Raw genomic sequence first — 115,343 nt, 5'->3', positions numbered from 1 at the left:
AGCGGGTTGCCGATCGCCGCATCGCGGGAGGTGTGGAGCGCCATGGTTTTTTCCACCCCGACAGGTCGGCCGGGAGCGACCGGGATCACCAGGCGGTGGACGGCACGTCGCCGGCCGGGATGAAGCCCCGACGAGACCGGTGGCTGCCCGGTGACGACTGTTCGGACCGCCATGGCGATACCGATGTCGGAGGTGCTGGTGCGGCAGTGCAGCCACACCGTGTCGGGCTCGTTCGCTCCGGTCTGTGCATGGGCCAGGTGGCTGTGGTTGAGGGTCCGGTAACGGCGTACGTTGCTGTTGATCACGTCGCCGTCGAGGACGGACTCGATTTCGATCTCTCCCGACCAGTCCTCCGCCGTGAAGACCGTCCGCAGCGCAGCCACATGAGGATCTCCCATGTGCACCAGGCGGAACTGCTCCACACCCAGCACACCCGTGCCCTCGTCCCGGTAGCGGAACGTGCGGGTGAGCGTGGCGCGGCGCAGATCCAGGATGTGCCGGTGGTCGAGGACGGCGCAGGTGTCCAGGGAGAACCACGGGCCCCACGATCCCTCGGTGGAGTGGCAACGAAACCGCAGGAATAGCCAGTTCGGGAGATTGACCAGGTCCTCGTTCACCACCTGTCGCCCGGCCACGGCCGACTCCAGACGGTTGTAACACCCGGCCACGTAGGTCCCCGGGCAGTGCACCTCACCCGCGCTGCTCTCGGGCACCGCGCCACGGGTGGCGAAGTAGCCATTGCCGAGCGTGCACAACGATTCACGCAGCCGCTCGGCGGCGGGGTCGTATCCCTCGTACTCCCAGGTCCACTCCGACATCCGCCGCCCTCACCCCTCTCCTTTCCTCGAGATGTACACGCGTGTGGCCCACGCCGGGGAGCTCAGGCCCGCTGAGGGATGATGGCCACCGCGCACTCGGAGTGACGCGCCAGGGCGTGGGCCACGCGGCCGCTCTGCGGACCGAAGTGGCCGCGCCGCATCAAAGCGCCGACCACGATCAGATCGGCATCGGCCGACCCCTCCAGGAGGGCCTTGTGGGCAGGGCCTTCGACTGGCGTGCGGTACATCTTGACCTGGGGGTACTCCCGTACTGCCTGGCTCAGCGCGTCGGTGAGGTCGGTCGGGGCCCGTTCTTCGTCCACTGCCCAGTCCACCGAGTGCAGGCTGGGATCCGCTCTGTCGACGCCTACAACCAGCGGGAAGTCCATCGTCCCCATCACCCTCCTCTTCAGCCCCCTGTGAATACCGTCGCACCGCCGGGGGCCTGCTGCGACATGCGGACCGGCTCTCCGACTGGGGGCTTCGGGCACGACGTGCGCTGTGAGGAGATCGTCCGCACCACGGAGCAGTGGAAGGTCAGTGCCCTGCCTGTCGTGGAGGGGGAGGGGAGTGCCATCGATCTGTGCTCCCGGGGGCGACCGCTGACAAGGAGGGGACCTCCGCCAGTGCCCCGGGCCTGTACGGCAGCGTAAGCGACTGTCCGACATCGCCATGGCGGGGGCGGTGACGGCCGAGGAACTCATGAGCACGCCTCCGGTGACGGCGCCCCTTGGCCCAGGCAGCGGACCATGGCCGTGAAGCATGTCGAACAACTTCCCGTGGTCGACGTCGCCACCGCGACCGCCGTCATGCCGCCCACCAGCCAGCCGGTAGCCGTTGCGTTCTACACAGGTCATCGGCGGACCGCTGACGGTTCGGGCCTCCGGCACACGTACTGGTCCGTTCGCCACCACGATCGAACGGCAGCAGACACCGGTCACAGGAGCCGAAGGCCGCCCTGGTGGATGGCTTCCCAGTACGCCCTACGGGTCAGTCGTCGGCGTGGTCCTGACATCGCTCTCATATATGCGGAACGACCACGATCGGACACGGCGCGTGGTGCAGCACCGCGTGGTTGATCAGGCCCAGCTGCAGGCCGATGTGTCCGTGCCGCTTGCCGGCTCCGACGACCAGTAGGTCGGCGCCCGACGCGGCTTCCAACAGCGCCTTCCGTGCCGGTCCCTCAACCACCCGGCGGTCAACCGTGGCGTTCCGGTACCGTTCTGCGGGGCCGCGCAGAGCGTCTTCGAGCACCTGCGTCGGGGGGCGCCAGTGGGTCTCAAGGGCGTACCAGTACGGGGGCGGAGGTTCGGAGGGAGCACCGGTCGGTGCACTCCAGGCGTGTACCGCTACCAGCCGGCAGCGCCGCACATGGGCCTCGCGGAACGCGAACTGTACTGCCGTGTCACTTCCCTCTCGGCCCTCGACGCCAACGACAACGCTCCCGAACCGCGCGTCCCGGTGCTCCGGCGCGCCGCGCACCACGACGACCGGGCAGTCGGCTCGCGCTGCCACGGCCAGGCTGACCGAACCCAGGAGCATCCCGGCGAGGTCTCCCAGCCCCCTGGATCCGAGCACCAGCGCGAAGGCGTTGCGCCCCTTGCTGACCAGGGCGGAGGCCGCGTCCTCATGCAGTACCTCGCTCGACATACGCGTTGAGGGAGAGGCCATCCTGGCACGCTCCGAGGCACGGCTGATCACGTCGGACGCCTCTTGGCCCGGCGCCGCGGCACACACGAGGTGGAGCGGCAGCTTGTGCCGGGCAGTCTCGCCTGCGGCCCAATCCACCGCCTCGAGGCTCGCTTCGGAGCCGTCGATGCCGACCACCAGGGGCATGGTCACTGGCCATTTCTCCTCTCGTGCCGGACTCCACCCCTCCGAGCCCCGGCCCATACGGTCCACATGCGCCGAAGGGGCCGTGCTCGGTCAGCCGACGCTGTTCGGGCAGGCGAACTCGTTCACTCTCATCCAGCTTCTTACGCAACAGAGCCAGACGCCATGGAGCCAGTCGGCACCGTGGGACTGGCCGGTTCACCCGAGAGTCCTGCCACCGCTCGATGGGCCGCCGAGGAGGCCGAATGGCGCCGGCTCACGCTGCGCCTGCTGCACGCGTGGCCGCTGCCGGCGCCGGAACCCTGTTTGTAAGCAGCATCAAAGTCGAGGTGGCCGACCCGGCGCATGCTGACTGGCGGAGCCGTCCTGGCGGTCAAGGGGATCGGCGGCTACCACCTCGGGCGCGACGCCACCGCTCCGACGACCGCGGGCGAGCCGCGACGCGGAAAGGCCCGCGGACCGCCTTCGACGGCACCGGTTACGGTGACGATGGCGCCGTGTGGGGCGGTGAGGTGCTGCTGGCCGACTACGGGCTACCGCCGCCTGGCACATCTGGCGTACGTACCCCTGCCGGGCGGTGTCGCGGCGGTGCGCAATCCGTATCGGATGGCCCTGACACATCTGCGCGCGGCCGGTATCGCCTGGTCACCCGACCTGCCGTGCACGGCAGCCTGCCCTCCCAAGGAACGTCTCCTGCTGGAACGGCGGTTGACGTGCGGCTTCGGGTGTGTGCGGACATCCAGCATGGGGCGACTGTTCGACGCCGTGTCCTCACTGGTGGGTGTGTGCCACCGCATGGGGTAGGAGGCCCAGGCCGCGGTGGAATGGGAAGCCGTCGCGATGACGGTCGGCCAGGTGCGGGACGGCTATGCCTTCGCGCTCGAGGATCCCGCCGCACCGCTGGTGGCGATCGTGGCCGATCTCCGCGCGGGCACGGAGATCCCACTGATCGCCGCCCGGTTCCACCGGGCGGTCGCCGATTCGGTACGCACGGCCTGTCGGAAGGCACACAGCTGAACGGCGTTGCCCCCGGTGGCAGGGGGACACCCGGCGGCCGGACACTGGCAGAGGGGCGTCGAACCCGTGCGGAGCGGTGGGGGGAAGGAAGGAGGAGGTCCCGTGCCCGAGACTCCGCACATCGTGAGTGATGTGATGACACGGACGGTGGTCGCTGTCGGGCGTGACGCGTCGTTCAAGGAACTCGTGGAGACCCTGAGCCAGTGGCATGTGAGTGCCATGCCGGTGCTGGAGGGCGAGGGGCGGGTCATCGGTGTCGTCTCCGAGGCGGATCTGCTGCCCAAGGAGGAATTCCGGGACAGCGATCCGGACCGCTTCGAGCAGTTGCGGCGGCTCCCCGACCTGGCGAAGGCCGGGGCGGTGACGGCGGAAGAGCTGATGAGCTCCCCGGCGGTGAGCGTGCACACGGACGCCACCTTGGCCGAGGCGGCCCGGATCATGGCCGTCAAAGGCGTCAAACGGCTTCCGGTGGTCGACGCAGAGGGGAAGTTGCAGGGCATCGTCAGCCGGGGCGATCTGCTGAAGGTCTTCCTCCGTTCGGAAGAGGACATCGAGGAGGAGGTCAGACGCACTGTGGTGTCGTACCTGTTCCCCGACAACAGCAGCGTTCGTGTCCGGGTGGCCGATGGAGTGGTCACTCTGAGCGGGCAGTTGGCGGACACCGCGCTGATCCCGGTGGCCGCGCGTCTGACCCGGGCCGTGGAGGGCGTCGTCGATGTCGAATGCCATTTCCGGGGCGTCGGACGGGACGAGCCCCACCACCCGACCTGAGCCGGGATCCTCCACTCGACCTGAGCCGGGATCCTCCGGAGCGCGCGGATGTGGCTACGGTCGCGGATGTGGCTACGGTTCGATGTCCAGCACGTCGTGGGCCGGTCGTCGGGGTGTCTGCGTGCCGGGGCGGCCGTATCCCAGTCGCAGCACCATCTGCACATATGCCATGCCTGACGTCGGGTCGCGCAGTGGCCAGCGCAGTTCGTGCCATTCGAGGGCCTGGGTGACGAACGAGGTGGCGAGCCCGTCGAGGGTGGCGCGCAGCAGCACCCGTTCCAACGCCATGCCGGCACGCAGCCAGTCCTCGGGCTGGTCGCGTGCGGTGCTGAGCAGGGCCAGGTGGGGGGTGGTCTCGAAGTCGGCGGTCGGGCGGCCGGGGACGGTTCTGCCGCCCGCGAAGTCCCGCATGGGGGCCTTGCCGGTCCTGCGGCGGGGTCCGAAGGCGTACTCCGGGACGCCTTCGGACCCCGGCCGCGTGTCGTCCGCCGTGCGGGTGAAGCGGGCCAGGTCAGCCGCGGTGTCGGCATCGGTGAGGTCGCGGGCCTCGGCCTCCTGTATCAAGTCCAGCACTGTTTGCAGATGCCAGCCGGAGGGGAAGTCCAGCGAAACCCGCTCCATTTGTGCGGCCTCGACGAGAGCGGTGCGCACGGTATCGGGTATGGCCCTCTCGGCGAAGGGATACCGGCTGGTGTGGCGGGTGCGCACAGCGGGGTACAGAGCCGCCGGGTCGTCCTCTGCGCCGAGCGGGCCGGTCAGTGTCATGGAGGCCAGCAGCATCGGGTCGCCGGGTTCGGGCAGCAACCGGGTCACCGCCTGCCGGCCTTCGTGTGCGACGGCGATGCGCAGGTTCATCAGGGCGGCACCACAGCCGATGTGCAGGGCGCGGAGTTCAGGGTCGGTGTGCGGCAGCGAGCCCCGGAGATCGGCCCTCAGATGGAAGACGCGGTTACGCCGGAAGTACCGGAACCGCCAGGGCTGGGCATTGTGCATCGAGGGGGCGGCCGTGGCGTCCCGCACCAGAGCCATGACCTCCGCATCGGAGAGCGAACGAGCGCTCCGGTACGCCGCCGCGGGCCCGCGATGCCCGGTCGCCTCCCGCTGCCCTTCCGGTCCGTGCCCGATGTGGTGAATGTGTGCGTCCGGACCGGGGAACACAAGGGTGACCTGATCGGAGTCCGACCACCGCACGTCATAGGGAGGAGTCCCGTCGTCGTGGTGGAGTCCGACGATCTCACCGTCCCGCTTGGCGGCACCGGTGGTGGGGCTTTCGACAATCAGTTGGTCGCCGACGTGAGCACGCATCGACATCCCGCCTCTCTGTCTGACTTCCAATGTGTCACCGCGGAGGAGCGGTGTCCTGGGGCGGAAAGTCCTCCAGCGAGGGGCCGGATGGCCCGGTTGTGGGCCGAATGGCCACGAGAGGGAGCCATGAGGCTCATTCGGCCGCGGGGACGAGCTGACAGGCTCGACAAGGGAACACCGGCCGACCCACCGCGAGCCTGCGAGAGGAGTCGGGACATGCACCACAGAACGGTCGGAGAACTCATGACGCGCCCGGTGGTCCGGGTCCCGCGTGACATGCCGTTCAAGGAGATCGTCGCGCTCCTTGCGGAGAACGATGTCACCGCGGTGCCGGTCGTGGATGCTTCCGGTCGTCCGGTAGGCGTGGTGTCCGAGGCTGACCTGCTGCGCAAATCGGCCGGTCAGACCGATCCCTCCGGCCGCCTGCCGGTCCCGCACCTGGAGGCGTGGGAACGCGCGAAGGCGCAGGGTGCGAGGGCGGAGGAGCTGATGTCGGCGCCTGCGGTGTGCGCGCGTCCTGAGTGGTCGGTCGTCGAGGCGGCCCGCCTGATGTCGGCCCGGCACATCAAGCGGCTGCCCGTGGTGGACGAGACCGACAAGCTGCTCGGCATCATCAGCCGTGGGGACATGCTGCGGATCTTCCTTCGCCACGACGAGGCGATCCAGGAAGAGATCGAGAGGGATCTGCTGCGACGGACCCTGCGTCTGGCTCCCTCGGCTGTGACGGTCGACGTGCGGGAGGGCGAGGTCACGCTGGACGGATCGGTCGGGACCAGGAGCCTGATCCCGGTCCTCGTGCGGCTGTGCCGGGGCGTTGACGGGGTGGTCTCGGTCACGCAGCACATCGCCTACGAAACCGATGACACCGGCGCGAGTGACGCCGCCGCGTAGCTCCGGCGCCGCCGGGACGGCCGGGTATCGGGTTGGCATATTTGTGGTGGTCCATTCAATTTTGGGGTACTCCCGTCGTGGAGTGGTCGGCCGCGAGAGGGGGCACTGCCATGGAACAAGTCGTCACCGTGGGGCTCGACGGCTCGGCCGAGAGCATGACCGCCGCGCACTGGGCCGCCGACGAGGCGAAGGGGCGGGAGCTGGCCCTGCGCTTGACACATGCCTGGATCCTGCTCTCGCCGCCCACTCCCGACAGCCCCGCGGCGGACGACCAGAACTACTGGGCGAAGCGCATCGTGCACGATGCGCACGCCGAGCTGGCCCGGCTCCACCCCGACCTGACCATCACCGAAGACCTGGTGGCGGACCAGCCCGAGAAGGCCCTGCTCGACGCCGCCGCGCGGTCCCGGATGCTGGTGCTCGGATCGCGGGGGCTGGACCCGGTGGCGAGCTTCTTCCTGGGCGACATCGGGCTGCATGTCGTCACCCGAGCGGAGCGGCCCGTGGTACTGGTGCGCGCGGGCCGGCAGGTGGAGGAACGCCGGGGGCGGGTGGTCGTGGGCCTGAGTCTGCACGGCCCGCAGGACAACCTCCTGGAGTTCGCGTACGTCACCGCGTTCACGCGTGGCGTGCCCCTGCATGCCGTCCACGGAAGGAAGCTGGACCGGGCCCACGGTGCCCGGGGCGCGGGGGCCGAGGCGGCCCATGACCTCGAGCAGCATGTGCGAGGGGAACTGGATGCTGTTCTGCGGCCGTGGCGGGAGAAGTTCCCTCGCGTCCGGGTCATCGACGAGATCCGCGCGGAGAGCCCCGCCCAGGCCGTCGTACGGGCAGCGGCCGACTGCGATCTGCTGATGGTCGGACGGCGAAAACACCCGCCTGCCCTCGGCTCCCGCCTCGGTCCCGTGGTACAGGCGGCCGTACACCACGCGGCCTGCCCGGTCGCCGTCGTCCCCCACGAATGACCGCGATGACGACACCTCGTGCGCGCACACCAGGGCGGCCCCACGACAGGGTTTGCCGGGCGCCGTGCCCCGTGGGCCCCGCGCGGCATCGGCCACCGATGCTGGAGATCCTCGCGACACCCGTCGAGGCCCTGGTGGCTGAGGGCGTGGCCTCGCGGCTACCGGTACGCGGCTCGCAGGACGCGGCGCCGTGAGCGGCTTCCTGCTCGGGCCCGTGGGTCTGCGGGTGCTGACGCTGTCGAGACCCACCCCACCTCCTACGACCACGCCAGGCGCCGTACGCCGTTCCTCGCTGGACAGGGCCGAATGGCCGCGATGGAGGACCGTCGGCCTCTGGGTAGTCGCGGCTGCCACCACGAGACTTGCGGGGGAGAGGCAGCTGCGGCCCGACACAGCGGACACCGGGGAGGTCCGATGGCACGTCCTATCACGGTAGGCCTGGACGGATCGCCCGAGTGCCTGGACGCTGTCGACTGGGCGGCGCGGGAGGCGCGGTGGCGTCATACGCCGTTGCGTCTGGTGTACGCGTGGACGCTGCCGCCGCAGACGGCTCGGACCGCTCAGGCTCCCGAGGTCCGCAAGGAGTGGGCACAGCAGGTCCTGGACGATGCGGAAGCCGACCTGGCCACCCGTTACCCGGACGTGGCGGTCTCCACCAAACTGGTGTCGGAGACCGCGGTCCCGGCTTTGGTGGGCCATGGCGCGGACTCGGAGATGCTGGTGCTGGGCTCACGGGGCCGTGGTGCCGTGGCCGGTTTTCTGCTCGGGTCCATCGGGCTGCAGGTGCTGGGCCGGACCGCGCGCCCGGTCGTGCTGGTGCGGCGCAGGAGCGGCCAGAGGTCCGGGACCTCAGGGGGAGATGTGGTGGTGGGCATCCAGGATCCGCCCGAGTCGGCCGCACCGATCGAGTTCGCGTTCGGCACGGCCGCGGCACGAGGCGCGGGAGTGCGTGCCGTACGGGCCTGGAAGCTGCCGGGGGTGTCCGAGTACGGCCCGGCGTCACTGCGGGCCCTCGACGAGGCAGGTGGCATCGAGCTCGCTGAGCGGAAGCGGCTGGGGGAGGCGGTCCTGCTGTGGCGGGAGAAGTACCCGGAGGTACCGGTGGCCGAGCAGGTCGGGATGGGCAACGCCGCGGAGGTGCTGCTGACGTCGGCCGCGGGAGCGGGGCTGGTGGTCGTCGGCCGGCACACGCACCGGCCCGCGACGAGCCCGCGCCTCGGCCATGTGGCGCACGCCCTGCTTCACCATGCCGCGTGCCCCGTCGCGGTCGTCCCCCACGACTGACGCTCGGTCGGCCGCACGTTGAAAGGGAAGCGGATGCCGCACAGCGCACCGCGGGACGGTACGCCCCCGGAGCCGGGCGGGCCCGACCCTCTGCCCCGGCTCCGGTACCGGAAAGAGCTGCGCCGTCTGCAGATCGAGCTGGTGAAGCTCCAGGAGTGGGTGCGGGCCGAGGGCGAGCGGCTCGTGGTGCTCTTCGACGGGCGGGACGCGGCAGGCAAGGGTGGCGCGATCAAGCGGGTCACCGAGCGGCTCAACCCGCGCGTCGCGCGGATCGTCGCTCTTCCGGTGCCCACCGAGCGCGAACGCACCCAGTGGTACTTCCAGCGCTATGTCGAGCAGCTCCCCGCCGCGGGCGAGATCGTGCTCTTCGACCGCAGCTGGTACAACCGGGCCGGCGTCGAACGCGTCATGGGCTTTTGCAGCGGGGAGGAACACCAGCGCTTCCTGCACCAGTGTCCGGTCTTCGAGCGGATGCTGGTCGAGGACGGGATACTGCTGCGCAAGTACTGGTTCTCCGTGAGCGACACCGTCCAGGAGCAGCGGTTCAACTCCAGGCTGAGCGATCCCACGCGGCGGTGGAAGATCTCGGCGATGGATCTGGAGTCGATCACGCGCTGGGAGGCGTACTCGCGGGCCAAGGACGAGATGTTCGCGCGCACCGACATCCCCGAATCCCCCTGGTACGTCGTCGAGAGCGACGACAAGCGATCGGCCCGCATCAACATGATCGCGCACCTGCTGTCGACCGTTCCGTACGGGGACGTCCACCTGCCGGACCTCCGGCTCCCGGACCGTCCCCCGCCCACAGGCTACGAGCGGCCGCCGCGCCGTCTGCAGACCTTTGTGCCCGACCACGCCGCCGCGCTGATGGCGCCGGAGAGCCGGCCGGCCGGCTCGGCGGGCCGCTCATCCGACAGCGGAGGGAGCCACGGATGACGGACACGGCGCACCGCCCCGACACTGTCCACGCGCTGCTTGCCGACGGGACCACCGTCGAGATACGTGCCGCGCGGCCACAGGACCGGGACGAGGTCCTGCGCATGCACCAGGAGATGTCGCCGGAGGATCTGCGCCTGCGGTTCTTCGCGATCAGCCCGCGCTACGCACGCGCGGCAGCGGACCGTATCTGCGCGCCCGGCCACCACGGGTACCAGGCGCTCGTCGCGGTGGCGCGCGAGCGCGTGGTCGGCGTGGCCGAATACACCGCCCTCCCCCCGTCCGAAGGCGAACCGAACTCCGCGGACATCGCGCTTGCCGTCGCCGAGGGCCACCACGGCCAGGGCATCGGCACCCTGCTGCTGGAACACCTGGTCCACGCCGCCCGGGACGCGGGGATCTCGACCTTCACCGCCGAGGCGCTCGCCGAGAACCACGCGGTCCTGAAGGTCTTCGCGGATCTGGGGCTGACGACCTCACGGCACTTCGACGGCACCGACGTCCGTTGCACCGTGCATCTGGAGGAGCAGGAGCGCTATCTCTCGGCGGTGGACCGGCGCGGACGGATCGCCGATGTGGCCAGCCTGCGTCCGCTGCTGCGTCCGCGTTCGGTGGCCGTCGTCGGGGCGGGCCGCCGCCCCGGATCCGTGGGACGTGCCGTGCTCGGAAATCTCCGTTCCGGCGGATTCCGCGGAGCCTTGTACGCGGTCAACCCGCACGCCCCGGTCGTCGAGGGGACGCCGGCGCACCCGTCGGTGGCGGCGCTGCCCGAGGCACCGGACCTCGCCGTACTCGCTGTGCCCGCCGCGGCGGTTCCGGAGGTTGCCGAACAGTGCGGCGTCCGGGGGGTGCGGGCGCTGGTCGTCCTGACGGCCGGGCTCGACGCCGGCCAGGCCGAGGCGCTGTTCACCACATGCCGAGGCCACGGGATGCGGCTGGTGGGCCCCAACTGCCTGGGCATCGCCGATACGGCGGACGAGGCGCGCCTGAACGCCACATTCGCCGCGCACCCCCCGCTGCCGGGATGTGCCGGTGTCGCCGTGCAGTCCGGAGGCGTCGGTATCGCGCTGCTGGAGCGGTTCGGCAGCCTCGGTATCGGTGTGTCCAGCTTCGTCTCTCTCGGTGACAAGTACGACGTCAGCGGCAATGACTTGCTGCAGTGGTGGGAGGCCGACCCGGGAACCCGCCTCGGCGTGCTCCACCTGGAGTCCTTCGGCAACCCCCGGGCGTTCTCCCGCACCGCGCGACGCGTCGCCCGTACCATGCCCGTCCTCACCGTGGACGCCGGCCGCTCCGAGGCCGGACGGCGCGCCGCCGCCTCGCACACCGCAGCCGCGGCCACCCCCACCATGACCCGCCGAGCGCTCTTCGACCAGGCCGGGATCATCGCCACCCGGAGCATCGCCGAACTGGTCGACATCGCGGCCCTGCTGTACGCCCAGCCAATGCCCCAGGGAGCCGATGTGGCCGTGGTCAGCAATGCCGGAGGTGCCGGTGTGCTCGCCGCCGACGCCTGTACGGAAGCGGGGCTGAACGTGCCCGTCCTCGACCCGGCCCTGGCCGAGGAGCTCGGGGCGCTTCTCCCGCCCGGGGCGGCCACCACCAATCCTGTGGACACCACAGCCGCGGTGACCGCCGATGGAATGCGCGGCTGCGTGGACCGGCTCGCCGCTCATGGAGCCGTCGACGCTCTGGTGGTGGTGCTGGTTCCCACCGCGCTGGCCACCGGCACCGAAGACGACCCCCTGCTGGCCCTCACCCATACCTCAGGCCCGCGCCCCCGCCCCGTGGCCGCGGTCCTCCTCGACCAGGAGACCCCCGTACGCCTGCTCCCGAGCGCCGACGCAGGCGCCGTCCCGTCCTATGCCGAGCCCCAATCGACCGCACGCGCTCTCGCCCACGCCATCCGCTACGCCCGCTGGCGTGCCGAACCGCCAGGCAGCATCCCGCCACTGTCAGGGATCGACCCCGGCGGGGCCACGGCCACTGTGGAGGGATTCCTCACCCACCACCCCGGCGGCGGATGGCTGGACCCCCGTGACTGCGCCGCCCTGCTCGACCGCTACCGCATCCCCCAGCTGCCCTGGGCCTGGGCCGAGGACGCGGACACTGCCGCGGCGGCCCTCCGGCACCTCGCCGACGAAAACACGAGGGTGGCCCTGAAGGCGTACTGGCCCGGTCTGGTGCACAAGAGCGACCAGGGTGCGCTGCGGCTGGACCTCGAGGGCGCGGACCAGGTCCGCCACGCCTACCGTGAGCTGCGGGAACGTTTCGGCGATCGGATGACCGGGGCACTGGTGCAGCCCATGGCGCACCGTGGCACCGAGTTGTTCGCCGGAGTCGTCCAGGACGAGGTGTTCGGCCCTCTGGTGCTCTTCGGCCTCGGCGGCACCGCCACTGACCTCCTCGCCGATCACGCCGCCAGACTCGCCCCGCTCACCGACCGCGATGTGCACACCCTCATCACCTCCCCGCGGTGCGCGCCGCTGCTGTTCGGCTATCGGGGCGGCAGGGCGGTGGATCTGGAGGGGCTGGAACAGCTGCTTCTGCGGCTGTCCCACATGGCCTGTGACCTGCCGCAGCTCGCCGAGGCCGACCTCAACCCGGTGGTGGCCCGCCCCGACGGCGTCGTGGCGCTCGATGTCCGGCTGCGCATCCTGCCCCGCCACGCCCACGACCCCTATCTGCGCCGGTTGCGTGCCGCCCGGACGGCAGCGCCGGGCCTGAATCAAGGCGGGTGAGTGTGCTGACACCAGGGCGAGGGTCGGCAGTGCGAGTCCGGACCGGCGCATGACCGAGGGGAGGGCGGCGCACAGGGTCAGAGCGAGGGCGGTGAGGGGTGCCAGGACCACGACGACGCGCACGAACAGGACGTGTGCGGGGATGCCGTTGATCAGGTCGAGTCCCACAGAGGGCAACGCCGGACAAGGGACACGCGGGGCTCCTACGGCGCCCTCGGCGGCAAAGCCCCGGCCGTGATCGGGAGGTGTCCCGCCGCAGTCATGGCCGTGGCGACGAGGCGGTCGAAGGCCGGGATGAGCCCACTCCGAGCCTGGGTTCGCCGGCGCCTGATCAGGATGCGCGAGCAGCCCGAGCGGCAGCCTGATCAGGATCGGTGTGGCGGTCGGCGCCACTGGGCCTGCCCGACGGGCGGGGCGGGCTGCCACGTGATGGGAATCACCGCGCGCGGCATCACCGCTCTCCGGCCGCCTGTTCGTGTGGTGTCACTGCTGCGGTGTCTTGGTTGCTGATGGCCGCTGCGGCGATCTGCAGCTGGGTGAGGACGGTTTGGACGGCTGTGCGTGTGGTGCGTTCGGGGCGATGGAGTGCGTCGACGTGACGCCGTGCGTGGACGCCGGTCAGTGGTCTGAGGGTTACCTGTGGGTGTGGGCGGGAGGTCCAGCGCGGCATCAGGGCGATTCCGCCGCCGGCGGCCACGACTTCGGCAACCACGGCGAATTCGTTGATGCGGTGGGCCAGGTGGAGGCGACGGCCGGCCGCGGCGGCGATGGCCTCGATGGTGGCCATCAGCGGGAATCCGTCGTGGACGGTGATCCAGGGCTCGTCGGCCACGTCACGGGGTGTCAGCCGCGGTTTGGCGGTCAGGGGGTGGCCGGCGGGCAGCGCGATGTCGAGGGGTTCGTGCAGCAGGGCGATAGCGGACACGGTCCGCGGCCATGGCGCGGCGTGGTCGAGGCGGTGGGCGAGGACGATGTCGTAGTCGCGGGTCAGGGGCGGGAAGTCGTTCTGGGCGACGTCCTCGTCGGCGAGCGCGAGCTGCGGGGAGCCGGGGGCCGCCAGGGCGCTCACCAGGTGGGGCCAGAAGGCCGCTGCGGCGCTGTGGAAGGCCGCGACCGACACCAGACCGCCGGTTTCGCCGAGGAACTCCTCGACTCTGCGCCGGGCTCGTGCCAGGGCGGTCTCGACCTCGATCGCGGCTCCGGCGAGAGCCTGCCCGGCGGGGGTGAGCACCAGCCGCCGGCCCTCGCGCTCGGTGAGGGGAACGGGCACCGAGCGCTGTAGAAGCCGCAGTTGCTGGGAGATCGCCGAGGGGGTGACCATCAGCGCCTCGGCGGTGGCGGTCACGCTGCCCAGTTCGCCCAGCTCGCGCAGGACACGCAGCTGTCTCTCATCCATGGGCTCACATTGTAGCTCCATTAAAGGATAGATTCAGAAGCTGGTACTTGGCTTCATTGTGCTGGCTGGGCACGGTAGGACGCATGCCGCACGCACGCCGGACCGACGTGGTCCTCCTGATGATCGCCCTGGTCTGGGGTTCCAGCTATCTCGCAGCGAAGACCGCCACAGACGCCGCCCCGGTCCTGGTGGTGCTGTTCATGCGCTACCTGATCTCGGCACTGGCGACCCTCCCCCTGGTCCTGGCCACCGCTCGCCGACGGCGGGACCGCTGGACACGGGAGGAGATCCGCATCGGGACGGTTCTGGGCGTGACCCAGGCGGCGGTCCTGGTGCTGGAGGTGTACGGCGTCGCCCACACCAGCGCGGCGAACGCGGGGCTGCTCATCAGCCTGACCCTTGTGATCACGCCGCTGCTGGACCGCTCGGGCGGCCGCAGCAGGGTCCCGGCCCGCTTCTTCCTCGCAGCCGGCGTATGTGTCGCAGCGGTCGGACTGCTCACCTCGAGCCACGGCCTGCACGCTCCCGCGACAGGCGATGCTCTGATGCTGACCGCCGCCGTGGTCAGGGCCGGCCATGTGGCGCTTGTCGGCCGGCTCACCGCGGGCCGTTCGCTGCGTCCGCTCCAGCTGACGTCCATGCAGACGGTCGTCGGGACGGCGCTGTGCCTCGCACCGGCCGCCGGTGGACTGCCCACCCTGGCCCATGCCACCGTCGGCACATGGGGTCAACTGGCCTATCTCGCCCTGTTCTGCAGTGTCTTCGCCTTCCTCGCCCAGACCTGGGCCATCCAACGCACCTCCGCCAGCAGGGCCAGTCTCCTGCTGGGCACCGAACCCGTGTGGGCCGCCGCCCTCGGCATCGGCCTCGGCGGCGAACACTTCACCGCCCTCGCCGCCCTCGGCGCGCTGCTGATGGTCGCCGGGACCTACTGGGGCCAGGCCATCGAACGCACCCACCGCACCACCATCCGTGAGACGAAAGAGAATGACACATGCCCGGCCACGACACCTATCAGCGCCTGATCCGCCTCCTCGACCGCGCCGCGACGCCGTACCGGCTCATCGACCACCCACCCGAGGGCGCCACCGGGGCGGTCGGCGTGGGGCACGGGCGGAATCGGCTGGCGATCACCCGTAGAGGGAGCGGGCTCCCGGGCTGTTGCCCTTGAAGCGCTGGCCCATGGCGATCTCATCGCCCACTACCGACCAGACGGTCTCGTCGTCCCGGAAGGGGAGCGGGTCCATGCTGCTCGTCTCCTCACGGATGCGATCGACCTCGCCGTCCAGGCGCTCGAAGTCGGCCTCCTCGTCGCTGTCGTCGCCGCTGAAGGTGAACTCTTCGAGCAGGCGCTGGAACTGGAGGGCGACGTGGACGAGGGAGGAGACGTCCGTGTGGAGTTCCTGCACGGTCTCCTCGTCGGGGTCGAAGGCGTGCACCTTGCCGGATACGGGGTCGAGGGCGAGGTGCGCGTTGAGCAGCCAGCCGATGACGGGCCAGCCACCCGCGCCCTCCGCGGCGTCCTCGAAGTGCTCGATGCAGACCACGTCCCGGACGAGGGGCAGCAGGCCGTCGTCCTCGTCGGGCTGACGCAGCAGGAGCGTCCCGGTGGGGACGCCGACGGTCTGCAGGAGGCGGGTGCCCTCGCTGTCCGCGGCGGAGTGCGGGAAGGCTGTGGCGGGCAGGGTCGCGAGCCGGTCCTCGCCGAAGATGGCGGCGAGTTCGCTGCGGGTGACGTCGAAAAGCACTGCCGGAACTCCGAACTCGGCGGCGGCACGGGCGCCGTGGGACTCTCAGTGGACGGAAGCGGTCACAACAACAGTGTTGAGGGTCGAGGCGCTTGCGGCGACACCGATTCCGCGGAGTCGCTGCCTCAAACACAGGTTCCCGCTGTATCTGCTTGCCATGGTGGTCTTCGCCATGGACACCTCGGAGTTCATGCTCGCCGGCCTCCTGCCGGACATCGCCTCCCATCTCGACGTCACAGTCGGGACAGCAGGCACGCTCACCTCGGCCTTCGCGGTCGGCATGGTCGTCGGTGCTCCCCTTGTGGCCGCGCTTGCCCGCAACTGGCCCAGGCGCTCCAGCCTTCTCGGGTTCATCCTCACTTTCGCGGCAGCTCACGCCGTGGGCGCCATCACCACCAGCTTTCCGGTTCTGTCCGCCACCGGGGTCGTCGCCACGCTCGCGAACGCAGGGTTCCTCGCCGTTGCTCTGACGGCCGCCGCCACGCTGGTCTCGCCCGACAAGAAGGGACGTGCGCCAGGCCATTTCCTCAAGATCATCGGATCGTTGGTCTGGTGTGTCGTTGACTGACGCCCAGTGGGCGCGTATCGAGCCGTTGCTGCCGGACCGGCCTCCGAAGAGGGGAGGGGCGGTGGCCTGATCATCGGCAGGTGATTGACGCGATCGCGTTCAGGTGCGGCACCGCCGAGAAGGTGGTGCCGCTTCTTCCTGCCGCGCCGGCCGCCGACCGCCGACACGTGCCGCTTGACGCCCCGGGACGGGGGACTGCCCGGGGCGTCGGTTTGCGAGCGTCCGGACCGGGCGTCAGGCGGCCTGCCTGGCCGTCGCCCTGGCCACCAGCAGCACGGCCAGCAGGCCGATGCCGATGAGGACGTAGCCGGAGGTGGTGAGTGCGCCGAGGGTGCCGAGCACCGCGACGCCCAGCGCCGAGCCCGCCTGCCGGATGCCGTTGAGCGCGCCCTGGCTGGTGGCGGCGTACTCGGGCGGTGCCGAGACGGCCATCGTGGCCGCGGCGCCCGGGATGGACAGGGTGCCGGTGGCGGCGAGCGACAGCTCGGCGGCCATGATCAGCGGCAGCGGCGGATGGTGGCCGACGCAGAAGGCCAGCAGGACACCAGCGACGACGGAGGCGGACATGCCGGTCAGCAGCACCGGGCGGGGGCCGTAGCGGGCCACGAGCCGGCCGGTGAAGAAGGGCATGACGCACACGGGGAACGCGATCGGCAGGGATGCCAGACCGGCCTTGAACGGGGTCAGCTCATAGGTGTGCTGGAGCCACACGGCGAACATGTACATCCCGCCGAAGTAGGCGAAGCAGGACACCGCGGCCGCGACCATGGCGGCCCGCACCTTGGGCAGGGCGAGCAGCGCCGGCGGCAGGACCGGGGAGGCCACCCTGCGCTCCACCACGGCCACCGTGGCGAAGCAGAGGAGCGCGGCCGCGATGGGCACCAGGGCGTAGGGCGATCCCCAGCCCTCGATGCCGGCCTCGACCAGACCGAAGGTGAGCAGACCGAGACCGGCGGTGGACAGGGCCAGGCCCGGGCGGTCCAGGGCCCGGGTGGCCCGTACGGGCGGCACGGGCAGCCGGCGGGCGAGGAGCAGCGCGGCCAGCGCGATGGGCGGGTTGACGAGGAACACCAGGCGCCAGCCGCCGAGTTCGACCAGGGCGCCGCCGAGTACAGGTCCGGCCGCGGCCCCCAGGCCGCTGAGCGCGGTCCAGGCGCCGATGGCGCGGGTGCGGCGCGCCGGGTCGGGGTTCAGGTGGATCAGCAGGGCGAGTGATGCGGGCACCAGACCGGCGCCGGCCGCACCCAGCAGCGCACGGCCCACGATCAGGGAACCGACGTTGGGCGCGAGGGCGCAGACCACGGACAGCGCGGCGAACAGGCCGAGCGCGGAGGCGTAGACGCGGCGGGCACCCCACCGGTCGGCGATGACACCGCCGGCCAGCAGCAGGCCGGCGAAGACGACCGTGTAGGCGTCGACGGCCCAGGGCAGTGCGGTGGCGGCCGGGTGCAGCGACTTCCGCACGTCGGGCACCGCGACGTTGAGGATCGAGGTGTCGAGCAGGACGAGGAGGTTTCCGGTGGCGATGCCGGCGAAAGTCAGCTTGGAGCGGAGCTTCGAAGGTGCGGGCGGCGGTTCCGGGGGTGCGGTCGGCGTGGCGACGCCGGAGGGGCGGGAGACGGGGTCGGCTGTAGTCATGGCTGCAGCGTGTCCCAGCGGGCGTGTGGCCTGCGACGCCGCAATTCCGATGCCCCCATCGGAATGTCCGATGGGACGGCTATGCTGCTCCCGTGGACTCTCGCTATCTGCGCGCTTTCGTCGCGGTCGCCGACCACGGCGGCATCTCCGCCGCTGCACAGGCCCTGGGATACGCGCAGTCCAGTGTCAGCGCCCAGCTCAAGCGGCTGGAAGCGGACTTGGGCGTGAGTGTGCTCGTACGCGCGGGCACGGGCGCGGTGCTCACGGAGGCCGGTGCCCGGCTGCTGCCGCACGCACGTGAGGCTCTGGAGCTGGAGGAGCGCATGCGGCGGGCGGCGTGCGGCGACAGGCCGCGGCTGCGGATCGGGGCGCAGGAGTCACTGGCGCATGTGTGGCTGCCCGATGTGCTGGCCGCTCTGGAGTACGGCGCGGGCGGCACGGACACCGGGGCGGACGTCGAGCTGACGGTGGACAACCGCAGGACGCTGGAGAAGGCGTTCGGCGGCGGCGAGTTGGACCTGGTGTTCCAGTACGACAACGGCGTCCGCGCGCTCAGCCCGCACGCGGTCGTCGGGCACGACCGGACGGTTCTGGTGGCGGCGCCCAGCCATCCGCTGGCCCGGCAGGAGATGGTGACGCCCGAGCAGGTGCTGCGGTACGACTTCTTGGTGGCCGAGCCCGGGTGCACCTCGGAGATGCTGGTGGACCGCTTCGGCCGGGATCTGCTGACGGGGGCCCAACTGGCGGTGATCCAAGGGTCGTTGTCGGCGCTGCTGCGGCTCACCGGGCACGGGCACGGGGTCTCGCTGCTGCCGGAGCTGGCGGTCACCCGGGAGCTGCAGGAGGGCGAGCTGGTCGAGCTGCGGCTGGCCGAGCGGATCCGCCCGGTCAGCATCGTGGCCCAGTGGCGTCCGCGGCTGGCGCCGGACGAGCGCACGCTGCACGCCCTGCTCGACGTGGCCCGCCGCGCCGACCCGCTGCCCGAGGTGACCCGCGCGGCCCGCACGGCGCGGGCTTCCTGATCCTGCGGGCGACGGCGCGAAGCAGTGCGGCAGCGTTCCCGGTCCTCAGTCCAGGACCTCGGGAGGTCGACGATCTCGCCGACCGGCTCGCCGGCCTCCACGCCCGGCGGAGGTCGTCGCGGGCCTGCTCATCGACGGCGGAACGGGGCCGGTCACCGTGCCGGGGGTGGTCGATGGCGGCCGGCCCGCGAAGCCGTACTCCGCCGCGTCGTGCCGGGCCCGGCCCACCAGCCGCGGGCGCCGCTTGTGGCAAGCAGCCGTCTGGCCGATGAGGATCAGCGGGGAGGCGCGGATCCAGGCGTCCACAGGACGCCGGAGATCTCGCCGAGGGTGAATTCGCGTTCGAGGACGCCGTCGTAGGCGGGGTGTCACCGGCAGTACGCTGGCGAACTGTCGTGCTTCGTCATATGGACCGCCATTGCTGCCCGAAATCCACTGTTCGATTCGAGTTCGACCAGCGGGATGGGCGTCTCACCAGGGGTACAGCTGTCCTGTGTCATCGCGGCTTGAGCGCGTGTCACCGGAGTTCGGTCGGCCATTTGTTCACCGCCGACTGGTTGGTCGCGCCTGGCGTGTGTGAGGCGCGGGACGGGGCACTATCGAGACGGCTGCGTACCGCGGCCCGTGTGGCACGTCGAGAAGGATCGGCACTCATGGCAACAGGCACTGTGAAGTGGTTCAACTCGGAGAAGGGGTTCGGCTTCATCCAGCAGGACGATGGGGGACCGGACGTGTTCGTCCACTTCTCCGCCATCCAGACGACCGGCTTCAAGGAGCTGGCCGAGGGCGCCAGGGTCGACTTCCAAGTCACCCAGGGACCCAAGGGACCGCAGGCCGAGCACGTGGTGCCGATCGGCTGACGAGCCCCCTTGGGCACCCACCCGTGGCGGGGGCTCCCACTGGTCGTCCCGTGGGGGCTCCCGCACAGTGCGCGTTGCCCCGAAGGCATCTGATCCATCTTCGATGGCACAAGATCAAAGTTAATGACACGGGACAGGGGCCGCTTTACCTCGCCTGCGCTGGACAGCCCCTGGGGGTGCTGCCGTGGAGGTCGTCTTGCGCCCCCTGTGGTCCGGTGCCGTGTCATTCGGCCTGGTCACGATTCCCGTCAAAGGTCCTCCCCGCCACCGAGGACCACTCGGTGTCCTTCCGGCAGATCCATACCGCCGACGGCGGTCGCATCCGCTACCGCAAGGTCCGCGAGCTGGATGAGACGAGCTGCCGCTGCCGACCGCGTGGGCGATCGATGTCCAGGTCCTGTGATGACGACGGGGGCGGCGGCCTTCCTGGCTTGTCGCTGAACCAGAGGAACGCCCCTGGCCTGGCCAGTGAGGGAAGAGGTACCGCTGCAGCGGACCCCGGGTTTACCAGGGCACGACCTGCTCCTGGTAATCAAGGAAGTGGAGGCCCCGCTCCCCCTGGTGGCGCTCGAGCGTCTCGGCCACCCCGGGGATGCTCTCCTCCACACTGAGATCGGCGTCGGGTCCGCCGAGTTCGGTGCGGACCCAGCCCGGGTCCATGAGCAGCAGCGTCCGCGTGCCCTCGGCGTGGCGGGCGGCGTAGCTGCGTATCAACTGGTTCAGCGCGGACTGACCGAGAGCCGTACTCCGCGAACACGCCGGTATCAGCACCAGGCTGCCGTGGCCTGCGCAAAGAGATGTGACACCGTTTCTCAGCCGCCTGGCACCTGTCGGTATGGCCGCCGCTGCTGACGGTCGCGAGCGGCTTCCCTCCGAGCAGGGAGCGCACTGCCGGTACATCGAGGAGTGGATGGTCGTGAGGGCCCGCTGGGGCCTGGCGGTGGATCCCGCTGAACAGACCTCCCTGACCGCCCTCGCCGCCGACTGTCGCAACACCACGATCACCTGCCCCTCAGACCGCTGAACCTGACGGCCGCGCGGGACCTGCCGGCCGAGGGGGGAGTCGGCGCGGCTGCTGTGACCGGCTGTCGTCACCGGGAAGGTGCTGTGGGAATCCCGGACGGCAAGCAACGGCGCGGCATCTGGCGGATCACGCCGGGTGTGGTGACCGACACCGAGGCCAACGAGCTGTTCGTCGTCGTGAGCGGGCGGGCGACGATCGAGGGCGAGGGCGGTTCCGTCCTCGACGTGCGCCCGGGGGGCCGGTGCGTGCTGCGCGAGGGCGACCGGACCACCTGGACCGTCCACGAGACGCTCCGGAAGGCGTACCACATCAGCCTCTGACGGCGGGCGCGTGTCGGGTGCGGGCGCGGTCGGTCGCGTGGCGCGTGGCCCCGGGCGCCTCGACCGCGCACAACCGGTCTGCGAGTCCACGATCGTTCGACCCGGTCGCCTGATCGTCTACGGCACCGCCGCCACGGCCGACACCGTCGGCAAGGTCGTCTCCCACCACACCCTGACCCGTATCCGGCCACCGGAGCGGAACGGGCCTGAAGATTCCGGCCGTTCTCAGTCACAACTCCCTCCACGGCCTCGTGGCGACAACTCGCCCGCCATACCCGCCCCGTGGTGAACACGCGCGACCATGCCCCCCGCACCACGCGACGACAGCGTGGGGTGCGGGGGCGGAGTGGTGTGACCTCCGCTCCGTGATCAGGTGAGTCCGAGGAGGGCGGGCGGCCTGCTGACGTCGTGGGCGTTGTGTCGCAGGCTGACGGCTGCCGCTCTATTGACCGGTCAATTGGCTGTATGTACGGTCTCATCGTGACCGTGCCGCTGTACGTACAGATCAGGCGAGAGTTCGAAGCGAAGATCCGGTCCGGGGACCTGCCCCCCGGCGCGCGGCTGCCGACCGAGAAGGACCTCGCCACCCAGCGCCGCGTCAGCCGTGCCACGGCCCAACGCGTCCTCAACGACCTGGCCGAGGCGGGGCTGGCGATCCGCCGGCGGCGCCACGGAACGTTCGTCGCAGACGTGACGCGGCAGATCAATCTGCTCAACTTCGTCACCCCCGCAGCAGCCGCAAAGGGCGCACCAGGCAGACACGACGTCATTTCGGCGCGAATCGTCAGAGCCGCCGACGCCGTCCTGACCCTCCCCGGCGCCTCCGCCGACACAGCCGTAGTGGAATTGGTCCGCCGCAAGCTCGACGTACGCGAGGAGCCACAGTCCCTCGAGCGGCACGTCGTTGTCTTCGCCGTGGCCCCGGACCTGCTGAACGAGAACCTCGAAGACCTCGTCACCCTCCCGTATCTCCAGCGCAGAGGAGTACTGATCGACGCCATCCGGCTCTACCTCGACCCGGTGACCCTCGATGAGCACGACGCCGGCTTGCTGAACTGCGAGACCGGAACGCCCGCGTTGATGAGGCGCAGGGAATTGCGTGCCACTGACGGAAGCACCGTCGAGGTGGTCACGACCCTCGTCCGTCCGGGAACCGCCGAGTTCTTCCTGGAGCTTCCCGTCCCGGCCATGTGAACAGTCTGTCGCTGCCAGATAAGGAGATGCGCACACCATGAAGGTCATCATCATCGGTGCCGGCGTGCTGGGCGTGAGTGTCGCCAGGCAGCTTGCCGTCGCCGGCGAGGACGTTCTCCTGCTCGATCAGTGGGGAGCCGGCACGGGTACGACCGCGACCACCTTCGCCTGGACCAACTCCAGCCGGAAACTGGACCCGGACTACCACCGGCTGAACCTCGCGGGGATGGAGGAGCACGCCAGGCTCGCCGGGCAGCTGCGCGGCGCGCCGTCGTACTTCCTCAGCGGGGCGCTGCAGTGGGCGGATGCCGCGAGAGAGCAGTGGCTCGCAGGCAACGTGGAACGCCTTCAGTCCCTGGGCTACCCCGCACACTGGGTCACGCCTGACGAAGCGACGCGGATCGCGGGCGACCTCCGGATCCCGGCGGCCATCACGTCCGTCGCGCACTTCCCCAGCGAGGGATACGTTCTGCCGGATCTCTTCGTGGCCGACATGCTGGCGGACGCCGAGCGGCACGGCGCCGAGCGCGTGATCGGCGAGGTCGTGGCCACCGAGGACAGGCCTGCTGGAGTGTCCGTGACCCTGGCCGGAGGCGAGGTCTGTACGGGCGATCGAGTCGTCCTGGCGGCAGGCCGCTGGACAGAACGACTCGCCGCACGGGCAGGGATCGACATTCCGATGGTGACGGATGCCGGTCGCGGAGCGCAGACCGTCGGTCTGCTCGGATATGCAAGATCACCGAAACTCGACCTGCGCTGCGTGATCCACAGCCCCGGCCTCAACCTCCGCCCCGCGGCCGACGGGCATACCGTCCTCCAGGCTCTCGATCTGAACGCCGACGTCGATCCCGCGGACCCTCCGTCCGCGGACGGGGACATCGCGAACACCCTCGCTCGGCGGTTCTCCGCACTGCTGACTCACCCGAGCACGGCACCGAAGATCGACCTGCGCATCGGCTTCCGGTCACTGCCCGCAGACGGCCACACCGTGGCCGGCTATGCCTCCGCGCGGTCCCGCGTCTACTGCCTCGTCTCGCACAGCGGCATCACCTTGGCGCCCATTCTGGGACGCATGGTCGCGGCCGAGATCGTCACCGATCAGGAACAGGACCTCCTCAGGGCCTTCCGGCCCACACGATTCTCCGGCGTACAGCGCTCGGACATCGAGGTGAATCAACACGTCACCACTCTGGGCGAGCAGTAGCCGACAGCCCTCCAGCCGCGACTCCCTCGACGCAAGCCCTGCCGCAACGGCCACACGGCATGCCGATACGCGCCGTCCTGATGGTGATTCGCCCGGCCCACACGGCAGTGCCGCGCGGGCCTGCCACATCAACGGAGCTCAACCGGGACTGTCCCGATCCGATCCCGCACACCGGCCGGGTGCCTGGACCGGGACACAGCAGATCCGCCAGGTGTTCCGTCCCGCCGAAGCCGCTGCTGCCTTCGGAGAAAACCGCGGTCACGGGCCAGTTCGGTCCACTTGTCGGCTTTGGTATGCCGACGGCAGCGCTCGCACGCGTACCAGGGGGTGTGACCCAGATATGCGCTGAAGGGGCAAAGAGCTGATCTTAAAGCCGCGAAGGACCGGGCTCGTCACCCGCTGCGCTCAGCGTCCCGCGGTTCAAGCGGCTGATCACCGCACATGAGTTGCCTGTGTTCTTCTCGCCGACTCGAGCCGAGCTGGAGTGGGCGGCCGGGGCGTTGGACGGCTGCGGGACAGCAGGCATCCAGTCAGCGCGGCGGCGAGGCCGGCCAGCCCGGCGGCCGCGAAGCCGCCCGCTGGCACGGAGGCGTCGATCGCCACCCCGACGATCGGGGATCCGAGCGCGAAACCCGCGCTCTGCGCCGAGGATTGCAGACCTGCAGCCTCACCCCGCACGCTGGCTGGCGCCAATCGGCTCACCGCGTCGGCCACCGCGGAAAGGGCCGGCGCGGTGCAAAGCCCGGTGCCGACAAGGGCCACGCACAACCAGGGCCAGTCGTGGGCGAGCCCGGCGGGAACCGTCACGAGCCCGAGCAAACCGAGCAGCAGCCACGTAGGCAGCGGCCGGGGCAGCGCACCATAGGCCAGCCCGCCGGCGACGGAGGCCAGGCCGAATACGGCTACGACCACGGCGGCCCAGGACACCTGACCTACTTCTTCGAGCGTGGCGACGATGGCGAGGTCGACGCCGCTGAGCAGCGTCGTGGTACCGAACGCCATCGTCAGTACGGCAATCATCTCGACGCCCAGCCACTCCCGGCGCGGGGGCCGTCCGGCCGCGCCGGCATCCGCCTCGTCCTCGGCACGCAGCGGCGGGTTGAGCAAGGCGATCCCGGTTCCGCCGGCGACGATCGCGGCGCCGACCCCCCACGCCACCACACCGGGGGACATCTCCGCGGCACACAGGATCACTACGGACGGGCCCACCATGTACGACAGTTCGCCCTGCACCGATTCCAGCGCGAACGCGGCCCGGCGCTGTCCCGCCGGTGTCAGTGCGGCGATCGCCTGCCTGGTCACCGGCTGGACCGGCACCATCAGCAGACCCGTCGCAAAGGCGGCGCCCAGCAGCATCCCGTACGGCAGGATCGGCACGCTCAGCCAGAACACGACCTGCACGACGACAGTCACCAGCAGCACGGCACGCGGCCCCCGCCAATCGACCATGCGGCCAAGCAGCGGCCCGCCCAGCGCCAGTCCGGCGGTCAGAGCCGCCGTGACACCACCAGCTGCCGCATAGCTCATTTCCAGGGCCAGTACGACATACATCGTCAGTGCCAGCACGACAGCCGTGATCGCGGTACGGGCGAGCAGGGAAATCCCCAGCAGCGATGCCATCCCTGGCACGGCGAGCACCTGTCGGTATCTGGTCACGTGCGTGACGCTAGAACACCCGTCACGTCATAGGAAGTGGTTCATCTGCTGGAGCTGCCATAATGAATCATTATGGCCAGAGATCTTGAGATCGCGTTGCTGCGGTCCTTCGTCACCGCCGTGCGGGAGGGCAGCATCAGCCGCGCCGCGACCGCGCTCGGACAGACCCAGCCCGCGCTCAGCCAGCAGGTGCGCAAGCTCGAGAGCGCCGTCGGCTGTCCGTTGCTTTACCGATCGGCATCCGGAGTCTCGCCGACCCGGGCGGGCGAAGAGCTCCTGCCGTATGCCGAACGCATTCTCTCGCTCTCCGCGCAGGCACTCGCCGAAACCGGGCGCGCGCTGACCGGCCACTGTGGCGTCGGGTTGCTCGAAGACCTCGCCGCGTCCCAGCTTCCGCAGGCCCTCGCCGACCTCGCCCGGGTGCACCCCGGCGCGACTCTGGAGGTGCTCAGCTGCTCCAACGCCGCGATGCGGGAGGCCTACGACGCGGGCCGCGTCCAACTGGTGCTCAATGAGGTGCCGGCCGTTCCCGGACCGCCGCGCTGGACGGTACGCCGCCCGCTGGTCTGGGCAATCGGCCACGGTGTGGACGTGGCTGCCGACCCGCTGCCGGTGGTGCTGTTCTCGAACACGTGCTTCTGGCGTACGTCGGTGCTGGAAACGCTGGAGCGTGCCGATCGGCCGTGGCGGGTGGCATTCGAAAGCAACAGCCTGGTCGGCGTGCTTGCCGCGGTACGGGCCGGACTCGGCGTCGCGGCGCTCCTGCCCACGAACCTCGAACCGGCCATGGCCTGCCACGACGCGAGCGCCCTGCCCGCCCTGCCGGACGTCGAGCTCGGACTCGCACGGCACCCACGGACCGAAGGCGATCAGCTGATCGATGCCGTTGAGACCGCGCTACGACGCACGATCTGAGTTTCAGACCGCGGGCGTGGGCGAACCGCTGCCGGTCGTCTCCGATCTCGGCCGGCACCCGGGCGCCGAGCTGGACGCCCAGACCAGGGAAGCTGAAGCTGAGGATCACGTCAGCGTCCGGGTGCTGAGGGAAAGCCTCCTCGACAGCCTCGGCGAGGTCGTCGGCTGCGGCGCAGGCAGCCTCCAGTTGGACCAGCAGGGCCAGCATCTGCTGGCCGGGCGCGCGGCGGCTGGTGGGCCCACTCGGCGCGGAAGACCTCGCGGAGCCGTTCGGCCTCGGCTTCGATGCCTCGCTTGCGGCCAGCGCGTTTGAGCGCGGCCTGGATCTGCGTGCGGGTCAGCCGGGGGGCCCTGGTGGGGGGTGGGGGCGGTCTTGAGGAGCTCGTACGCCGACCGCGGCTATGACCACGAGGTCTACCGGGACAAGGTCCGCCGGTTCCGGATCACCCCGCACATCGCCCGGCGCGGCACCGGGCACGGCTCCGGCCTGGGCGTGTACCGCTGGGTCGTGGAAGGAGCGATCGCGCTGCCGGACTGGTTCCGCCGCCTGCGCACCGCTGGGAGATCCGCGACGACATCCACCACGCGTTCGTCAGCCTCGGCTGCACCGTCAGGTGCACCGTCATCTGTTGGCGACGACTCCGCACCGCACTTTGTCGGGGGTAAGGGCGGGTGATGCACCCCAGCAGACGGCCTGCTCGATGCGTCGGAACGCACTCGCAGCACTCGGGCCCGCACAGCCTCACATCCGGGATCTCAGCACATCGACCTCACAGCCCGGCGCGAACGGGTCGAAACCATGCTCGACCAGCCACCGAACCGCCAGCAGGCTTCGCAACGACCACCACGCGCGGATCACGTCGAGGTCGACGTCGGTGCCATAGCCGGCGATGACGTCGTCGAGGTGCTCCTCGTGTCCGAGCGTGAAGGTGGCGAGGTCGTACAGGGCATCACCCTGACCCGCCTCGGACCAGTCGATGATGCCCGTGACCTCGTCGCCGTCGACGAAGACGTGCGCGATCTGCAGGTCGCCGTGAGTGAACGCCGGAGTCCACGGCCGGAGTGCGACCTCGGCGACCTGGCGGTTGCGGATGACCAGGTCGGTGGGCAGTACGCCGTTCGTCACGAGCAACTCGCACTCGTCGTCGAGTTCCGCCTCCAGCGCGACGATGCTCCGGCCGGCCTGGCCCGACCGGGGCGGCGGCGGCGCGTCGTGCAGCTTCCGGATGGCGGCGCCCGCCGCGGCCCATGCCGTCGGCGACCCGGCCGACGGCCCGCCGAGGCGTCCGAGCGTCGTCCCCGGGAGTGCGGCGATCGCGAGCACGGGCGGCTTGCGCCACAGGACCTCCGGGGTCGGGACCGGCGCCATGGACATCGCCTCGACCTCGACGTCGATGCGTGCCTGATCGGCGTCCACCTTCAGAAACACATCGCCGACGCGCAGGGTCGCGCGCTCGGAATGGGCGACGACGACTTTGACCTGATCCATGGGCGACCAGTATTCCGGGGATGATCGCTGACGTCGCCGGGTTTCTCACGTGCGATGACGCGGCTGACCGAGTCCCGCTGCCCGGCGGCCTCGTACACGACACCGACCGCTGACCAGGTCCAGCCCACCACTTGTGTGAGGAGTCCTTATTCGGAGCCTGCAGTTTTCCTCGTCGGGAAGCTCGGCTCGGTCGCTTCTTGAAGCCGCTCAGCAAGATCCTTGGGAAGTCCTGGGCCCGGAGTTGCGATGATCTTGCGCACGTCGATCGGTTGGCCCGTGTTTGCATCGGTCACTTGGGGGCTCACCGGCAGTCCCGTGTCGCGGTCGCGCAGTTCGACAGGAGGTCCACTGGAATCCGCAAGCCAGCGATCTCCCCAGCTGATCATCGCGGCGAGCACCGTGAAGAAGTCGCGCCCCTTGTCCGTCAGGCGGTATTCGTGGCGCGTCGGCCGCTCCTGGTAGGGCACGCGGGTGAGCATGTCCTCATCGACGAGGCGATCGAGGCGCTGGGTGAGGACGTTGCGGCTCAGCCCGAGGCGCTGCTGGAACTGCTCGAATCGGCAGGCACCGTAGAACGCCTCGCGCATGACGAGGGGTGTCCACCAGTCGCCGACCAGATCGACGGTGCGGGCGATGGAGCAGGGCCAGTCATCAAAGCGGGTTCGGCGCATGGCGCCCATGCTAGTTGCTCTACTGAACTAACGTGGATAGAGTCAGTATCTCTAGTGAACTGACCAATGCGAGGAGAGGAGGCCGGACCATGCCGATGATCGACCTCACAGTGCCGAACGGAACGCTCTCGCGGGACGCCAAGGCCCAGCTCATGGAGACGCTCACGCGTACCCTGTTGAAGTGGGAGGGCGCGCGGCCGGGAAACGAGGCAGCCGAGTCAATCGCCTGGACCTTCGTGCACGAGCCGACGCTGGTCACCGTGGCAGGCCATCCCGCGGAGCGGCCCCGTTACCGGGTCGTGGTCGGAGTCCCCCAGGCCACGCTTGACGACAACGCCAAGGAGGGCCTGGTCGCGGAGGTGACCGAACAAGTCCTGCGCGCCGAGAAGAAGGGCGAGGACCCCGCACCCGAGGATGCTTCTCGCGTCTGGGTGATCATCAACGAGATCACCGACGGCAACTGGGGCGGCGCCGGCCGCATCTTCCGGCTGACCGACATCATGGCCTTCGCGGGCGCCGGGGACCAAGACATCCGGCGACGCACGGCCCGGCTTCCCGGGCCCGCAACATAAGCAGCCCCCGATTGTCGTGAACCGCACTCCAGCCGGCGCGAGTTGGGTGATCAGCTGCATCTCCGGCCGCCGCTCGCAGCGGTCCGCCGACTGGGTCCGCTGGACCGCCCAGGTCCGCTCGGACTGGATGTAGGTCTCGACCTGGCCGACCCGCGTCGGCCGAGGCGTGGAACACCCCGCTGCTCCGCCCTACCCGAGGTCGATCTTGATCTGCCGCGGTATGGCATGTCCGTGCACCGAGCCACCATTCCCTCTCCCAAGGGGCCGACTGCTCAGTGACACGAATCCAGCGCTACCTCACGCGAGAGCGAGAGCAGGGGGCTGGCGAGTGTGCCTCGGCCGCGGTGTGGTCGCCGTGTATCGACGCGAGGTCGCCCAGGAGGTGCCGACGGTGGCGGTGTCGAGGGCCCACCCGGCGCCGGGGTAGACCTCGTCTCGGACACCTTCGTCCGGCAGGGCCTCGATGCGGTCGACCGCGCACGTCGTGGTCTCCCTGTTCGCCGAGGGCATCCCGCCGGTCCTGGCGTTCGTCGGGCAGGGGAGCGGTATTAGCTGGTCTTCGTGCGGGCGGAGAACACCGTTTCTCGGGCGGTGGTGATGCCGGTCGCAATGGCGCCGCGTACGACAGCTTCGTTTCCGAGGGCGCTGGCGGTCATCGTCGGGCGCATGGGCGTGATGAGGGCGAGAGCCTTCTTGATGTGCGGCTCGAGGAGGTCGAGGTTTTGTCCGACTCCACCGCCGACGACGATGAGTTCTGGGTCCAGGAAGGAGAGGATGCCGGCGACGAGCTGGCCGAGGTTCTGGGCGACGGCTGCGATGGCTCGCTGAGCGCGGAGGTCGCCGTCTCTGGCTGAGGTGAATATGGATGCCGCGGTGAGGGGGCCTGTCATGTCTTGGGCGAGGCCGTGGCGGACGAAGGCGTCGGCGGCGATGGCTTCCTCGAGCATGCCGCGTCGTGGGTGGCTGGGGTGATCTTCGGCGATTCGGTCACCGATGGGGAGGTATCCGACCTCTCCGGCGGCACCGCTGTGCCCTCGGTACAGGCGGCCGTCGAGGACGAGGCCGAGGCCGACTCCGGTGCCGATGGTGAGGTAGGCGAAGTGGCGCCTGCCGCGTGCGGCGCCGTAGGTGTGTTCACCGAGGGCTGCGAGGTTGGCGTCGTTGTCGATGGTCAGTGCGGTGCCGAGTCGTTCGGTGAGGGTTTCGGCGAGGCCGGCGCGTTGCCAGCCGGGGAGGTTGGCCGCGTACATGATGCGTCCGCGCTGGGGGTCGAAAACGCCGGGTGAGCCGATGACGGTGTGGGTGACGTCTGATGCTTCGAGTCCGGCCTGGGTGGTGGCGTCGGCGACAGCTTGCTCGACTTGGTTGACGAGGGCTCCTGCGGTACGGGCGGTGTTGCGGACTTCGAGCCGACTGAGCGGCTGGCCCGCGAGGTCGGTGACGAGCAGGCGTAGCTTCTCGCGGCCGATGTCGACACCGACGACTGATCCGGCGGTGGGGTCTGCTTCGTAGGCGGCGGCCGGGCGCCCCTGGGCGGCTTCGAGTCGTCCTGCGGCCCGGACCAGTCCGGCTTGTTCCAGATCGCGTAGGGCTGCGATCACGGTGGGCAGGGAGAGGCCGGTGTCGCGGGCGAGTTGTGGCCGGACGGCCGCACCGTGGATGAAGAGCCGGTCGAGCAGCAGGCGCTGGTTCATCTGGCGCAGTAGCGATGGAGCCACGGCGGCGCTCTGGATGCCGGGGGACTGCTCGGAGTGGACCATCGTTCACCTCGGAAATTGTCGAATCGACAGTGTAGGGCGCTTCACGTGTGTTGATCACCAAACGGGGGTTGACGCTAAAGGTTCTTTAATAAAGACTCTTCATCATGTTCGAAGGATACGTGGGCCGAGATCGGCACGGTGGGCGGACGGCGATCGGCGTCGATTTCGGCGGGACGAACATCGAGGTCGCCTTGGCGTCCGCCCGTGGACTGCTGGAGCGGGTGCGCTTGGACACCCGGGCCCAGCAGGGCCCGGACCAGGCACTGCAGCGGACTGCTGCGGCCGTCCGCCACCTGGAGCATCGTGCGGTGGATGCCTACGCAGCGCCGGTCCGCGCTTACGCCGCCGTGGCCCCCGGTGTGATCCAGCCTGATCGGATCTTGTTGACGCCGAACCTTCCGGGCTGGGAGAACATCGCCCTGGCGCGGCGGCTCCAGCAGGCTCTGGAGATCGATCAGGTGCCTGCGGTCTGCAACGATGTGCGCGCCGGCGCTCTGGCCGAGGTCCGCTTCGGAGCGTTGCGAGGCGTGGATCCTGGTGTCTACGCCAGCCTGGGGACGGGCATTGCCGCAGCGTTGACGGTCGGCGGCGAGGTTGTGGGTGGTGCTCATCAGGCCGCGGGGGAGATCGCGTATGTCGATCCCGGCGGCGCCTCGGCCGTTGGTGTCGCCGACGGGCGGGCGCCGCTGGAGGAGATCGTCGGCGGCAAGGCGCTCGGCGATCGGGCCGGCGAACTGCTCGGCGTCGAGCTGACCGCGGCGGCGCTGTTCGAGCGGACCGACTCCGCGGCACGCGAGATCGTGGACGAGATGCTCGATACGTTGGGCAGGGCGATCGCCAATATCGCGGTGTTCGTTGATCCGGAACGGGTCGTGGTGGGCGGCGGCATGATGGCCTCGGCCGACGCAATCCTGCCGGCCTTGTCGGCATGTCTAGACCGGAGGGTGCCGTTCCCCCCGCAGGTGGTTGCCGCACATTTCATGGAGGACGCCTCTCTCTACGGTGCGGTCGCGCTCGCCTTGGACCAGCTGGGAAGTGATCAGCCGGGTTCAGCACAGTGGCCCTTGGAGAATCCACTGCCGTCGCACCGACCACCGTCCTCACGCCAGACCATGGCACAGGGTGCTCGCCCGGCTGGGTCGGCGTCCTCGCAGGCTTCCCCTGCGGACCCGCACGTCGATAGCCGCTTCGCTTGTAAGGACTCCCGCAGATGACCGACACCAACGCGCGCCACTCGCTTCGACGCAACACCTTGTCCATCGCCGGTTCGGTCGCGATGTGCATGGCCTTCATGGGGCCCGCCACGAGTGTTGCGTTCAACACCCCACCGGCCGCCGCGGGTGCTGGGTACGCGCTGCCGCTGGCGGTCCTGCTCGCTCTGATCGCCTGCTTGCTGGTCGCGAACACCATCGCCGCGTTCGCACGCAAGATCCCTGCCGCGGGCTTCGCGTACACGTTCAACACGCACGGCTTCGGCCCCGCGGGCGGCTTCATCTCCGGCTGGCTGCTGCTGCTCAGCTACGGCATGGTCGCCCCGATGCTGCTCGCCGCGATCGGCACCTACAGCTCCCAGTTCCTCGCCGCGGTCTTCCATGTGCACATCGCATGGCAGCTGATGACCTTGCTGTTCGGATTGATCGTGTGGGGCATCAACGCGCTGGGCATCTCGGACTCGGCCAAGGTCGCGATGGTCTTCCTCGTCCTCGAAGTCGGCGTGATGCTCGGCCTCACGCTCACCATCCTCGGCAAGGGCGGCGACCACGGTCTCAGCCTGGCCCCGTTCAGCCCCACCCACTCGCTGGGCGGCACCTCCGGCCTGGGCACGGGCATGTTGTGGGGCGTGTTGATGTTCATCGGCTTCGAATCGGTGGCCACCCTCGGTGAGGAGGCCAAGGCGGCCAAGCGCACCGTACCGGTCGCATTGTTCAGCGCGGTCATCGTCATCGGAACCTTCTACGCCCTCACCGCCTATGGCGCGGCGATCGGCTACGGCCCAGGGCACGCGAACGCATTCGCCGCCGACGCTTCGCCGTGGACGACGTTGGCCCATCGGTACTGGGGCGTCACCTGGGCGTTGATGCTCACCGTGATCGTCGGCCAGTTCGCGAACTTCGTCTCCGGCTCCAACTCCTTCGTGCGGGTGTTGTTCGCCATGGGCCGCGAAGGAATCCTGCCCAAGGCACTCGGACGGACCAGCCGCCGCCAGATCCCCCACATCGCCCTCGGCGGCTACATGCTCTTCTCCTTTGCCTTCACCTTCCTTATGGGAGCAAAGTTCGGGCCGTTGGGCGTGTACAGCTTCGCGGGCACCGTGCTGGGCCTGGGCATGATCATCATCTACATCCTGATCAGCCTGGCGGTTATCCGCTTCTACCGGCGTGAGCACCCGAGCGAGTTCCGGTGGATCCGACTCGGCGTCCTCCCGGTGGCCACCGCGATCTTGATGCTGCTGCCGATATGGGGCCAGATCCATCCGCTGCCCGCGTGGCCGAACAACCTCGTCCCGTATCTCATCGTCGCCTGGATGGTCCTTGGCGCCGGATATCTGATCTTCCTGCGCGCCAGGAGGCCCGCTCTGGTCTCCGCCATGGGCCACGTCTTCGAATCCGACACGGAGGCCGACACCGAGACAGCCGAAGAGACGGACCGCGCCCCACGCGAAGCCGACGGCCGGACCCCCGCAGCGCATCGACCCGACCTGCAAACCGGAGGCACACAGTGAGCACCGCACTCCTCGGGCGGCACATGCACGCCGAGATGAGCCAGCAGCCTGAGGTTCTGGCCAACCTCGCTGACAGGTTCGCCCCGATCGCCGGGCAGGTGAACTCCATCGCCGAGGGGATGGGCCGCATCGCCGGGGTCGCGTTCCTGGCCCGGGGATCATCGGACCACGCTGCCCTGCTCGGCCGGTACGCCGTCGAGCACCAAAGCGGCCTGCCGACCTGCCTGGTCGCCCCCAGCATCGCCACCGCCTACCAGCGGTCCCCGGAGCACTTCAACGGTTGGCTGTTGGTCGCGCTGTCCCAGTCGGGGCAGACGCCGGAGATCGTCGACATCGCCGGACGCTACGCGGCCTGCGGCGCTTCGGTCATTACGGTCACCAACGACCCGGGCTCGCCGCTGGCGCGCTTGGCGCACCACAGCGTCGACCTCGCTGCGGGACCCGAGAAGGCGGTGCCCGCGACGAAAACGGTGACCAGCCAAATGCTCGCCGTCCTCGCCATCGCCAGCGGTCTGGGGCCCGGTGGCCTGACAGCCGCGGACGCCGCGCAGCTCCCGCGCCATGTCAGCGACATCCTCGCCGACCACGAATCTGTCGCACCGGTTGCGACGAGGCCGACCGAACACCACCGGATCGCCGTGGTCGGCCGTGGTGCGTGCTACCCGGCCGCGCTGGAGACCGCCCTGAAGGTACAGGAGACCACCGGCAGCATGGCCCACGGCTTCTCCACAGCCGACTTCCGCCACGGGCCCATCGCTGCATGCGGGCCGGGGTCCCGGGCCGTACTGTTCGCCGGCTCCGGCCCGGCCGATGACGACACCCGCGCGCTGCGCGGCGACCTCACCCGCCGCGGGGCGCAGGTCAGCCTGAGCGGCACGGGAATCGAGGCCGACGCCAGATGGCCTGCCCTCGGTCACATGGGCGAGTGCCTGCTGGCCACCGTGCGGGGTCAGCAACTCGCCCTGGCCACCGCCGCAGCCCTCGGCATAGACCCCGACCAGCCCACCGGGCTCAACAAAGTCACCCTCACTCACTGATCCCGCGCCCGCCAGCGACCTGCGCCATCTCGACCGGAGTCCCACCGTGTTCCTCGACCTCCTCCGCCGCCGCAATCCCGCACTGATCGACGCGGCCATCTCCCTCCATCAGCAGGGACAGCTGCCGGCCAATACCTATGTCCTCGACCTCGATGCGATCACCGCAAACGCCCAGTCCATCTCCAGCGAGGCCACCCGGCTCGGGCTGACCGCCTTCGCCATGACGAAGCAGATCGGCCGCAATCCCGACGCATGCAAGGCGATCACCGCTGGTGGCATCGAAGCCAGCGTCGCGGTCGACATGGAATGCGCCCGCGCCACCTTCCGAGCCGGCATGCAACTCGGCCACATCGGGCACCTCGTGCAAGTCCCCCAGGCCGAAGCCAGCGCCGCAGCGTCGATGCACCCGGCCAACTGGACCGTCTTCAACCACGACAAGGCACGCCAGGCAGCCAAGGCCGCAGCCGCCTGCGGCCACGACCAGGCGCTGCTCGCGCGCGTGTACGCCGAAGGTGATGAGTTCTACTCCGGGCACGAAGGCGGCTTCCCCGCCGGCGATGTCCTCGCCGTCGCCGACCAGCTCGATGCCCTCGACTCGGCGCACTTCGCCGGCATCACCACCTTTCCCGCCCTGCTGTTCGACCGCGAGACCCGCACCGTGCGCCGAACCCGCAACCTCACCACCCTGGAGCGGGCCGCGAGCCGGCTGGGCGACCACGGCCGCACCGACATCCAGATCAACGGCCCCGGCACCACCTCCACCGAGACCCTCTCTGCCCTCGCCTCCGTCGGGGTCACCCAGGTCGAACCAGGCCACGCCCTGACCGGCACCACCCCCTGGCACGCCGTGCGTGACCTGCCCGAACTGCCAGCAGTGTGCTACCTCAGCGAGGTCAGCCACCTCTACGGCGGTCGCGCCTACTGCTTCGGCGGCGGCATGTACGTCGACCCCGTCTTCCCGCCCTACCCCATGCGGGCCATCGTCGGCCACGACCCGTCCTCGGCCGCACTGCTGTCCGCCACCCTGCCGCCGGCGCAGGCCATCGACTACTACGGCCAGCTGCACCCGACGGGACACGCCGCCCCCGAGATCGGCGCGAGCGTCGTGTTCGGCTTCCGCATCCAGGCGTTCGTCACCCGCGCCTACACCGCAGGCATCACCGGCCTGTCCACCAGCACCCCCCGCGTCGCCGGTATCTGGTCCGCCGACGGCTCCGCCACCTCCTGGCCCGCGTAAACCACAGCCCCACCCAGTCACATCACCCTCGAACACCGGTTACCGCGTACGGCCAGTGCGTCCGGAGCGGGGCGCGGCCATGCGCGATGCCCGGGCATGAGCCTCGCCCCGCCGCCATCTGCAGCTGTCCCGTGACCGGGGGACCACGTTTCGGCTCGAGGCCCGTCCATCCAGGTGCGGGCAGCCACCAGGGCGTCAACCACGTCCAGCGTCCCCTCCGCGTATCGGCGACCATCGCCAGGTCCAACCCGTCGCGCACGGCATCCGTCAACGCGTTGAGGCGGTCTGGCGGGCGGCTCATGCCGTCGAGAGCCGCGTCCCCGGCCCGCCATCCACATGGGTTGTCCGCGTGCAGTACCACCAGTCGACGTTCGACGTCGCCGAACGCGAACAGCTGCGCGCATCGTTCGTCGTAAGACCGATCAACGAGCTTGTGGCGGCCTCACCTTGGGAAGACTCAGCCGCATGCGGGTCTTGAGCCATGACGAACTTCTCCGCCAGGAGGCACAGTGGTTGCGGGACATCGCTTCACAGACCCGCCGGTATGTGCTGGCCTTTCCCGATCTCGGTGACAGCGAGCGGCGCATGGTCCAGACGGCTGTGCTCCACGCTTGGATCCGTAACCGCTACCCGCTGAACCTGCGGTTTGTGACCAACTACGTCGCCACCGTTGTCACAGCAGTCGGAATGGCGGCAGCCTCTGTCACTGCCGGTGTGGTGGCCACACTGTTCGCGACGGGCACCGACGGTACCACCGGCGCGCCCTGGTGGCTCTTTCCCACAGCGACCTGGTCCGCCGTCTGTCTCAGCACTCTCCTCGTTACCCGGAATGACATGCGCGAGATCGTCTCCGTCTTCGGGGCACTCGGCCTTCGAGGCACGATCTGGCGCGTCACGCATCCGCAGGTTGCTTATTGGTTTGTACCGGGAATGGTGCTTGCCACTGCTTCTGTCGCTGTTGTGGCTTCCTGGCTGACCGTTGAGACAGCCTTGTCCATCCCGCCAGGCCAGCAGTTGATCACGGCTGCGGCAGGGCTGTTCGGTGTGATCCTGGGCTTACAAGTGAACCGCTGGATCGGCACGGTTGAAGGACTGCTCAACCGCAGATACCAGCAGCCTCATCGACCTCGTCCCCTCGACGCCGTGCTGGTCGCACTCACGGCGGCCACAGCGGCGTGTTTCCAAGGGCGGGCCCGGTGGTGGGATCCGCGAAACATCAAGGTCGTCAGGGACCGACTTGCCGTTGCAACCCAAGTCGCCAACGAGACCGCGATCGTTCGACGTAGAACCTCGATCACTGAGGTCGCGGCAAGACGCCAGGCAAGACAGTTCCACGCGGCTCTGGCAGAACTGATCCGACGCCACGACCGCGCGATCACTCAGGTGCGCACCGCCCAGGAGTACGACGCAATCACCACCTCGCTGCGCATGGGTGTCCTCGCCCTCGCTACGGGCGATCTGGAGGCCCTCATGCAACACAGCACTGCTGAGCCGTCGGCCTCCCGGGCCGCCCGGCTCGTGCGCCGCACCGGCTCCAGCCTCGTTCTCGTGGCGTTCGCCGGGGTCATTCCGTTGCTGCCCGGAGTGGACAGCGCCACCGGCGGAGGCGTTCGGGTGCTGCTTCTGATGACGGCGGTACTGGCGCTTACCCCGGCCAGTGACAGCGCCTCCGGCTCCATCCGATCCGCGCTCGAACGAACCCTGTTCACCAAGGGCACCCCCTAACCGCAGCGGCGGGAATGCAGGCGCCCTTTCGGGACTGATGATGACGTGCCATCAGGCACTGGCGGGCCGACGATCGACCTCCCCCGTCATCGGGACGGCGCTTTCCAGAAGTCGTCGCAACACGTGGTCGACGACCTGACGGCCGGGCCGTCACCGGCACGTCCCTCACCGTCCGGCCCTGGTACCCGTGCACCTTCGCCGTAGGCGTCCCGCACACCGGACACGGCAACCGCGTCCTCCCGGGCGGGGCCGTGACCACCACGACGTCACCGCCGTCCACCACGACCTCGACGACTGGCGCCGACAGCCCGGAAAGCACCGACGTTGGTCGAGGGAAGGGTCCTCCTTCAGGCCGATCCGCGGGACGTTCGTCGGTCCTTGAATTCCTCTCACCCGGCACAGGCGGGCATCGGCGCGGAATTCAAACGCCGCTATCGATGCGCCTGCCGCGGCTTGCGCCGCAATACTTTCCCGGCGCGGAACAAGGGCGCTCTTGCCCCCGTCCGAGCGCCCTGCGAGCCGCGAAACAGGTGCGGAGAGGGGTATGCGCTCCAGTCCCGCCTTGCCGGGTGTCTCGGCACACCGTGTGCCGAGAGGTCGTCTACGCGACCAATCCACCTGTCAACAGGAGGACTTCACAAGACACGGCGACGACGATCTCCCCTCTACAGCCGGCGCACGTCTCTCTTAGCGACCATGGGACTTGTGGGCTCCCTCGTCACCGCCATAGCGATCAACGCGTCGGCCAACCCGGATGATCCGCGGGGGTCGGACATTCGCTTACTGGCCTACGAGGCTCTCAAGAGCGATCCTGCCCAGACGCATGACGCGCGCGGCCAGACGTTCCGGACGAGGGCCATTCAGCAGGACGCGAACGGCGACCGGCACATCCGGATGGACCGGTACTACCAGGGCTTGCCGGTCATCGGCGGCGACCTTGTTCTGCATATGACCAAGGACGGTCGGCTCAAGAGCACCAGCCAGACGATCTCGTCGGCGCCGGACCTCGACACCCACCCCACGCTCTCCGCCGAGGACGCGTGGAAGAGCGCGTTCAAGCACACCCCCGTGCGGGAACGAGCGACGGACGGAAAGGGCAAGAAGGGCTTGGCGGCCGGCCCGGGCAAGAACTCGGCCCGGGCCGCGCGGGACGCCCGGGCGGGATCCCGGCTCGTCGTGTGGGCGGGGAAGAAGCGATCTCAGCTTGCCTACGAGAACGTGATCCGCGGAGTCCGCGCCGACGGCACCCCCGCCGAGGTGCATACCTACGTCGAAGCGGAGAACGGGTTCATCCTGGGCACCCGGGACCGCTATCTGCAGGAGAAGGGGACAGGCAAGACGCTGTTCAGCGGGCAGGTGGAGCTGGAGACCACACCCAGCCGGCAGGGCGGGTTCGAACTCAAGGACGGCACGCGGGGCGGGATGACCACCCTGGACGCCAAGAACCAGTGCGCGCCGGAGGACCCGGAATGCCAGAGTGCGGGCGGTGGCCCCGGTGGTGGCACCGGCGGCCCCGATGACGCAAGTGGTCCGCAGGATCCCTCTGGTGGTGGCGACGGTTCCGGTGACGGCCGGAACGGGAATCAAGGGGCCGCCTTCGGCATAGGGCCCTTGCCAGCCCTGCGTGCGGCTTCCGCGGCGTATTGCCTGAGCGGAGTACCGGTCTGCTACGGAGCGGGCGAGCCAGGCAGGCGCCTTGCCGGAATCCCGTACTCGGGCGCAGGCACGCGGTCCCTGGGCGAGGGTGATGACTTGGGCGGAGATACTCCGCCTGAGGACGCCGACGAGGACCAGGGCGGACAGTACCCACCCCAGAGCGCGGGCGATGACCAGGGCGGTGCCGGCAGCGCCTCACCTCCGGACGGCGGTGGTAGCACCGCCCCACCCCCGGACGGAGGCGATAACGGCCAGGGCGGAGGCGACAACGGCAATCCGCTCGGCGTGCCCGGAGCCGCTGCCGTCGTCAACCAGGACAACACCTTCGGCACCGGAGACGACGCCGATCGCTCCACCGCCGCAGCCGACGTGCACTTCGGAGCGTCCCAGGCATGGGACTTCTTCCAGAAGCAGTTCGGTCGCGACGGCTTTGGCGGTGACGGGCGAGGCCCGACCCTCTACTCTCACTACGGCGACGGTGTCGTCAACGCCTTCGCCGACCCGCAGAACTTTGTCGCGGTCTTCGGGGACGGGGACGGCCGGAACGTCAAGCCGCTCGCTGAACTCGACGTCGTTGCCCATGAGATGGGCCATCTGGTGACCTTGTCGAACAACGCCCTGTCCGAACAGGGTGAGCCGTCGGCGCTCAACGAGTCCACCAGTGACATCTTCGGCACGATGACCGAGTTCTTCACCAACAACCCGAAGGACCCGCCGGACTTCACACTAGGCGAGAGCCTCGAAGCCGACGGCCGGCAGAAGCAGTTGCAGCGGTTCATGGACCGCCCCTCCAAGGACGGAAATTCTCCTGACTGTTTCTCACCCGGCGTCGGCCAGCTGGGTCCGCACTCCGGCGGCGGGGTGTCGAACCACTTCTTCTTCCTGCTGGCCAACGGCAGCGGTAAGTCCAAGTTCGGCGACAGTCCGACGTGCGACAACTCCCAGGTGAAGGGAGTCGGCAACGACGCGGCCGAGAAGATCTGGTTCCGGGCCGTGACGACGTACTTCACCTCGAACACCGGTTTCCAGGATGCCCGGAAGGGCTCGGTGCAGGCTGCCGCCGACCTGTTCGGCAAGGACAGTACCGAGGCCCGGACCGTCGCCGCAGCATGGAACGCCGTCAACGTGAAGTAGCCGACACAGGAAGTCTGTTGGGTCCCCACGGCACCATGACCGGCCGGGGTACCGTCGATTCGGAGCGACGGTACCCCGGCCCCCGCGCCTGCCAGGCACCGGAGGGTCCCGGTGCGAGCCGGTCGGCGCACGCGGCCGCCACATAAGGCCAGCGGGTCCGCAAACCGGTATGGGCCCGGCCCTCGGCCTCCGGCGTGACAGGAAGTTGGCAGGGAGGACGGCGATGGCAGCCGGCACAAGGGAGATCCGGGCGCCCGCGGCATGGGTCAGACCGCTGCTCGTGAGGCTCCCCGAGCGACCGTCCGCGCGGCGGTCCAAGCACCGGCGAGAGCGAAGGAGGGGCAGCTGCTGATCAGTCGGGACATTGCGATCGATGCCGCGCTCACGGTGGCCGCGATGGCGTACAGCCTCCTGCAGTGGCTGGTGTTCCTTCCGATCTGGCGTATGACGTACCCGGAGCCCGGTGACGGGGCATCCTCCAGCGCCCTCCTCGTGGCGGTCAACGCCGCGGAAATCCTCTCCGCTCTCGCGATCCTGACCCGCCGACGACTGCCGATGGTCCTGGCCGCGGCATCCCTCGCCGACCTGTGGTTGGGAGGCTGCGGAATCACCTTTCCCCTAGCGATCTACACCCTGGTCGTGCGTGGGCGGACCCGCTGGGCGGTGACGGTCGGCATGGCAAGCGTGACCGTGCCCGTCCTGGACTTCCTGCTGATCACCGGCGAACGACCTCCCGTGCCGCTGTTCGTCGAGGACGCCGCGGTGGGTTACCTGCTCCCGATGCTCATCGCTCCGACGCTGGTGGCCACGACGGTTCGCGCGCACCGGGCGCTCATTCGGAGCCTGCGGCGCAGGGCGGGGCAACTCCAGCGGGAGCAGGAACTGGCCACGCGGAACGCCCGGCTGGAGGAGCGCGCACGGATCGCCCGGGACATCCATGACGTGGTCGCCCACTATGTGGGGCTCATCGTCATCCAAGCAGGAGCTCTGGAAATCAGCGAGGCCCAGGAGTCCACGGCGCACACCAGAGCCCGTCTTCTCGGCGATCTGGGCCGACGTGCCATGGGTGAACTGCGGGATCTGCTGGACGTGCTGCGGTACGAGGACGTGGACGGGCAGGGCGGGGGAGAGGGCGAGGCATCGGCCGGTTCGGGGGCCCTCGGAACCGGAGCGTGGCGGAAAGACGTTCAGGCTTTGGTGAACGAAGTACGGCACGCGGGCGTACTAGCAACGTGTCAGGTCAGCGGAGAGCCCGAGAAAGCCGACGCGGCGGCCCAGCGGGCCGCCTACCGCGTGATCCAAGAGGGGATCGCGAACGCGGTGCGGCACGCGCCTGGAGCCGAGGTCCGCGTGACGGTCGTGGCCTCCGCCCAGAGCGTGGAAGTGAGCATCCGCAACGGCCCGCCGCCCAAGCCGGTGGCCGGACCGACACCGGGGGGTGGCCATGGCCTCACCGGGATGCGCGAGCGGGTCTCCATGGTGGGGGGAGCCGTGTGGACGTTTGCGACGCCGCAGGGCGGGTTCAGTCTGGTCGCCCGCATACCGGCCGAGGCCGCCGCCGACGCCGGTGCGGCCGACGAGCCGTGGGCCGCGGCGGAGTTCCTCGGTCCGTGTCCTCCTGGGGAGCCCGATGATCCGGGTTCTGCTGGTGGACGACGAGGCGCTGGTGCGTCAGGGCATCCGTCTCGTGCTCGAATCGGATGACGAGATCACGGTAGTCGCGGAGGCCACCGACGGCTTGCAGGCCATCGACACTGCTCGCACGCACCAGCCGGACCTCGCCATCGTGGACATCCGCATGCCCGCCATGGACGGGCTCGCCGCAGTCCGTGAAATGGTGCTGCTTCCGCAGCCGCCGCGCGTGATCATGCTCACGTCCTATGCCCTGGACGACTACCTCTTCGCAACTCTCACAGCCGGGGCCGACGGCTTCCTGGTCAAGGACGCCTCGCCGCACGACCTGCTGAGCGCCGTCAAAGCCGTCGCGGGCGGCCACGCGATCATCTCCCCGTCGATGACCCGCGCGCTGATCCAGCGGTTCACCCCGCACGCCGCCTGGCCCGTCCCCAGCGCCCATGACCGCTTGCGTGCCCTCCCGGAGGAGCAGCGCACGATCCTCGCCCTGATCGCCCAGGGCTTGTCCAATGCCGAGATAGGCGCATGCCGGGGCCTGACCGAGTCCCAGGTCAAGACGCAGGTCAGCCGGATCCTGCGGCTGCTCCGCCTGACCAACCGGGTTCAGGCGGCGATCCTCGCCTACTCCGCGGGCCTGTCACACCAGCCCTCGGCAGATTAGCCTCGCGCTTTCGCGAGTGTGAGTGTCCGGGGTGTGATCAAAAAAGCGAGGAGTGTCTCTGACCTGGAACGATGGGACTTGTCTAAGATCCTGTTCGTCGTCAGGAAAGCTGCGCTCCTCAGGTGAAGAAGAGTATCGGGTCGTACCCGCATGTCCGCGTCGAGGGCGATGGTCGCGGGGTGGTCTCGCAGGCCGGTGCCGTCTGCTGGTGGAAACAGCCCGCAGGACCGGGCTGGATGCGGCGATGTCCCAGGCACTCGCGTCCTGGCGCAAGCCCCGGGCGGTGCACGATCCCGGGGAAGATCCTGCTGGATGTTGCGCTCGCCGTGGCCATGGGCGGGGACTGCCTGGCTGATGTCGCGATGCTGCGGGCAGAGCCGGCCGTGTTCGCCCGCATCACCCCCGGAGCCGTGGAACCCGGAGCCCACCCGGCCCGACAGCCGGGTCCTCAGCCTGCCCCAGCTCCGAAAAGACCGCACCCCACGACGCAGAGTCCCCGTCAGCAAGCTGCCGGGGACTCATGAACGATCGAGGCTGGTGGAGCAGGTGATCTTCCGTCGGGATCTCTAAGCGTGGAGATTGATCCGGACCCACTTGGCCACGTCCTCCCGCGAGGCGAAGCGATTGGCGATGGCTTGTCCGAGATACCAGCCGCACAGGCTGAGCCGGAGGTCTTGAATGCTGTTGCCCGAGAAACTGTAGTTGATGGGAATCTTGCGTAGGTGCGGCTCGGCGGCTGCGAGGTTGATCACCGAATTGTTCCCCAGTGCCGACAGAGCGGCCGCCCAGGCACTCATATCGGATGGTGTGACCGCCTCGAACTGGACGCGGAACCCGCTCACCACGCTCATGGCCGCCCCGGCCGCGGCCCCCACGATAGCTCCGAGGGAGCTACCACCCGAGAGTCCCCCCAGCGCGCTGGCGGCCATCGAGGGTGCGTCCACCGCGGGGTCTGGCGCCTTCTCATGGCCAATAACCAGCCGCTGCACCACCTCCCGGTCGCTCATGTTGTCTGGAGCCCGGAGTAGCGATCGCACGGTGGGGCCTACTCCTCCGACCTCACGGCGGACCACGTCGGGCTGAAAATTCATGCCGGCCGCCGAGAGGAAGTGGCCGACCTGATTGTCGCTCTTGGGCCACGGGTCGCGGAAGCCTGGCCCTCCCGGGGTGGGCTGACCCTTGAATCCCCGGTCGTGAAAGCGGATCCGTGTCTGGAGACCGGGAATGGCGAAGTGTTCTGTGATGGCCAGGATCTCCCTGAGCCGGCCCGGTACGGTGCCGTCGTCGATGATCCCTGGATCCGAGAACAGGAGCGCCAGGGCCTCGCAGTCGTCCGAGCCCGCGGCCAGCTTCTGGGCGCGGTCCATATTTCTCAGCCGGACTGGCGCAAAACCGGTGGGCGGTCCGGGTGACAGGACTTGGTTCCGCGGGGCGAGGGAGGCGGGCCGGAGAGCTGCTCCGGCGGGTGCCAATGCCACGTCGGGCGTGGGGGTGTTCATGGGCCGCTACCCGCCGACGGCGTGGGCGCCATCGGCGCTGGCGGTGCTGGCGACGGTCACTCCGGTGTCCGAGGCGGAGACCGAGATCTTGCCGGGCAGGGCGACGGAAGGGGTGAAGATGTCCTTGTAAATCTTGGCTTTGGCGTTCTCGTTGTCGGTGACGAGTTTCTGTCCCAAAGCCTCGCGGTCGTTGTCGAGTGCGCGTTCGCGAACGGCGCTGAGTTGCAGCCCTTGCGAGTATTCGTCGAGGGCGTTCCCTTGGCCCAGGAGTGCGTCCACGACGACGCCCTCGGTCCGCATGACCGTCTTGTCCACGTTCAGGATGATGCCGGGAACGGTGATCTCGTTTCCGGTCTCGTCGCGGTAGGTCGACTTCTTCTTCCGCCATCGCAGGTAGGTGTCGGTTGAGCCGGTCGGGCCGATCTGACGTGTTTCCACCATGGACGGTTCGACCAGCTTGTCCTCGTAGTCGAAGATCGTGGACAGCTGGTCAAGGACCATCTTTCGCAGGTCGCTCTTCTTCTCGGGCTTGACGTAGGTGTCCAGCAGGTCGTTGAGCCCGGACAGCGGAACCTCGTCTACCGATTCGCCGTAGCCGTTCCAGAAGGCGACGCGCACGTCGACCAGGTGCAGGATAGTGATGTGTTCCTGGTTCATCTGGCGGAAGACGAAGTTCAGGGTCCGTCCGACGTTGATGTTCTCAAGCTGACGGGTGATCGAGGTTTCCTCGCCGCTTTGCGTCTTCACCTCTTGGGAGGTGTTGATCTGCACGTCCCGCTTCGCTGATGCCTTGGACGCGTGCTTGTTGACCGCGTTGCTCATGTTCTTGGCGAACTGCTCGCGCTGGGACGCGGAGGAGCCTTTGACGCCGCCGCTGACCTTCGCACTGGCGAATCCCCAGGAGCCGGAGGCTTCTGCCTCGACGTGCCACTCAAGGCTTTTCTGCTGTGCCTGTTTGTCAGAGTTCTCGTGCTGGACGGTGCTTTCGAAGTCGTCGGCACTTTCCTTGGTGAACGAATCGAGCACGCTGGAAGCCGACTTGCTGTCGGTCTCGGTCTTGCGGAACGTCTTGATACTGATGGTGGTCTTCTCACCCGGCAGCAGGGTGAAGGTCTTCAGAGTCCGGCCGGCACCGTACTGGCCAAGGAAGGTGGACAGCCGGTAGGTCTCCACCAGCGAGATCTGCGGTTTCCCTTCGGCCAGCACCCCATCGGCGGCAGGCGCCCCGAAGGGGTCTGGGAGGAAGGTGTGCGTGTACTCCCCCCACAGGGTGCGGTGCACACTCAGCCGTTTGCCCGTCTGCAGCATCTCCGTGACATGCGCGATGTCCAGATCGGTGATCTGCGGCCGCACCCGGTGGTCGGCCAGGGCGACCTGCGAGAGGATCGAGCCGCGCACGGCCCGGGCCAGGTGCGTCACGTCGCTGGTGGGGCCGCCCGGGGTGTCCTGGACGCTTTCAAGGGATGGACCACTAGCCTCGCGCTTTCACGAGGCGGGCTGTCCGACTGGTGATCAAGAAAGCAGAAAGTGCCTCTGACCAGCGAGAATGAGGATTGCTGAGGTCCTTGTTCCCGCCACCGCCGGAGGCACTTTCCAGGTGAAGAAGCGTATCGGGTCCTACCCGCGTGTCCGCGTCGAGGGCGGCGGTCGTGGGGTCGTCTCGCAGGCCGGGGCCGTGCTGCTGGTCGAGACGATCCGCAAGTCCGGTCTCGACACGGCGATATCGGCGGCGCTTGAGCCGTGGCGGAAGGCCCGGGCGGTGCACGATCCGGGCAAGATCCTGCTGGATGTCGCGCTCGCGGTGGCACTCGGCGGGGACTGCCTGGCCGACGTGGGCTTGCTGCGGGCTGAGCCGGCCGTGTTCGGGCCGGTAGCCTCCGACCCCACGGTCTCCCGGCTGATCAACACGCTGGCGTCGGGCGGACAGCGGGTCCTGGCAGCACTGCGCACCGCCCGTGCTGAAGTACGCGAACGCGTATGGCGGTTGGCCGGTGAAGCAGCGCCGGACACGGGCGGGCAGGTGATCGTGGACATCGACGGCGTCCTCGTCCTGGCCCACTCCGAGAAGCAGGACGCAGCCGCGACCTGGAAGAAGACGTTCGGCCACCACCCGCTGATGGGATTCGTCGACCACGGCCGCAGCGGGTCCGGCGAGCCGGTCGTGGGCCTGCTGCGGCCCGGCAACGCGGGCTCCAACACCGCCGCCGACCACATCGAGGCCACCAGACTGGCCCTGGCCCAGTTGCCGAAACGGCTCCGGCGCGGCCGGCAGACGCTGATCCGTACCGACTCCGGCGGAGGCACCCACGAGTTCGTCGCCTGGCTCGCCCGGCGCGGAAGGTGGCTGTCGTACTCGGTCGGCATGACCATCACCGACGCCATCCACCAGGCCGTCCTGAAGGTCCCGGCCTCGGCCTGGACACCGGCCGTCGAACCCGACGGCGACATCCGCGACGGCGCCTGGGTTGCCGAACTCGGCGGCGACTGCCTGACCGGCTGGCCCAACGGGCTGCGGCTGATCGTGCGGAAGGAACGGCCGCACCCCGGTGCCCAGTTGCGCTTCACCGACGCCGACGGCATGCGGTTGACCTGCTTTGCCACCAACACAGCGGGCGAGGCGATCGCCGCCCTTGAACTGCGCCACCGCCAGCGTGCCCGTGCTGAGGACCGCATCCGCGCCGCCCGCGCCACCGGCCTGCGCAACCTTCCCCACCACGGCGCCGCACAGAACCAGATCTGGCTGGAGATCGTCCAGATCGCCCTGGACCTGCTGGCCTGGATGCCCCTGCTCGCTCTCACCGGCAAGGCCCGCCTGTGGGAGCCCCGCCGCCTTCGGCTTCGGCTGTTCTCCGCCGCCGCGCAGCTCATCACCACCGGCCGCCGCCGCTACCTCCGCCTGGCCAGGCACTGGCCCTGGGCCGACGTGATCAGCGATGCCCTGGACCGGCTCCGCGTCCTCCCGAACCCCGGCTGACCGGCACGTTCCCGTCCCTGCGAGCAGCACCACCCCCGACCGGAGCCGTGGAACCCGGCGCCCACCCGACGCGACAACCGGGCCGTCAGCCTGCCCAGACGCCGAAACCCCCACCACAAAGAGTCCGCCAGCAAACTGACGACCCCTCATGAACGATCGAGGCTAGGCGGAGACGGAGGCGGAGTGGGGGACGGCACGCCTGCTGTTTCGGTCAGAGGCGTCAAATCCGGTTCGACCGTGGCCTTGCGCAGAGCCTGGGCCAGAACGCTGGTGGTGGCCGTGTCCAGCGCGCCCGCGCTGCCTGCGACCGCGCTGTGCGGGGCAAATAGCCCGGCGTGGGTGGCGGCTGGGTTCCTGATCCCGGGGAAGGTCTTGAGGTCTCCGGTGCGAAGCATCGTGGCCACATCCGTAGCGGTCAGCTCGCGCAGTGCTTGGGCCGGTGTGCGCTCTGGAGCCTTGAACGCGGAGTCGCGGAACCACTCCTTGGGGTTGTCCACATCCAAGGCGATGATGTTGCGCCCGCTGTAGGAGGTCGGCTCCGGAACGTTGTAGCTGAGGATCGTGGCCTTGCCACTCGGGTCGAACTTAGTAATCGGCTCAGCCACCACGGCTCCCTCTGGTTACCTGGCCTACTCCGGATGAGCGGGCGTCACCACAGAATAGCGACAAAATATAGAAAAACAGGGTAAACACGCACTCGGGAGGGTGCTGGTCGAACACCAAGGGTGGGAGCCTCCCCGGCTACGTCGTCGGCGGAAAGGCGAGTCCGTCGTCGCCGGTCCCGACCAAGAGCCGGGCGCCCAGTATGGCGCTCAGCCGGAGCGGGCAAGCCAGCGTCAGGACGTCGCGAAGCGCGGGCAGCCGTGGCGTCGGCCAGGCCGGCTCCCGGTACCGGCGTAACCAGCCAGTTGCGAAGATCAGGGGGCTTTGGGGCTTCCATCCTTCGCGGGTACGCGCGGTGGGTTCCCGGCGCTGTGCGCCGGGGGCTTCGGCCTTCGGCCGGGCGAGAGCCCGCTACGCCAGGCGGCTCGGCCTGCGGTCGCGCTCACCGCCGTCGTGTGCAGCAGGCCCCGCGGGCCACCCCGGCCAGGCTGTCGTAACCCCCAACCTCCGGCAGGCTGCGCAGCCTGCCCTCGACGGCTTCCAGCGCCATGCACCAGAGGTTGACACGTCGGCCGTCTCGGCCGCGCCCGTATCTGAGCTCAGCGCGGCGCAGGGCACAGGGGCGCCGGAGCCAGGGAACGCCACGGTCACCGCGCGCAGGCCGCGCACCCGCCAGTGGGCCGCCTCGATCAGGCAAGGCAACTGCTGGGCCGAGCCACCGAGATCACTGGTTGCGGCGCGTCCGGCAGACGTTGATCCGTACCGACTCCGGCGACGGCACGCACGAGTTCGTCGCCTGGCTCGCCCAGCGCGGCAGGTGGCTGTCGTACTCGGTCGGCATGACCATCATCGACGCCATCCCCCAAGCCGTCCTGGCCCTGGACAGCTGTGATCACCGAAGCCTTGGAACGACTCCACGCCCTGCCGACCACCGGCTGACTAGCCTCGATCTTTCGCGGGGGTCCGTCGACGGAGTCGGTGGACCCTTTCTGTTTCCGGAGCTGATGGTGGGCAGGCCAGCGGCCCGGTTGTCGCGTCGGGTGGGCGCCGGGTTCCACTGCCCGGGGCGGGTGATGTTGTCGTCGGGACGGTGGAGAGTTGCTGGTCAGCCGGGGGTGGGCAGGATCGCGAGTCGTTCGAGGGCGGCAGTGATCTCCCTGGTCCAGGGCCAGTGCTGGGCGAGGCGGAGGATTCTGCGGCGGCCGGTGGTGACGAGTTGGGCGGCTGCGGAGAACAGGCGGAACCGCAGTCGGCGGGGTTCCCAGAGCCGGGCCTTGCCGGTGAGGGCGAGCATGGGCATCCAGGCCAGCAGGTCGAGGGCAATCTGGACGATCTCCAGCCAGACCTTGTTCTGGGCTGTTGTGTGAAGGGGCAGGTTGCGCAGGCCGGTGGACCGGGCGGCTCGGATCCGGTCCTCGGCCCTGGCCCGCAGCCGGTGACGGAGCTCGAGCTCAGCGATCGGCCGGTTTGGGGTGTTGGTCGCGAAGCACGTGATCCGCATGCCGTCCGCGTCCGTGATCCTCAACTGGGCGCCGGGATGTGGTCGTTCCTTTCGGACGATCAGTCGCATGCCTTCGGGCCAGCCGTCCAGGAGCTTGCCGGTGAGCTCGGCGACCCAGGCCCCGTCACGGGCCTCGCCATCGGTCTTGACGGCCGGGGTCCAGGCTGAGGCTGGGATCTGCAGTACGTGTTCGTGGATCGCCTCGGTGATCACCATGCCGACCGAGTAGGACAGCCATCGGCCTCGTTTCGCGAGCCAGGACACGAAGTCGTGGGTTCCGCCGGCGGAGTCCGTGCGGATCAGCGTCTGCCGCCCTCGCCGGTACTTCTTCGGCAGCTGGGCGAGGGCCAGTTGGGCGGTGGCGATGTGGTCGGCAGCGGTGTTCGAGCCTGCGTTTCCCGGTCGGAGGAGGGCGGCGACCGGCTCACCGGTTCCGCCCGGTCCGTGGTCGACGAAAGCTGTCAGCGGGTGATGGCCGTAGGTCTTCTTCCAGGTCGCTGCTGCGTCCTCCTTGTCAGAGTGGGCGATCACGAGGACGCCGTCGAGATCGATGACGACCTGGCCGTCGGCGTCCGGGGCGTTCTTGCCGGCCAACGACCAGGCACGATGGCGGACTTCAGACCGTGCGGACCGGATGGCATGCAGGGCTTTGTCGCCGGAGGCGGCGAGGGTGTCGATCAGGCGGGAGATGGTCGGGTCGGAGGCGACCGGGCCGAAGACGGCTGGCTCGCACCGCAGCATCGCCACGTCCGCGAGGCAGTCCCCGCCCAGTGCGACCGCCAGGGCGACGTCCAGGAGGGCCTTGCCGGGATCGTGAACGGCCCGAGGTTTGCGCCACGGAACCAGAGCCTGGGATATGGCCTGGTCGAGACCGGTCTTGCGGACCGTTTCGACGAGCAGGACCGACCCGGCCTGGGAGACGACCTGGCGGCCGTCATCCTGGACACGGACACGGGGGTAGGACCCGATAGAGTGCTTCACCTGGGAAGTGCCTCCGGCGGTGGCAGGAACAAGGACCTCGACAATCCTCATTCTTGCTGGTCAGGGGCACTTTCTGCTTTCCTGACCGCCTGTCGGACAGCCCGCTTCACGAAAGCGCGAGGCTAGTGTTTTCCTCGTCCCTGCAAGCAGCGCCACCCCACCGGAACAGTGGAACCCGGCGCACACCCGGCGCGACAACCGGGCCATCAGCCTGCCCAGACCCCGAAAACCCCGACCAACACCCACCACAAAGGGCCCGTCAGCAAGCTGACGGGCCCTCATGAACGATCGAGGTTAGAGACCCTCACCTGGCAACGTCGGTCCGGACCTGAGGACCGGGAAAACCCGTTGGGCACCCCGACCGCCCCTTCCCCAGTAGGACTCTGTGAGGTCGCTTCGGATCTTGAGGGCTGTGTGGTGGTGGAGCGTCTCGGTGAGGGGCGAAAATGCACGGTTGGACGGCCGTTGGCCCGACAGTCGGCCGTTTTCGCATGACGCTCGCAGGGAAAACCGCCAATCGTTGCCGCGGTGACGGGATTTTGATGATCCAGCAGGTGTCCAAGTGTCGGAATCGGATGGTTGGACGCACGTCTGCCTTGCTTGTCGCCTGAGATCTCGGCAACTACGATCGCTCGAAGTCGAATAATTCGAAAGGCACGCGCCTTTCTGGAATCGGATCGGCTTCACGGGGAGGGACGAACATGGCGAATCCGTTCGACAACGAGGACGGTGTGTTCTACGCGCTCGTCAACGATGAGGGGCAGTACTCCCTCTGGCCCACGTTCGCGGACGTTCCGGCAGGCTGGGAGATTGCGTTCGGCGAGGACACCCGGAGGGCCTGCCTCGACTACATCGAGGAGACCTGGACGGATATGCGCCCCAAGAGCCTCATCGAGGAAATGAAGCAGTACGAGCGCGCTCTGTAACGGATCTTTTCGCGTACCTCGAACACCTGGACCGCGACGAGCAGATTCTGCTTTCCCTTTCGGGAAGAGGCCGCGGTCGCTGGTCATTACCGGATCGACTTCAAGAGTCCGAATAGCTCAGGCGCGTCCGCTGACTCGACCAACAAGGAGATTTGGTGGCCATGATCGGCGGCTCGGGGCCGCAAATGGTGATACACGGGTTCGGCTCGGAGGACGGGCCGACTCGACAGAGAATCAAAGCCGGCACCGTGCCGCGGATTCTCCCCTACATCAAGCCCTACCGCTGGGCCGTGGCGCTTCTCCTGCTGATCACCACCCTGGAAGCTGTGATCACGGTGGCGAGCCCCTTGCTGTTCAAGGTCCTCATCGACAGGGGGATCATCCCCCGGGACAACGGCATCGTCCTGACCGTGGCCTTGAGCGTCGCCGGTCTCGCGCTGCTGGAGGCTGCCGCGGCCTTCACCCAGAGCCTGTACTCGGCCCGCATCAGCGAGGGGCTGATCTTCGATCTGCGCACCGAGGTCTTCCAGCACGTCCAGAAGCAGCCGCTCGCCTTCTTCACGCGGGCGCAGACCGGCGCGCTCGTCAGTCGGCTCAACACGGACGTGGTGGGGGCTCAACAGGCCCTCACCACGCTGCTGTCGACGGTCGTGTCCGGGGTCCTCTCGCTCGCCCTGGTGCTCGGCACGATGTTCTACCTCTCCTGGCTGATCACCGTCGTCGCCCTGCTCCTCCTGCCGTTCTTCGTTCTGCCCGGCAAGATCATCGGTCGGCGGATGCAGCGGCTCATGCGGGAGTCGATGGAGCAGAACGCCGAGATGGGCCAGCTGATGCACGAGCGCTTCAACGTGTCGGGCGCGCTGCTGTCCAAGCTGTACGGCCGGCCGGCCCAGGAGACCCAGCTGTTCCGCAAGCGGGCCGGCCGGGTCCGCGACATCGGCGTCGTCACCTTCGTCTACTCCCGGATGCTCATGGTCTCCGTCACCCTGATGGCGACCCTGGCCACCGCCGTGACCTACGGCGTCGGCGGCGCCCTCGTCATCCGCGACGCCTTCGAGCTCGGCACGCTGGTCGCCCTGGCCGCACTGCTCACCCGGCTGTTCGGACCGATCAACCAGCTGTCCAGCCTCCAGGCCAATGTGATGACGGCGCTCGTCAGCTTCGACCGGCTCTTCGAACTGCTCGACCTCAAGCCCCTGATCGCGGAGAAGCCCGACGCCACGGAGGCGTCCGGCGGCGGCAGGCAGTCCCCCGAGATCCGGTTCGAGGACGTCAGCTTCCGCTACCCGGCCGCCTCCGACGTCTCCCTCGCCTCGCTGGAGTCGATCGCGCTTCCCTCACAGGTGCGCAAGGGCAACGCACTGACCCTCAAGGACCTCACCTTCAAGCTCCCGGCGGGCACGCTCACCGCGCTGGTCGGGCCCTCCGGCGCGGGTAAGACCACGATCAGCCACCTGGTGCCCCGGCTGTACGACCCCACCTCCGGAACCGTCCGGATCGGTGGTGTCGACGCCCGCGACCTGACCCTTGACTCGCTCCGGGAGACCATCGGCATGGTCACCCAGGACGCGCATCTGTTCCACGACACCCTGCGGGCCAACCTGATGTACGCCCGCCCGGACGCCACCGAGGACGATCTGGCCGAGGCCTGCAAGGCAGCCCAGATCTGGGACCTGATCTCGTCCCTGCCCGACGGCCTGGACACCATTGTCGGGGACCGCGGCTACCGGCTGTCCGGCGGCGAGAAGCAGCGGATCGCCCTGGCCCGGCTGCTCCTCAAGGCGCCCCCGGTCGTCGTCCTCGACGAGGCCACCGCGCACCTGGACTCGGAGTCGGAGGCCGCCGTCCAGCGCGCGCTGAAGACCGCACTCGCGGGCCGCACCTCCCTGGTGATCGCCCACCGGCTGTCCACCATCCGCGAGGCCGACCAGATCCTGGTCGTCGAGGGCGGCGAGATCCGGGAGCAGGGCGTCCACGAGGACCTGCTGCTGCAAGGCGGGCTCTACGCGGAGCTCTACCGCACCCAGTTCGCCGCGCAGCGCCCCCTGGCCGAGGACCCCCAACCCGTCGCCCAGCTCGCGGGCGGCACCGATCCCTTCGGCGGCCCCGGTGGCCCGCAGCACTTCGGTGGCCCGCAGTTCGGCCTGCCCGCCGGTCCGCCCCCCGGCGGCCCCGGCGGCCCGGGGAGCTTCAGCGGCCCGGGCGGGCCGCGTGGCCCGGGTGGCCCGGATCCCTTCGGCGCCCCCGGCGGTCCGCCGCCGGGCGGCCCCCGGCAGGCCGTACCCGATGGCCCGCCGCCCGGCGCGTCCGCGCCCGCCGGCTCGGCCGAGGGCGTCCCCGCCGGCCCGCCTCCGCTGCGGATCCTGGGCGGCGGCGACCTCCGTCCCCACGGGACGGACACCGAACCGACGGGGAGGTGACCTGTGTCCGCTGACGTTTCGGCCGCGGCCGAGCTGCGCAATCTGGCCGAAGCGGGCCGGCTGGTCGCCGAGTACCCGCGAGCGGGCCGGCTGGCGGCCCGCCTCTCGGGGGCGGATCTGCTGCGCGCCGGACGGCTGCTCGCCCGGCTCGACCCCGAGGACATAACCCGGACCCACACCGAAGTGCCCCTTGTCACCATCGGCATCACCGGTCACGGCACCCTCGCGGCACTGGCCCCGGCGCTGGCCGCGCAGCTGGCCCGGCACGGCCTGGTGGCGCGCACGGCACTGTCCGACTTCGACAACTACGTCTTCGACCTGCTCGACCCCGCAGGCGCCCTGAACACGGCCCGCCCGGACCTCGTCCTGTGCGTCCTGGACCCGATGATCGTGTTCGATGAGGTGCCGGTGGTCTGGGGCGCCGACGACGTGGCCCGGGTCGCGGCGGAGAAGCTCGCCCTGATCGAACGGCTCGCCGCCCGGTTCGCCGAGACCCCCGGCACGCTGGTGCTCAACACGATGCCCCTGCTGCCGGGCCACACCCGCCAGCTCGTGGACCACCGGTCCCGCGGCCGACTGGGCGCGGTGTGGCGGGAGGCCAACGCACGGCTGCTGCGGCTGGCCGAGGACAACCCCTCGGTCGTCGTACTCGACCTGGACCCCATCGCCGCACAGGGGGTGCCGGTCAGCGACGACAGGCTCAGCACCTACGCCAAGGCTCATCTGACCGACGGCCTGCTCTCCGCGTACGCGGAGGAGATCGGCCACCTGGCCCGGCAACTGACCGGACACGCCAAGAAATGTCTCGTGCTCGACCTCGACAACACCCTCTGGGGTGGCGTGCTCGGCGACGACGGAGTGGACGGCATCGAGATCGGCGATGGCCACCGCGGTGAGGCGTTCCTGGCGTTCCAGCGGGTCGTCCGCCAGCTCGGCGCGCAGGGCGTCCTGCTCGCGGCCATCAGCAAGAACGAGCCCGAGGCGGTGACCCGGGCCCTGCGCGAGCACCCGCGCATGGCCCTGTGCGAGGAGGACTTCGTCCACATCGTCGCCAACTGGCAGCCCAAGCACGACAACCTGCGGCAGCTGGCCGAGACCCTGGGCCTGTCCGTCGACAGCTTCGTCTTCGTCGACGACAGCGCCTTCGAACGCGAGTTGGTCCGCCGCGAGCTGCCGGGCGTCGCGGTGATCGACGTGGACGGCGAACCCGCCTGGCACCGGCGTGCCCTGCTGCGCGACGGCTGGTTCGATGTGCGGGAGGTCACCGCCGAGGACCGGGTCCGGGCCTCCCGCTACCGGGAGGGGGCGGCACGCAAGAGCTTCCTCGACAGCTTCGACTCGACCGAGGACTACCTGCGCGAGCTGGGCGTCCACCTCCGCATCGGACCGGCCACCGAGGCCGAGGTGCCCAGGGTCGCCCAACTCACCCTTCGTACCAATCAGTTCAACCTGACCGGCGAGCGGCTGCAGCCCGCTGACGTACTCGCCCTGACGAAGGACCCCGCGGCGCTCACGCTGGCCGTCCACGCCCGTGACCGGTTCGGCGACCACGGACTGGTCGGCGCGGTCCTGGCGCGGCGCGACGGCGACCTGCTGCGCATCAACAACTTCCTGCTGAGCTGCCGGGTCTTCTCCCGGTCCATCGAAGAGGCCTGCTTGTCCTGGGTGCTGCGGCAGGCCCGGGACACCGGCGCCACCGCCGTCGTCGGCCGCTACCGCGAGACCGCCAAGAACCGGCGTGTCGTCGACTTCTACCCGCGGAACGGCTTCGTCCCGATCGCTGGCCGCCCGGAGGACGGCGCCCGCGGCGGCGCCGAAGTGCTGACCTTCCGGCACCCGCTGACCGACATCGCCCCGGTGCCCTCGCATATCCGCATCGACGACACCCCCCAAGGCGACCTCCCATGAAGGACCTCGAAGAGTTCATCGCCCTGATCCGCGAGGAGATCGGGCTGCTCGTGACCGTCGAGGACGCCGAGCGTGGTCTGCACGACCTGCCCGGGTGGGACTCCGTCCACCTGCTGTGGCTCGTCACCGCCCTGGAGGAGTGGGCGGGACGGAGCGTCAGCGTCATCGATCTGCTCGAGGCACCGAGCCTCGCGTCCATCTACGGCCTGGTGGCGGCCGACTGACGCCGCGCTCGCAACGTACCGAACCTGGAGTGAGGGGACTCGCATGTCTCAGGACGACCGTCGACTGCCCCTGTCCGCGGCCCAGTACGACATCTGGCTCGCGCAGCGCATCGGCGATCCCAGCCCCGTCTACAACTCCGGGGAGTACGTGGAGATCGACGGGCCGGTCGACGGGCCCACGTTCGAGACCGCGCTGCGGCAGGCCGTCGCGGAGACCGAGGGACTCAACGTCCGGATCGAGGAGGACCTCGCCGGCCCCCACCAGATCCCCGCGGACCCCGAGTGGTCCCTCACCGTTCTCGACCTGAGCGCCTCCCCGGACCCGGAGGGCGAGGCGCATGCCTGGATGCGCGAGGACCTGGCCTCCCCGGCGGATCCGACGGCCAGCCCCCTCTTCTCCTACGCGCTTCTGCGGACCTCCGAGCACCGTCACCTCTGGTACCAGCGGTACAACCACGTCGTGATGGACGCCTACGGCTGGTCCGTCTTCGGGCGGCGCGTGGCGGAGATCTACACCGCCCTCGTCCGTGGGACGCCCTGTGCCCGCCCCCGGTTCGGATCGCTCACGGACCTCCTCGACGAGGAGGAGAGGTACCGGGGCTCCGCCGCCCAGGACCGGGACCGCGCCTATTGGACCGGCCGCTTCGCCGACCGGCCCGACCCGGTGAGCCTGCCCGTCGGCGGCGGGGCCGACGCCGCCTTCCGGCGGGAGACCACCTGGCTCGACGCCTCCAGCGCGCAGCGGCTACGACAGCTGCCCGCGGCGTCCCGCGTCAACTGGGCACATGTTGTCATCGGCACGGCCGCCGCCTATTTCAGCCGCATCACCGGACTTGAGGATGTCGTCTTCAGCGTCTCCGTGACAGGCCGGATCACGGCGCTCTCCGGGCGCACACCCGGCACGATGGCCAACATCGTGCCGATGCGAGTGCGGGTCGATCCGCGGGACGACACCCTCACCCTGGCCCGGAGGGCGCGGGACGAACTGCGCGACATCGCACGGCACCAGCGGTTCCGGGGCGAGGACCTGCGTCGCGAACTCGACTGGCCGGCCGGCGGCAAACGGCAGTTCGGGCCTCTGGTCAACGTTGTCGCCTTCGACCACGACCTGGATTTCGCGGGCTCGGTGGGTAGGGCGCACGACGTCTCGGTCCCGCCCGTCGAGGACCTGATGATCACCGTCCGTGGGGGATCCGGCGACGGCCGGATCCGGATCGACTTCGACGGCGACGTTTCGTCGCCGGGCACGGACGACTTCACCGCCCACCAAAAGGCCTTCAGCGCCTTCCTGGAAGCGGCCGCTGAGGCACCCCACACCCCGGTGGGACGGCTCGACGCCCTCATGGACCGCGAGCGGCGGTGGGTGGTGGGGGAGTGGAATGACACGGTGGTGGGTGTTTGTGGTGGGACGTTGCCGGGGTTGTTCGGGGTGCAGGTGGGGCGGACGCCGGGTGCGGTGGCGGTGGTGGATGATGCGGGTTTGTCGTTGTCGTATGCGGAGTTGGATGAGCGGTCGAGTCGGGTGGCCTGGTGGTTGGTCGGGCGGGGTGTGGGGCCTGAGAGTCGGGTTGCTGTGTTGATGGAGCGGTCGGTTGATCTTGTGGTGGTGTTGTGGGGGGTGTTGAAGGCTGGTGCTGCTTACGTTCCGGTTGATCCGGAGTATCCGGCGGAGCGGATTGCGTATGTGTTGGAGGATGCTGGTCCGGCGGTGGTGGTGTGTACGAGTGCGACCGCTGGTGATGCGGCTGGGTCTTCGGGGTGGGTGGTGTGGGATGCGCCGGGGACGGTGGCGGAGGTGGCGTCGCATTCTGCGGGTCCGGTGGTGTCAAGGGTGTTGGGGTCTCATCCGGCGTATGTGATGTATACGTCGGGTTCGACGGGTCGTCCGAAGGGTGTGGTGGTGTGCCATGGGGCGATTGTGAATCGGTTGGTGTGGATGCAGAGTCGGTTTCCTCTGGGTGGGGATGATCGGGTGTTGCAGAAGACTCCGTCGGGTTTTGATGTGTCGGTGTGGGAGTTTTTCTGGCCGTTGGTGGTGGGTGCGGGGTTGGTGATGGCGCGGCCGGGTGGGCATCGGGATGCGGCGTATGTGGTGGATGTGGTGGGTCGGTGTGGTGTGACGGTGATGCATTTTGTGCCGTCGATGCTGGGGGCGTTTGTGCGGGCGGTGGGGGTGGGGGTGGTGTCGGGGTTGCGGTGGGTGATCTGTAGTGGTGAGGCGTTGGGGTGGGAGGTGGTGGAGGAGTTCGGTGTCCGGTTGGGTGGGGTGGGGTTGTTCAATTTGTATGGTCCGACTGAGGCTGCGGTGGATGTGACGTGGTGGGATTGTGCGGGTGGGGTGGTCGGGGGGTTGGTGCCGATTGGGCGTCCGGTGTGGAACACGCAGGTGTATGTGCTGGATGAGTTTTTGCGTCCGGTGCCGCCTGGGGTGACGGGTGAGTTGTATTTGGCGGGGGTGCAGCTGGCGCGGGGGTATGCGGGGCGTCCGGGTTTGACGGGGGAGCGGTTTGTGGCGTGCCCGTTCCCCGGCTCGGATCGCATGTACCGGACGGGCGACAGGGCGCGGTGGTCCGCCCAGGGTGAGCTGCTGTACGCGGGCCGGGTTGACGATCAGGTGAAGATCCGTGGTTTTCGGATCGAGTTGGGTGAGATCGAGTCGGTGCTGGCCGGGCATGAGGGTGTCGGTCAGGTGGCGGTGGTGGCCCGGGAGGATCAGCCGGGGGTCAAACGGCTGGTGGCCTACGTCGTACCGGTCGCCGATGGGGAGACCGAGACGCTGCGGGAGTACGTCGCCGACCGGCTCCCCGAGTACATGGTCCCCGCTGCTGTGGTGGTCCTGGACGGCCTGCCGGTGACGGTCAACGGCAAGCTGGACCGGGCGGCGCTGCCCGCCCCCGAGTTCGGCGGATCCACCGGGCGCGGTCCGGCCACGCCGATGGAAGAGATCCTGTGCGGTCTGTTCCGCGAGGTGCTCGGCCTGGAGTGGGTGGGAGCCGAGGACTCGTTCCTTGAGCTGGGCGGCGACTCCGTGCTGGCGACCCGTCTGATCGTCCGGATCCGTACGGTGCTCGACGCCGAGATTGGTATCAGTGATCTGTTCCGTGGACCCACGGTCGCTGAACTCGCCCGAATGGTCGACGCCCGGCGGGACACCGGAGTCCGCGCCGCCCTGGTCGCGGCGGACCGCCCCGATGTGCTGCCGCTGTCGTTCGGCCAGCAGCGGATGTGGTTCCTCAACCAGCTCGAGGAAGCGGGGGTGGGCGCCGCTTACAACATGGCGTTCGCGCTGCGCCTCTCCGGTGACCTGGACCTGACCGCGCTTGAGGCCGCGCTGGGTGATGTGGCCGATCGGCACGAGAGTCTTCGTACGGTGTTTCCGGCGGTCGATGGTGTGCCGCGGCAGCGGATTCTGGTGGGTGCGGCGGGTCGGCCGGAATTACACGTGTGCGACGTCGGCGAGGCGGAGCTGGCGGGGGTGCTGGTCGGGGAGGCGGCGCGGGGCTTTGATCTGGCTGGTGAGCTGCCGTGGCGGGTGTCGTTGGTGGCGCTGTCGGAGTGTGAGTGCGTGCTGCTGGTGGTGGCGCATCACATCGCGGTGGACGGCTGGTCGATGGGGGTCCTGGCGAGTGATCTGCGGGTGGCGTATGCGGCTCGGCTGGGTGGTGGTGTGCCGCAGTGGGCGCCGCTGGGGGTGCAGTACGCCGACTACGCGCTATGGCAGCGTGAGGTGCTGGGCGATCCGGACGACCCGGACAGCCTGATCAGCGGCCAACTGGACTACTGGCGGGCGGCATTGACCGGCCTGCCGGAGGAGCTGGCGCTTCCGGCGGATCGGATGCGGCCGGCGGTGGCGTCGTTCCGGGGTGGCTCCGTGGCGGTCGAGGTGGACCCGGAGACACACGCGGCGCTGCTGGAGGTGGCGCGTCAGGGTTCGGCCACCGTGTTCATGGTGGTGCAGGCGGCGCTGGCGATGCTGCTCACCCGGCTCGGCGCGGGGAGCGACCTCCCGGTGGGTACGGCGGTGGCCGGGCGGGGAGACCGTGCGCTGGAGGATCTGGCCGGGTTCTTCGTGAACACGCTGGTGCTGCGCACCGATGTCAGCGGCGATCCGACGTTCGCGGAGCTGTTGGGGCGGGTCCGGGATGCGGATCTGGCGGCCTACGCCCATCAGGACGTGCCGTTCGAGCGGTTGGTGGACGAGCTGAACCCGGAGCGGTCACTGTCCCGGCATCCGCTGTTCCAGATCATGCTGGTGCTGCAGAACGTGCCGCCCGCGCAATGGGAACTGCCGGGCCTGACGGTCGAAGCCGTGGACGAACGAGCACTGCCCGACGAGGCGGTCCCGGCGCGCGTCGACCTGTCGTTCAACCTGGCCGAGCGCCGAGATGAGCGCGGCGCGCCGGCCGGGATCGCGGGCGACCTTCGGTACGCCAAGGATCTGTTCGACGGCACCACGGCCCACGACCTCGCCCGTCGGCTCCAGGCTGTCCTGGCGCAGGTGGCCGCCGAACCCGGAATGCGGCTCAGCGAGCTGGACGTGCTCGACCCGACCGAACGGCAGGCGGTGCTCCATACCTGGAACGACACCGCCCGGGAGACCTCCGCCCGGACCTTGCCCGAGCTGTTCCGGGCCCAGGTGGCCCGCACCCCGGATGCCGTGGCGGTGACGGACGGGGAGGTCACGCTGACGTATGCGGAGCTGGAGGCGCGTGCGAACCAGGTCGCCCACGCGCTGCTCGGCCGCGGCATCGGCCCGGAGGACCGGGTCGCCGTCCTCATGGAGCGGTCGGTCGAGCTGGTCGCCGTACTGCTCGGCGTGCTCACGTCGGGTGCCGCCTATGTACCCGTGGATCCCGCCTATCCGGCGGACCGTATCCGGCTGATGCTGGCCGACACCAACCCTGTGCTTGTTCTGTGCACCCGTGCGAGCGCACCGGCCGATGCCCCCTTCCCCTTCCTCGCCATGGACGACCCGTCCACCGCGGGCGAGATCGCTGCCGCTCCCACGACCGCGCCCGTCGACGCCGACCGGGCCGCCCCCCTGCGCCTTTCCCATACGGCGTACGTGATCTACACCTCCGGGTCGACCGGGACACCGAAGGGCGTCGCGGTCACCCACCGGGGCCTGTCCAACCTGGTGGCCTGGCGCGTGGACCGCTACGGCTGGGGTCCGGGCGACCGGGTGCTCCAGTTCGCGTCGGTGTCGTTCGATGTGTCCGTCGCGGAAATCTTCCCCGCGCTGGCGGGCGGTGCCACCCTCTGTGTCGCCCGCCGCGACGGCGACACCCTGACGGAGCTGGAGCAACTGGCCGTCACCGCCGTCACGTTCACCCCGAGCGTCCTGGAGTCGATCGTCGGCGACGACGAGCGCTCGGCGACCGTACGGGACACCGTCCGGCACATCGTCCTGGGCGGTGAGGAGTACGGGCCCGAGCTGGTCCGACGCTGGGCCCCCGGACGCACCTTCCACAACGAGTACGGGCCGACAGAGGCCAGCGTCGTCGTCACCGCCTGGGCGGCTCCCGACCCGGTTCCGGACGCGGTGTCCCTCGGCGTTCCCGTCACCAACACCCGGGTGTACGTCCTGGACGAGTTCCTGCGCCCGGTGGCGCCGGGGGTGGTCGGTGACCTGTACGTCGCCGGGGCGGGCCTGGCGCGCGGCTACGTCCGGCGCCCCGGCCTGACCTCCGAGCGCTTCGTCGCCTGCCCCTTCTCGGACCCGGGCGAGCGGATGTACCGCACGGGTGACCTGGTGCGCTGGACCCGCGAGGGCCAGTTGGTGTTCGCCGGCCGTGCGGACGACCAGGTGAAGATCCGTGGTCTTCGCATCGAGCTCGGTGAGGTCGAGGCGGTGCTGGTGGCACACGAGAGCGTCGGGCAGGTGGCGGTGGTGGCCCGGGAGGACCAGCCGGGTGTGAAGCGGCTGGTCGCCTATGCCGTCCCGGTCGCTGAGGACGTCGACGGCGGCGCGCTGCGCGAGCACGCCGCGCGGGCTCTGCCGGACTACATGGTGCCCTCGGCCGTGGTGGTACTGGACGCGTTGCCGATGACGGTCAACGGCAAGCTGGACCGGGCCTCGCTCCCGGCGCCCACCCTGGGCGACACCGTGGGCCGGGGCGCGGCGACCCCGCTGGAGGAGGCGCTGTGCGGGCTGTTCGGTGAGCTGCTGGGCCTCGAACGCATCGGCGCGGAGCAGTCGTTCTTCGAGCTGGGCGGCGACTCGCTGCTCGCCATGCGGCTGATCGGGCGGATCCGCAAGGACCTCGGTGCCGAGATCAACATCCGCAAGCTGTTCGGCGCCTCGTCGGCTGCGGGCATCGCCGCCCTGCTGGAGCGGGAGCGGGATGCCGCACGCCTCCAGGTCGTCGCGCGTACCCGCCCCGACCCACTGCCGCTCTCCTTCGGCCAGCAGCGCATGCGGTTCCTCGGCCAGTTGGAGGAGGCCGGCGCGGGCGCGGCCTACAACGTGCCGCTGGCGCTGCGCATGTCCGGTGCGCTCGACGTGGCCGGGTTGGAGGCCGCGCTCGGTGACCTGGCCGAGCGGCACGAGATCCTGCGTACGGTGTTTCCCGAGAGGGACGGCGTCCCCCGGCAGCACATCCTGCACGGCCCGGAGGGCCGGCCCCGGCTGCACCGGCGGCGGCTCGCCGAGGACGAGCTGCCCGCCGCGCTGGCCGAGGCCGCCCGCCGGCGCTTCGACCTCGCCCGCGATCTGCCGTGGCGGACCGAGCTGCTGGTCCTGACCGACACCGAGTGCGTGCTGCTGCTGGTGGCGCACCACATCGCGGTCGACGGCTGGTCGATGAGTGTCCTCGCCCGCGACCTCCAGGCTGCGTACCAGGCACGCCGTGCCGGTTCCGCGGTGGACTGGGAGCCGCTGCCGGTGCAGTACGCCGACTACGCCCTGTGGCAGCGCGACGTCCTCGGCGACCCCGACGACCCGGACAGCCTGCTGTGCGCCCAACTCGGCTACTGGCGCGGCGTGCTGGACAACCTCCCCCAGGAACTGACGCTGCCCGTGGACCGGGTCCGGTCCGCGGTGCCGTCGTTCGAGAGCGGGTCGGTGCCGGTCCGGGTGGACGGTGCCACCCACACCGCGCTCACCGAGGCCGCTCAGCACGGTTCGGCCACCCTGTTCATGGTGATCCAGACGGCGCTGGCGATGCTCCTGGCCCGACTCGGCGCCGGAACCGACCTTCCCATGGGCACGGTGGTCGCCGGCCGTGGCGACTCCACCGTGGAGGACCTGGTCGGCTTCTTCGTGAACACGCTGGTGCTGCGCACCGATGTGAGCGGTGACCCGACGTTCGAGGAGCTGTTGGCCCGGGTCCGGGAGACCGACGTGGCGGCGTTCGCCCATCAGGACGTGCCGTTCGAGCGGCTGGTGGACGATCTCAGTCCCGAGCGCTCGCTGTCACGCCACCCCCTCTTCCAGATCATGCTGGCGCTCCAGAACATACCGGCCCCCGCCTGGGAACTGCCCGGCCTCACCGTGCGGACCGAGGAGACCGCGCCGGTGCCCGCCCGGTTCGACCTGTCCGTGACCCTCACCGAGCACCGGAACGGTCAGGGCACTCCGGACGGCATCGACGGCGACCTGTCGTACCCGACCGACCTGTTCGAGGGCTCCACGGCTCGGGCGCTCGCGGACCGGCTGGTGCGGGTGCTGGAGCAGGTGGCGGCGGATCCGTCGATCAGGGTGAGTCGGCTGGAGGTGTTGGAGCCTGCCGAGGTGGGGCGGGTGGTGGAGGGGTGGAATGACACCGCTCGGCCGTTGTCGGTTCGTACGCTGCCGGAGTTGTTCGCGGTGCGGGTGGGGTGTGTGCCGGATGCGGTGGCGGTGGTCGGTTCGGATGTGACGTTGACGTATGCCGAGTTGGATGCTCGGGCGGAGCGGGTGGCGCGTTGGCTGGTGGATCGGGGGGTGGGTCCGGAGAGCCGGGTGGGTGTGGTGATGGATCGCTCGGCGGAGCTGGTGGTGGTTTTGTTGGGTGTGGTCAGGGCGGGGGCGGCTTATGTGCCGGTGGATCCGGACTATCCGGCTGAGCGGATTGGTTTCATCCTGTCCGATGCGGCGCCTTCGCTGGTGCTGACCACCGGGGCGTATGCGGGCCGGGTGGCCGGGGCCGTGCGGTGGGATGACCCGGTGGTGGTTGATGAAGTCGCGGGGGCGGATGGGCCGGTTGAGGTGGCTGTGTCGCCGGACGGTCTGGCGTATGTGATGTACACCTCGGGCTCGACGGGTGTGCCGAAGGGTGTGGCGGTCACTCACGGGAACATTGCGGCTTTTGTTGCGGACCGTGTTTGGCGTGACGATGTGGTGGAGCGGGTGCTGGTGCAGGCCAACCATGCGTTTGACGCCTCGACGTATGAGCTGTGGGTGACGCTGGCGCGGGGTGGGCGGCTGGTGGTGTTGCCGCAGGGTGAGAAGGATGCGGCGGTGCGTGGTCGTTTGATTGCTGAGCATGGTGTGACCAATGTTCATGCGACGGCGGGGTTGTTCCGGGTGTTGGCGGAGGAGTCGCCGGAGATCTTTGCTGGGGTGCGGGAGGTGTCCACGGGTGGGGATGTGGTGTCCGCGTCCGCGATCCGGGCCCTGTTGGAGAGGTATCCGGAGGTGACGGTTCGTACGACGTACGGGCCGACGGAGACGACGGCGTTTACGACGCAGTTGGCGTTCAGGGCTGGGGAGTTGGTGCCGGATGGTGTGCCGCTCGGGTATCCGATGGACAACAGTCGGGTGTATGTGCTGGATGAGTTTCTGCGTCCGGTGGCGCCGGGCGTCATAGGCGAGTTGTATGTGGCCGGGGCGGGGCTGGCGCGTGGGTACGCGGGTCGCTCGGGTCTGACGGCGGAGCGTTTTGTGGCGGCGCCGTTCGGTGGGTCGGGTGAGCGGATGTATCGCACCGGTGACCTGGTCCGGTGGAGCGCCGAGGGTCAGTTGGTGTTCGCGGGGCGTGCGGATGATCAGGTGAAGATCCGTGGTTTCCGGATCGAGCCGGGTGAGGTCGAGGCGGTGTTGGCGGCGCATGAGAGCGTCGGTCAGGTCGCTGTGGTGGTGCGGGAGGATCAGCCGGGTGCCAAGCGTCTGGTGGGGTATGTGGTCCCGGCCGGTGACGACCTCGACGCGGAGATGCTGGGGAGGTATGTGGCGGGCAAGGTGCCCGATTACATGGTCCCCTCGGCCATCCTTCTCCTGGACGCTCTGCCGGTCACCGTCAACGGCAAGCTGGATCGCGCGGCCCTGCCCGCGCCCGAGTTCACCGGCGGCACCGGCCGAGGCCCGCAGACCCCGGGCGAGGAACTCCTGTGCGGCTTGTTCGCCGAGGTGCTGGGCCTGGACCGGGTGGGTGCCGAGGAGTCGTTCTTCGAGCTGGGCGGCGACTCGATCATGTCGATGCTGGTCGTCGCCCGCGCCCGTCGCGCGGGTGCGGTGATCACCGCCCGGCAGGTCTTCGAACACCGCACCCCCGCCGCACTGGCCCGCGTAGCCGGTGCGGCCACCACTGACGCGGCAGTGCCCGGCAGGCGGAGCAGCGGGCCGGTGCCCCTCACCCCCGCCATGCTGGAACTCGCCAAGCGGGCGGGCTCGGCGGCGCTCACCGGGACGTTCTCCCAGTCGATGCTGCTGGAGGTCCCCGCAGGGCTGGATCCGGACCGGCTGGCGGCGGCGGTGCAGGCCTTGTTCGACCGGCACGGTCTGCTGCGCGCGCGGCTGGAGTTCGACGGGCAAGCGGGTCGGCTGGTGATCCCGGAGCCTGGCCACGGGGTGACGGCCGCCGACTGCGTGGTGTGTGCCGGAACGGAAGACATGGCCGCCGAGGCGGAGCAGGCCGTGCGGCAACTCGACCCGGTGGCCGGGGTCATGGTGCGGGTGGTCTGGTTCGACGCGGGGCCGGGCGCTCCTGGCCGACTGCTGCTGGTGGCCCACCACCTCGTGATCGACGTCGTGTCCTGGCGGACACTCGTCCCGGACCTGGCCGCCGCGTACGCGCTCGCCGACCCGGATGAGCCGGCCGCGGACCGTGGGGAGTCGGCCGCGGACCGTGGGGAGCCCGCCGCGGGCACCTCGTTCCAGCAGTGGGCCACTGCCCTGGCCGAGCAGGCGATGAGTGCCGAGCGCGTGGACGAACTGCCGACCTGGACCCGGCTGCTGGACGGCCCGGACGCCCCGCTCACCGACCGTGCCCTGGATCCGGCCGTCGACACCGAGGGTGCCGGCATGCGACGCGTCGAGCTGCGACTGCCGATGTCCGTCACCGAGGCGCTGCTGACCCAAGTGCCCACCGCGTTCCACGCCGGTGTCGACGAGGTGCTGCTGACCGGTCTGGCGGCGGCCGTGGAGGAGTGGCGTCCGGCCGGTGGACGCGACGTCCCCGGCGGGCTGCTGGTCGACGTGGAAGGGCACGGCCGTGTGCCGCTCGCCGACGACATGGATCTGACCGGCACGGTCGGCTGGTTCACCAGCTCCCATCCGGTACGGCTGGAGACCGGCTCCGCCGATCTGGCACAAGTACGGGCGGGTGGCCCGGAGGCGGGTCGGCTGCTGAAGCAGGTCAAGGAGCAGGTGCGGGCCGTCCCAGGCGAGGGGCTCGGCTACGGCATGCTCCGTCACCTCAACCCGGAGACGGCCTCCGAACTCGCCGCACTGCCCGCCGCACAGATCGGCTTCAACTACCTCGGACGGCTCACGCACACCGACCCCGCCACCTCTGGCGGAAGCTGGCGGCCCGTCGACGGCCTGGGCCTGGACGGGCGGCCCGACCCCCGCATGGTCGCTTCCCACGCACTGGAAGCCGGCGGCCTGGTGTCCGAGGGCCTGAAAGGCTCCGAGCTGACCGTCTCCCTCGTCGGCCCCGTCGGCCTGTTCGACGAGGAGACGCTGCGGGAACTGGCCTCCGGCTGGTCGGCGATGCTGACCGGACTCGCCACCCACGCCGGCCGGGACGGCAGCGGCGGACACACCCCGTCCGACTTCCCCCTGGTCACGCTGGGGCAGGAGGACGTCGAGGAGTTCGAGAGGGACGTCCCGGGCCTGATCGACGTATGGCCGCTGTCCCCGCTGCAGGAGGGCCTGCTCTTCCACGCTCGGTATGACGAGCAAACCCGTGACATCTATGTCGAGCAGACCTTCGTCGACTTGGAGGGCACGCTCGACACCGGGATCCTGCGCCGCGCGTGGCAGGCTCTGCTGGACCGGCACGCCGCCCTGCGGACCGGGTTCCGGCAGACGTCCCGGATGGAACGCCCCGTCCAGGTGGTCTTCGCCGAGGCCGTGCTGCCCTGGCGCGAGGTGGACCTGTCCGGTCTGTCCGGCCTATCCGAGGCGGATGCTGAGGCCGAGGTGGCGCGGTTGGTGCGGGAGGAGCAGGCCCGGTTCGACCTGGCGGCCCCGCCGATGCTCCGGGTGCTACTGGTGAGGCTGGGTTCGGCACGCCATCGGCTCTTCGTGACGCTTCACCACATCGTGCTGGACGGCTGGTCGCTGCCCGTCCTGTTCGACGAGCTTTCCGAGATCTACGCGGCCGGGGGCGACGCGAGCGGACTGCCATCGGCGACCCCGTACCGGGACTACCTCGCCTGGCTGGAGCGCCAGGACAAGGAAGCCGCCCGGGACGCGTGGCGGGAAGCCCTGTCCGGTGCCTCCGAGCCGACCCTTGTCGCCCCCGACGACCGGGGCGGCGAGCCCATGCCACCCCGGACGATCACCACGACGGCCGGTGCGGAGCTGACCGCGCGGCTGGGGGACATGGCGCGTGTCAACGGCCTCACCCTCAACACGGTGATCCAGGGAGCGTGGGGCGTCCTGGTCGGCATGGTCACCGGCCGGACCGACATCGTGTTCGGAGCCACCGTGGCCGGCCGTCCGGCCGATCTGTCGGGTGCCGAGCGGATGCTCGGACTGCTCATGAACACCATCCCGGTACGTGTGCGTCTCGACCCGAGCCTGACGGTCTCCGAACTTCTCGCCGAGCTACAGACCCGACAGGTCGAACTGATGGCACATCAGCACCTCGGCCTCACCGAAATCCAGCGCCTCGCCGGTGCGGGCGCGGCATTCGACACCCTGCTGGCGTACGAGAACTATCCGCGACACCCTCAAGGCCCGCTGCGCCTCGACGGCGTCAACGTGGGCCGGTTGGACGGCGAGGACGCGGCCCACTACCCGCTGTTCCTCGGCGTCATCCCGGGCGACCAGCTCGAACTACGGCTCGACTACCGCCCCGACGTCCTCGACGAACGCACCGTCCGGGCCCTGTCCGAACGGCTCGTAAGGGTGCTGGACCAGGTGGCCGCCGACCCGGGGATGCGTGTCGGCCGCCTGGAACTACTCGACGCGGCCGAGCGGCGGTGGGTGGTGGGGGAGTGGAATGACACGGTGGTGGGTGTTTGTGGTGGGACGTTGCCGGGGTTGTTCGGGGTGCAGGTGGGGCGGACGCCGGGTGCGGTGGCGGTGGTGGATGATGCGGGTTTGTCGTTGTCGTATGCGGAGTTGGATGAGCGGTCGAGTCGGGTGGCCTGGTGGTTGGTCGGGCGGGGTGTGGGGCCTGAGAGTCGGGTTGCTGTGTTGATGGAGCGGTCGGTTGATCTTGTGGTGGTGTTGTGGGGGGTGTTGAAGGCTGGTGCTGCTTACGTTCCGGTTGATCCGGAGTATCCGGCGGAGCGGATTGCGTATGTGTTGGAGGATGCTGGTCCGGCGGTGGTGGTGTGCACGAGTGCGACCGCTGGTGATGCGGCTGGGTCTTCGGGGTGGGTGGTGTGGGATGCGCCGGGGACGGTGGCGGAGGTGGCGTCGCATTCTGCGGGTCCGGTGGTGTCAAGGGTGTTGGGGTCTCATCCGGCGTATGTGATGTATACGTCGGGTTCGACGGGTCGTCCGAAGGGTGTGGTGGTGTGCCATGGGGCGATCGTGAATCGGTTGGTGTGGATGCAGAGTCGGTTTCCTCTGGGTGGGGATGATCGGGTGTTGCAGAAGACTCCGTCGGGTTTTGATGTGTCGGTGTGGGAGTTTTTCTGGCCGTTGGTGGTGGGTGCGGGGTTGGTGATGGCGCGGCCGGGTGGGCATCGGGATGCGGCGTATGTGGTGGATGTGGTGGGTCGGTGTGGTGTGACGGTGATGCATTTTGTGCCGTCGATGCTGGGGGCGTTTGTGCGGGCGGTGGGGGTGGGGGTGGTGTCGGGGTTGCGGTGGGTGATCTGTAGTGGTGAGGCGTTGGGGTGGGAGGTGGTGGAGGAGTTCGGTGCCCGGTTGGGTGGGGTGGGGTTGTTCAATTTGTATGGTCCGACTGAGGCTGCGGTGGATGTGACGTGGTGGGATTGTGCGGGTGGGGTGGTCGGGGGGTTGGTGCCGATTGGGCGTCCGGTGTGGAACACGCAGGTGTATGTGCTGGATGAGTTTTTGCGTCCGGTGCCGCCTGGGGTGACGGGTGAGTTGTATTTGGCGGGGGTGCAGCTGGCGCGGGGGTATGCGGGGCGTCCGGGTTTGACGGGGGAGCGGTTTGTGGCGTGCCCGTTCCCCGGCTCGGATCGCATGTATCGCACCGGTGACCTGGGATGCTGGACGCCGGACGGCGAGCTGCTGTACGCGGGCCGGGTTGACGATCAGGTGAAGATCCGTGGTTTTCGGATCGAGTTGGGTGAGATCGAGTCGGTGCTGGCCGGGCATGAGGGTGTCGGTCAGGTGGCGGTGGTGGCCCGGGAGGATCAGCCGGGGGTCAAACGGCTGGTGGCCTACGTCGTACCGTCGGGTGACGGGGTTGACGGGGAAGCGCTGAGGGCGCACGCCGGGCGAATCGTGCCGGAGTACATGGTCCCCGCTGCTGTGGTGGTCCTGGACGGCCTGCCGGTGACGGTCAACGGCAAGCTGGACCGGGCGGCGCTGCCCGCCCCCGAGTTCGGCGGATCCACCGGGCGCGGTCCGGCCACGCCGATGGAAGAGATCCTGTGCGGTCTGTTCCGCGAGGTGCTCGGCCTGGAGCGGATCGGGGCCGAGGACTCGTTCTTCGAGCTGGGCGGCGACTCGATCATGTCGATGCTGCTCGTCACCCGCGCCCGCCGCGCCGGAGTCCTGCTCACCGCCCGGAATGTCTTCGAGCACCGCACCCCGGCCGCACTGTCCCGGGCCGCGGCCACCGTGGAGGCCACCGGCAGCACCGACGAGCGGGGGACCGGCACCGTGCCCTTGACCCCGTTGATGCGGGAACTCGCCGAGCGCTCCGGCCCGACGGTTCTGACCGGGGCGTTCTCTCAGACGATGGTGCTGGAGGTGCCGCCTGGTCTGGAACTGTCGGGTCTGGAGGCGGCGTTGGGCACGCTGCTCGATCACCATGATGTGCTGCGTGCCCGTCTGGTGCTGGTCGGCGGTGAGCCGGATGCGCTGGAGGTACCGGAGAAGGGCTCGGTCAGGCCGGTTCTGCGGCGGGTGGATGCTGCCGGGGTGGCCGGGGATCGGTGGGCCTTGAGGGTGCGGGCGGTGGCGGAGGAGGAGGCCGGGCGGCTGGATCCGGTGGCGGGCCGGATGCTGCGGGTGGTGTGGTTCGACGCGGGGGTCGAGCGACCGGGTCGGCTGCTGCTGGTGGCCCACCACCTGGTGGTGGATGGTGTGTCGTGGCGGGTGCTGGTGCCGGATCTGGTGGCGGCGTATGTGTCGGGTGCCGGGGTGGTGCTGGATGCGGTGGGTGTGTCGTTCCGGGGGTGGGCGCGGGCGCTGGTTGCGGAGGCGGTGCGTCCGGAGCGGGTGGCGGAGCTGCCGGGGTGGTTGAGTGTGCTTGAGGGTGCGGATCCGGTGTTGGGGCGGCGGGGCTTGGATCCGGTGGTGGACACGGTGGCGGGTGGTACGTGCCGTGTTGAGGTGCGGGTGCCGGTGGGGGTGACGGCGGAGTTGCTGACCGGCGTACCGGCCGTCTTCCATGCGGGTGTTGATGATGTGCTGCTGGCCGGGTTGGTGGCGGCGCTGGATGAGCGAGGCGGTCTACCCGGCGGGGTGCTGGTGAACGTCGAGGGCCACGGGCGGGAGCCTCTGGCCGATGACATGGACCTCAGTCGCACGGTGGGCTGGTTCACCAGCTCGTACCCCGTCAGGCTCGACCCGGGCACCGTCGACCACGGACGGATCCGGGCCGGTGGTGTGGAGGCCGGTCGGTTGCTGAAGCGGGTCAAGGAGCAGCTGCGGGCGGTCCCGGGGGACGGGCTGGGGTACGGCATGCTCCGCCATCTGAACCCGGACACCGCCCTGGAGTTCGCCGAACTGCCCGAGGCGCGCATCGTCTTCAACTACCTCGGCCGCTTCACCCCCGCCCATGACACGCCGGACGGTGCCTGGCAGCCCGCCCCCGACACCGCCATGGGCGGTACGGCCGACGACGGCATGGTGCTGACCCACGAGCTCGACGCAGGAGGTCTGGTCCGCGACCTCGCCGGAGGACCCGAGCTGACTCTGACGCTGGCGTGCCCCGCCGGGCTGTTCGACGACACGGCGCTGGAGGCGATCGCCTCTGCCTGGGCCGCCATGCTCACCGGACTCGCGGCCCACGCCGGTGAGCCGGACGGCGGTGGTCATACTCCCTCCGACTTTCCGCTGGTCACGCTCGCCCAGGAGGAGGTCGAGGAGCTGGAGGCGGCGGTCCCGGCCTTGCTCGACGTATGGCCACTGTCGCCGTTGCAGGAAGGGCTGTTGTTCCACGCGCGCTATGACGAAGGCGCCCGCGATGTGTATGTGGGCCGGCGCCACCTGGACCTGGAAGGAGACCTGGATACGGAACTGCTGCGGCGTTCGTGGCGGGCGTTGCTCGATCGGCACGCGAGTCTGCGGACGGCGTTCTGCCAGCCGCCCGGGATGGAGAGCCCGGTGCAGGTGGTGGTGCGGGATGTGGATGTGCCGTGGCGGGAGGTGGACTTGTCGGGTCTGCCCGCGGCGGAGGCCGAGGCCGAGGCGGCCCGGCTCGCCGAGGAGGACCTGGCGCCGTTCGACCTCACCGTGCCACCGGCGCTGCGACTGCTGCTGCTGAAGCGGGGGCCCGCGCGCCATCGGCTGCTGGTCACCTCACACCACATCGTGCTGGACGGCTGGTCCCTGCCCGTCCTGTTCGGCGAGCTGTCCACGATCTACGCGGCCGGGGGCGACGCGAGCGGTCTGCCGCCGGTGACCCCGTACCGGGACTACCTGGCCTGGCTCGGCCGTCAGGACAAGGCCGCAGCCCGCGACGCCTGGCGGGACCTCCTCGCCGGTGCCGACGACCCCGCCCTGGTGGGCCCGGTGGACGGCGGCGGCGCCCCGGTGGAACACGTCGTCGCCCGCACCGGCGACGCTCTCACCCTCGCGCTGCGGGAGACGGCGCGGGAGCACGGTCTGACGCTGAACACCGTCGTGCAGGGCGCCTGGGCGGTCCTGGTCGGCATGCTCACAGGCCGGAGCGACGTGGTCTTCGGCACCACCGTCGCCGGCCGTCCGGCCGATCTGCCGGGCGTCGAGCGGATGCTGGGCCTGTTCATCAACACCCTCCCGGTACGGGTCCGTCTGCGGCCCGGACAGCGCTTCACCGACCTGCTCACGGACCTCCAGGCCCAGCAGGCGGAACTCATCGCCCACCAGCATCTGGGACTGACCGAGATCCAGCGCCTGGCAGGACCGGGGGCGACCTTCGACACCCTCGTGGTCTACGAGAACTATCCGCACGACCCCGACGCCACCCGGCTGCCCGGCGGACTGCCCATCACCGGAGGCGGCGGCGAGGAGGCGGCCCACTATCCGCTCACCCTGCTCGCGACCCCCGGCGACGGCCTGGAGCTGCGGCTGGAGTACCGGCCCGACGTGTTCGACGAGGCCTCGGCCCGGGAGCTGGCGGCCCGGCTGAACCGGCTCCTGGAGCAGCTCACCCGCGATCCAGAGCTCCGGGTAGCCGACCTCGATGTCCTGGAACCCGCCGAGCGGCGGCGCCTCCTGGACGAGTGGAACGACACCGCCCGGGCCGTGCCGGCCGCGCTGGTCACCGACCTGTTCGAGGCGCAGGCGGCCCGGACGCCCCAGCTGCCGGCGATCGTCACCGCGGAGGCCGCCCTGACCTACGCGGAGCTGGAGGCGAGGGCCAACCAGGTCGCGCACTGGCTCATCGCCCGGGGCATCGGCCCGGAGGACCTGGTCGGCGTGGTGATGGAGCGGTCGGTCGACCTGTTCACAGTGCTTCTCGGCGTGCTGAAGGCGGGCGCCGCCTACGTTGCGATCGACCCCGGCTATCCGGCTGAGCGGATCGGCTTCATGCTGGACGACGCGCGCCCGGCGGCACTCGTGTGCACCCGCCGGAACGCCCGGTCCACCGCCGGGTTCGAACGGCTCCTCTGGGACGACCCCGGCGTCGCCGCCGACCTGGCGGGCCGTCCGCCGACCGCGCCGACCGACGCCGACCGCGTCGTGCCGCTGCGGCCCGCCCACCCCGCGTATGTGATCTACACCTCCGGATCCACCGGCACCCCCAAGGGCGTCGCCGTCCCGCACCGGGGTTTCGTCAACTACGTGACGTGGAGGATCGGCGCCTACGGCTGGGGGCCCGGCGACCGGGTGCTGCAATTCGCATCGGTGTCCTTCGACACCTCCGTGTCGGAGATCTTCCCGACCCTGGCCGGCGGTGCCACGCTCTGCGTCGCCCGGCGCGACGGCGATCTCCTGCTGGAACTGGAGACGCTGACCCCCAACGCCGTCACCTTCACCCCGAGCGTCCTGGAGACCCTCACCGGGGACGACGCCCGGACCGAGGCCGTGCTGCGTGGGATCGAGCATGTGGTCACCGCGGGCGAGGAGTGCGGCCCGGACGTGGTCCGTCGGTGGGCCCCGGGGCGGGCGTTCTACAACGAGTACGGCCCCACCGAGAACACCGTGGACGTCACCTGCTGGACGGCGCCCGCGGAACTCCCCGACACCGTGTCGCTCGGCGGCCCGATCGCCAACGTCCGCGTGTACGTCCTGGACGAGTTCCTGCGCCCGGTGCCACCTGGTGTCACCGGCGAACTGTATGTCGCCGGAACGGGCGTGGTGCGCGGATACCTGCGGCGCCCGAACCTGAGCGCGCAGCGCTTCATCGCCTGTCCGTTCTCCGTCTCCGGCGAGCGGATGTACCGCACCGGCGACCTCGCGCGCTGGAGCCCCGAGGGCGAACTGCGGTTCGCGGGGCGCGTCGACCACCAGGTGAAGATCCGTGGCTTCCGCGTGGAACCCGGCGAGATCGAGGCGGTGCTGGCCGGGCACGACAGCGTAGGCCAGGTCGCGGTGATCGCCCGCGCCGACCGGCAGGACGGCCATGCCCGCACCGTCAAGCGTCTGGTCGCCTATGTGGTGGCCGCCGACCCGGACACCGGCATCGACGCCGGGGCGCTGCGCGACCATGTGGCCGGCCGGATGCCGGAACACATGGTGCCGGCCGCCGTCGTCGCCCTGGACGCGCTGCCCGTCACCGTCAACGGCAAACTCGACCGGGACGCGCTGCCGTCGCCGGACCTCGGCGCCCGCCCGGCCGGCCGGGGCCCGGCGACTCCGGCCGAGGAGGTGCTGTGCGGACTGTTCCGTGAGGTGCTGGGCGTGGAGTGGGCCGGCGCCGAGGACTCGTTCTTCGAGCTGGGCGGCGACTCGATCATGTCGATGCTGGTCGTCTCCCGGGCCCGCCGCGCCGGACTCGTGATCAGCGCCCGGCAGATGTTCGAGCACAAGACTCCGGCCGCCCTGGCCCTCGTGGCAGGCCGGGCCGCCGCCGAGCCCGCCGCCGTCGTACGCGAAACCGACGTGGGCATCGGCTCGATCCCGCTCACTCCGGTGATGCGGGAGCTGGCCGAACGGGCCGGTCCCACGGCGCTGATCGGATCCCTCACCCAGTCGATGCTGGTCGAGGTCCCGGCAGGACTCGACCTCGCCCGGCTCGCCACCGCGGTTCAGGCACTGCTGGACCACCACGACATCCTGCGGGCCCGCCTCGAACTCGCGGACGGCCGACCGCACGCCCTGGTGGTGCCGGAGCGCGGCGGTGGACCGACCGGCGCGGACTGTCTGGTGCGCGCCGCCACACCGGACGTGACGGCGGAGTTCCGCGCCGCCGTGGACCGGCTCGACCCGACGGCGGGCGTGATGCTCCAGCTCGTCTGGTTCGACGCGGGCCCGGCCGCCCCGGGTCGTCTGCTGCTGGTGGCGCACCATCTGGTGGTCGACGGAGTGTCCTGGCGCGTGCTGCTGCCCGACCTGGCGTCCGCCTACGAGGCGCTGGAGGCCGGCCGGGACGTCCGGCTCGACCCGGTGGGAACGTCCTTCCGGCGCTGGGCCCACGTCCTGCGCCGGGAGGCCGTACACGCCGACCGGGTGGCCGAACTGCCCCAGTGGACCCGGCTGCTGGACGGCCCGGACCCGCTGATCGGCACCCGCCCGCTCGACCCGGCCGTGGACACGGTGGCCGCCGGTGTGCACGCGGTGTCCCTGGCGGTGCCCGTCGGCGTGACGACCGCCCTGCTCACTCGGATCCCGGCCGCCTTCTACGCGGGGGTCGAGGACGTCCTGCTGGCCGGCCTCGTCGGCGCGCTGGCCGAGTGGCACCACACCAGGGGGCGCACCACCGCCTCCGGGATGCTCGTCGACATCGAGGGGCACGGCCGGGTGCCGCTCGCCGAAGGTCCGGGCGGCCAGGACATCGACCTCACCAGGACGATCGGCTGGTTCACCGGCTCGCACCCGGTGCGCCTGGACCCCGGCACCACCCCGTACGCGGAGATCCGCTCCGGCGCCGCGGCGGTCGGCGTGCTCATCAAGCAGGTGAAGGAGCAGCTGCGGTCGGTGCCCGGCGACGGGCTCGGCTACGGGCTGCTGCGCTACCTCAACCCGGAGACGGCCCCGGCCCTGTCGGAAGTGCCGACGGCCAAGATCGGCTTCAACTACCTGGGGCGCTTCACCTCGGCGGCTGGGCAGTTGGACGGCCATGACATCGCCGGGGCGAGCTGGCAGCCTGTCGGAGACGTGGTCCTGGGCGGCTCGGCCGACGCCCGGATGGCCGTTTCCCATGCGCTCGAAGCCGGGGGGCTCGTGCGTGACCTGCCCGAAGGACCCGCATTGACCGTGACCCTGACCTGCCCGAAAGGCCTGCTCGACCGGGCCGCGCTCGATGAACTGGCCGCCGGATGGGTCGCGATGCTCACCGGGATGGCGGCCCACACCGACGACCCCGACGGCGCCCACCCAGGAAGCGGCCATACCCCCTCCGACTTCGCCCTGGTGACGCTCACTCAGGACGAGATCGACGAGTTCCAGATCAGGCTTGCAGACGAAGGGGGAGCGCGGTGACCCAGGTGCGTATCGAGGATGTGTGGCCCCTGTCGCCGCTCCAGGAAGGCCTGCTCTTCCACGCGGGGTACGACGAGGACGCCCACGACGTCTATGTGCTCCAGGGAGCGATGGAGCTCAGGGGCGCGCTGGACGTCGACGTCCTCAAGGCATCCTGGCAGGCACTGCTCGACCGGCACGCGACGCTGCGGGCGAGCTTCCAGCGGCGCAGCACGGGCAACCCCGTTCAGCTGATCGCCTCGGGCGTGAAACTGCCGTGGCGCGAGGTCGATCTGTCCGCCCTGGAGCCGGCCGAGCGGCAGGCCGAAGTCCGGTGCCTCACCGAGGCGGAGAAGGCCCGCTTCGACCTCTCCGTCCCGCCACTTCTGCGGCTGCTGCTGGTGAAGCTGGACGACGCGCGCCACCAGCTTGTCCTGACGCTGCATCACATCCTGATGGATGGTTGGTCACTGCCGGTTCTCTTCGGCGAGCTGTCCCGGTTGTACGCCACCGGCGGCGATGTCACAGGGCTGCCGCCGGTGACCCCCTACCGGGAGTATCTGACCTGGCTGGGCCGTCAGGACAAGGACGCCGCCCGGGAGGCCTGGCGCGCGGCGCTCGCCGGCATGGACGAACCCACACTGGTCCGCCCCAACCGCTCCACCGCGAGCCCTTCGTCCGCCGCGCGGCACACCACGGTACGGGTCGATGCGGAGCTGACACAGGCTCTGCGGGAGACCGCCCGCCGCCACGGGCTGACCCTGAACACGGTGGTACAGGGCGCCTGGGGCACCCTGCTCGGGATGCTGACCGGCCGCAGCGACGTCGTCTTCGGCGCCGTGGTGGCCGGTCGCCCCCTCGATCTGCCCGGCGTCGAGCGGATGCTCGGCCTGTTCATCAACACGGTGCCGGTCCGCGTCCGCCTCGACCCCTACCGCACGGTCGCCGAGCTGCTGGCGGACCTTCAGGTCCAGCAGGCCGGGCTGCTTCCGCACCAGCACCTGGGGCTGGCGGAGATCCAGCGCGTTGCCGGTACCGGGGCGGCCTTTGACACGCTCCTGGTGTACCAGAACTATCCGCGCAACCCCGACGGTCCGCTCCAGCTCAGCGGCCTGAAGATCGACGGTTCCGCGAGCGAGGACGCGGCCCACTATCCGCTGGCCCTGGCCGTGATCCCGCTGGACGAGCTGGAACTGCGCTTCGACTACCAGCCCGGCCTCTTGAACGCCGCGGACGTGCGGCGGCTGGGGGAGCGGCTGGTGCGGGTGCTGGAGCAGATCGCCACCGACCCCGACCGGGAGCTCGGGCGGCTGGAGGCGCTGGATCCCGTCGAGGTGCGGCAGGTGGTGGAGGCGTGGAATGACACCGCCCAGCCGCTGCCCGTCCATACGCTGCCCGAGCTGTTCGCGGCCCGGGTGGCCCGCACCCCGGACGCGGTGGCGGTGGTTGACGGTGACGTGTCCTGGACCTACGGCGAGCTGGCGGACCGGGCGCGTCGCGTTGCCCATTGGCTCAGCGATCGGGGTGTGGGGCCGGAGGACCGGGTGGGGGTGGTGCTGGACCGGTCAGCCGAGCTGGTGGCGGTGTTGCTGGGTGTGGTGACGGCGGGCGCGGCGTATGTGCCGTTGGACGCGGGTCATCCGGTGGAGCGGTTGCGGGCGGTGGTGGCGGAGGCCGGGGTGTCGCTGGTGCTGGCCGACCGGGAGGTGGACGGGCTGCCGGTGGTGCCGGTGGTGGAGGCGTTCGGGGCGGAGCCGGTGGATCCGGGGATCGCGGTGTCGCCCGCCGGCCTGGCGTATGTGATGTATACGTCGGGGTCGACGGGTGTGCCGAAGGGGGTTGCGGTCACACACGCGAACATCGCCGCCTTCGTCGCGGACCGTGCCTGGCGGGATGACGTGGTGGAGCGCGTCCTGCTGCAGGCGAATCACGCGTTCGACGCGTCGACGTACGAGGTGTGGGTGGCCCTGGCGCGGGGCGGGCGGCTGGTGGTGATGCCGCCGGGTGAGCGGGATGCGGCTGCGCGGGGACGGGTGATCGCCGGCCGGGGTGTGACGAATGTGCATGCGACGGCGGGGCTGTTCCGGGTGCTCGCGGAGGAGTCGCCGGAGATCTTCGCCGGCGTCCGGGAGGTGTCCACCGGCGGGGATGTGGTCTCCGCCGCCGCCATCCGGACCCTGCTGAAGAGGCACCCGGGGCTGACGGTCCGTACCACCTACGGGCCCACGGAGACGACGGCGTTCACCACGCAGCTGGCGTTCACGGCCGGGGACCCGGTGCCGGACAGCGTGCCGATCGGTGCCCCAATGGACAACAGTCGTGTGTACGTGCTGGACGCGTTTCTGCGTCCGGTGGCACCGGGTTTCGTCGGCGAGCTGTACGTCGCCGGGGCGGGGTTGGCGCGCGGGTACGCGGGGCGTGCGGGGCTGACGGCCGAGCGGTTCGTCGCCGCGCCGTTCGGCGGCCCCGGTCAGCGGATGTACCGCACGGGTGACCTGGCGCGATGGTCGCTGGACGGGCGGCTGGAGTTCGCCGGTCGCGCCGACGATCAGGTCAAGATCCGTGGTTTCCGGATCGAGCCGGGCGAGGTCGAGGCGGTGCTGGCGACGCATGAGAGCGTCGGTCAGGTCGCGGTGGTGGTACGGGAGGATCAGCCCGGAGCCAAGCGGCTGGTGGGGTATGTGGTCCCGTCCGGTGACGACCCGGACGCGGAGGCGTTGCGGGAGTATGTGGCGGGCAAGGTGCCCGACTACATGGTCCCCTCGGCCATCCTGCTCCTGGACGCGCTGCCGGTGACGGTCAACGGCAAGCTGGACCGGGCGGCGCTGCCCGCCCCGGAGTTCGGCGGGGCGAGCGGGCGCGGTCCTGCCACGCCCATGGAAGAGCTCCTGTGCGATCTGTTCCGTGACGTGCTCGGTGTGGACCGGGTGGGTGCCGAGGACTCGTTCTTCGAGCTGGGCGGCGACTCGATCATGTCGATGCTGGTCGTCGCCCGCGCCCGTCGCGCCGGTGCGGTGATCAGTGCGCGGCAGGTCTTCGAACACCGCACCCCCGCCGCACTGGCCCGTATCGCCGAGGGCGCCGACGTGGGCCCCACCCAGACGCACACGACGAGTGTGGGGCGGGTGCCCCTGACCCCCGTCATGCGAGAGCTGGTGGACAGGTCGGGGTCGGCCGCGCTGACCGGGGCGTTCTCTCAGACGATGGTTCTGGAGGTGCCGCCTGGTCTGGAACTGTCGCGTCTGGAGGCGGCGTTACGTACGGTGTTCGACCATCATGATGTGCTGCGTGCCCGTCTGGTGCTGGTCGGCGGTGAGCCGGATGCGCTGGAGGTACCGGAGAAGGGCTCGGTCAGGCCGGTTCTGCGGCGGGTGGATGCTGCCGGGGTGGCCGGGGATCGGTGGGCCTTGAGGGTGCGGGCGGTGGCGGAGGAGGAGGCCGGGCGGCTGGATCCGGTGGCGGGCCGGATGCTGCGGGTGGTGTGGTTCGACGCGGGGGTCGAGCGGCCGGGTCGGCTGCTGCTGGTGGCCCACCACCTGGTGGTGGATGGTGTGTCGTGGCGGGTGCTGGTGCCGGATCTGGTGGCGGCGTATGTGTCGGGTGCCGGGGTGGTGCTGGATGCGGTGGGTGTGTCGTTCCGGGGGTGGGCGCGGGCGCTGGTTGCGGAGGCGGTGCGTCCGGAGCGGGTGGCGGAGCTGCCGGGGTGGTTGAGTGTGCTTGAGGGTGCGGATCCGGTGTTGGGGCGGCGGGGCTTGGATCCGGTGGTGGACACGGTGGCGGGTGGTACGCGCCGTGTTGAGGTGCGGGTGCCGGTGGGGGTGACGGCGGAGCTGCTGACCGGCGTACCGGCCGTCTTCCGTGCGGGTGTTGATGATGTGCTGCTGGCGGGTTTGGTGGCGGCGCTGGATGAGCGGGGTGTTCTTTCCGGCGGGGTGCTGGTGGATGTGGAGGGCCATGGGCGGGAGCCTTTGGCCGATGATATGGACCTCAGTCGCACGGTGGGCTGGTTCACCAGCTCGTACCCGGTGCGGCTGGATGCCTCGGGGGTGGATCACGGGCGGATCCGGGCCGGTGGCGTGGAGGCCGGTCGGTTGCTGAAGCGGGTCAAGGAGCAGGTGCGGGCGGTCCCGGGGGATGGGCTGGGGTACGGCATGCTGCGGTATCTCAACCCGGAGACGGCGGCCGAATTCGCCCAACTCCCCACCGCACAGGCCGGTTTCAACTACCTGGGCCGCTTCACCCCCGCCGACCACACCGCGACCACGGCCAGTTGGCAGCCCGCCCGGGACCTGGCGCTCGGTGGAACCGCCGACGAACGCGCAGTCCTCACACACGCCGTGGAGGCCGGCGGACTGGTCCGCGACCTCTCCGGAGGACCCGAGCTGACTCTGACGCTGGCGTGCCCCGCCGGGCTGTTCGACGACACGGCACTGGAGGCGATCGCCTCCGCCTGGGCCGCCATGCTCACCGGACTCGCGGCCCACGCCGGTGAGCCGGACAGCGGTGGTCATACTCCCTCCGACTTTCCGCTGGTCACGCTCGCCCAGGCGGAGGTCGAGGAACTGGAGGCGGCGGTCCCGGCCTTGCTCGACGTATGGCCACTGTCGCCCTTGCAGGAAGGGCTGCTGTTCCACGCGCGGTACGACGAGGACGCCCACGACGCGTACGTGGGCCAGCGGTATCTGAATCTGGAAGGCGCGTTGGACCCGGCGCTGTTGCGGCGTTCGTGGCAGGCGCTGGTGGACCGGCACGCGAATCTGCGGGCCGGTTTCCGCGGACTCTTACAGGTGGTCAGGGGGGAGGTCGAGCTGCCGTGGCGCGAGAGGGACCTGTCCGGCCTGCCCGTGGCGGAGGCCGAGGCCGAGGCGGCCCGGCTCGCCGAGGAGGACCTGGGGCGGTTCGACCTCGCGGTGCCGCCGCTGCTGCGGTTCTCGCTGCTGAAGCTGGGAGCGGACCGGTACCGGCTGCTGATGACGATGCATCACATCGTGCTGGACGGCTGGTCGCTGCCTGTGCTGTTCGGTGAAGTGGCACGGATCTACGCCGCCGGCGGCGACACGAGGGGTCTGCCGCCGGTGACCCCGTACCGGGACTATCTGTCCTGGCTGGACCGTCAGGACAAGGACGCGGCCCGGCAGGCCTGGCGGGGGCTGCTGACGCAGGTCACCGAGCCGACCGTGGTCGCCCCCATGCAGCGCGACGCCCGGCCCGTACAGCCGCGGCACGTCGTCGTCACGCTCGACGCGCCGGTCACCCGGGCGCTGCGTGAGGTGGCGCGCGTCCACGGGCTGACCGTGAACACGGTGGTGCAGGGTGTTTGGGGGCTCATGGTCGGCATGCTCACGGGCCGGAGCGACGTGGTGTTCGGCGCCACCGTCGCCGGCCGCCCGGCCGAGCTGCCGGGTGTGGAGCGGATGCTCGGACTGCTCATGAACACCGTCCCGGTCCGGGTCCGGCTCGATCCGCGCCTCGGCTTCGTCGATCTGCTGACCGGCCTTCAGTCCCAGCAGGCCGGGCTGATCGCGCACCAGCACCTGGGGCTGACGGAGATCCAGCGGGTGGCGGGCGCGGGCGCGACCTTCGACACCCTGGTCGTCTACGAGAGCTATCCGGAAGGCCCGCGGTCCTCCCGGGAGTTGGGCGCCGCCCGGATCGTCGGCGGCGGGGGCGAGGAAGCGGCGCATTACCCGCTCACGCTGGTCGTGTCCCCCTCCGAGGAGCTGGAGCTCCAGTTCGACTATCGGCCCGACGCGTTCGACGAGGCAGCCGTCCGGGCGCTCGCGGAGCGGGTGCGGCGGGTCCTGCGCCGGATCGCGGCCGACCCCGGGGTGCCGGTGTCCCGGCTGGACGTCGTGGACGAGGCCGAGCGGCACCAGGTGGTGTACGGCTGGAACGACACGGCGCGGCCGCTTCCCATGACCACGCTGCCCGCCCTGTTCGAGGCCCAGGCGGCGCGCACCCCGGACGCGGTGGCCGTCGTCGGTGAGGGCGCCACCCTGACCTACGCGGACCTGAACGAGCGGGCCGACCGGATCACGCACTGGCTGATCGGACGGGGCATCCGCCCGGAGGAGCGGGTCGGAGTGGTGATGGACCGCTGTGCCGATCTCGTTGCCGTACTGCTGGGCGTGCTGAAGGCGGGCGCGGCCTACGTTCCGCTGGACGCCGGGCACCCCGTGGAGCGGCTGCGGGCCGTGACCGGGGAGGCCGGGGTGTCGGTGGTGCTGGCCGACCGTCCGGTGCCGGAACTCGGCGCGGTCCTGGTCGGGGAGGTGCCCGAGCCCGTCGGGCCACGGTATGCGCGCCACCTCGCGTCTCCGCGGCAGGTGGCCTACGTGATGTACACCTCCGGCTCCACGGGGGTGCCCAAGGGCGTGGCCGTCACTCATGCCAACGTGATCGCCTTCGCCCTGGACCGCACCTGGGGCGAGGACATCGTGGAGCGGGTCCTCGTGCAGGCCAACCACGCCTTCGACGCCTCGACGTATGAGCTGTGGGTGCCGCTGGTGCACGGTGGCCGACTGGTGCTGCTGCCGCCGGGTGAGCAGGACGCGGCGGCGCGGGGACGGATGATCGCCGCCCAGGGTGTGACGAACGTGCACGCGACGGCGGGGTTGTTCCGGGTGCTCGCGGAGAAGTCGCCGGAAATCTTCGCCGGCGTCCGGGAGGTGTCCACGGGTGGGGACGTGGTGTCCGCCGCCGCGATCCGGGCCCTGCTGGATGTCCATCCGGAGCTGACGGTCCGTACCACCTACGGGCCGACGGAGACGACGGCGTTCACGACGCAGTTGGCGTTCAGGGCCGGGGAGTCGGTGCCGGATGGTGTGCCGATCGGGTATCCGATGGACAACAGCCGGGCGTATGTGCTGGATGAGTTTCTGCGTCCGGTGGCGCCGGGTGTGGTCGGTGAGCTGTACGTGGCCGGGGCGGGGCTGGCGCGTGGGTACGCGGGTCGCTCGGGTCTGACGGCGGAGCGTTTCGTGGCGGCGCCGTTCGGCGGGTCCGGTGTGCGGATGTATCGCACCGGTGATCTGGCCCGGTGGACTGCCGAGGGGCAGTTGGTGTTCGCGGGCCGCGCCGACGATCAGGTGAAGATCCGTGGGTTCCGGATCGAGCCCGGTGAGGTCGAAGCGGTGCTGGCGGCCCACGCGGGCGTGGCCCAGGTGGCGGTGGTGGTGCGGGAGGACAAGCCGGGGGTGAAGCGGCTGGTGGCCTACGTCGTACCGACCGTTGGCGGGGGCACGGAGAGGCTGCGGGAGTACGTCGCCGACCGCCTCCCGGAGTACATGGTGCCCGCCGCCGTGGTGACGCTCGAAGCGCTGCCGGTCTCCGTCAACGGCAAGCTGGACCGCGCCGCCCTGCCCGTCCCCGCCATCACCGTCGGCCGGGGCCGCGGGCCCGCGACCCCGCTGGAGGAGGTGGTCTGCGGGCTGTTCGCCGAGGTGCTGGGCCTGGAGCGGGTCGGCGCCGAGGAGTCCTTCTTCGACCTGGGCGGTGACTCGCTGCTGGCGATGCGGCTGATCGCCTCCATCCGGACGGCGCTGAACGCCGAGATCAGCATCCGCGAGCTGTTCGGCGCACCCACCGCCGAGTCCCTGGCCCGCCTGGCCGAGGGCGGCCGGGCCGACACCAGGGCCGGAATCACCGTACGAGAACGGCCCGATGTGGTCCCGCTGTCGTTCGGCCAGCAGCGGATGTGGTTCCTCAACCAGCTCGAGGAAGCGGGGGTGGGCGCCGCTTACAACATGGCGTTCGCGCTGCGCCTCTCCGGTGACCTGGACCTGACCGCGCTTGAGGCCGCGCTGGGTGATGTGGCCGATCGGCACGAGAGTCTTCGTACGGTGTTTCCGGCGGTCGGTGGTGTGCCGCGGCAGCGGATTCTGGTGGGTGCGGCGGGTCGGCCGGAGTTGCGCGTGTGCGACGTCGGCGAGGCGGAGCTGGCGGGGGTGCTGGTCGGGGAGGCGGCGCGGGGCTTTGATCTGGCTGGTGAGCTGCCGTGGCGGGTGTCGTTGGTGGCGCTGTCGGAGTGTGAGTTTGTGCTGCTGGTGGTGGCGCATCACATCGCGGTGGACGGCTGGTCGATGGGGGTCCTGGCGAGTGATCTGCGGGTGGCGTATGCGGCTCGGCTGGGTGGTGGTGTGCCGCAGTGGGCGCCGCTGGGGGTGCAGTACGCCGACTACGCGCTGTGGCAGCGTGAGGTGCTGGGCGATCCGGACGACCCGGACAGCCTGATCAGTGCCCAACTGGACTACTGGCGGCAGACGTTGACCGGCCTTTCGGAGGAGCTGGCGCTTCCGGCGGATCGGAGGCGGCCGGCGGTGGCGTCGTACCAGGGCGGCTCGGTTCCGCTGGAAGTGGACCCGGAGACACACGCCGCATTGCTGGAGGTGGCGCGTCAGGGGTCGGCGACCCTGTTCATGGTGGTGCAGGCGGCGCTGGCGATGCTGCTGGCACGGCTCGGCGCGGGCACCGACATCCCCGTCGGCACGGCGACAGCGGGCCGTGGTGAGGCGGCCCTGGAGGACCTGGCCGGTTTCTTCGTGAACACGCTGGTGCTGCGCACCGATGTCAGCGGCGATCCGGCCTTCGCGGAGCTGTTGGGGCGGGTCCGGGAGGCGGATCTGACGGCCTACGCCCATCAGGACGTGCCGTTCGAGCGGTTGGTGGACGAGCTCAATCCGGAGCGGTCGCTCGCCCGGCATCCGCTGTTCCAGATCATGCTGGTGCTGCAGAACGTGCCGCCCGCGCAATGGGACCTCCCCGGTCTCACCGTGCACCCCGAGAGCGCCGACACCCTCCCCGACGAGGCGATCCCCGCCCGGTTCGACCTGTCGATCAGCCTCGCCGAGCATCGCGATGAGCGTGGTGCGCCGAACGGGATCACCGGCGACCTCCAGTACGCCAAGGACCTGTTCGACGGCACCACGGCCCACGACCTCGCCCGTCGGCTCCAGGCTGTCCTGGCGCAGCTGGCCGCCGATCCCGGAATGCGGCTCAGCGAGCTGGACGTGCTCGACCCGACCGAACGGCAGGCGGTGCTCCATACCTGGAACGACACCGCCCGGGAGACCTCCGCCCGGACCTTGCCCGAGCTGTTCCGGGCCCAGGTGGCCCGCACCCCGGATGCCGTGGCGGTGACGGACGGGGAGGTCACGCTGACGTATGCGGAGCTGGAGGCGCGTGCGAACCAGGTCGCCCACGCGCTGCTCGGCCGCGGCATCGGCCCGGAGGACCGGGTCGCCGTCCTCATCGAGCGATCGGCAGACCAGATCGTCGCCCTGCTCGGCGTCGTCACGGCGGGTGCGGCCTACCTGCCCGTCGACCCCGCCTATCCGGCCGACCGCATCGCCTACATGCTCGCCGACGCCGACCCGGCGACGGTCCTGTGCACCACATCGACCAGCGGGCTGCTCCCGGCCGGAGCCGCACGGGTGCGGTGGGACGCCCCGGCGACCGCCGCCGAGATCGCGACCGCCCCCACCACCGCACCGGCCACCACCGCACCGGCCGCCACCGACCGTGTCTCTCCGTTGTGCCCGGCCCAACCGGCCTACGTCATCTACACCTCCGGGTCGTCCGGCACACCCAAGGGAGTGGTCGTCACCCATGCCGGTCTCGCGGGCCTGTCGGGCGCGCAGATCGACCGCTTCCGGGTCGGACCGGACTCCCGGGTGCTCCAGTTCGCCGCGCTCGGCTTCGACGCGGCGGTGTCCGAGGTGTGCATGGCGCTGCTCGCGGGTGCCACGCTGGTGGTGGCCCCGGCGGACCGGATGCCACCGTTCGGGCGGCTGGAGGACCTGCTCGACGACTTCACGGTGACCCATGTGACGGTGCCGCCGTCGCTGCTGGCGGGCGTCGACCGGCTGCCCGGCACGCTGGAGACGCTGGTCGTGGCGGGCGAGACCTGCCCGCCTGCGCTGTCCGCGCGGTGGGCGCGGGACCGGCGGATGGTCAACGCCTACGGCCCCACCGAGACCACCGTATGCGCCACGATGACCGAGGCGCTGGCCCCGGGCGACGGGGCTGTGCCGATCGGCCGCCCGGTGTGGAACACGCGGACGTACGTCCTGGACGCGTTCCTGCGCCCGGTGCCCCCGGGGGTGGTCGGTGACCTGTACGTCGCCGGGGCGGGCCTGGCGCGCGGCTATGTCCGGCGCCCCGGCCCGACCTCCGAGCGCTTCGTCGCCTGCCCGTTCGGAGGCTCCGGCGCCCGCATGTACCGCACGGGTGACCTGGCCCGGTGGACCGTGGACGGTCAGTTGGTGTTCGCGGGCCGTGCGGACGACCAGGTGAAGATCCGTGGCTTCCGGATCGAACCCGGTGAGGTCGAGGCGGTGCTGGCGGCACACGCGAGCGTCGGCCAGGTCGCCGTGGTGGTCCGCGAGGACCAGCCCGGTGTGCCGCGTCTGGTCGCCTATGTCGTCCCGGCCCGTGACGACGTCGACGGGGAGGGGCTGCGCACCTTCGCCGCGGACAAACTGCCGGACCATATGGTCCCGTCCGCCGTGGTCGTCCTCGACTCCCTGCCGGTGACCGCGAACGGCAAGCTGGACCGGGCCGCGCTGCCCGCCCCCGGCCTCGGTGGCGAAGGCAGGGCAGCGGCCACCCCCGTCGAGGAGATCCTGAGCGGGCTCTTCGCACAGGCCCTCGGCCTGGAGCGAGTCGGCGTCGACGCGTCCTTCTTCGACCTGGGCGGTGACTCGCTGCTGGCGATGCGGCTGATCGCCGCCATCCGCTCCACCCTGGACACCGAGGTCGGCATCCGGGAACTCTTCGCCGAGCCGACCGTGGCCGGTCTGGCCCGCATGGTGGAGAACGCCGACGGCCCCGCGGTGCGCGCAGGGATCGTCGCCCGGCCGCGCCCCGAAGTGCTGCCGCTGTCGTTCGGTCAGCAGCGCATGTGGATCCTCAACAGGCTGGAGGAGTCCGGGGCGGCCGCTGCCTACAACATGCCGCTCGCGCTCCGGCTCACCGGTGAGCCGGACCCCGTCGCGCTGGAGGCGGCCCTCGGCGACGTCGCCGACCGGCACGAGACCCTGCGTACGGTGTTCCCGGAGACCGATGGCGTGCCCCGGCAGCGGATCGCCCACGGACCGGCCGGGCGCCCGGCCCTGAGCGTGCACCACGTCACCCGGGCCGAGCTGCCCGAGGTCATGGCGCAACTGGCGAACCGGTTGTTCGACCTGACCCGGGACCTGCCCTGGCGCGCCGAACTGCTGACCCTGCCGGCCGCGGCACGGCCGGAGTTCGTGCTGCTGCTGGTCTCCCATCACATCGCCGTCGACGGCTGGTCGATGGGCGTCCTCGCCCGCGACCTGCGCACGGCCTACGCGGCCCGCTGCGCGGGCCGGGCGCCCGGCTTCGCACCGCTGCCGGTCCAGTACGCCGACTACGCCCTGTGGCAACGCGAGGTCCTCGGCGACCTCGACGACCCGGACAGCCTGCTGAGCGCCCAACTCGGCTACTGGCGCCGGGCGCTGGCGGGCCTGCCCGAGGAGCTGCGCCTGCCCGTGGACCGCAACCGGCCGGCGGTCGGTTCCTTCCGGGGCGGCTGGGTCCCCATGGGCATCCGGCCCGACACCCACGGCGCGCTCGCCTCCGTGGCCCGGCAGGCCTCGGCCACCACCTTCATGGTGATCCAGGCCGCGCTGGCGATGCTGCTGACCCGGCTCGGCGCCGGCACCGACATCCCCGTCGGCACCCCGGTCGCGGGCCGAGGTGACGCGGCCCTGGAGGACCTGGCCGGTTTCTTCGTGAACACGCTGGTGCTGCGCACCGACGCGAGTGGCGACCCGACGTTCGAGGAGCTGTTGGTCCGGGTCCGGGAGACCGATCTGGCGGCGTTCGCCCATCAGGACATGCCGTTCGAGCGGCTGGTGGACGACCTCAGCCCCGAACGCTCCCTGGCCCGGCACCCGCTCTTCCAGATCATGCTCACCCTCGACAACACACCGGGCGCGGACGCCTCCTGGGAACTGGGAGACCTCGACGTCCGGCCGATCCCCGCCGACGAGGCGTTCTCCGCCCGCTTCGACCTGTCGATCGGACTGGCCGAACTCCGCGACCAGCGGGGAGCGCCCGCCGGAATCGAGGGCGGCATCCAGTACTCGGCCGATCTGTTCGACGAGGACACCGCCCGTGCCCTGGCCCGACGGCTGGTCCAGGCGCTGGAACAGATCGCCGGCAACCCGCGGCTGCGGACCAGCGAGCTGGACGTTCTGGACGAGGCCGAGCGCCGACGCGTCGTGGCGGAGTGGAACGACACACGGCACGTCCACCCGGCCACCACTCTCCCCGCCCTGTTCGCCGCCCGGACCGCCCGCGCCCCGGACGCCCTCGCCGTCACCGACGAGGACTCCTCGCTGACATACGCGCAACTGGACGAGCGCTCCAACCGGGTGGCGCACTGGCTGATCGGCCGCGGTGTCCGTCCCGAGAGCCGGGTCGCCGTCCTCATGGAGCGGTCGGTCGACCTCGTGGTCGTGCTGTGGGGCATCGTGAAGACCGGTGCCGCGTACGTCCCCGTCGACCCGGACTACCCGGCCCACCGGATCGCCTACATGCTGGCCGATGCCTCTCCCACGGTCGTGTTGTGCACCGACGCGACCGCCGACGACCAGGCCGGACCCGCCGGCTGGACGGTCTGGGACGGGGCGCGGACCGCCGCGGAGGTCGACGCGTGCTCCGGCGCCCCCGTGGCGGTCACGATCCCGCCCGACGCGGCCGCGTACACGATCTACACCTCGGGATCGACGGGCCGCCCCAAGGGTGTGGTGGTCAGCCACCGCTCGATCACGAACTATCTGCGGTGGCGGCAGCACACCTACCGCCTCACCGCCGAGGACCGGGTGCTCCAGAAGACGCCGACCGGTTTCGACGTGTCGGTGTGGGAGCTTTTCTGGCCGTTCACCGCGGGCGCCGCCCTGGTCATGGCCAGGCCCGGAGGCCACCGTGACCCCGCTTACCTGATGGAGGTGGTGGCCCGGCAGGCCGTGACGGTCATGCACTTCGTCCCGTCGATGCTCGGCGTCTTCCTCCAGGTAATCGGCCCCGGCGATCGCGCCGCCCCGCGGATGGTCTTCTGCAGTGGCGAGGCTCTGACGACGGACCTCGTGGAGGAGTTCCGCGCCCGGATCGGGGTGCGGCTGCACAACCTCTACGGCCCCACGGAGGCCGCCGTGGAGGTCACGCAGTGGGAGGGCACTCACGGCACGCCGTACGCGTCCGTGCCCATCGGGCGTCCGGTGTGGAACACGCAGACGTACGTCCTGGACGAGTTCCTGCGTCCGGTGCCGCCCGGTGTCACGGGTGAGTTGTACCTGGCGGGCGTGCAGTTGGCGCGGGGCTACGCGGGCCGCACCGGTCTGACGGCGGAACGGTTCGTCGCCTGCCCCTTCCCCGGCTCGGACCGCATGTACCGCACCGGTGACCTGGTGCGCTGGACCCCGGACGGCGAACTGCTGTATTCCGGCCGGGCCGACGACCAGGTGAAGATCCGGGGTTTCCGGATCGAGCTGGGTGAGATCGAGACGGTGCTGGCCGGGCACGAGAGCGTCGCCCAGGTCGCGGTGGTGGTACGGGAGGACCAGCCGGGGGCCAGGCGGATAGTCGGGTACGCCGTCCCCGTTCGGGGAGGCCTGGACACGGACGCACTGCGGGAGTCCGCGGCCCGGGTCCTCCCCGAGTACATGGTGCCCGCCGCGATCGTGGCGCTGGACCGCCTGCCGGTGACGGAGAACGGCAAGCTGGACCGGTCGGCGCTGCCCGCACCGGAGTTCGGGGCATCGACCGGGCGCGGTCCGGCGACCGCGCTGGAAGAGATCCTGTGCGGTCTGTTCCGTGAGGTGCTGGGTCTGGACCGGGTGGGTGCCGAGGACTCGTTCTTCGAGCTGGGCGGCGACTCGATCATGTCGATGCTGATCGTCTCCCGGGCCCGCCGCGCAGGAGTCCTGCTCACCGCCCGGCAGGTCTTCGAGTACAAGACCCCGGCCGGCCTCGCGCGGGTCGCCGGGAAGGCCGCCACGGGCCCCGCCGCAGAGACCCGGACGGCGGCCGTGGGGCAGGTGCCCCTGACCCCGGTCATGCGGGAGCTGGTCGAGCGGGCCGGCCCGGCCGCGCTGACCGGGACGTTCTCCCAGTCGATGCTGCTCGAAGTCCCGGCCGGTCTGGAACTGCCGCGGCTGGAGGCGGCCTTGCGCACGGTGCTCGACCACCATGATGTGCTGCGTGCCCGTCTGGTGCTGGTCGACGGTGAGGCGGACGCCCTGGAGGTGGCGGAGAAGGGCTCCGCTGTCCCGTCCGTGCGGCGGGTGGATGTCACCACCGCCACCGCCACCGCCACCGTCGGCGATCCGACAGAACTGGTGCGTGACGCCGAGCGCGGAGCCGTGGAACGGCTCGACCCGGTCGCCGGCCGGATGATCGAGGCCGTCTGGCTCGACGCGGGGGCCGAGCGGCCGGGTCGGCTGCTGCTGGTGGCCCACCACCTGGTGGTGGATGGTGTGTCGTGGCGGGTGCTGGTGCCGGATCTGGCGGTGGCGTATGCGTCGGGTGGCGGGGTGGTGCTGGATGCGGTGGGTGTGTCGTTCCGGGGGTGGGCGCAGGCGCTGGTCGCGGAGGCGGTGCGTCCGGAGCGGGTGGCGGAGCTGCCGGGGTGGTTGAGTGTGCTTGAGGGTGCGGATCCGGTGTTGGGGCGGCGGGGCTTGGATCCGGTGGTGGATACGGTGGCGGGTGGCACCCGTGGGGTTGAGGTGCAGGTGCCGGTGGCGGTGACGGCGGAGCTGCTGACCCGGGTTCCGGCCGTCTTCCATGCGGGTGTTGATGATGTGCTGCTGGCGGGTTTGGTGGCGGCGCTGGATGAGCGGGGTGTTCTTTCCGGCGGGGTGCTGGTGGATGTGGAGGGCCACGGGCGGGAGCCTTTGGCCGATGACATGGACCTCAGTCGCACGGTGGGCTGGTTCACCAGCTCGTATCCGATGCGGCTGGATGCCTCGGGGGTGGATCACGGGCGGATCCGGGCCGGTGGCGTGGAGGCCGGTCGGTTGCTGAAGCGGGTCAAGGAGCAGGTGCGGGCGGTCCCGGGGGATGGGCTGGGGTATGGCATGCTGCGGTATCTCAACCCGGAGACGGCGGCCGAATTCGCCCAACTCCCCACCGCACAGGTCGGTTTCAACTACCTGGGCCGCTTCACCCCCGCCGACCACACGGCATCCGCCGCCAGTTGGCAGCCCGACGCCGACACGGTCCTCGGCGGCTCCTCCGACGCCCGAATGGCGCTGCCGCACGCGCTCGAAGCGGGCGGCCTGGTCCGCGACCTCCCCGAAGGGCCCGAGCTGACCGTCACCCTGGGCGGCCCGGCCGGCCTCTTCGACGAGGAGACGCTGCGGGAGCTGACCTCCGCATGGGTCGCCATGCTCACCGGTCTGGCCACGCACGCCGGTGAGCCGGACAGCGGTGGTCATACTCCCTCCGATTTCCCGCTGGTCACGCTCGCCCAGGCGGAGGTCGAGGAACTGGAGGCGGCGGTGCCGGGCCTGGTCGACGTATGGCCGTTGTCCCCGTTGCAGGAAGGGCTGTTGTTCCACGCGCGCTATGACGAAGACGCCCGCGATGTGTATGTGGGCCGGCGCCACCTGGATCTCGAGGGCGCGGTGGACGCGGGTGTGCTGCGGCGTTCGTGGCGGGCGTTGCTCGATCGGCACGCGAGTCTGCGGACGGCGTTCTGCCAGCCGCCCGGGATGGAGAGCCCGGTGCAGGTGGTGGTGCGGGATGTGGATGTGCCGTGGCGGGAGGTGGACTTGTCGGGTCTGCCCGCGGCGGAGGCCGAGGCCGAGGCGGCCCGGCTCGCCGAGGAGGACCTTGCGCCGTTCGACCTCACCGTGCCGCCGGCCCTGCGACTGCTGCTGCTGAAGCTGGGCGCGGACCGCCACCGCCTCGTGGTGACCATGCACCACATCCTCACGGACGGCTGGTCGCTGCCCATCCTGTACGGCGAACTGTCGCAGATCTACGCCGCGGGCGGCGACGCGAGCGGTCTGCCGCCGGTGCCCCCCTACCGGGACTACCTGGCCTGGCTGAACCGCCAGGACGGCGAGGCCGCCGCGGAGGCATGGCGGTCGGTGCTCGCGGGCACTTTGGAGCCGACCCTCGTCGCCCCGGCCGACGGGACCGCCGAGCCGGTCCAGCCGCGCCACGTGATCGTACGGCTCGACGCACCGCTCACCCTCGCGCTGCGGGAGACGGCGCGGGAGCACGGTCTGACGCTGAACACCGTCGTGCAGGGCGCCTGGGCGGTCCTGGTCGGCATGCTCACAGGCCGGAGCGACGTGGTCTTCGGCACCACCGTCGCCGGCCGTCCGGCCGATCTGCCGGGCGTCGAGCGGATGCTGGGCCTGTTCATCAACACCCTCCCGGTACGGGTCCGTCTGCGGCCCGGACAGCGCTTCACCGACCTGCTCACGGACCTCCAGGCCCAGCAGGCGGAACTCATCGCCCACCAGCATCTGGGACTGACCGAGATCCAGCGCCTGGCAGGACCGGGGGCGACCTTCGACACCCTCGTGGTCTACGAGAACTATCCGCACGACCCCGACGCCACCCGGCAGCCCGGCGGACTGCCCATCACCGGAGGCGGCGGCGAGGAGGCGACGCACTATCCGCTCACCCTGCTCGCCTCTCCCGCCGACGAACTCGAACTACGGCTCGACTACCGGCCCGACCTGTTCGACGAGGCCACCGCCCGCACCCTGGTGGAGCGGATCCAACGCGTCCTGGCCCACATAGCCGACGACCCGCGGAGCAGGGTCAGCCGGCTGGACGTCCTCGACCCCACCGAGCACACCCGCTTGGTCGAGGAGTGGAACGACACCACGGCGCCCCTCCCGCACGCCACCCTCCCCGAGCTGTTCCGGGCCCAGGCGCAACGCACCCCGGACGCCCTCGCCGTCGTCCTCGGCGACACCGGGATGACGTATGCCGAGCTGGACGCGCGGGCCAACCGGCTGGCTCACCGGCTCCTGGCGCTGGGCATACGGCCGGAGCAGGCGGTCGCCGTGCTGCAACGCCGCTCCCTCGACCTGGTGGTGTCGATCCTGGCCGTGCTCAAGGCCGGCGGCACCTATGTGCCGCTCGACGCCGACGCCCCCCAGGACCGGCTGCGCTGGACCCTGCGGGACACGGCCGCGTCGGTGCTGCTGACCGACGGCGCACTGCGCGGTTCGGCTCCGGCGGACGAGGTCGCGGCGGTCGTCACGGTCGATGCCGACGCCTCCCTGGCCGACGAGCCGTCGAGCGACCCCCACGTCCCCGGCCATCCCGACCAGCTCGCCTACGTGATGTTCACGTCCGGCTCGACGGGCCTGCCCAAGGGCGTCGCGGTCACCCAGCGCGCCGTGGCGGCCCTGGCCCTCGACCCCCGCTGGGCGGGCACCGGCGGTCACGAGCGGGTGCTGCTGCACTCGCCGCACACCTTCGACGCCTCGACATACGAGCTGTGGGTGCCGCTGCTGTCCGGCGGCACCGTGGTGGTGGCTCCAGGCGATCTGGACGTACGCGCCCTGGAGCAAGCGATCGCCGGGCAGGGCGTCACGGCACTGTGGCTGACGGCGGGCCTCTTCCGGCTCTTCGCCGAGGAGTCCCCGGCGAGCTTCGCCGGAGTGCGCGAGGTGTGGACAGGGGGCGAGGCCGTACCCGCCACGGCCGTACGACGGGTGCTGGAAGCCTGCCCGCGGACCCGGGTCGTCGACGGCTACGGCCCCACCGAGACCACGACCTTCGCCACCGCCTTCCCGCTGCGCTCGGCGCCGGACGTGCCCGACTCCGTGCCGATCGGCCGCCCGATGGCCAACATGCGGGTGTACGTGCTCGACGAGGCGCTGCGCCCCGTGCCGGGGGGCGTCACCGGCGAGCTGTACATCGCGGGCGCCGGACTCGCCCGCGGGTACGCCGGCCGGTTCGGCCTGACGGCGGAGCGGTTCGTCGCGGACCCGTTCGGCGCCGCCGGCTCGCGGATGTACCGGAGCGGTGACGCGGTGCGGTGGACACCGGAGGGCACCCTGCTCTACGTCGGCCGGGCCGACGACCAGGTGAAGATCCGTGGCTTCCGGATCGAACCGGCCGAGATCGAGGCGGTGCTGGCCCGGCACGACGGCGTCGGCCACGTCGCGGTCGTCGTCCGCGAGGACCAGTCGGGCGTGAAGCGCCTGGTCGCCTATGTCGTCCCGGCAGGACTGGACGCGGGCGCCCACACTGAACCCGCCACCGCACCCGCCACCGAGCCCGCCACCGATCCCGAGCCCGAGGCCGACGCCGACGCGCTGCGCGCGTTCGCGGCCCGTGCCCTGCCGGACTACATGGTCCCGGCTGCCGTGGTGCTGCTGGACGCGCTGCCGGTGACGGTGAACGGCAAGCTGGACCGGGCCGCGCTGCCGGCCCCCGAGTTCGGCGGTTCGGCCGACCGAGGCCCCGCCACTCCGGCCGAAGAGGTGCTGTGCGGTCTGTTCGCGGAGGTCCTGGACCTGGAACGGGTCGGCGTCGAGGAGTCGTTCTTCGACCTCGGTGGTGACTCCCTGCTCGCGATGCGTCTGATCGTCCGGGTGCGGTCGATCCTCGACGCCGAGATCAACGTCCGGGAGCTGTTCGGCGCGCCGACCGTCGCCGCTCTGGCCCGGCTGATGGAGAGCCACCAGGACGATGTCCGCGTCGGCCTCGTCGCCAGGGAGCGGTCCGAGGCGCCTCCGCTGTCGTTCGGTCAGCAGCGGATGTGGTTCCTCAACCAGCTCGACGAGACCGACTCGGACGTGGCCGCCTACAACGTGCCCCTGGCGCTCCGGCTCTCCGGCGAGCTGGACATCGCGGCCCTGGAAGCCGCCCTCGGCGATGTGGCGCAACGGCACGAGATGCTCCGCACCGTCTACCCCTCCCTGGGCGGCAGCCCCCGGCAGCGGCTCCTCGACACTCCGCCGCCGCTCCGAGTCCGCGAGGTCGCCCACGCCGACCTGGAGGACGCCATGGCCGAGGCCGCGTCCCAGGGCTTCGACCTGGCGCGCGACCTCCCGTGGCGCACCGAGCTGCTGGTGCTCTCCGCGATCGGACAGGCTCCGGACCCCACGGGCGCCGGGACGGCCGAGGGGTCCGCCGGAAGCGAGTACGTACTGATGCTGGTCGCCCACCACATCGCCGTCGACGGCTGGTCGATGGGCATCCTCGCTGGCGACCTCCAGCACGCCTACGGCGCTCGCAGGACCGGCTCCGCGCCGGTCTGGGCTCCGCTGCCGGTGCAGTACGCCGACTACGCGATCTGGCAGCGGGAGGTGCTCGGTGATCTGGACGACCCGGACAGCCTGATAAGCGCTCAACTCGCCTACTGGAGGGCGGCATTGGGCGGTGTGCCCGAGGAGCTGACGCTTCCGGTGGACCGGACTCGGCCCGCGATCGCCTCCTTCGAGGGCGGCTCGGTGCCGCTGGAGGTGGATCCGGATACGCACACGGCGCTGCTGGACGTGGCCCGTCAGGGCTCGGCGACCCTGTTCATGGTGGTGCAGGCGGCACTGGCGATGCTCCTGACCCGGCTCGGCGCGGGCACCGACATCCCCGTCGGCACGGCGACAGCGGGCCGCGGTGACTCGGCCCTGGAGGACCTGGTCGGCTTCTTCGTGAACACGCTGGTGCTGCGCACCGATGTGAGTGGTGACCCGACGTTCGAGGAGCTGCTGGTCCGGGTCCGGGAGACCGACGTGGCGGCGTTCGCCCATCAGGACGTGCCGTTCGAGCGGCTGGTGGACGATCTCAGCCCCGAGCGCTCGCTGTCACGCCACCCGCTCTTCCAGATCATGCTCGTCCTCCAGAACATCCCCGCCGCGGAATGGGACCTGCCCGGCCTCACCATGCACCAGCAGGCCTCCGAAACCCTCCCGGACGCGGCCCTCCCCTCCCGCTTCGACCTGTCCATCAACCTCACCGAACTCCGCGACGACCAGGGCGAGCCGGGCGGTCTCGGTGGCGGTATCCAGTACGCGACCGACCTGTTCGAGGGCTCCACGGCTCGGGCGCTCGCGGACCGGCTGGTGCGGGTGCTGGAGCAGGTGGCGGCGGATCCGTCGATCAGGGTGAGTCGGCTGGAGGTGTTGGAGCCTGCCGAGGTGGGGCGGGTGGTGGAGGGGTGGAATGACACCGCTAGGCCGTTGTCGGTTCGTACGCTGCCGGAGTTGTTCGCGGTGCGGGTGGGGTGTGTGCCGGATGCGGTGGCGGTGGTCGGTTCGGATGTGACGTTGACGTATGCCGAGTTGGATGCTCGGGCGGAGCGGGTGGCGCGTTGGCTGGTGGATCGGGGGGTGGGTCCGGAGGGCCGGGTGGGTGTGGTGATGGATCGCTCGGCGGAGCTGGTGGTGGTTTTGTTGGGTGTGGTCAGGGCGGGGGCGGCTTATGTGCCGGTGGATCCGGACTATCCGGCTGAGCGGATTGGTTTCATCCTGTCCGATGCGGCGCCTTCGCTGGTGCTGACCACCGGGGCGTATGCGGGCCGGGTGGCCGGGGCCGTGCGGTGGGATGACCCGGTGGTGGTTGATGAAGTCGCGGGGGCGGATGGGCCGGTTGAGGTGGCTGTGTCGCCGGACAGTCTGGCGTATGTGATGTACACCTCGGGCTCGACGGGTGTGCCGAAGGGTGTGGCGGTCACTCACGGGAACATCGCTGCTTTTGTTGCGGACCGTGTTTGGCGTGACGATGTGGTGGAGCGGGTGCTGGTGCAGGCCAACCATGCGTTTGACGCCTCGACGTATGAGCTGTGGGTGACGCTGGCGCGGGGTGGGCGGCTGGTGGTGTTGCCGCAGGGTGAGAAGGATGCGGCGGTGCGTGGCCGTTTGATTGCTGAGCATGGTGTGACCAATGTTCATGCGACGGCGGGGTTGTTCCGGGTGTTGGCGGAGGAGTCGCCGGAGATCTTTGCTGGGGTGCGGGAGGTGTCCACGGGTGGGGATGTGGTGTCCGCGTCCGCGATCCGGGCGTTGCTTGCGGCGCATCCTCGGCTGACGGTTCGTACGACGTACGGGCCGACGGAGACGACGGCGTTTACGACGCAGTTGGCGTTCAGGGCTGGGGAGTTGGTGCCGGATGGTGTGCCGCTCGGGTATCCGATGGACAACAGTCGGGTGTATGTGCTGGATGAGTTTCTGCGTCCGGTGGCGCCGGGCGTCATAGGGGAGCTGTATATCGCCGGAGCAGGGCTGGCGCGTGGCTATGTCCGGCGCCCCGGCCTGACGTCCGAGCGATTCGTCGCGGCGCCGTTCGGCGGGTCGGGTGAGCGGATGTATCGCACCGGTGACCTGGTCCGGTGGAGCGCCGAGGGTCAGTTGGTGTTCGCGGGGCGTGCGGATGATCAGGTGAAGATCCGTGGTTTCCGGATCGAGCCGGGTGAGGTCGAGGCGGTGTTGGCGGCGCATGAGAGCGTCGGTCAGGTCGCTGTGGTGGTGCGGGAGGATCAGCCGGGTGCCAAGCGTCTGGTGGGGTATGTGGTCCCGGCCGGTGACGACCTCGACGCGGAGGTGCTGGGGAGGTATGTGGCGGGCAAGGTGCCCGATTACATGGTCCCCTCGGCCATCCTTCTCCTGGACGCTCTGCCGGTCACCGTCAACGGCAAGCTGGATCGCGCGGCCCTGCCCGCGCCCGAGTTCACCGGCGGCACCGGCCGGGGCCCGCAGACCCCGGGCGAGGAACTCCTGTGCGGGTTGTTCGCCGAGGTGCTGGGCCTGGACCGGGTGGGTGCCGAGGAGTCGTTCTTCGAGCTGGGCGGCGACTCGATCATGTCGATGCTGGTCGTCGCCCGCGCCCGTCGCGCGGGTGCGGTGATCACCGCCCGGCAGGTCTTCGAACACCGCACCCCCGCCGCACTGGCCCGGATCGCCGAGACCACCGGTGCCGAGGACGCCCCGGTGGAGCACGCGGTGCGGGACTCGGGCATCGGGCGAGCACCGCTGACCCCCGTCATGCTCGACCTGGTGGACCGGGCGGGGCCGGGCGCGCTGACGGGAGTGCTCTCCCAGTCGATGCTGGTGGGAACGCCCGCGGGGATGGACGGGGACCACCTGGTGGCGGCCGTCCAGACGTTGCTGGACCACCATGACGTCCTGCGCGCGCGGCTGGAACTCTCCGAGGACCCACCCTGCCTGGTGGTGCCGGAGCCGGGAACGTCGGCCGCGGAGCGGGTGGTCCGGGTCGACACGGCCGGACTGAGCGATGCGGAACTGGCCGAGCTGACACAGGCCGAGGGGCGCCGTGCCGTGGAACGGCTGGATCCGCGCGCCGGGGCGATGATCCAGCTTGTGTGGTTCGACGCCGGGGCCGGGCGCCCGGGCCGGCTGCTGTGGGTGGCTCACCACCTCGTGGTCGACGGCGTGTCGTGGCGCGTCCTCGTCCCGGACCTGGCCGCCGCGTACGCGGCAGTGCGCGCCGGGCGCGAGCCCGACCTCGCGCGGGGGACGTCGTACCGTCGCTGGGCCGAAGCCCTTCAGGCCCAGGCGCGCAGCACGGAGCGCACCGCCGAGGTACGGGGCTGGACCCGGCTGCTCGGCGGACCGAACCCGCCGCTCGGCAGGCGGGCGCTCGACCCGGCCGTCGACACGGTCGCCGGGGGCCTGCACCGGGCGGAGGTCGGCGTCCCGGTAGGGGTGACCACGGAACTGCTCAGCCGGGTGCCGACGGCCTTCGACGCCGGGGTGGAGGACGTGCTGCTGGCCGCATTGGCCGCCGCGGTCGGCGAATGGCGCCGCCGTCAGGGCCGCAACCTCGCGGGAGGCGTCCTGATCGAGGTGGAGGGCCATGGCCGTACCCCGCTCACCGACGACATGGACCTCACCGGCACGGTTGGCTGGTTCACCGGCTCCTACCCGGTGCGGCTCGACCCGGGCACCGGCGACTATGCGGGGATCCGCTCGGGTGGTCCGGCGGCCGGTGCTCTGGTCCGGAGGATCAGGGACCAGTTGCGCGCGGTGCCCGGCGACGGGCTCGGCTACGGGCTGCTGCGCCACCTCAACCCCGAGACGGCGGGGGCCCTGGCCGCGCTGCCGACCCCGCAGATCGGCTTCAACTACCTGGGCCGCTTCACCTCCGGCCCGCGGGCCGGAGCTACCCGGGCCGAGGAAGCCTGGCAGCCCGTGGGCGACACGGTGCTGGGCGGTACGGCCGACGCCGACATGCCCGCATCCCATCTGCTGGAAGCCGGTGGCCTGGTCAGGGACCTGCCCGAGGGGCCAGAACTGACCGTGACCCTGGTCGGCCCGGTCGGCCCCGTCGACGAGAAGGCGGTCCGCGACCTGGCCGACGGCTGGGTCGCCATGCTCACCGGTCTTGCCACGCACGCCACGGACGCCGACGCAGACGCAGACAAGCAGTCACCGTCCGACGTCCCGCTCGTCACGCTGACCCCGGGTCAGTTCGAGGCGCTTCAGATCCAGCTTTCCGGCGAAAAGGAGTGACCACCGTGACTCAGGTGCGTATCGAAGATGTGTGGCCGCTCTCGCCGCTCCAGGAAGGGCTGCTCTTCCACGCCCAGTACGACGAGCAGGCCCGTGATGTCTACGTCGAGCAGTTCGTCACCGACCTGGCCGCGCCCTTGGACACCGCGGTGCTGCGGGCCTCGTGGCAGGCGCTGCTGGACCGGCACGCCAGCCTCCGCGCGAGCTTCCAGCAGCCCCCCGGGATGCAGCAGGTCGTCCAAGTGGTGACCGCGGGCGTGCCGCTGCCGTGGCGTGAAGTCGACCTGTCCGGCCTGCCCGCCGAGGAGGCCGCGGCCCGTGCCGTACGGCTGAAGGAAGAGGAACACGAGCGCCGGTTCGACCTGGCGGTGCCGCCGCTGCTGCGGCTGCTGATGCTGAAGACGGACGACACCCGCTACCAGCTGGTCATGACCATGCACCACATCCTGATGGACGGCTGGTCGCTGCCCGTGCTCTTCGGCGAGTTGTCGGACCTGTACACGGCGCGCGGCGACGTGTCGGCCCTGCCGCCGGTGACCCCGTACCGGGAGTACCTGGCCTGGCTGGGCCGCCAAGACAGGGACGCGGCCCGGGACGCCTGGCGGAAGGCGCTGGCCGGGGTCGGGGAGCCCACCCTTGTGCGCCCCGCCGACCCAGGAGCCGACCCGGGCGCGGAGCCCGCGTTGCCCGAGCACGCGAGGGTGCCGGTCGACCCGGCACTGACGCGGGCGCTGCGCGAGGTCGCCCGGGACCACGGGCTGACGCTGAACACCGTGGTGCAAGGGGTGTGGGGCGTGCTGATCGGCATGCTGACCGGTCGCACCGATGTGGTCTTCGGTGCCGTCGTGGCGGGTCGGCCCGCCGAACTCCCCGGTGTGGAGCGGATGCTCGGCCTGTTCATCAACACGGTGCCGGTGCGGGTGCGTCTCGACCCGTACCGCACGGTCGCCGAGCTGCTGACGGACCTCCAGGTCCAGCAGGCCGAACTCTTCGACCACCAGCACCTCGGGCTCACGGAGATCCAGCGGGTGGCCGGATTCGGCGCGAGCTTCGACTCCCTCGTGGTCTACCAGAACTATCCCATGCCCGCCGAGGGCGGTCTGGTTCCGGCGGATGGACTGCGGATCACCGGTTCGTCCAGCTCGGACACCGCCCACTACCCGCTGATCCTCGGCGTCGTCCCGGGCGACCGGATCGAGCTGCGCTTCGACTACCACTCCGACCTGTTCGACGCGGCGACCATTCGCGCTCTCGGGGACCGGCTCGTCCGGCTGCTGGAGCAGACGGCCGCCGACCCGGCGCTGCCGGTGGGTAGGCTCGACCTGCTCGACGCCGGTGAGCGGAGCACGGTCCTGGAGGGGTGGAATGACACCGCTAGGCCGTTGTCGGTTCGTACGCTGCCGGAGTTGTTCGCGGTGCGCGTGGCGCGTACGCCGGATGCGGTGGCGGTGGCTGCTTCGGATGTGACGTTGACGTATGCCGAGTTGGATGCTCGGGCGGAGCGGGTGGCGCGTTGGCTGGTGGATCGGGGGGTGGGTCCGGAGGACCGGGTGGGTGTGGTGATGGATCGCTCGGCGGAGCTGGTGGTGGTTTTGTTGGGTGTGGTCAGGGCGGGGGCGGCTTATGTGCCGGTGGATCCGGACTATCCGGCTGAGCGGATTGGTTTCATCCTGTCCGATGCGGCGCCTTCGCTGGTGCTGACCACCGGGGCGTATGCGGGCCGGGTGGCCGGGGCCGTGCGGTGGGATGACCCGGTGGTGGTTGATGAAGTTGCGGGGGCGGATGGGCCGGTTGAGGTGGCTGTGTCGCCGGACGGTCTGGCGTATGTGATGTACACCTCCGGCTCGACGGGTGTGCCGAAGGGTGTCGCCGTCACCCATGAAAACATTGCGGCTTTTGTTGCGGACCGTGTTTGGCGTGACGATGTGGTGGAGCGGGTGCTGGTGCAGGCCAACCATGCGTTTGACGCCTCGACGTATGAGCTGTGGGTGACGCTGGCGCGGGGTGGGCGGCTGGTGGTGTTGCCGCAGGGTGAGAAGGATGCGGCGGTGCGTGGTCGTTTGATTGCTGAGCATGGTGTGACCAATGTTCATGCGACGGCGGGGTTGTTCCGGGTGTTGGCGGAGGAGTCGCCGGAGATCTTTGCTGGGGTGCGGGAGGTGTCCACGGGTGGGGATGTGGTGTCCGCGTCCGCGATCCGGGCCCTGTTGGAGAGGTATCCGGAGGTGACGGTTCGTACGACGTACGGGCCGACGGAGACGACGGCGTTTACGACGCAGTTGGCGTTCAGGGCTGGGGAGTTGGTGCCGGATGGTGTGCCGCTCGGGTATCCGATGGACAACAGTCGGGTGTATGTGCTGGATGAGTTTCTGCGTCCGGTGGCGCCGGGCGTCATAGGCGAGTTGTATGTGGCCGGGGCGGGGCTGGCGCGTGGGTACGCGGGTCGCTCGGGTCTGACGTCCGAGCGATTCGTCGCGGCGCCGTTCGGCGGGTCGGGTGAGCGGATGTACCGCACCGGTGACCTGGTCCGGTGGAGCGCCGAGGGTCAGTTGGTGTTCGCGGGGCGTGCGGATGATCAGGTGAAGATCCGTGGTTTCCGGATCGAGCCGGGTGAGGTCGAGGCGGTGCTGGCGGCGCATGAGAGCGTCGGCCAGGTCGCGGTGGTGGTGCGGGAGGATCAGCCCGGGACCAAGCGCTTGGTCGCCTATGTCGTCGCCGAAGGCCCGGCCGTCGACCCGGATACGCTGCTCGCTCACGTCGCGGAGCAGCTGCCCGACTATATGGTCCCCGCCGCCGCGGTGCCGCTGGATGCCTTGCCGGTGACGGCGAACGGCAAGCTGGACCGCGCCGCCCTGCCCGCCCCCGAACTCGGCGGCCCGGTCGGTCGCGGGCCCGCGACCCCGCTGGAGGAGGTGGTCTGCGGGCTGTTCGCCGAGGTGCTGGGGCGCGACTGGGTCGGTGCCGAGGACTCCTTCTTCGACCTGGGCGGTGACTCGCTGCTCGCGATGAGGCTGATCGCCCGGATCAGGGCGGTGCTGAGCGCCGAGATCACCGTGCGCGAGCTGTTCGGTGCACCGACCGTCGCGGCCCTGTCCCGGCACATCGACGGCGGCGCCGCCGTCGCCCGCGCCGGACTCGTCGCCCGCGAGCGCCCCGACCTGCTGCCCCTGTCGTACGGTCAGCAGCGGATGTGGTTCCTCAACCAGCTCGAGGAACAGGGCTCGGGCGCCGGATACAACGTGACGCTCGTGCTGAGGCTGCTCGGCGACCTGGACGTGGCCGCGCTCCGAGCGGCCCTCGCGGACGTGGCCGACCGGCACGAGTCGCTGCGTACCGTCTACTCGGAGACCGAAGGCGTCCCCCGGCAGCACATCCGGCACGGAGCCGACGCCCACCCGCCCGTCCGGGTGCGCGCCGTCACCACCGAAGGGCTGCCCGTGGCGGTGGAAGAGCTCATCGCCCGGCGGTTCGACCTGGCGCGGGACCTGCCGTGGCGGATCGACCTGCTCCCGGTGTCGCCCACCGAGCACGTCCTACTGCTGGTTGCCCACCACATCGCGGTGGACGGCTGGTCCATGGGCATCCTCACCCGCGACCTCCAGACCGCCTACGCGGCACGGCACTCGGGAAGCACGGTGGACTGGGCGCCGCTGCCGGTGCAGTACGCGGACTACGCGCTGTGGCAGCGAGAGGTGCTGGGCGACCTGGACGACCCGGGCAGCCTGATCAGCGCCCAGTTGGGCTACTGGCGCCGGGCCCTGGCCGACCTGCCCGAGGAACTGACGCTTCCGGCGGACCGGCTGCGGCCCGCCACGCCCTCCTTCCAGGGCGGCTCGCTCCCCGTCCGGCTCGACGCGTACACGCACGGTCGGCTGGTGCACGTCGCCCAGCAGGGCTCGGCGACCATGTTCATGGTGGTGCAGGCGGCGTTGGCGATGCTGCTGGCCCGGCTCGGCGCGGGCACCGACATCCCCGTCGGCACCACGGTCGCCGGCCGCGGTGACAGTGCCCTGGAGGAACTGGCCGGGTTCTTTGTGAACACGCTGGTGTTGCGCACCGATGTGAGCGGCGATCCGACGTTCGCGGAGCTGCTGGCCCGCGTGCGTGATACCGACCTGGCCGCGTACACCCACCAGGACGTGCCCTTCGAGCGGCTGGTGGACGACCTCAACCCGGTGCGGTCGCTGTCCCGCAACCCGCTGTTCCAGATCATGCTGGTTCTTCAGAACGTCCCCCGGACCAGCGCACCGTGGGACCTGCCGGGTCTGCGCGTAGAACCCATGGGGGCCGGTGACACGGTCGCGGCCCGCGTCGACCTGAGCATCAGCCTCGCTGAACAGCGCGACGACGAGGGCGCCCCCGCCGGAATGGGCGGCGAACTCCACTACGCCACCGACCTGTTCGACCGTTCCACTGCCCAGGCGCTGGCCGACCGTGTGGTCCGGGTGCTGGAGCAGGTGGCCGCTGATCCGTCGCTCACGGTGAGTCGACTGGATGTGCTGGACGATGGGGAGGCGCACGCGGTGGTGGAGGGGTGGAACGCCACGGCGCGGCCGGTGCCGGAGATGACGCTGCCGGAGTTGTTCGCGGCGCAGGTGGCTCGGACGCCGGATGCGATGGCGGTGACCGGTCCTGACGCGACGTTGACGTATGGGGAGCTGGATGCGCGGGCGGGTCGTGTTGCTCGGTGGTTGGTGGGTCGTGGTGTGGGTCCGGAGAGCCGGGTGGGGGTGGTGATGGACCGGTCTGCGGAGTTGGTGGTTGTGTTGTTGGGGGTGGTGAAGGCGGGTGGGGTGTATGTGCCGGTGGATCCGTCGTATCCGGGGGAGCGGGTGGGGCGGGTTTTGGCGGGTGTGGCGCCGGAGGTGGTGTTGTGTTCGCGGGATCTGGTGGGGTTGGTTTCGGGGTGGGAGGGGTCGTGTGTGGTGTGGGATGACCCGGTGGTGGTGGCGGAGGTGGCGTCTTGTGCTTCTGCGTCTGTGGGGTTGGTGGGGGTGTCGGGGGGTTCTGCGGTGTATGTGATGTTCACGTCGGGGTCGACGGGTGAGCCGAAGGGGATTGTGGCCACGCATGGGGGTGTGGCGGGGTTGGTGCTGGATGGGGGTTGGTCGGTGGGTGTGGGGGATCGGGTGTTGATGCATGCGCCGCATGCGTTTGATGCGTCGACGTTTGAGGTGTGGGTGCCGTTGGTGCGTGGTGGTGCGGTGGTGGTGGCGGCGCCGGGTGTGGTGGATGGTCCTGCTCTGGCTGGTCTGGTGCGTGAGCGGGGGGTGTCGGTGGTGCATGTGACGGCGGGGTTGTTCGGTGTGCTGGCGGAGGAGTCGCCGGAGGCGTTGTCGGGGTTGGTGGAGGTGCTGACCGGTGGTGATGTGGTGCCGGTGGGTGCGGTGGCGCGGGTGGTGGAGGTGTCGCCGGGGCTGCGGGTGCGGCATTTGTATGGGCCGACGGAGGTGACGTTGTGCGCGACGACGTTCGTGGTGGAGCCGGGGGGTGGGGTTCCCGCGGTGTTGCCGATCGGTGTGCCGATGGACAATACGCGGGTGTATGTGCTGGATGGGTTTTTGCGTCCGGTGGCGCCGGGGGTTGTGGGGGAGTTGTATGTGGCGGGGGTGGGGTTGGCGCGGGGGTATGACGGCAGGGCGGGGTTGACGGCGGAGCGGTTTGTGGCGGTGCCGTTCGGTGGATCCGGTGAGCGGATGTATCGCACGGGTGATCTGGCCCGGTGGACCGGTGACGGTCAGTTGGTGTTCGCGGGCCGTGCGGATGATCAGGTGAAGATCCGTGGTTTCCGGATCGAGCCGGGTGAGATCGAGGCGGTGCTGGCGGCGCACGAGAGTGTCGGTCAGGTCGCCGTCGTCGTGCGGGAGGATCAGCCCGGAGCCAAGCGGCTGGTGGCCTATGTCGTCGCGGCTCAGGACGGCGTGGACGCGGAGGCGCTGCGGGGGTATGTGGCGGGCAAGCTGCCCGATTACATGGTCCCCGCGGCGATCCTGCTGCTGGACACTCTGCCGGTGACGGTCAATGGCAAGCTCGACCGGGCCGCTCTGCCCGCACCCGAGTTGGAGACGGCGGGCCGGGCCCCGGCGACACCGGTGGAGGAGGCTCTCTGCGGGCTGTTCGCCGAGGTGCTGGGGCTGGATCAGGTGAGCGCGGACGGCTCGTTCTTCGACCTGGGAGGCGACTCCCTGCTCGCCATGCGCCTGATCGCCCGCATCCGCACCACCCTCGACGTGGAAATCGGCATCTCCGAACTGTTCGGCGCACCCACGGTCGCGGGTATCGCCCGCCTGGTCGACGGAGACCGGAACGGCCGGGCCCGGAGCGGTGTGGTGGTCCGGGAGCGGCCCGAGGTGCTGCCGCTGTCCTTCGGCCAGCAGCGCATGTGGTTCCTGAACCGGATGGAGGAGGTGGGCGCCGGCGCCGGTTACAACGTGGCCCTCGCGCTGCGCCTCGTCGGTGACCTGGACACCGCCGTGCTCGAAGCGGCGCTGCACGATGTGGCCGACCGGCACGAGACGCTGCGCACCGTCTTCCCCGAGGCGGACGGCGTGCCCCGACAGCAGGTCCTCGATGCCACCGCAGGCCGGGCCCCTCTCCACATTCATGAGGTATCGGCGACGGAGCTGCCGACGGCGGTGGCCGAGGCGGCACGCCGGCGCTTCGATCTGACGCGTGACCTGCCGTGGCGGACGGATCTGCTCACCGTGTCGGTCACTGAGTCCGTACTCGTGCTGGTGGCCCATCACATCGCCGTCGATGGCCTGTCCATGGGGGTGCTGGCCCGCGATCTGCGCACGGCCTTCGAGGCTCGGCTGCACGGCAGGGAGCCCGACTGGGCTCCGCTGCCGGTGCAGTACGCCGACTACGCGCTGTGGCAGCGGGAGGTGCTGGGCGACCTGGATGACCCCGACAGCGTGATCAGCGCCCAACTCACCTATTGGCGCGAAGCATTGAACGATCTGCCGGAGGAGCTGACGCTTCCGGTGGACCGGACCAGGACGGCGGTCGCCTCGTTCGAGGGGGGCGTGGTGCCGCTGGAGGTGGATCCGGAGACGCACGCCGCGCTGCTGGAAGCGGCTCGTCAGGGCTCGGCGACCCTGTTCATGGTGGTGCAGGCGGGGCTCGCGATGCTGCTGGCCAGGCTCGGCGCGGGAACCGACATACCCGTCGGCGCGGCGGTTGCCGGCCGCACGGACGGCGCCCTGGAGGACCTGGCCGGATTCTTCATCAACACGCTGGTGCTGCGCACGGACGCGAGTGGGGATCCGACGTTCGAGGAGCTGCTGGCCCGGGTCCGGGACACGGACCTCGCGGCCTACGCCCACCAGGACGTGCCGTTCGAACGGCTGGTGGAGGATCTCAACCCCGCCCGTTCCCTGTCCCGGCACCCGCTCTTCCAAGTCATGCTGGCCGTCCAGAACGAAGCTCGCACGGAGCCGACCTGGCAGTTGCCCGGTCTCCTGGTGCGGCCCATCCCGGCGGATGAGACGGTCGTGAGCCGCTTCGACCTGTCCATCGGGCTCAACGAACTCCATGACGACCAGGGCGAGCCGGGCGGTCTCGGTGGTGGTATCCAGTACGCGACCGACCTGTTCGACGACTCCACGGCTCGAACGCTCGCGGACCGGCTGGTGCGGGTGCTGCGGCAGGTGGCGGCTGATCCGGGGGTGCCGGTCAGCCGACTCGAGGTGCTGGAGCCCGCCGAGGTGCGGCAGGTGACCGAGCTATGGAATGACACCGTCCAGCCACTGCCCGGCCGGACTCTGCCTGAGCTGTTCGCAGCGCAGGTGGCCCGTACCCCGGATGCGGTCGCGGTGGCCGGGGCCGAGGTGACGCTGACGTACGCCGAGTTGGACGCGCGGGCCGACGGCGTGGCGCGACGGCTGATGGATCGGCGGGTGGGTCCGGAGAGCCGGGTCGGTGTGGTGATGGACCGCTCGGCCGAGTTGGTCGTTGTTCTGCTGGGCGTGGTCAAGGCGGGCGCGGCCTACGTGCCGCTGGACCCGGACTACCCGGTGGAGCGGCTGCGGGCGGTGGTGGCGGAGGCCGGGGTGTCGCTGGTGGTAGCCGACCGGGAGGTGGACGGTCTGTCGGTGTTGCCGGTGGCGGAAATGTTCGGGGCGGAGCCGGTGGATCCGGGGGTGATCGTGTCGCCGGACAGTCTGGCGTATGTGATGTACACCTCCGGCTCGACGGGTGTGCCGAAGGGTGTGGCGGTCACTCACGGGAACATCGCTGCTTTTGTTGCGGACCGTGTTTGGCGTGACGATGTGGTGGAGCGGGTGCTGGTGCAGGCCAACCATGCGTTTGACGCCTCGACGTATGAGCTGTGGGTGACGCTGGCGCGGGGTGGGCGGCTGGTGGTGTTGCCGCAGGGTGAGAAGGATGCGGCGGTGCGTGGCCGTTTGATTGCTGAGCATGGTGTGACCAATGTTCATGCGACGGCGGGGTTGTTCCGGGTGTTGGCGGAGGAGTCGCCGGAGATCTTTGCTGGGGTGCGGGAGGTGTCCACGGGTGGGGATGTGGTGTCCGCTTCCGCGATCCGGGCCCTGTTGGAGAGGTATCCGGAGGTGACGGTTCGTACGACGTACGGGCCGACGGAGACGACGGCGTTTACGACGCAGTTGGCGTTCAGGGCTGGGGAGTTGGTGCCGGATGGTGTGCCGCTCGGGTATCCGATGGACAACAGTCGGGTGTATGTGCTGGATGAGTTTCTGCGTCCGGTGGCGCCGGGCGTCATAGGCGAGTTGTATGTGGCCGGGGCGGGGCTGGCGCGTGGGTACGCGGGTCGCTCGGGTCTGACGGCGGAGCGTTTTGTGGCGGCGCCGTTCGGTGGGTCGGGTGAGCGGATGTATCGCACCGGTGACCTGGTCCGGTGGAGCGCCGAGGGTCAGTTGGTGTTCGCGGGGCGTGTGGATGATCAGGTGAAGATCCGTGGTTTCCGGATCGAGCCGGGTGAGGTCGAGGCGGTGTTGGCGGCGCATGAGAGCGTCGGTCAGGTCGCTGTGGTGGTGCGGGAGGATCAGCCGGGTGCCAAGCGTCTGGTGGGGTATGTGGTCCCGGCCGGTGACGACCTCGACGCGGAGATGCTGGGGAGGTATGTGGCGGGCAAGGTGCCCGATTACATGGTCCCCTCGGCCATCCTCCTTCTGGACGCTCTGCCGGTCACCGTCAACGGCAAGCTGGATCGCGCGGCCCTGCCCGCGCCCGAGTTCACCGGCGGCACCGGCCGAGGCCCGCAGACCCCGGCGGAGGAAGCCCTGTGCGGCTTGTTCGCCGAGGTGCTGGGCCTGGACCGGGTCGGGGCCGAGCAGTCGTTCTTCGAACTCGGCGGAGACTCCCTGCTCGCGATCCGCCTGATCGCCAGGATCCGCGCCGAGCTGAGCGCCGAAGTCAACATCCGGGAGCTGTTCGGCGCGCCGACGGTGGCCGGTCTGGCCAGGCTGGTCGAGAGCGGGCAGGGCGACGTACGGACCGCTCTGGTCGCGGCGGAGCGCCCCGAGGTGCTGCCGCTGTCGTTCGGCCAGCAGCGCATGTGGTTCCTCAACCGGCTCGAGGAAGCCGGCGTGGGCGCCGCCTACAACGTATCCACGTCCGTGCGGCTGACCGGTGCCCTGGATGTCGAGGCTTTCCAAGCGGCTCTCGGCGACGTCGCCGACCGGCATGAGATGCTGCGCACGGTCTTCCCCGAGACGGACGGTGTGCCCCGGCAGCAGATTCTGCACGGCCCCGAGGCCACGCCGTCCGTGCGGGTCCGCCAGGCGGCGTCCGCCGAGCTTCCCGCGCTGCTCGCCGACTCCGGCGGCCGGGGCTTCGATCTGACCACCGAACTTCCTGTGCGTGTCGAGCTGTTGCGGCTGTCCGCCACCGACCACGTCTTGGTGCTGGTGGCGCACCACATCGCTGTGGACGGCTGGTCGATGGGCGTCCTCTCCCGTGATCTGTGGGATGCCTACCGGGCCCGGTGCTCCGGCCGCGCCCCCGACTGGTCGCCGCTGCCTGTCCAGTACGCCGACTACGCGCTGTGGCAGCGCGATGTGCTCGGCGATCCCGGCGATCCCGGCAGCCTGATCGGCGGGCAGCTCGGCTACTGGCGGCAGGCCCTGGCGGACCTGCCGGAGGAGCTGGCGCTTCCTGTGGACCGGGCGCGGCCTGCGGCCGGCTCCTTCCGGGGGCGGGCCGTCCGGGTCCAGGTCGGCGCCGGAGCGCACGCGGGTCTGGTGGACCTCGCCGAGCGCGGTTCGGCCACGCTCTTCATGGTGGTTCAGGCCGCGCTGGGGGTGCTGCTGGCCCGGCTCGGCGCGGGGAACGACATTCCCCTGGGCACCGCCGTCGCGGGCCGCGGGGACAGCGCGCTCGACGACCTGGCCGGGTTCTTCATCAACACCCTGGTGCTGCGCACCGATGTGAGCGGCGACCCGACGTTCGCTGAGCTGCTGGCGCGGGTGCGGGAGACGGACCTGGCGGCGTATGCCCATCAGGACGTGCCGTTCGAGCTGCTGGTGGACGAGGTGAAACCGGCTCGCTCGCTGTCCCGGCACCCACTGTTCCAGATCATGCTGATTCTCCAGAACCTGCCGCGCACCCAGAGTCCATGGGACGTCCCGGGCCTGAGCATCGAGCCGATGCCAGCCGACGAGAATGTGGCGGCCCGCTTCGACCTGTCGGTCAACCTCACCGAACAGCGTGACGGGCAGGGCGCCCCCGCGGGGATCGTCGGCAGCCTGCAGTACTCCACCGACCTGTTCGACGAGCCGACCGCCGTGGCCCTGGCGGCCCGCCTGGCCCGGGTGCTGGAACAGGTCGCGACCCACCCGGACGTGCGGATCAGCCAGGTTGACGTACTCGACGACACCGAGCGGCACACCGTACTCGAAGCGTGGCAGGACTCCGCCCGGCCGGTCGCCGCCGCGACCCTGCCCGACCTGTTCCGCGCCCGGGCCGCACACACGCCCGGCGCGCCGGCGCTGATCGGCGACGACGTCACGCTGACGTACGCGGAGCTGGACGAGCGGTCCGACCGGGTGGCGCAGTGGCTGACCGGCCGGGGCATCGGTCCCGAGGACCGGATCGGCCTCCTGATGGAGCGCTCGGCCGAGCTGGTCGTGGTGGTGCTCGGCGTCGCCAAGGCCGGAGCGGCCTACATCCCGGTCGACCCGAACTATCCCACCGAGCGGATCGGGTTCATCCTGGCCGACGCGGCGCCCGCGCTCGTGGTGTGCACCGACGGGACCGCCGCTCTGCTCGCGGCCACGGCCGGGGTCGAGCGGGTGGTATGGGACGACCCCACGACGGTGGCGGAGGTCGCGGCGTGCCCGGCCGTCGCGCCGCCCGTGGTGCCGCGTCCCGCCCACCCCGCGTACGTGATCTACACCTCCGGGTCGACCGGCACCCCCAAGGGAGTGGTCGTCACCCATGCCGGGCTCGCCGGCCTGTCGGGCGCCCAGATCGAACGGTTCGGGGTGGGACCCGGATCGCGTGTGCTCCAGTTCGCGGCGCTCGGCTTCGACGCCTCGGTGTGGGAACTGGTGATGGCATTGGCCTCCGGGGCGGCCCTCGTCACTCCGCCCGCCGACCGGATGCCGCCGCACGGGCCCCTGGAGGACCTTCTCGGCGACTACGGGATCACCCATGTGACCCTGCCTCCGTCGGTGCTGGCCGGCGCCACGCGTCTGCCCGACTGCGTCGGGACGGTCGTCGTCGCGGGCGAGGCGTGTCCGCCGTCCCTGGTGACCGCCTGGTCCCACCGGCTGGACCTGATCAACGCCTACGGGCCCACCGAGACGACGATCTGCGCGACGATGTCCGCCGCGCTGACCGACGCGCCCGAGCGGACGACCGTGCCGATCGGCGGTCCGGTGTGGAACACGCGGACGTACGTCCTGGATGAGTTACTGCGCCCGGTGGCGCCGGGAGTCACCGGTGAGCTGTATGTGGCCGGGGCCGGTCTGGCGCGCGGGTATGCGGGGCGTGCGGATCTGACGGCGGAGCGGTTTGTCGCCTGCCCGTATGCGGAGGCCGGTGCACGGATGTACCGCACCGGGGATCTGGCCCGGTGGATCGCCGGGGGCGAGCTGGTGTTCGCGGGCCGGGCGGACGACCAGGTGAAGGTGCGGGGGTTCCGGATCGAGCTCGGAGAGATCGAGGCGGCGCTGGCGGCGCACGAGGGCGTCGCCCAGGTCGCGGCCGTCGTCCGCGAGGACCAGCCGGGCATGAAACGCCTGGTCGCCTACGTGGTCCCGGCAGGCGTCCCGGCGGGCAATCCGGCACTCGTCCTGACAGGGGAAGGCATCGACGGCGAGGCGCTGCGCGCGTTCGCCGCGCGCACCCTGCCGGACTACATGGTCCCGGCCGCCGTCGTGACGCTCGACGCTCTTCCGACGACCGCCAACGGCAAGCTGGACCGGGCCGCGCTGCCCGCCCCCGGCTCCGGCGGAGATGCGGGCCGGGCGCCGGCCACCCCGGTGGAAGAGGTGCTTTGCGGGCTGTACGCCGATGTCCTGGGGCTGAAGCGGGTGAGCGCCGACGGTTCGTTCTTCGAGCTCGGCGGCGACTCACTGCTCGCGATGCGGCTGATCGCCGCCATCCGCTCCACCCTGGATGCCGAGATCAGCATCAGGGAGCTGTTCGCGACGCCGACGGTCGAGGGCCTTGCCCGTCTGGTGGAGGGCGGCCGAGGCGGCCGGGTCCGGGCCGGGGTGGTGGTCCGGGAGCGGCCCGAGGTGCTGCCGCTGTCCTTCGGGCAGCAGCGCATGTGGGTGCTGAACCGGATGGAGGAGGCCGGGGCCGGCGCGGGTTACAACGTGCCGCTGGCCCTGCACCTCACCGGCGCGTTGGACACCGCCGTGCTCCAGGCGGCACTGCACGATGTCGCCGACCGGCATGAGACGCTGCGGACCGTCTTCCCCGAAACCGACGGCGTGCCCCGGCAGCAGGTCCTCCACGGCGCCGCCGGGCGGGCCCCGCTGCAGGTCCGGAACGTCACCCGCGACGAGTTGACCTCGGCCGTGGCCGACGTCGCGCGCCGGAGCTTCGACCTGACGCGTGACCTGCCGTGGCGGACGGAGTTGCTGGTGGTGTCGGCCGGCGAGTCCGTGCTGATGCTGGTGGCGCATCACATCGCGGTGGACGGCTGGTCCATGGGCGTCCTCGCCCGGGACCTGCGCACCGCGTTCGAGGCCAGGCTGCGGGGCACGGAGCCGGACTGGGCGCCGCTGCCGGTGCAGTACGCGGACTACGCGCTGTGGCAGCGGGAGGTGCTGGGTGACCTGGACGACCCGGACAGCCTGATCAGCGCCCAGGTCGGCTATTGGCGCCAGGCCCTGGGGGACGCACCCCAGGAGCTGGTCCTGCCCACCGACCGCACCCGGCCCGCGGTCGCCTCGTACCGGGGAGCCTCGGTCCGTATGGAGGTCGACCGCACCTCCCACCAGAGGCTGGCCGACGTCGCCCAGCGGGAGTCGGCGACCATGTTCATGGTGGTGCAGGCGGCGTTGGCGATGCTGCTGGCCCGGCTCGGCGCGGGCACCGACATTCCCCTGGGCACCGCGACCGCCGGCCGAGGGGACAGCGCCCTCGACGATCTCGCCGGGTTCTTCCTCAACACCCTGGTGCTGCGCACCGATGTGAGCGGCGATCCGACGTTCGCGGAGCTGCTGGCGCGGGTGCGGGAGACCGACCTGGCGGCCTACGCCCACCAGGACGTGCCGTTCGAGCGGCTCGTGGATGAGCTCAACCCGGTGCGGTCGCTGTCCCGGCACCCGCTGTTCCAGATCATGCTGGTCCTCCAGAACCTCCCCCAGGAGGGAGGCTCCTGGGATCTGCCGGAGCTCGACGTCCGGCCGATGCCCGCCGGGGACAGCAGCGGCGCCCGCTTCGACCTCTCCCTGACGATGGCCGAACGCCGCGACGCGCACGGCGACCCGGACGGCATCGTCGGCGATCTCCTGTACGCCACCGACCTGTTCGACCGTTCCACTGCCCAGGCGCTGGCCGACCGTGTGGTCCGGGTGCTGGAGCAGGTGGCCGCTGATCCGTCGCTCACGGTGAGTCGACTGGATGTGCTGGACGATGGGGAGGCGCACGCGGTGGTGGAGGGGTGGAACGCCACGGCGCGGCCGGTGCCGGAGATGACGCTGCCGGAGTTGTTCGCGGCGCAGGTGGCTCGGACGCCGGATGCGATGGCGGTGACCGGTCCTGACGCGACGTTGACGTATGGGGAGCTGGATGCGCGGGCGGGTCGTGTTGCTCGGTGGTTGGTGGGTCGTGGTGTGGGTCCGGAGAGCCGGGTGGGGGTGGTGATGGACCGGTCTGCGGAGTTGGTGGTTGTGTTGTTGGGGGTGGTGAAGGCGGGTGGGGTGTATGTGCCGGTGGATCCGTCGTATCCGGGGGAGCGGGTGGGGCGGGTTTTGGCGGGTGTGGCGCCGGAGGTGGTGTTGTGTTCGCGGGATCTGGTGGGGTTGGTTTCGGGGTGGGAGGGGTCGTGTGTGGTGTGGGATGACCCGGTGGTGGTGGCGGAGGTGGCGTCTTGTGCTTCTGCGTCTGTGGGGTTGGTGGGGGTGTCGGGGGGTTCTGCGGTGTATGTGATGTTCACGTCGGGGTCGACGGGTGAGCCGAAGGGGATTGTGGCCACGCATGGGGGTGTGGCGGGGTTGGTGCTGGATGGGGGTTGGTCGGTGGGTGTGGGGGATCGGGTGTTGATGCATGCGCCGCATGCGTTTGATGCGTCGACGTTTGAGGTGTGGGTGCCGTTGGTGCGTGGTGGTGCGGTGGTGGTGGCGGCGCCGGGTGTGGTGGATGGTCCTGCTCTGGCTGGTCTGGTGCGTGAGCGGGGGGTGTCGGTGGTGCATGTGACGGCGGGGTTGTTCGGTGTGCTGGCGGAGGAGTCGCCGGAGGCGTTGTCGGGGTTGGTGGAGGTGCTGACCGGTGGTGATGTGGTGCCGGTGGGTGCGGTGGCGCGGGTGGTGGAGGTGTCGCCGGGGCTGCGGGTGCGGCATTTGTATGGGCCGACGGAGGTGACGTTGTGCGCGACGACGTTCGTGGTGGAGCCGGGGGGTGGGGTTCCCGCGGTGTTGCCGATCGGTGTGCCGATGGACAATACGCGGGTGTATGTGCTGGATGGGTTTTTGCGTCCGGTGGCGCCGGGGGTTGTGGGGGAGTTGTATGTGGCGGGGGTGGGGTTGGCGCGGGGGTATGACGGCAGGGCGGGGTTGACGGCGGAGCGGTTTGTGGCGGTGCCGTTCGGTGGATCCGGTGAGCGGATGTATCGCACGGGTGATCTGGCCCGGTGGACCGGTGACGGTCAGTTGGTGTTCGCGGGCCGTGCGGATGATCAGGTGAAGATCCGTGGTTTCCGGATCGAGCCGGGTGAGATCGAGGCGGTGCTGGCGGCGCACGAGAGTGTCGGTCAGGTCGCCGTCGTCGTGCGGGAGGATCAGCCCGGAGCCAAGCGGCTGGTGGCCTATGTCGTCGCGGCTCAGGACGGCGTGGACGCGGAGGCGCTGCGGGGGTATGTGGCGGGCAAGCTGCCCGATTACATGGTCCCCGCGGCGATCCTGCTGCTGGACACCTTGCCGGTGACGGTCAATGGCAAGCTCGACCGGGCCGCTCTGCCCGCACCCGAGTTGGAGACGGCGGGCCGGGCCCCGGCGACACCGGTGGAGGAGGCTCTCTGCGGGCTGTTCGCCGAGGTGCTGGGGCTGGATCAGGTGAGCGCGGACGGCTCGTTCTTCGACCTGAGTGGCGACTCCCTGCTCGCCATGCGCCTGATCGCCCGCATCCGCACCACCCTCGACGCCGACCTCACCATCCGGGATGTGTTCGCCACTCCCACCGTCTCCGGTCTGGCCCGGCTGATCGAGAGCGGGCAGGGCGAGGCACGGGCCGGGCTGGTCGCGCGGGAGCGGCCCGAAATGCTGCCGCTGTCCTACGGGCAGCAGCGCATGTGGATCCTGAACCGGATGGAGGAGGCCGGGGCCGGCGCCGGCTACAACGTGCCGCTGGCGCTGCGTCTGGACGGCGAACTGGACGTCCCCGCTCTCGAAGCGGCGCTGCACGATGTGGCCGACCGGCACGAGACGCTGCGCACCGTCTTCCCGTCGGTCGACGGGATCCCACGGCAGGAGGTCCGCTCGGCGGGCCCCGCCCT

At 70.3% G+C, this 115,343-nt stretch carries 47 protein-coding genes and 11 pseudogenes (2 of these 58 cut by a window edge); 38 read left to right on the top strand and 20 right to left on the bottom strand.

Annotated elements, in window-relative coordinates; genetic code table 11:
* The 3 genes from HUT19_RS01455 to HUT19_RS01445 form a co-directional block, all read right to left on the bottom strand.
* A protein-coding gene (locus HUT19_RS01455) for a glycoside hydrolase family 65 protein (protein WP_176178689.1) crosses the window boundary here: on the bottom strand, positions 1 to 818 show its beginning. Its footprint begins 1,579 nt before the window's first position; the window shows 818 of its 2,397 coding nt (coding positions 1-818); it begins with the start codon at positions 816 to 818; the stop codon falls past the left edge of the window.
* 62 nt (positions 819 to 880) lie between these two features.
* Entirely contained in the window at positions 881 to 1,216 is a 336-nt protein-coding gene (locus HUT19_RS01450; RefSeq protein WP_176178688.1) for a universal stress protein, read from the bottom strand.
* A gap of 622 nt (positions 1,217 to 1,838) precedes the next feature.
* Positions 1,839 to 2,660: a universal stress protein gene (locus HUT19_RS01445; RefSeq protein ID WP_176178687.1), complete on the bottom strand. Its 822-nt coding sequence runs from the start codon at positions 2,658 to 2,660 to the stop codon at positions 1,839 to 1,841.
* Positions 2,661 to 2,816: 156 nt separating this feature from the next.
* On the opposite strand from HUT19_RS01445, the pseudogene HUT19_RS42600 reads away from it, so the two are divergent.
* From HUT19_RS42600 to HUT19_RS01435, 3 genes and pseudogenes are all read left to right on the top strand, one after another.
* Positions 2,817 to 2,954, top strand: a pseudogene (locus tag HUT19_RS42600) (universal stress protein); the annotation flags it as partial.
* A gap of 158 nt (positions 2,955 to 3,112) precedes the next feature.
* Positions 3,113 to 3,641: pseudogene (locus HUT19_RS01440) on the top strand (carbamoyltransferase HypF); the annotation flags it as partial.
* A gap of 129 nt (positions 3,642 to 3,770) precedes the next feature.
* Positions 3,771 to 4,439: a CBS domain-containing protein gene (locus HUT19_RS01435; protein WP_176178686.1), complete on the top strand. Its 669-nt coding sequence runs from the start codon at positions 3,771 to 3,773 to the stop codon at positions 4,437 to 4,439.
* Between the two features lie 72 nt (positions 4,440 to 4,511).
* Here HUT19_RS01435 and HUT19_RS01430 read toward each other — a convergent pair whose 3' ends face one another.
* Positions 4,512 to 5,744, bottom strand: coding sequence for a DUF1918 domain-containing protein (locus tag HUT19_RS01430; RefSeq protein ID WP_368661674.1), 1,233 nt, complete (start codon positions 5,742 to 5,744; stop codon positions 4,512 to 4,514).
* A gap of 216 nt (positions 5,745 to 5,960) precedes the next feature.
* Here HUT19_RS01430 and HUT19_RS01425 point away from each other — a divergent pair, with 216 nt between their 5' ends.
* The 5 genes from HUT19_RS01425 to HUT19_RS01405 all read left to right on the top strand — a co-directional run bounded on the left by HUT19_RS01425 (position 5,961) and on the right by HUT19_RS01405 (position 12,561).
* Complete coding sequence (locus tag HUT19_RS01425) at positions 5,961 to 6,635, top strand: CBS domain-containing protein (RefSeq protein ID WP_176178684.1); 675 nt, start codon at positions 5,961 to 5,963, stop codon at positions 6,633 to 6,635.
* Positions 6,636 to 6,745: 110 nt separating this feature from the next.
* Positions 6,746 to 7,600, top strand: a complete 855-nt coding sequence (locus HUT19_RS01420; protein ID WP_176178683.1) for a universal stress protein — start codon at positions 6,746 to 6,748, stop codon at positions 7,598 to 7,600.
* A 414-nt stretch (positions 7,601 to 8,014) separates the two neighbouring features.
* Entirely contained in the window at positions 8,015 to 8,884 is an 870-nt protein-coding gene (locus HUT19_RS01415; protein ID WP_176178682.1) for a universal stress protein, read from the top strand.
* A gap of 33 nt (positions 8,885 to 8,917) precedes the next feature.
* Positions 8,918 to 9,820, top strand: a complete 903-nt coding sequence (gene ppk2, locus HUT19_RS01410) for a polyphosphate kinase 2 (protein WP_176178681.1) — start codon at positions 8,918 to 8,920, stop codon at positions 9,818 to 9,820.
* Positions 9,817 to 12,561: a bifunctional GNAT family N-acetyltransferase/acetate--CoA ligase family protein gene (locus HUT19_RS01405; protein WP_176178680.1), complete on the top strand. Its 2,745-nt coding sequence runs from the start codon at positions 9,817 to 9,819 to the stop codon at positions 12,559 to 12,561. The genes ppk2 and HUT19_RS01405 overlap by 4 nt, the downstream gene beginning before the upstream one ends.
* 451 nt (positions 12,562 to 13,012) lie before the next feature.
* On the opposite strand, the gene HUT19_RS01400 is transcribed toward HUT19_RS01405, so the two are convergent.
* On the bottom strand, positions 13,013 to 13,957 hold the full coding sequence (locus HUT19_RS01400; RefSeq protein ID WP_176178679.1) for a LysR family transcriptional regulator: 945 nt from the start codon (positions 13,955 to 13,957) through the stop codon (positions 13,013 to 13,015).
* An 83-nt stretch (positions 13,958 to 14,040) separates the two neighbouring features.
* On the opposite strand from HUT19_RS01400, the gene HUT19_RS01395 reads away from it, so the two are divergent.
* Positions 14,041 to 14,982 carry a DMT family transporter gene (locus tag HUT19_RS01395; RefSeq protein ID WP_176178678.1) on the top strand — a complete coding sequence of 314 codons (942 nt, stop codon included), beginning with the start codon at positions 14,041 to 14,043 and terminating at the stop codon, positions 14,980 to 14,982.
* Between the two features lie 105 nt (positions 14,983 to 15,087).
* Here the strand turns inward: HUT19_RS01395 and HUT19_RS01390 are convergent, their stop codons facing one another.
* The gene (locus tag HUT19_RS01390; protein ID WP_176178677.1) at positions 15,088 to 15,705 is read right to left on the bottom strand and encodes an SUKH-4 family immunity protein; all 618 of its coding nucleotides are present in this window, start codon (positions 15,703 to 15,705) and stop codon (positions 15,088 to 15,090) included.
* 157 nt (positions 15,706 to 15,862) lie between these two features.
* Between HUT19_RS01390 and HUT19_RS01385 the strand changes: the two are divergent.
* Positions 15,863 to 16,219, top strand: a pseudogene (locus HUT19_RS01385) (MFS transporter); the annotation flags it as partial.
* 288 nt (positions 16,220 to 16,507) lie between these two features.
* Here the strand turns inward: HUT19_RS01385 and HUT19_RS01380 are convergent.
* Positions 16,508 to 17,911: an MFS transporter gene (locus HUT19_RS01380; protein ID WP_176178676.1), complete on the bottom strand. Its 1,404-nt coding sequence runs from the start codon at positions 17,909 to 17,911 to the stop codon at positions 16,508 to 16,510.
* Between the two features lie 92 nt (positions 17,912 to 18,003).
* On the opposite strand from HUT19_RS01380, the gene HUT19_RS01375 reads away from it, so the two are divergent.
* Positions 18,004 to 18,933, top strand: coding sequence for a LysR family transcriptional regulator (locus HUT19_RS01375; protein ID WP_176178675.1), 930 nt, complete (start codon positions 18,004 to 18,006; stop codon positions 18,931 to 18,933).
* 65 nt (positions 18,934 to 18,998) lie between these two features.
* Here the strand turns inward: HUT19_RS01375 and HUT19_RS42590 are convergent.
* Positions 18,999 to 19,289: pseudogene (locus tag HUT19_RS42590) on the bottom strand (alpha/beta hydrolase); the annotation flags it as partial.
* 297 nt (positions 19,290 to 19,586) lie between these two features.
* On the opposite strand from HUT19_RS42590, the gene HUT19_RS01370 reads away from it, so the two are divergent.
* Positions 19,587 to 19,793 carry a cold-shock protein gene (locus HUT19_RS01370; protein ID WP_176178674.1) on the top strand — a complete coding sequence of 69 codons (207 nt, stop codon included), beginning with the start codon at positions 19,587 to 19,589 and terminating at the stop codon, positions 19,791 to 19,793.
* A 196-nt stretch (positions 19,794 to 19,989) separates the two neighbouring features.
* Positions 19,990 to 20,146 (top strand): annotated as a pseudogene (locus HUT19_RS42585) (Ku protein); the annotation flags it as partial.
* Between the two features lie 151 nt (positions 20,147 to 20,297).
* Here HUT19_RS42585 and HUT19_RS01365 read toward each other — a convergent pair.
* Positions 20,298 to 20,507 carry a hypothetical protein gene (locus HUT19_RS01365; RefSeq protein ID WP_368661753.1) on the bottom strand — a complete coding sequence of 70 codons (210 nt, stop codon included), beginning with the start codon at positions 20,505 to 20,507 and terminating at the stop codon, positions 20,298 to 20,300.
* A gap of 121 nt (positions 20,508 to 20,628) precedes the next feature.
* Here HUT19_RS01365 and HUT19_RS01360 point away from each other — a divergent pair, with 121 nt between their 5' ends.
* From HUT19_RS01360 to HUT19_RS01345, 4 genes and pseudogenes are all read left to right on the top strand, one after another.
* Complete coding sequence (locus HUT19_RS01360; protein ID WP_176178673.1) at positions 20,629 to 20,817, top strand: hypothetical protein; 189 nt, start codon at positions 20,629 to 20,631, stop codon at positions 20,815 to 20,817.
* 63 nt (positions 20,818 to 20,880) lie between these two features.
* Positions 20,881 to 21,137 (top strand): annotated as a pseudogene (locus tag HUT19_RS01355) (cupin domain-containing protein); the annotation flags it as partial.
* 480 nt (positions 21,138 to 21,617) lie between these two features.
* Complete coding sequence (locus HUT19_RS01350; protein WP_254885365.1) at positions 21,618 to 22,331, top strand: GntR family transcriptional regulator; 714 nt, start codon at positions 21,618 to 21,620, stop codon at positions 22,329 to 22,331.
* Between the two features lie 37 nt (positions 22,332 to 22,368).
* The gene (locus HUT19_RS01345; protein ID WP_176178672.1) at positions 22,369 to 23,535 is read left to right on the top strand and encodes an FAD-binding oxidoreductase; all 1,167 of its coding nucleotides are present in this window, start codon (positions 22,369 to 22,371) and stop codon (positions 23,533 to 23,535) included.
* A 432-nt stretch (positions 23,536 to 23,967) separates the two neighbouring features.
* Here HUT19_RS01345 and HUT19_RS01340 read toward each other — a convergent pair whose 3' ends face one another.
* Complete coding sequence (locus HUT19_RS01340) at positions 23,968 to 25,191, bottom strand: MFS transporter (RefSeq protein WP_217712225.1); 1,224 nt, start codon at positions 25,189 to 25,191, stop codon at positions 23,968 to 23,970.
* 72 nt (positions 25,192 to 25,263) lie between these two features.
* On the opposite strand from HUT19_RS01340, the gene HUT19_RS01335 reads away from it, so the two are divergent.
* Positions 25,264 to 26,106 (top strand): LysR family transcriptional regulator, encoded by an 843-nt coding sequence (locus HUT19_RS01335; protein ID WP_176178671.1) that lies wholly within the window; start codon positions 25,264 to 25,266, stop codon positions 26,104 to 26,106.
* 1 nt (position 26,107) lies between these two features.
* On the opposite strand, the pseudogene HUT19_RS42580 reads toward HUT19_RS01335, so the two are convergent.
* Positions 26,108 to 26,471, bottom strand: a pseudogene (locus HUT19_RS42580) (IS110 family transposase); the annotation flags it as partial.
* A gap of 11 nt (positions 26,472 to 26,482) precedes the next feature.
* Here HUT19_RS42580 and HUT19_RS42575 point away from each other — a divergent pair.
* Positions 26,483 to 26,772: pseudogene (locus tag HUT19_RS42575) on the top strand (IS5/IS1182 family transposase); the annotation flags it as partial.
* A 76-nt stretch (positions 26,773 to 26,848) separates the two neighbouring features.
* Here HUT19_RS42575 and HUT19_RS01330 read toward each other — a convergent pair.
* Together HUT19_RS01330 and HUT19_RS01325 are read right to left on the bottom strand one after the other, a co-directional pair.
* Entirely contained in the window at positions 26,849 to 27,595 is a 747-nt protein-coding gene (locus HUT19_RS01330; RefSeq protein WP_176178670.1) for a phosphotransferase family protein, read from the bottom strand.
* A gap of 146 nt (positions 27,596 to 27,741) precedes the next feature.
* The gene (locus tag HUT19_RS01325) at positions 27,742 to 28,266 is read right to left on the bottom strand and encodes a helix-turn-helix domain-containing protein (RefSeq protein WP_176178669.1); all 525 of its coding nucleotides are present in this window, start codon (positions 28,264 to 28,266) and stop codon (positions 27,742 to 27,744) included.
* An 89-nt stretch (positions 28,267 to 28,355) separates the two neighbouring features.
* Here HUT19_RS01325 and HUT19_RS01320 point away from each other — a divergent pair, with 89 nt between their 5' ends.
* Entirely contained in the window at positions 28,356 to 28,838 is a 483-nt protein-coding gene (locus HUT19_RS01320) for a hypothetical protein (RefSeq protein ID WP_176178668.1), read from the top strand.
* 390 nt (positions 28,839 to 29,228) lie between these two features.
* Here HUT19_RS01320 and HUT19_RS01315 read toward each other — a convergent pair.
* Positions 29,229 to 29,348 (bottom strand): annotated as a pseudogene (locus tag HUT19_RS01315) (serine hydrolase); the annotation flags it as partial.
* A 38-nt stretch (positions 29,349 to 29,386) separates the two neighbouring features.
* Positions 29,387 to 30,598 (bottom strand): ROK family transcriptional regulator, encoded by a 1,212-nt coding sequence (locus HUT19_RS01310; protein WP_254885364.1) that lies wholly within the window; start codon positions 30,596 to 30,598, stop codon positions 29,387 to 29,389.
* A gap of 104 nt (positions 30,599 to 30,702) precedes the next feature.
* On the opposite strand from HUT19_RS01310, the gene HUT19_RS01305 reads away from it, so the two are divergent.
* The 5 genes from HUT19_RS01305 to HUT19_RS01285 all read left to right on the top strand — a co-directional run bounded on the left by HUT19_RS01305 (position 30,703) and on the right by HUT19_RS01285 (position 37,319).
* Positions 30,703 to 31,812: an ROK family protein gene (locus HUT19_RS01305; protein WP_176178667.1), complete on the top strand. Its 1,110-nt coding sequence runs from the start codon at positions 30,703 to 30,705 to the stop codon at positions 31,810 to 31,812.
* A complete protein-coding gene (locus tag HUT19_RS01300; protein WP_254885363.1) occupies positions 31,809 to 33,320 on the top strand; it encodes an APC family permease in 1,512 nt (503 codons plus the stop codon). The genes HUT19_RS01305 and HUT19_RS01300 overlap by 4 nt, the downstream gene beginning before the upstream one ends.
* Positions 33,317 to 34,357: an SIS domain-containing protein gene (locus HUT19_RS01295; RefSeq protein WP_176178666.1), complete on the top strand. Its 1,041-nt coding sequence runs from the start codon at positions 33,317 to 33,319 to the stop codon at positions 34,355 to 34,357. The genes HUT19_RS01300 and HUT19_RS01295 overlap by 4 nt, the downstream gene beginning before the upstream one ends.
* Before the next feature lie 46 nt (positions 34,358 to 34,403).
* Positions 34,404 to 35,594: an alanine racemase gene (locus HUT19_RS01290; protein ID WP_176178665.1), complete on the top strand. Its 1,191-nt coding sequence runs from the start codon at positions 34,404 to 34,406 to the stop codon at positions 35,592 to 35,594.
* Between the two features lie 465 nt (positions 35,595 to 36,059).
* On the top strand, positions 36,060 to 37,319 hold the full coding sequence (locus tag HUT19_RS01285; protein ID WP_176178664.1) for a hypothetical protein: 1,260 nt from the start codon (positions 36,060 to 36,062) through the stop codon (positions 37,317 to 37,319).
* On the opposite strand, the gene HUT19_RS42570 is transcribed toward HUT19_RS01285, so the two are convergent.
* Positions 37,300 to 37,536: a hypothetical protein gene (locus HUT19_RS42570; RefSeq protein ID WP_303332564.1), complete on the bottom strand. Its 237-nt coding sequence runs from the start codon at positions 37,534 to 37,536 to the stop codon at positions 37,300 to 37,302. The two genes, HUT19_RS01285 and HUT19_RS42570, sit on opposite strands and share 20 nt — an antisense overlap.
* Positions 37,537 to 38,015: 479 nt before the next feature.
* On the opposite strand from HUT19_RS42570, the gene HUT19_RS01275 reads away from it, so the two are divergent.
* The 4 genes and pseudogenes from HUT19_RS01275 to HUT19_RS01260 all read left to right on the top strand — a co-directional run.
* Positions 38,016 to 40,109: a M4 family metallopeptidase gene (locus tag HUT19_RS01275; protein ID WP_176178662.1), complete on the top strand. Its 2,094-nt coding sequence runs from the start codon at positions 38,016 to 38,018 to the stop codon at positions 40,107 to 40,109.
* 396 nt (positions 40,110 to 40,505) lie between these two features.
* Complete coding sequence (locus HUT19_RS01270) at positions 40,506 to 41,813, top strand: sensor histidine kinase (RefSeq protein ID WP_176178661.1); 1,308 nt, start codon at positions 40,506 to 40,508, stop codon at positions 41,811 to 41,813.
* Entirely contained in the window at positions 41,758 to 42,405 is a 648-nt protein-coding gene (locus tag HUT19_RS01265; RefSeq protein ID WP_254885362.1) for a response regulator transcription factor, read from the top strand. Before HUT19_RS01270 ends, HUT19_RS01265 begins: the two co-directional genes overlap by 56 nt.
* Before the next feature lie 122 nt (positions 42,406 to 42,527).
* Positions 42,528 to 42,788: pseudogene (locus tag HUT19_RS01260) on the top strand (transposase); the annotation flags it as partial.
* 183 nt (positions 42,789 to 42,971) lie between these two features.
* On the opposite strand, the gene HUT19_RS01255 reads toward HUT19_RS01260, so the two are convergent.
* Positions 42,972 to 43,772, bottom strand: coding sequence for a hypothetical protein (locus HUT19_RS01255; RefSeq protein WP_176178659.1), 801 nt, complete (start codon positions 43,770 to 43,772; stop codon positions 42,972 to 42,974).
* 138 nt (positions 43,773 to 43,910) lie between these two features.
* A complete protein-coding gene (locus tag HUT19_RS01250; protein ID WP_176178658.1) occupies positions 43,911 to 45,323 on the bottom strand; it encodes a hypothetical protein in 1,413 nt (470 codons plus the stop codon).
* 178 nt (positions 45,324 to 45,501) lie between these two features.
* Here HUT19_RS01250 and HUT19_RS01245 point away from each other — a divergent pair, with 178 nt between their 5' ends.
* Positions 45,502 to 46,878, top strand: coding sequence for an IS1380 family transposase (locus HUT19_RS01245; RefSeq protein ID WP_176178549.1), 1,377 nt, complete (start codon positions 45,502 to 45,504; stop codon positions 46,876 to 46,878).
* A 146-nt stretch (positions 46,879 to 47,024) separates the two neighbouring features.
* On the opposite strand, the gene HUT19_RS01240 is transcribed toward HUT19_RS01245, so the two are convergent.
* On the bottom strand, positions 47,025 to 47,483 hold the full coding sequence (locus HUT19_RS01240) for a hypothetical protein (protein ID WP_176178657.1): 459 nt from the start codon (positions 47,481 to 47,483) through the stop codon (positions 47,025 to 47,027).
* A gap of 732 nt (positions 47,484 to 48,215) precedes the next feature.
* On the opposite strand from HUT19_RS01240, the pseudogene HUT19_RS01235 reads away from it, so the two are divergent.
* Positions 48,216 to 48,356 (top strand): annotated as a pseudogene (locus tag HUT19_RS01235) (IS1380 family transposase); the annotation flags it as partial.
* 230 nt (positions 48,357 to 48,586) lie between these two features.
* Here the strand turns inward: HUT19_RS01235 and HUT19_RS01230 are convergent.
* Positions 48,587 to 49,963, bottom strand: coding sequence for an IS1380 family transposase (locus tag HUT19_RS01230; protein WP_176178656.1), 1,377 nt, complete (start codon positions 49,961 to 49,963; stop codon positions 48,587 to 48,589).
* Positions 49,964 to 50,664: 701 nt separating this feature from the next.
* On the opposite strand from HUT19_RS01230, the gene HUT19_RS01225 reads away from it, so the two are divergent.
* The 7 genes from HUT19_RS01225 to HUT19_RS01195 all read left to right on the top strand — a co-directional run.
* Positions 50,665 to 50,889: an MbtH family protein gene (locus tag HUT19_RS01225; RefSeq protein WP_176178655.1), complete on the top strand. Its 225-nt coding sequence runs from the start codon at positions 50,665 to 50,667 to the stop codon at positions 50,887 to 50,889.
* A 248-nt stretch (positions 50,890 to 51,137) separates the two neighbouring features.
* Positions 51,138 to 53,309: an ABC transporter ATP-binding protein gene (locus HUT19_RS01220; protein WP_254885361.1), complete on the top strand. Its 2,172-nt coding sequence runs from the start codon at positions 51,138 to 51,140 to the stop codon at positions 53,307 to 53,309.
* Positions 53,310 to 53,312: 3 nt separating this feature from the next.
* Positions 53,313 to 55,217, top strand: a complete 1,905-nt coding sequence (locus tag HUT19_RS01215) for an HAD family hydrolase (RefSeq protein ID WP_176178654.1) — start codon at positions 53,313 to 53,315, stop codon at positions 55,215 to 55,217.
* Positions 55,214 to 55,441, top strand: coding sequence for an acyl carrier protein (locus tag HUT19_RS01210; RefSeq protein WP_176178653.1), 228 nt, complete (start codon positions 55,214 to 55,216; stop codon positions 55,439 to 55,441). The genes HUT19_RS01215 and HUT19_RS01210 overlap by 4 nt, the downstream gene beginning before the upstream one ends.
* 43 nt (positions 55,442 to 55,484) lie before the next feature.
* A complete protein-coding gene (locus HUT19_RS01205) occupies positions 55,485 to 75,749 on the top strand; it encodes a non-ribosomal peptide synthase/polyketide synthase (RefSeq protein WP_176178652.1) in 20,265 nt (6,754 codons plus the stop codon).
* The gene (locus HUT19_RS01200; RefSeq protein ID WP_254885360.1) at positions 75,746 to 99,196 is read left to right on the top strand and encodes a non-ribosomal peptide synthase/polyketide synthase; all 23,451 of its coding nucleotides are present in this window, start codon (positions 75,746 to 75,748) and stop codon (positions 99,194 to 99,196) included. The genes HUT19_RS01205 and HUT19_RS01200 overlap by 4 nt, the downstream gene beginning before the upstream one ends.
* Before the next feature lie 5 nt (positions 99,197 to 99,201).
* Positions 99,202 to 115,343 carry the 5' portion of a non-ribosomal peptide synthetase gene (locus HUT19_RS01195; protein ID WP_217712224.1) on the top strand. It continues 3,715 nt past the right edge of the window, so the window shows 16,142 of its 19,857 coding nt (coding positions 1-16,142); it begins with the start codon at positions 99,202 to 99,204; the stop codon falls past the right edge of the window.

It is taken from the genome of Streptomyces sp. NA02950 (genome assembly GCF_013364155.1).
Taxonomy (GTDB): domain Bacteria; phylum Actinomycetota; class Actinomycetes; order Streptomycetales; family Streptomycetaceae; genus Streptomyces.
The sequence above is the reverse complement of the archived record's forward strand: the minus strand, read 5'-3'. Positions and strand labels throughout refer to the sequence as shown.

What these genes read in the sequence shown, in the direction of transcription:
- HUT19_RS01450 (WP_176178688.1), bottom strand. Translation starts at nt 1,216, where the DNA reads ATGGGGACGATGGACTTCCCGCTGGTTGTAGGCGTCGACAGAGCGGAT.
- HUT19_RS01430 (WP_368661674.1), bottom strand. Translation starts at nt 5,744, where the DNA reads ATGCGTGCTCACGTCGGCGACCAACTGATTGTCGAAAGCCCCACCACC.
- HUT19_RS01425 (WP_176178684.1), top strand. Translation starts at nt 5,961, where the DNA reads ATGCACCACAGAACGGTCGGAGAACTCATGACGCGCCCGGTGGTCCGG.
- HUT19_RS01420 (WP_176178683.1), top strand. Translation starts at nt 6,746, where the DNA reads ATGGAACAAGTCGTCACCGTGGGGCTCGACGGCTCGGCCGAGAGCATG.
- HUT19_RS01415 (WP_176178682.1), top strand. Translation starts at nt 8,015, where the DNA reads ATGGCACGTCCTATCACGGTAGGCCTGGACGGATCGCCCGAGTGCCTG.
- ppk2 (WP_176178681.1), top strand. Translation starts at nt 8,918, where the DNA reads ATGCCGCACAGCGCACCGCGGGACGGTACGCCCCCGGAGCCGGGCGGG.
- HUT19_RS01405 (WP_176178680.1), top strand. Translation starts at nt 9,817, where the DNA reads ATGACGGACACGGCGCACCGCCCCGACACTGTCCACGCGCTGCTTGCC.
- HUT19_RS01400 (WP_176178679.1), bottom strand. Translation starts at nt 13,957, where the DNA reads ATGGATGAGAGACAGCTGCGTGTCCTGCGCGAGCTGGGCGAACTGGGC.
- HUT19_RS01395 (WP_176178678.1), top strand. Translation starts at nt 14,041, where the DNA reads ATGCCGCACGCACGCCGGACCGACGTGGTCCTCCTGATGATCGCCCTG.
- HUT19_RS01380 (WP_176178676.1), bottom strand. Translation starts at nt 17,911, where the DNA reads ATGACTACAGCCGACCCCGTCTCCCGCCCCTCCGGCGTCGCCACGCCG.
- HUT19_RS01370 (WP_176178674.1), top strand. Translation starts at nt 19,587, where the DNA reads ATGGCAACAGGCACTGTGAAGTGGTTCAACTCGGAGAAGGGGTTCGGC.
- HUT19_RS01360 (WP_176178673.1), top strand. Translation starts at nt 20,629, where the DNA reads ATGGCCGCCGCTGCTGACGGTCGCGAGCGGCTTCCCTCCGAGCAGGGA.
- HUT19_RS01345 (WP_176178672.1), top strand. Translation starts at nt 22,369, where the DNA reads ATGAAGGTCATCATCATCGGTGCCGGCGTGCTGGGCGTGAGTGTCGCC.
- HUT19_RS01335 (WP_176178671.1), top strand. Translation starts at nt 25,264, where the DNA reads ATGGCCAGAGATCTTGAGATCGCGTTGCTGCGGTCCTTCGTCACCGCC.
- HUT19_RS01330 (WP_176178670.1), bottom strand. Translation starts at nt 27,595, where the DNA reads ATGGATCAGGTCAAAGTCGTCGTCGCCCATTCCGAGCGCGCGACCCTG.
- HUT19_RS01325 (WP_176178669.1), bottom strand. Translation starts at nt 28,266, where the DNA reads ATGCGCCGAACCCGCTTTGATGACTGGCCCTGCTCCATCGCCCGCACC.
- HUT19_RS01320 (WP_176178668.1), top strand. Translation starts at nt 28,356, where the DNA reads ATGCCGATGATCGACCTCACAGTGCCGAACGGAACGCTCTCGCGGGAC.
- HUT19_RS01310 (WP_254885364.1), bottom strand. Translation starts at nt 30,598, where the DNA reads ATGGTCCACTCCGAGCAGTCCCCCGGCATCCAGAGCGCCGCCGTGGCT.
- HUT19_RS01305 (WP_176178667.1), top strand. Translation starts at nt 30,703, where the DNA reads ATGTTCGAAGGATACGTGGGCCGAGATCGGCACGGTGGGCGGACGGCG.
- HUT19_RS01300 (WP_254885363.1), top strand. Translation starts at nt 31,809, where the DNA reads ATGACCGACACCAACGCGCGCCACTCGCTTCGACGCAACACCTTGTCC.
- HUT19_RS01285 (WP_176178664.1), top strand. Translation starts at nt 36,060, where the DNA reads ATGCGGGTCTTGAGCCATGACGAACTTCTCCGCCAGGAGGCACAGTGG.
- HUT19_RS01275 (WP_176178662.1), top strand. Translation starts at nt 38,016, where the DNA reads ATGGGACTTGTGGGCTCCCTCGTCACCGCCATAGCGATCAACGCGTCG.
- HUT19_RS01270 (WP_176178661.1), top strand. Translation starts at nt 40,506, where the DNA reads ATGGCGTACAGCCTCCTGCAGTGGCTGGTGTTCCTTCCGATCTGGCGT.
- HUT19_RS01255 (WP_176178659.1), bottom strand. Translation starts at nt 43,772, where the DNA reads ATGGACCGCGCCCAGAAGCTGGCCGCGGGCTCGGACGACTGCGAGGCC.
- HUT19_RS01225 (WP_176178655.1), top strand. Translation starts at nt 50,665, where the DNA reads ATGGCGAATCCGTTCGACAACGAGGACGGTGTGTTCTACGCGCTCGTC.
- HUT19_RS01210 (WP_176178653.1), top strand. Translation starts at nt 55,214, where the DNA reads ATGAAGGACCTCGAAGAGTTCATCGCCCTGATCCGCGAGGAGATCGGG.
- HUT19_RS01205 (WP_176178652.1), top strand. Translation starts at nt 55,485, where the DNA reads ATGTCTCAGGACGACCGTCGACTGCCCCTGTCCGCGGCCCAGTACGAC.